The sequence below is a fragment of the Methylobacterium sp. 092160098-2 genome (genome assembly GCF_028920805.1).
Taxonomy (GTDB): Bacteria; Pseudomonadota; Alphaproteobacteria; order Rhizobiales; family Beijerinckiaceae; genus Methylobacterium; species Methylobacterium fujisawaense.
Map to the genome: position 1 here is coordinate 4986592 of NZ_JAQPZJ010000001.1, position 115343 is coordinate 5101934.

The window sequence follows — 115343 nt, forward strand, 5'->3', positions numbered from 1 at the left end:
GGCGATTCGAAATCGTCCACCGAGACGAAGGTCGGCTCGCCGCCCATGGTCAGGCGCACGTCCTGCGCGGCGAGGTCGGCATCGATCCGCTCGCCGAGCGCGTCCATGGACGCCCAGACCGCGTCCGAGAACGGCTTGGTGATCCGCGGCGTCTCGGCGACGCGGGTGATGCTCATTGCGAAGCCGAACTCGGTCTTGGCCGGTTCGACGGCCCCCGAGATCGGCGCGGCCGAGCGGTAATGCGGCGTCGCCGCGAGCGGGATATGGCCCTCGCCGGTGAGCAGACCCGAGGTCGCGTCCATGCCGATCCAGCCGGCGCCCGGCAGGTAGACCTCGGCCCAGGCATGCAGGTCGGTGAAGTCCGACGCGGTGCCGGTGGGGCCGTCGACCGCGACGGTGTCGGGCACGAGCTGGATCAGGTAGCCGGAGACGAACCGGGCGGCGAACCCGATCCGGCGCAGCACCTGCACGAGCAGCCACGCCGAATCCCGGCAGGAGCCGCTCTTGAGGCGCAGGGTCTCGGCGGGCGTCTGGACGCCGGGCTCCATGCGCACGCCGTAGGCGGTCTCCCGGGCGATCTGGGCGTTGAGCGCCACCAGGAACTGCACGGTGCTGGGTTCCGCGGGGAGCCGGGCGAGCAGCGCCGCCATCTCGGGGCCATCCGCATCCACCGGCGCGCGGTAGGGGGCCAGCTCCTCGGCGAGGTCCGGGTCGTACGCGAAAGGGTGGGTCTGGGCGTAATCCTCGACGAAGAAGTCGAACGGGTTTATCACCGCCAGGTCGGCGGTGAGGTCGACCTCGATCTTCAGCTCGTCGGTCTTCTCCGGGAAGACGAGGCGGGCGAGCCAGTTGCCGCTCGGATCCTGCTGCCAGTTCAGGAAGTGGTTGGCGGGCGTCACCGTGAGCGCGTAGGCCGGAACCTTGGTGCGCGCGTGCGGGGCCGGGCGCAGGCGGATCACCTGGGGGCCCAGGCTGATCGGCCGGTCGTAGCGGTAATGCGTGACGTGGTGCAGGGCGGCTTTGATCGACACGATGGCTCCGTCTGAAGGATCGAATCCGGCCTCGGCGCCGGTTCCGGACGTCACGGCGGGTCGACCATCGCCCCCCACCGCGCGGTTATGCGACACGAACCGAGACACAAGCAATTTCCGTGCGGCGGCGCCCAGGCCTCCGAACCTCTGGCCGGAACTTTGCCGCCTGGCCCCGCTTTGACCGGCAGGTGGGCCGGGTGCCGGCCCGGGACCGCGCGATGAAGATCTTCCAGTGCCAGGCCTGCGACCAGCCGGTCACCTTCGAGGCGACCGCCTGCGAGAGCTGTGCGCGGCAGCTGGGCTATACGTGCGTGGTCCACGAGGTCTCGGCCCTGGAGCCGCAGGGGGCCTCGGCGCACCCGCTGATGGGCGGCGCACAGGTTTTCCACGCCTACGCGGATCCCGGACGGCGCTACCGCCTGTGCAACAACGCCGTTTCGGAGGCCTGCAACTGGCTGGTGCCGGAGGACAGCCCCGACATCTACTGCACCGCCTGCCGCCACAACCGCGTCGTGCCGGATCTGTCGCAGACCTGGAACCTCACCCGCTGGCGCCAGATCGAGGCCGCCAAGCGCAGGCTGTTCTATTCGCTGCTGCGCCTGGACCTGCCGCTCGCCACCCGCGCCCAGTACACGGACGGGCTGGCCTTCGACTTCCTGGCCGATCCGTCCGAGAGCTTCTCCGGCGGAATGCCGGTGCTGACGGGGCACATCAACGGCCTGATCACCATGAACATCGCCGAGGCCGACGATGTCGAGCGGGAGCGCCGCCGGATCCTGTTCGGCGAGCATTACCGCACCCTGCTCGGCCATTTCCGGCACGAGATCGGACATTACTTCTGGTACCTGCTGGTGATGAACAGCCCCACCATGGGGGCCTTCCGGGCGCTGTTCGGCGACGAGCGCCTGAACTACGTCCAGGCGCTGCAGAACCATTACGCGCGGGGCGCGCCCGCCGACTGGGACGAGGCCTACGTGTCGGCCTACGCCACGGCGCATCCCTGGGAGGACTTCGCCGAGACCTTCGCGCATTACCTGCACATCGTCGACACGGTGGAGACCGCCTCGACCTTCGAGCTGCACGTGCGCCCGCGCCTGCGCCACGGGCAGGCGGCACCGACCGTGATCGACTTCGACCCCTACAACACCCAGGATCTCGACCGGCTGATTGCGGCGTGGCTGCCGCTGACCTACGCGATCAATTCGCTCTCCCACAGCATGGGCCAGCCGGCGCTCTACCCGTTCAAGCTGACGCCGACGGTGATCGCCAAGCTCGCCTTCGTGCACGAGCGGATCTACGCCTCCCGCACCGGCATCCTGCCGGATGCCGGCGAGGCGGGCGCCGAGATGCTCCGGGCGGTGATCCTGGGCCTGCGCCAGAAGGTGCCTGCGCCGACGGTGTGAGGGCAGGGCGGACGGACGGGCGCCTCACGCCCCCCCGTGACGTTCCGCGAAGGCGCGGAACGCCGCCAGGGTCTCGGCGCTGACATGGTGCTCGATCCCCTCCGCGTCCCGCCGGGCGGTCTCGGGGCTCACCCCCAGCGCGCACAGGAAGCGTTCGACGATCCGGTGGCGCTCCCGCGCCTGGGCGGCGAGCCGGCGGCCGGCCTCGGTCAGGAACACGCCGCGATAGGGCCGCTGCTGGACGAACCCGTCCTCGCACAGACGCTTGAGCATCTTGGCGACGGTGGGCTGCGCCACGCCGAGGCGGGCCGCGATGTCCACTTGGCGCGCCTCGCCGCCGTCGCCGATCAGGTCGTCGATCAGCTCGACGTAATCCTCGACCAGCTCGGACCGCCGCGCCTCGCGGGCCTGCCGGAAGCTCTCCACGTGCCGCTCGGGATCGACCAGCGCGGTCTCGGGCGAGCCCGGCTCGGACGGTTCCTGCATCGGCTCTCCCTCTCGGCACGCACACGCCGCCCCGCCCCTGTCTAGCAAAAACCCGCGGCCGGAGGGGAGTCCCACGCGGCACGCGGAAAACCCCTTGAATCCCGCGGCCGCAGCCCTGAATATAGCCCGAGCTATATCTTTGAGGAGAGGGTGAGCATGGTGGCGCCGAACGCCGGGACGGCCCCCGGGGGCGCCCCGCCCGGGGCGATGAGCCGGCGGACGGAGAGCGCCATCCGCGACGTCCTCGAAGGGCGGGCGGGTGGACGGGGCCGGTTCCTGCTGTTCGCGGGTCCGGCCGTGACGGCGTCGATCGCCTACATGGACCCCGGCAACTTCGCCACCAACATCCAGGCCGGCGCCCGCTACGGCTACGGGCTGCTCTGGGTGGTGCTGCTCGCCAACTTCACGGCGATGCTGTTCCAGGCCCTGTCGGCCAAGCTCGGCATCGTGACCGGCAAGAACCTCGCCGAGCATTGCCGGGACGCGACGTCGCGGCCGGTGCGCCTCACCCTGTGGGGCATCAGCGAGGTCGCCGCGATGGCCACCGACCTCGCGGAGTTCCTCGGCGGCGCCATCGGCCTGTCGCTGCTCACCGGCATGCCGCTGATGGCCGGGATGGCGATCACCGCGATCGTCACCTACGCGATCCTGCTCCTGGAGCACGAGGGCTTCCGGCCCCTGGAGATCGCCATCGGGGCGATGGTCGGCACGATCGGCCTCTGCTACGCGATCGAGCTGCTGATCGCCCCGGTGGCCTGGGGCGAGGCCGCGAAGGGCCTCGTCACCCCGCGGATCCCGGACGCGGAGGCGCTCACCATCGCGGTGGGGATCATCGGCGCCACCGTGATGCCGCACGCCCTGTTCCTGCATTCCGGCCTGACCCAGGGGCGCGGCAGCCCGCGGAACGAGGCCGACCGGCGCCTTCTGGTGCGCTACTCCAACCGCGAGGTGGTGGTGGCGCTGCTGCTCGCGGGCCTCGTCAACATGGCGATGGTGATCATGGCGGCGGCGGCCTTCCATGCCGGCCACAGCGGGGTCGCCGAGATCGGCGAGGCCTACCGGACCCTGACGCCGCTGCTCGGCCCCGCGGCCGGGGCGGCCTTCCTGGTGTCGCTGCTCGCCTCCGGGATCTCCTCCTCGGTGGTGGGGACGCTCGCCGGCCAGCTGGTGATGCAGGGCTTCACCGGCTGGCGCATCCCGCTCCTCGTGCGCCGGCTCGTGACCATGCTGCCCGCCTTCGTGGTGGTGGCGATCGGCGTCGATCCGACCCGGGCACTGGTCCTGTCCCAGGTGGTGCTGTCGCTGGCCCTGCCGGTGCCGATGGTGGCGCTGGTGGTGTTCACCCGCCGCCGGAGCGTGATGGGTCCCTTCGCCAACGGGCCGCTCACCCAGGCGGCGGCCGTCGCGGGGGCGGCCGTGGTGCTCGCCCTCAACATGGTCCTGCTGGCGGCGGCCTTCGGGATACCGGTGCCGGGGCTGGGGTAAGCCCGCGAGGCGGCCGGTCGATGTGATCGGCCGGCCCGGTTTTGCTCCTAGAACAGCGCGACGAGGGCGACGCCGGCGATCATCAGCACGCCGCCGAGGATGCGCCAGAGACTGGCGGGGTGGCGCTCGAAGCCGACCCACCCGAAATTGTCCAGCATGATCGATGTGGCGACCCCGGCCGTGACGAGGAGGCCCAGGAACGGGGCGGCCCCGATCTGACGGGCCACGACGAACTGCGCCAGAATGATGCCTCCGCCCAGGACCCCGCCGAACCACGCCCACCAGGGCATCCCGAGGGCTTGCGCGGCCGTCGGCCAAGCGAGCCTCCCGGAGATGAGCCCCACCGCGAGGATGCAACTCGCGGTCCCGGCGGCGACCACGAGGCCGGCGACCAGCGATTCGGCCAGCCCCTTCGACAGCGTCCCGTTCTGTCCGGCCTGGACGGCGTTGGCCACGCCGGCCAGCAGCGCGAAACCGTAGAGGTACCACATGGCTGAGATCCCGCCCGGTCAAACCGATCCCTAGGGCAGCCCGGGCCGGACGTCCGTGTTCCTCGGCAGCCTCTGTGTCCGAACGCCGCGACGGCCCTCAGGCCGCGCCCCTCGGAGGCCGGCGGAGGGGCGGCCCCTCACGTCGCCCGCACCACCACCTCCACGAGGTTGGTCCCTCCCGACCGGATCCCGGCCTCGATCGCCGGGGCGATGTCGGCGGCCCGGGTCACGCGCTGCGCGGGGACCCCCATCGAGGCGGCCAGGGCCGGAAAATCGATGCGCGGGTCGGTGAGGTCCATGGCGATGAAGCGGTTGGCCCGCACCGAGGCGTAGTGCGCCTGGCCCTTCATGAAGGTCTTGAGGATGTTGTACTCGGCGTTGTTGATCACCACGAAGGTGACCGGAAGTTTTTCGTGCGCGGCGGTCCAGAGGGCCTGGGGCGAGTACATCGCGGCCCCGTCACCCACGACGCAGACCACGGGCGCCCGGTCGAGCCCCAAGGAAAACCCCACCGCGGCCGGCATGCCCCAGCCGAGGACGCCGCCGCGCATCGCCGCGTATTGATGGGCCGACGGGCTGTCGAGGAAGGTGCGCAGGTGGGTCAGCGTCGCGGGCGCCTCGTCCACGATGGTGGTCTCGGCCCCGACCGCGCGGGCCACCTCCCGGGCGGCCACCAGGGGCGCGATCACCGGATCCTCGAAGGCCGCATCCGCCGCGGCGGCGAGCGTCGCCCGCCGCTCGGCCCGGGCGGTCACCGCCTGGGCGCGCAGCTGCGCGAAGGCCTCGGCCCGGTCGGCGAGGCGGGGGCGGAGCAGCGGCAGCAGGGCGTCCAGCGAGGCGCGGATGTCGCCCACGGTCGAGAGGCTCGTGGCATAGGTGCGCCCGAGGTCGCGCACGTCGGCCGAGAGCTGGAAGACCTGCACCCCCGGCGGCACCGCCGAGACCTCCGAATAGAGCACGGTGATCAGCGACTTGCCGCCCAGCGCGAACACCGCGTCGTAGCGCCCGAGGATGGCGGCGATGGCGTCGGCCCGGGTCGGCAGGTTCCCGGCCCAGAGCGGGTGCGCGGTGGGAAAGGGGATGTGGGCCGGCCAGGACGAGCCGTAGACCGGCGCCGCCAGCAGGTCGGCGAGCGCGACCATCTGGGCCGAGGCGTCCGAGGCGTCGATCTCGTCCCCGGCGATCAGGGCGAGGCGGCCGGGCGCGATGGCGGCGAGCTTGTCCGCCAGCCGGTCGAGGGAACCCGCCACCGCCCGCTGGTCGATGGTCGAGGTCTCGCCCGCCGGTACGGCGCTCATCGCCTCCATCACGTCCATGGGCAGGGACAGGAAGACCGGGCCGGACGGGGCGGCGGCGGCATCGTGGAAGGCCCGGCGCAGCAGGATCGGGATCTGGTCCGGGCTCGTCACCTCCCGGGCCCACTTCATCACCGGGTCGGCGATGGCCACGAGGTCGCCCATCAGCAGCGGGTCGGTCAGCGCGTGGCGGAGATCCTGCTGCCCGGCGGTGACCACCAGCGGCGTGCCGGAGACCTGGGAATTCACGAGCCCGCCCATGGCGTGGCCGAGGCCGCCCGCCGTGTGCAGGTTGAGGAAGGCGGGCCGCCGGGCGCCCTGCGCGTAGCCGTCCGCCATCGCCACCGCGGTCGCCTCCTGCAGGGCGAGGATGTAGGCGATGTCCGGCGCCTCGGTGAGCGCGTCGATGAGCGGCAATTCGGTGGTGCCGGGATTGCCGAAGATGTAGCGCACCCCCTCCGAGCGCAGCACCTCCACCAGGAGGTCGGCGCCCCGGCGCCGGCCGGCGGTCTCCACGGTCTCGATCGACATGCCCTGTCCTCTCCGGCGGAATCAGCGGGAGGCTAAACCATGGGCGGGCCGGGGCAATGCCGCGGCTCCGCCCGCATCCCGAGAGCCGACCGAGAGCCGAACCGTCACGCCGAGCGTGAAGAGGGGGCCGGAAGAGGGGGCCGGCGCCCGATGCGGCCCCCTTGCGGACGGCGTGCGGCGGGCCGCAACCGATCGGCAGCCTTTCTGGCGTAACCTGCCGTGGCCGGGATGCTCCCGCCCCCTCAGGCGCAGGCCTGAAGGTCCATGCCACCGACCAGGACGACACCCATGCGGATCGCGGCTCCCCTTGCGCTCCTGGCCACGCTGGGCCTCCCCGCCATCGCGCAGGCGCAAGGCTTGGAGCGCGGCGCCCAGGAGGGCGCCTCGCGCGGCGAGGAGATGGCGGGCCCCCTCGGGGCGATCGTCGGCGGCGCGATCGGTGCCGCCGTAGGCACGGCCAACGGCATCCTCGGCGTCGACCGGCGGGAGCGCTTCCGCATCTACGCCCTCGGCGAGCGCCGCCCGTCCGTCGCCCTCGCGGGCCCCGTTCGGGTCGGAACCGTGCTACCGGAGGAGGGCGTCGTGTATTACGATGTCCCGCGCGAGTTCGCTTTGCCGGAGTACAGCTACACGATCGTCAACGGCCATCCGGTGCTCGTCGAGCCGCGCACGCGCCGCATCGTGGAGGTGATCGACTGACGGTTCCCTCCCGGTGGGCGCGGCTGGCGCGGCTGAGGGATTCGGCGAGATGGCGCGGGCGATCCGCTGCGGAGGACACAGGTGGCCCAGACCGCGATCCTGTCGGCGCCCCCGGTGACGGGATGAGCGCGCGCAACACCGCAGAGGCCGATCGGAGACACTGGTTCTACGACAACCGGCTCCTGGTCTGCGCGTTCTGTCTGCTCGCGTTCGTGGTCATCTTCTGGCAGGTGAGCCGGTTCGAAGGCTTCCAGCCCATCTTCACCTGCGCCCGGGATCAGGACGTCGATCGCGGGCTGCTCTCCGCCGGGATGCGGGCGTGCATGAGCGACGCGACCTCGCAGGCCGCCCAGGCCCGCTGCATGCACGTCGTCTACGTGCTGGCCTGCACGGAGGAGCGCTGGCGCTGACGCCGCCGCGTCAGGGCGCGCCAAACGCTCCCCCAGGCCGAGCGCCAGGAACGCCGCGGGCCCGGGGGCAACGGCGAGACGGATCGCCGTGCGGGCGACGCGGTTGCGCAGGCGCCGGGCCCGCCAGAGGGCGCCGGTCTCCACCGCGAGGCCGCGGGCGTAGAGGCTGGCGCGCAGGCTGCGGGCGTCGCAGGCCGGCGGCCTCAACGGCGTCGCCGATCACCACCGACCCGTCGCGCCTCATGACCGGACGGAACGGCGCCCCCATCGGAAACCCTATGCGGATCGAGCCCGCGGACGACGCGCATCATGTCAGCGACCATCGCGGTGCTCTGCGGTCTCCCCGCCTCGGGCCCGGGGCGGAGGCCGGGCGACGCTCAGGCGCGCAGCTGTGCCACGAAGGCCCGGATGAACGGCGGCAGCCCGTCGAGGTCGCGCAGGCACAGGGTCAGGTCGCGCCGCGCCCAGGAATCGGCGAGGGGCACCACCGCCAGGGCGAGGCCCTGGGCGGCGCGGGCGGCGGCGCTCTCGGGAAGGACCGCCAGCCCGACCCGTGCCTCGACGAGCCGGCAGACGGCGTCGAAGTCCCGCAGCTGCACCCGCAGGCGCATCGGCCGCCCCTCCCGCACCGCCTGGGCGACGAGGAACCGGCTGATGGCGCTGCGCCGGTCGAGGCCGACGAGGTCGTGGCCGAGCAGCTCGGCGAACGGGATCGTCCCGCGCGCCGCCAGGGGGTGATCCCGGGCCGCCACCAGCACGAACCGGTCCTCCCGGAACGGGAAGGTCCGCAGCGAGCCGGTATCCACCGTGCCGGACAGGATGCCGAGATCGGCCGCCCCCTCGGCCACCAGCCCGACGATCTCCTCGGAGGTGCGCTCGTCGATCTCGACGCCGATCCCGGGGTGATCGGCCAGGAAGGCCGAGAGCGCGTCCGGCAGGAACTCGGTCAGCGCGTTGGTGTTGGCCAGCACCCGGATCTGGCCGAAGGCGCTCCCCGAGAAGGCCGCCATCTCCTCGCGCAACCGCTCCACCCCGGCCAGGACCTCCCGGGCGTGGACGAGGAGGGCGCGCCCGGCCGGGGTCGGGCTGACGCCCTGCCGGCCCCGGGTCAGCAGCGCCGCGCCGAGGGACTCCTCCATCAGCCGGATCCGCGTCGAGGCGGCCGCCAGGGCGAGGTTCGCCCGCGCGGCCCCGTGGGTGATCGAACCGGCCTCGACCACGTGCCGGAACAGGCCGAGATCGGTGAGATCGAACCGCATCATCGCGCAGGCGCCTCCCGACACGCCATCTGCACCGGCGCAGCCCGGAACCGGCCCTGGACCTGCCCTGCCCTGGCCTGGCCCGGCCCGGCCCTGGCCCGGTCGCGCGTCGACGGCCCCGGCCGTCGCCGGGCCACGGTAGCGGGCGGCCGCCCGTCTGTCAGGAATTCCCACCGGCCGCGCCCCGGCATCGGCCCGAGCCCGAGCCCAGGGGGCGCTGCAGGAACGGCCGGGCGCGCCGGTCCCGGGCAGAGACGGACCAGTCCCGAGGTATCCGACACGGTATAGCGCGCGATTTCACCGGTCTATCGACTTAGAAAATCCGGGTCAATTTCGGAACAATCCAAATATGGCCCCCGCAAAAGTCAATAATTCTACAAATATCAGCAATCCTGTTTCAATTCAGATTTACCGGACGTTAACGCCGCATGTCTCAATGATCATCGAATAGTCTTGCAAGGCTTCGCGACGATGGCTTCTGCGTCAGAACATTGGATCGACCGGCCGTCCCGCGATCGCCTGCGGCGCTCCGGCTCCGATACGCCCGCGAACCGGTCTGGGCACCGCTGATGGACGCGCTCCTCGTCGACGACAGCGCCACCATGCGGATGCGCCTCCGCCGCCTGCTGGAGGCCAAGCCCGACATGTCCGTCACCGATCACGGCGACCCGGTCGCCGCGATGGTCGAGGCGCGGATGCGGGCCTTCGATATCGTCCTGGTCGACTGCCACATGCCCGGCATCGACGGGATCGCCTTCATCCGGCAGATGCGGACCATCCCGCATTACGCGCAGGTGCCGATCGTGATGATCACGAGCGACATCTCGGACGCGGTGCGGCTCGCCGCCCTGGAGGCGGGGGCGACCGATTTCCTCGACAAGTCCATGCAGGGCGTCGAACTCACCGTCCGGCTGCGCAACATGATCCGGCTCGCCCGGGCGGTGCGGCGGCTCGCCGAGCAGGCGGCTTGGCTCGACGGCGCGGTGGAGGCCGCCCTGCGCCACATGCGCGAGCGCGAGGAGGAGATCATCTTCCGCCTGGCGCTGGCGGTCGAGTACCGCGACAACGACACCGGCGATCACACATGGCGGGTGGCCCGCTACAGCCAGATCGTCGCCGAGGGGCTCGGGCTGGCGCCGGATTTCTGCCGCAACCTCTATCTCGCGGCGCCCCTGCACGATGTCGGCAAGGTCGGCATCCCGGACGGCGTCCTGCTCAAGCCCGGCCGGCTCGACCGGGACGAGTTCGACCTGATCAAGACGCATCCGGCGATCGGCCGGCGCATCCTGGGCGGGAGCGCCTCCGAACTGATCCGGCTGGCCGCCGAGATCGCCGAGTTTCACCATGAGAAATGGGACGGCGGCGGCTACCCGCACGGGCTCGTCGGCGCCGCGATTCCCCTCTCGGCCCGGATCGTCGCGGTGGCGGACGTGTTCGACGCCCTGACCACCGCGCGGCCCTACAAGGCTGCGCTGCCCTTCGACGCGGCCCTGGACTGCATCCGCGCCGACAGCGGCCGCCACTTCGACCCGGCCTGCGTGGAGGCCTTCTGCGCGCGCTTCCCGGACATCCGCATCGCCGGCGGGCAGAACCGGGCGGGGATGCGGCCGAATGCGGGGCCGGTCACCGAACCCTGGGCGCGGGTGCCGACCCTGCTCCGCGAGGTCGCCGCCCCGTCGCCGGCCCCGGCGGGATGGCGCGTCAGCAGCCCCGAGGCGCTCCTGACGCCATCGGTGAACCCGGGCTCGTCTGCGCCGTTGATCGCGGACTCGCACGGATCACGGACGGAGCCGCACCATGACCACGACCTGGAAGACGCTGCCGGAGATCGCCCTGGCCCGCCGGATCTCCCTGGACGCGGCCCGGCGCCTGGTCGACGGGGCGAAATGCCCCAAGGTGTTCCGCGCGGACGGCACCGTCTACCTCATCTGAGCGCGGGCCGGGCGGATGACGCATCCCCCGGGAGCCCCTAACCTTCCGGCATGCGCATCTTCCACACGCCCGATTCAGGCCGGCACGATCCCGAACGCTACCTGCGGCGCGGCACGCCGATCCCGCATCCCGAGCAGGCCGCCCGCTACGCGATCCTGCACGACGCGGCCCTGCGGGGCGGCCACGACCTCGGCGAACCGGCCGATCACGGCCTCGACCCGATCCGGGCGGTGCACGATCCGGACTACGTGGCGTTCCTGGCCGAGGCCTGGGCGCGCCGGGGCGAGATCCCCGACATCGGCGACGAGATCCTGACCGGATCCTTCGCCCGGCCGCAGATGCACCGGAGGCCCGCCGGCCTCCTCGGGCGGCTGGGCCTCTACACCGCCGACACCTCGACGCCGATCCGCGCCGGCACCTGGGCGGCGGTCTACGGGTCGGCGCAATGCGCGGTCGCGGCCGCCGACGCGGCCCTCGCGGCGGGACACGCCTACGCCCTGTGCCGCCCGCCCGGCCACCACGCCTACGCGGAGTCCGCCGGCGGCTTCTGCTTCCTCAACAACAGCGCCATCGCGGCCGAGCGGATGCGCGCCGCCACCGGCGGCCCGGTGGCGATCCTCGACATCGACGTCCATCACGGCAACGGCACGCAGGGGATCTTCTACGCCCGCGCCGACGTACTGACGGTCTCGGTCCATGCCGACCCGTCCGACTACTTCCCGTTCTTCGCCGGCTACGCCGACGAGACCGGGACCGGGGCGGGGGCGGGGTTCAACCGCAACCTGCCGCTGCCGCCGGGCTCGGGGGACGCGCCCTGGCTCGAGGCCCTGGAGGCGGGTCTCGCGGCTGTCGCCGCGCACCGGCCCCGGGCCCTCGTGGTGGCGCTGGGCCTCGACGCCGCCGCGGACGACCCGATCGGCGCCCTCGCGGTGACCCGGGCGGGATTCGTCGGGGCCGCGGAGCGGATCGCCCGGGCCGGGCTGCCCACGGCCCTGGTGCAGGAGGGCGGCTACCTCTGCGCGGCCCTGCCGGACAACCTCGCGGCCTTTCTCGCGGCCTTCGACGCCGCGCGCTGAGCCCCGCATCGCGTCCGCCCCCGCGGTGCGGGCGTGATGCGATCGTGATCGCCGGGGCGCCGGATCGGCTACCCGGATGTGGTCGACCCGATGCCACAACCGACCTATCAGGGCGGGGCGGGCGCCGCCGACGCGTCCCGGGCGGGAGGAACGGACGATGGGCGCGGGCGAGGTGGGCTTAGGCGAGGCGGCCAGCGCTCCGTGGTACGCGGGTCTCACCCGGCGCCACTGGCGGATCCTGTGGGGCAGCTATCTCGGCTGGATCTTCGACGGCTACGAGGCGGTGGCCCTGGTCTACGCCCTGCGTCCGGCGCTGGCCTCGATCCTCACCCCCGAGCAGGCCCAGGCGCCGGCCTCCTACGTGGGGCTCGCCATCGGCATCACGCTGCTCGGCTGGGGGATCGGCGGCCTCATGGGCGGGATCGCGGCCGACTATATCGGCCGCAAGCGCATGATGATGATCTCGATCCTCGGCTACGCGGTCTTCACCGGGCTGACCGCCTTCGCCGGGAGCTTCACGCAGCTCGCGATCCTGCGGTTCATCACGGGGCTCGCCATCGGCTCGGAATGGTCCACCGGCATCGCCCTGGTGGCCGAGACCTGGCCGAACCGGGCGCGGCCGAAGGGCTGCGGCTTCCTGCAATCGGGCTTCGGCGGCGGCGCGGTGCTGGCCGCCATCGTGTGGGCCGTGCTCGCGGCCACCGAGCCCCTGGGCCCGGAATCCTGGCGGATCCTGTTCGCGCTGGGTGCCCTGCCGGCCTTCGTCTGCCTGTACCTGCGGCGGGCGCTGGAGGAATCCGAGCAGTGGATGCAGGCGCTCAAGGCGCAGCGCTGGGCCGCCACCGCGGAGGATGCCGGCCACGCCCCGCGGGCCGCGCAACGCCCCTTCACCCTGGCGGAGATCTTTCGGGAGCCGGAGAGCCGGCGGCGGGTGCTGCTGGCCACCGCCATGTCGTTCGCCACCACGGTGGGCTGGTGGGCGGTCTCGTCCTGGCTGCCGGCCTACACGGAGGGGCTGGCCAAGGCCGCGGGCGAGCCGGCCAACCTCTGGGGCCCGCGCATGGGCATCATCTACAATGTCGGGGCGATCACCGCCTACGTGATCTCGGGCTTCGTGGCCGACGCGATCGGGCGCCGCGCCTTCCTGCTCGTCACCTATGTCGGCTGCATCGTCACGTCGCTCGCCTGCTACCTCTGGACCGGCGGGCTGGTGCCGTTCATGGGGCTCGCCTTCCTGAACGGGTTCTTCACCCTGGGCTTCGCCTTCTCATGGATGGCGATCTACCTCGCGGAGCTGTTCACCCCGGCGGTGCGGGCGACGGCGGCGAGCGTGGTCTTCAACGGCGCGCGGCTGATCGCCTGGATCTTCCCGATCCTCGCCGGGCAGATCGTGACCGCCTTCGGGGGCGTCGCCGCGGCGGCTCTGACCCTGTCGAGCGTCTACGTGATCGGCCTCGTGGTGCCGTGGTTCATGCCGGAGACGCGGGGCCGGCCGCTGCCGGAATAGATCGATCCGCCGGGTCCCGCCCCGCCGGCGGCCGGCGGTCCCGGGCCCGGCCAGACGCAAAGCGGCCCCCGACTCCGGTGGAGCGGGGGCCGGATCCTGCGCAGGCCGCCATGGGCCCGCCCGGCCCAGGGGGCAGGGCGGAGGCCGGTCCTAGTCCTCGTCGTCCTCGTCGTGGTGCCGGCCCTTGAGCTTGGCGAAGACCGAATCGGCATCGAGCCGCTCCTCGCGGCCGCCGTGATCGTCCGCGTGCTCCCGCTCGTCCGCCTCGCGGGCCGTGGAGACCTCCGTCGGCAGCAGCGAGGCGCCGGATTCGGCCGCCACCGCGGCCGGGCGGTCGGCCGCCGCGCGCTGGACCTCGAAGTCGAGGTTGATCTGGGTGGTGAGCCCGAGGGTCACCGGGTCCATCGGCTGGAGCGAGCCCGAGTTCCAGTGGGTGCGCTCGCGGATCTGCTGGATCGTCGACTTGGTGGTGCCTACCAGCCGGATGATCTGCGAATCCTTCAGCTCCGGGTGGTTGCGCAGCAGCCACAGGATGGCGTTCGGCCGGTCCTGGCGGCGGGAGAGGGGGGTGTAGCGCGGGCCCTTGGTGGTGCGCTTCACCTCCGGCAGCTTCACCTTCGAGACGGCCGGCTTCAGCTTGTAGTGCGGCGCCTTCTGGGCCTTCTCGATCTCGTCGCGGGTGAGCTGGCCGGTGGAGACCGGGTCGAGCCCCTTGATGCCGGCCGCGACCTCGCCGTCGGCGATGCCCTTCACCTCCAGCGGGTGCAGCTTGCAGAAATCGGCGATCTGCTCGAAGGCCAGCGAGGTGTTCTCGACCAGCCAGACGGCGGTCGCCTTGGGCATCAGCGGACCCTGGGACATGTCTCTCGTGCTCCGGCCTGGCGGGACGGGGGCCGGGCATCGGGCCGCGGGCTCCGGATGACCGATCCGGATGTCCCGTCTCACGCTGTCGAATGGGGATGAGGCACTATAGGCCCGGGCGGGGAGGGGCGCAATCACGGGTTCGGCGGTTCGGAGAGCCCGCCTGCGGATTCACCGGGGGCCGGGACGACCGGCCGCCCCTCAGCGCGGGCGCACCCCGTCGAGGAACAGCCGCACCGCCGCCTGCCGCCGCCGCTCCTGCGTCTCCGGATCGGTGGCGATGCCGTAGAGGGCCGCCTGGGACGACCGGCCCAGGACGAGGCTGAGGAACAGGTCGGCCGCGATCTCGGGATCCGCCACGGCGATCCGGCCGCGCCGGGCGAAGGCGTCGAGCAGCTGCGCCACGGCGCGCACGCCCCGCAGCCAGCCCTCCTCGTGGGCCAGCCGCGCCAGTTCGGGAAACTGCAGGGCCTGGGCCACGAGGTTGCGCTTGAGCATGGCCGCCCCCGGCGACTGCCCGTGGGCCAGCAGGGTGCGGCTGAGATCCTGCAGGGCGGTCTCGACGTCGTCGCTCCCGCCCTGCGCGGCCTGGGCCTCGGCGGCGGCGGAGAGCGGCGCCAGCCACGCGGCGATCCGCTCGCGCAGGACCGCCTCGAACAGGGCCCGCTTGTCGCGGTAGCGGGCATAGACCGTCGGCTTGCTCATCCCGGCGGCCTCGGCCACCGCGTCGATGGAGGTGGCGTCGAAGCCGCGCTCCAGGAACAGGGTGGTCGCCACGGCGATCAGGTGCGCCTCGCGCCGGACCGCCTCCGCGCGCGTCGGCCGGCCGCCCCGCCGCTGTCCCGCCTCCGCTCCCGCGATCTCCGTGACCGTCACCCGCGATTCTCCTTGCCCGAAGCCGTCCCGCGCATTATCAAAACGATACCGTACCGTTTTGATTCTGGCCAGACCCGATGGACGCACGTCGCAGCGACAGCTTCAAGAGTGCCGACCCGGTCGCGGGTGCCCCGGCGCCCGCCCCGGTCGCCGCCGCCGCGGTCCCGGCCCAGACCCAGACCCCGGCCCAGGTCCCTGCGCCGGCCTCCGCATCGGCGCCGCGTCGCCGCCGCGCGCGGATCGTGCTGCCCCTCCTCGGAGTTCTCGCGCTGGGCGGCGCCGGAACCTACGGCTGGCACTGGTGGACCGTCGGCCGCTTCCTCGAGGTGACCGACGACGCCTATCTCCAGTCCGACAAGGTGACGGTGGCCCCGCGCATCGCCGGCACCGTCGCGGAGGTGCGGGTCGGCGACAACCAGCCGGTCAAGGCCGGGGACGTCATCGCCCGCCTCGACGACCGGTCCTACCGGGTCCAGCTCAAGCAGGCCGAGGCCGAGGTCGAGAAGGACAAGGCGCAGGTCCTGGGCGTCGCCGCCGCGATCATCCAGCAGCAGGCGCAGGTCGCCTCGTCGCGGGCCGACCTCGCCAATGCCGAGGCCGCGCTGACCTTCGCGCAGCAGGAATACACCCGCTACCAGAACCTGCTGCAGACCGGCTCCGGCACGGTGCAGCGCCAGCAGCAGGCGGATGCCGACCTGCGCCAGCGCCACGCCGCCCGCGACAAGTCCGCCGCCGCGCTCGACGCCGCGCAGAAGCAGATCGACAGCCTGAAGGCCCTGGAGGCCAGCACCCGGGCGAGCCTCGAAGGGGCGCGGGCGAAGGTCGAGGGGGTGAAGCTCGACCTCAGCTACGCCACCATCCTGGCGCCCATCGACGGCGTGGCCGGCGACCGGGCGCTGCGGATCGGGCAGGTGGTCTCCCCCGGCACCGGGCTCCTGACCCTCGTGCCGATGGGCCGCGACATCTACCTCGTGGCGAACTTCAAGGAGACCCAGACCGGGCACATGGTCGAGGGCCAGCGCGTCACCGTCACGGTCGACGCCTTCGGCGACCACGCATTCGAGGGCCGGATCGAGAGCTTCTCCCCGGGCACCGGCTCGCAATTCGCGCTGCTGCCCCCGGAGAACGCCACCGGCAACTTCACCAAGGTGGTGCAGCGCGTGCCCGTGCGCGTCGCCCTCGATCCCGCCGACCCGCTCGTCGGCCGCCTGCGCCCCGGCCTGTCGGTGGAGGCGACGGTCCACACCGCCGACCCGGTGGAGCCGGTGGATCCCGCCCGCCGCAGGCCGAAGCCCGCCCCGGCGCTGGTCAGCGAGGCCCTGCCCCGATGAGCCCCGTGCCGGCCGTGGCCGGGCCCGAGGCGAAGGCGAGCGCCCGGGACTGGCTCGCCGTGTTCGGCGCGATCCTCGGCGCCTTCACGGCGATCCTCGACATCCAGATCACCAACGCCTCGCTCGCCGACATCCAGGGGGCGCTCGGCGCCTCCACCGAGGAGGGGAGCTGGATCTCCACCGCCTACCTGATGGCCGAGATCATCGTGATCCCGCTCACCGGCTGGCTGTCCTCGGTGATCGGCCTGCGCCGCTACCTCGCGGTGAACACCCTGCTGTTCACCGCCTTCTCGCTGGCCTGCGCGCTCTCGACCAGCTTGAGCCAGATGATCCTGTTCCGGGCGGGCCAGGGCTTCACCGGCGGCGTGCTGATCCCCACCGCCATCGTGATCGTGCGCACGCGGCTGCCGAAGAGCCAGCAGGCGGTGGGCATCGCGCTGTTCGGCCTGACGGCGACCTTCGCGCCGGCCATCGGCCCGACGGTGGGCGGCTGGCTCACCGACAACCTGTCCTGGCACTACATCTTCTACCTGAACCTGATCTTCGGGCCGATCGCCGCGGCGATCCAGCTCGGCGCCTTCGAGGCCGCGCCCGCCCGCTGGGGCGAGTTGCTCAAGGGCGACTGGATCGGCATCGGCCTGATGGCGACCGGGCTGCCGGCCCTGACCTTCGTGCTGGAGGAGGGGCAGCGCAAGGACTGGTTCGGCTCGCCCGTGATCGTCGAGGCGAGCTGGCTGGCCGTCGCCGGGATCACCGGCTTCATCGTCCGCGAGCTGACGGCGGCCAAGCCCTTCATCAACCTGCGGGTCCTGGCCAACCGCTCGGTCGGGGGCGCCTGCGTGCTGATGACCGTGCTGGGCGCGGTGTCGTTCGGGTCGATCTACATCATCCCGGTCTATTGCGCGCAGATCCAGGGCTACAATGCCGAGCAGATCGGCACCGTGGTGATGTGGTCGGGCCTGCCGCAGCTGGTCCTGTTCCCGATGATGCCCCTGCTCATGCGCGCCGTCGACGCCCGGCTGCTCGTGGTCACCGGGACGCTGTTCTTCATCGCGAGCTGCTGGATCAATGTCGGCCTGACCCACGATGTCGGCGCCGACAAGCTGATCCTGCCGCAGCTCATGCGGGCCATCGGCCAGCCGCTGTTCACGATCCCGCTCTCGCAGCTCTCCACCGTGGGCCTCGGCCCGCGCGACACCGCCGACGCCTCGGCGCTGTCCAACATGATGCGCAACCTCGGCGGCTCGATCGGCATCGCCCTGCTGTCGACCATGATCGACCGGCGGGAGCACTTCCACTTCTCGGTGCTGGCGGAGGCGATCACCGTCAACGCGACCCGCACCCAGGACCGGCTCGCGGCGCTCGCCGCCGGGATGCACGCCCGCATCGCCGACCCGCTGGCCGCCAAGGGCGCGGCTCTGGGCATGCTGGCGCAACAGGTCCGCCGCGAGGCCACCGTCATGGCCTACGCGGACGGGTTCTGGCTGGTGGGGGTGAGCCTCGTGGCGAGCCTCGCCGTGGTGGCGATCCTCAAGAAGCCCCAGCGCGCCGCCGGGCCGGTGGAGGCGCATTGACGGGCCGATGCGACGCCGGGGGCTACTTCCCCGGCAGGTTGTGGACGATCGGGAAGAACGTGTCCTTCCAGTCCTTGGGCTCGGCCTTGATGGTCTTCATCGCGTAGAAGTGCCGGGCCTGGAGCATGATCCCGTAGGGGGTGGTGGAGAAGTTCGTGCCCGGCTCCTTCATGATCGCGACCAGGGTCTCGGGGGGCGTCTTCTCGTTGGTGGCCGCGACGTAATCCTTGGCGGCCTGGAGCGGGTCCCGGGCGATCGCGGCATTGGCCTCGTCGATCGCAGCCACGATGGCGGCGGCGAGCTTGGGGTTTCGGGTGTACCAGCCGGTCCGGGCGTAGAGGATCGCGTTGCTCACCGGCTCGCCGACGAGTTCGAAGGAGTTCAGCACCGTGTGGATCGCCGGATCCTGCAGCTCGCGCTGCTGGAACGGCGGCAGCGAGAAGTGGCTGTTGATCTCGTTGTGCGGGCTCGCCAGCGCCGCCACCGCGTCGGGATGGCCGAGCTGGACGGTGAGCGGGTCGAGCTTGGTGGCGTTCTCGGGCCCGAAGGCCTTCTTGGCGGCGATCTGGAGCAGCACCGCCTGCGAGGAGACCTTCACGGAGGGCAGGGCGATCTTGTCCTTGCCGGAGAAGTCGCCGAGGGTCTTCACGTCCGGGTTGCGGGTGAGCAGCAGCATCGGCGTGGTGCCGACGCCGCACAGGCCCTTCACGTCGCCCCGCGTCCGGTCGTTGAGCAGCAGCATGTTGGTGGAGCCGCTGTCGACGATGTCGATATTGCCCGAGAGCAGCGCGTCGTTGCCGGCGGCGCCGCTCGTCAGGTTGACCCACTCCACCGCGACGTCCCCGAGGCCGGCGGCCTTGGCGTGCTTCTCGATCAGCTTGTGCTGCTCGGCGAGGACGGCGGGCAGGTAGACGAAGCCCGGCTGCCGGCTGATCCGCACCTTGGCGTCGTCGGCCCGGACGGGGGAGGCGAGCGCCAGCCCGGCCAGCAGGAGGGCCGGTCCTGCCCGCAGGAGCCGGCGGCAGCCCAGCAGCAACGCGCCCGTCCGCGACGTACCCACCATGACGCATCTCCCTGTGACCCCGGCGGATTCGTGTCCGATCCGGATGTGTCGTTGGGCGCGAGTGGACAGGTTCGGGTCGGCGCGCGCAAGGCCCCGCCGCCCCGATCCGCCGATTCCGGCGCGGCAACGTCCCCCGATGCGCGACCGGCGCGGCCGACGATCGGGCAGGCTCCGCACCGCCGGACGCAGCGCCCGCGCCGGGGCCGCCACCGTCGCGGGCACTCAGCCCGCCGAGAAGCCCCGGACCGCCGCCCGCACCAGCGCGTCGATCATCGGCCGCACGTCGTCCACGCCGAGGGGCCCGAGGCTGCCGAGATCGGCGAGATAGGTCATGCCGTGGACGCTGGACCACAGCGCCCGCGCCATCACGGGGATCTCCGCCTCGGCGAGGCGGCCGCCGTCGCGCAGCACCCCCTCCAGGATCCCGAACAGGGCCGCGATGTCGGCCTGCACCGAATCCGGCGCCGCCACGGTGCGGCGCTCGAAGATCGCCGCCCAGGCGGCATGGTGCCCCGCCGCGAAGGCGAGATACGCATCGGCCAGGCACAGGAGCCGCGCCTCCGTCCCCCGCGACGGACAGGCCGCCAGCGCCTCCGTGAGGGCGTCCCGGAGCCGCCGCATGGTGACGGCGTTGGCCTCCAGCCGCAGCACTTCCAGGCTGTCGAACTGCGTGTAGACCGAGCCCACCGCCGTGCCGGCCCGCTCCGCGACGCCGCGGGCGGTCAGCGCCGCCGCGCCGCCCGCGTTCAGGATCGCCACCGCGGCTTCGATCAGGGCCCGGCGATCCGCCGCGCGGTCGCCCGGCTCCTTCCGCGGCCGTCCGCGCACCTTTTTATGAACCTCGTTCATTTTATCCCTTGCGACGCGGCGCGCCGCGTGTTTTACCTGTTTCATGAACGACGTTCAATAAATTACGGATGCGATCCGGCCCGTCGTTCTTCGCGAGGTGAACCGTGATGAGGACCCTCTCCTTCCTGATGCGCGGCGTGATCGCCGACAACGCCCAGGCGATCCACGACGCCCATGCCGTGACGATCCTGCGCCAGCAGATCCGGGAGGCCGCCGGAGCCCTGGCGGCCGCCCGGCGGGAACTGGCCGTCGCCCTGGCCTACCACGCCGCCGAGATGCGCGCCCTCGACGCCATCGGGACCCGCATCGACACCCTGTCGGACGGGGCGCGGCGGGCGCTGGCCGACGGCCGCGAGGATCTCGGGACCGGGGCGGCGATCCACATCGCCGCGCTGGAGGACGAGCGGGCCGACCGCCGGGCCGCCGCCGAACGCTTCGCCGCCGAGGTCGAGCGGCTGAAGCGCCTCGTCGCCCAGGGCGGCGAGCGGCTGCGGGATCTCGACCGCGGGCTCCAGACCGCCCGCACCACCGAGGCGCTGCGGCGGGCCGGCCTCGAGGGCCGCCGGGTCACGACCCTGTCGGCGGGGGCCCTCGGGGAGGCCGAGCGGACGCTGGCGCGCCTGCGCGAGCGGCAGGGGGCCGAGGCGGACATCGCCGCCGCGCTGACCGAGCTCGAGGCCGATCTCGAGGCCGGGACCGCGGGCGGGATCGAGGCCGATCTCGAGGCGGCGGGCTACGGCCGCCCCCGCACGGACCCGCGGGCGGTGCTGGACCGCCTCAGGGCCGGGGCCTGACCGGCGCCGCACGAACCCCCGTCCGATCCTTCCTCAGGAGACCGCACCATGACACCGCAGATGCCCCATACCGGCGCCTGGAAGACCTTCACGCTGGTCAGCTTCGCCGCCGCCGCCGCCATGCTGACGATCGGCATCTTCTTCCTGCCCGCGGATATCTGGATCAAGGGCTACCTCGCCATGGCGTCGCTGTTCCTCACGGGCACGACCTTCACCCTGGCCAAGACCCTGCGCGACGAGCACGAGGCGAAACGGCTGATCAACAAGATCGAGGACGCCGCCACCGAGCGCGTCCTGCGGGAGGCGGTGCCGGGCCGGCTCTGAGCCGATCCCCGAGGTCGGCGCCGCTCAGTCCGCAGCCTCCAGGAACGCGGCGACCACCCGGGAGAATTCCGGGGTCCGCAGGTAGCCGTAGGATTTGTGCCGGTTCTCGGCGCCGTCCGGCCTCCGGTAGGCGTTGATCACCGGCACGTCCCGCACCCGCACGCCGGCGGCATTCGGCGCGTAGAGGGCCGCGAGGTCGTCGCCCACCGTGGCGATGTCCTGGCGGTCCATCAGGTTGGTCCAGGCGGTGAGCGCCGCCGGCACCCGGAGGTCGCCGTACGCGTCGGCGAGCTTCAGCTTCAGCTCGGCGAGGCCGAGGGGCGCGCCGAGGGTGACCAGGGCGCAGCGGGGCATCGGCGTCCCCTCCGCCTCGGCGGCGCGCAGAACGTCGTAGGCGATCAGGCCGCCCATCGAGTGCGCGGCGATCAGCACGGTATCCGCCGCGGCCGCCGCCAGGACGTCGCGCAGGCGCGCCCGCGCCGCCGCCCGGAAGGTCGCGTCCTCGTGGTAGCCCCAGAGATCGTCGAGACGGTATTCCAGGATCAGGTCATCCACCGGCGTCAGCCCGGCGGCCTCCTGCAGGTGCGACAGGCCGCGATAGATCCGGTCGGTGAGGGTCGGCTCGGCGCGGTCCGGCTCCCCCGCCGGGGAGGGGAACGGCCCGAGGCCGTGATCGGGGCGGTAGGGCTCGCGGTTGCGGTCGCCCGCGAGCGGCTGCGGGTAGCGCAGGTCCGCCCAGTAGACGAAGGTGAAGGGCAGGTCGGCCTCCGCCACCCGGAGCCCGCGATTGCGGTCGAGCCCCTCGCGGATCGCGGCGCGCCACCAGGCGGCCTTCTCATCCCGGGGCGGCTTGTTGGCGAGCCCGTGGATGCCGATGATGTGCGCCCGACCCAGTGTCCGCTCCCAGACCGACGCGAATGCCGGCGGCTCAAGATAGGGCCGCCCCGCACGGACGGAACTGCGGCTTAGTTTCCGCGCGCCCGTCGCCCCCGCGCGTCAACCCGTTCGTCGACCCAGTCGTCGACCCATTGCCACCCGGCCGCTCCGCCATAGCTGCGCTGCGGGAACCGGATCGGGCCCGGGGCCTTCTCCCACGACAGATGATCCTGCCGCGCTTGCATCCCGGTGCGCGCGGCCAATGACGAGGACGGTGGCCCGATGCGGCGCGCCCACAGCATGGATTTCGGGGCCGAGATGGTCGAGGGCGGCGTCCGCTTCGCCCTCTGGGCACCCACCGCCAAGAGCGTCGCGCTCGTCGTCGACGGCGCCGATCACCCGCTGCCGGAATCCGGCGGCGGCTGGCGCCGCACCGCCCTGCCCGGGGTGAAGCCCGGCGCCCGCTACGGCTTCCGCATCGACGGCGACCTCGTGGTGCCCGATCCCGCCTCCCGCTTCCAGCCGGACGACGTCTCGGGCCTCAGCGAGGTGATCGACCCGCGGGCCTTCGCGTGGTCCGACGCGGACTGGACCGGGCGGGCCTTCGAGGAGGCGGTGATCTACGAGTGCCATGTCGGCACCGCGACGCCGGAGGGCACCTATGCCGGCCTGCAGGCCCGGCTGCCCGATCTCAAGGCGCTCGGCGTCACCGCCATCGAGCTGCTGCCGCTCGCCGACTTCAAGGGCGCGCGCAACTGGGGCTACGACGGCGTCCAGCCCTACGCCCCCGACGGCGCCTATGGCCGCCCGGACGACCTCAAGCGCCTGATCGACGCCGCCCACGGGCTCGGGCTGATGGTCTATCTCGACGCGGTCTACAATCACTTCGGTCCGGCCGGGAACTACCTCCACGCCTACGCCAAGACCTTCTTCACCGAGCGCCACCAGACCCCCTGGGGCGCGGGCATCAACTTCGACGGCAAGGAGAGCGGCGCCACCGTGCGCCAGTTCTTCATCCAGAACGCCCTCTACTGGCTGGAGGAATACCGCTTCGACGGCCTGCGCTTCGACGCCGTCCACGCGATCCTCGACGATTCGCCCCGTCATTTCCTGGCCGAGCTCGGCGAGACGGTCCGGAAGACCTTTCCGGACCGTCAGATCCACCTGATGCTGGAGAACGAGGCCAACCAGGCCCGCTGGCTGGAGCGGGACGCCGCCGGGCGCCCGAAGATGCACGATGCCCAGTGGGCCGACGACCTGCACCATTGCTGGCACGTCCTGCTGACGGGCGAGGACGCCGGCTACTATAAAAGCTTTGCCGACAAACCGGTCGCGCACCTCGCCCGCTGCCTCGCGGAGGGTTTCGCGTATCAGGGCGAGCCGTTCGCCACGCTCGACAACCATCCGCGCGGCGAGCCCTCCGGGCACCTGCCGCCCTCGGCCTTCGTGACCTTCCTCCAGAACCACGATCAGGTCGGCAACCGGGCGCTGGGCGAGCGGTTGAACCACCTCGCGGATCCGAAGAAACTCGATCTCGCCCGGGCCGGGCTCCTGCTGGCGCCGCAGATCCCGATGCTCTGGATGGGCGAGGAATGGTCGGCCTCGGCGCCGTTCCTGTTCTTCGTCGACTTCGCGCCGGACGAGGACCTGAACAAGGCGGTCCGCGACGGCCGCCGCCGGGAGTTCAAGAGCTTCGCGGCGTTCGCGGACGACACCTCCAAGATCCCCGACCCGACCGAGCGCGAGACTTTCGCGGCCTCGAAGCTCGACTGGTCCGAGCGGGAGCGCTCGCCCCACCGCGAGGTGCTGGCGGAGACGACGCGCCTCCTGGGGCTGCGCCGCGACGTGGTCGTGGCGCTGGCGAAGTCCGGCTATGACGGCGCCGCCGCCACGATGCCGCGCGCCGACGTGGTCGACTGCACGTGGCGCTTCGGCGCCGGCACCCTGCGCTTCGTCGCCAATGTCGGGACCGAGGCCTTCGCGGTCGATCCGGGCGGTGCCCGGCCGGTCTGGACCAACGCCCCCGACGGGGCCGGACGCGATCTCCCGTCCTGGACGGGCGTGTTCCTGACGGAGTCCCACGCGTGAGCCCCCTCGAAAGACTCGCCGACCTCGTCGGCGTCGCCGCCGGCTACACCGACGCCTTCGGCAAGCCCGTCGAGACGCCGCTGGCGGTGCGCCGCGGCCTGCTGGCGGCCCTGGGCTTCGCGGTCCAGGACGAGGCGTCGATCGCCAGGAGCCTCGCCGAGGTCGAGCGCCTGCGCCGCGGCCTGATCCCGCCGCTCCTGCCGGTGGAGGCCCGCCGGGCCGCCCGCGTTCCGGTCCGGCTGCAGGACGGGGCGCCCCACACCCTGGTCTGGCGCCTCGTCGACGAGCGCGGCACCGCCCGGGAGGGACGGGCCAACCCGCAAGGGTCCGATCCCGGCTTCGAGCTGCCGCCGCTGACCCCGGGCTATCACCGCCTCATCGTGCAGGCCGGCCAGAGCCGCACCGAGGCCTGGGTGATCGCCGCGCCGCAGCGCTGCTGGCGCCCGCGCCCCTACACGGATGAGGGGGCCTCCGATTGGGGGCTCGCCGCCCAGCTCTACGGCCTGCGCTCGGCGACCAATATCGGCATCGGCACCTACGCGGATGCCGGCGAGGCCGCCCGCGAGGCGGCCCTGCGCGGGGCGGCGTTCTTAGGGCTCAGCCCGGTCCACGCCCTGTTCGGTTCCGACCGGACCAAGATCTCCCCCTACTCGCCCTCCTCGCGCCTGTTCCTGGAGACGCTGTTCATCGCCCCGCGCAGCCTGCCGGGGCTCGCCGGCTCCCGGGCCGAGGCGCTGCTCGATGCGCGCGCGGACGCGATCACGGCGCTCCGCGAGGCGGCGCTGGTCGACCACCAGGGCGTGCACGACGTGCTCGACCCGGTGCTCCGGACCCTCTGGGAGGACTCCCCCGCCCGGGCCGGCACGGACGCGGATTTCGCGCGCTTCCGGCAGGCGGGCGGCGAGGATCTCGAATCCCACGCCCTGTTCGAGGCCCTGTCGGAGCATTTCCGGGGGCAGGGCGCGCATTGGCTGGGCGACTGGCCGGACGCGTACCGCCGGGCCGGCACGGAGGCGGTGCGGGCCTTCGCGGCGGAGCATGCCGAGGCGGTCGGCTATCACGCCTGGCTGCAATACCTCGCCGACCGGCAGCTCGAAGAGGCCTCCGCGGCGGCTCTGGGCGCCGGCATGCGGGTCGGGCTGTACCGCGACCTCGCGGTCGGCGCCGACCGGGGCGGCTCCGAGATCTGGTCCCATCCCGAGCGGTTCGCCGACAAGGTGTCGATCGGCGCGCCGCCGGATCTGCTGGCGCCCAAGGGCCAGAACTGGGGCCTGCCGGCCTTCGACCCGCTGGAGATGGAGCGCGACGGGCTCGCCGCCTTCCGGACCCTGGTCCAGGCCAACATGCGCCATGCCGGCGCGATCCGGATCGACCACGCCTTCCAGCTCGCCCGCCTGTTCCTGATCCCGCTGGGCGCGGGCGCCCAGGCCGGGGCCTACGTGGCCATGCCGTTCGAGCCGATGCTGGCGGTGCTGCGGCTGGAGAGCCACCGCAACAAGTGCCTCGTCATCGCGGAGGATCTCGGCACCGCCCCGGAGGGCTTCTCGGACGCGCTGATGCGGGCCGGGGTGCTGAGCTACCGGATCCTCGCCTTCGAGCGGGAAGGCGACGGACGGTTCAAGGCGCCGTCGGCCTATCCGCGCGACGCGCTCACGGCCATCACCACCCACGACCTGCCGACCTTCGTGGGCTGGTGGCGCGGGGTCGACACCGACACCCGCCAGTCGCTCGGCCTCTACGACCAGGAGCGGGCCGAGAGCGAGCGGGCCGAGCGCGTCGTCGAGCGCCGCCGCCTCGCCGAGGCGCTGGCCGGCGAGCAGCTGCTCCCCTCGGCCGAGCCCCCGGATGCCGCGCCCTTCGAGGCCGCCGCCCGCTACCTCGCCCGGGCGCCCTCGATGCTGACCGCCGTGCAGTACGAGGACGTGGTCTCCGAACTCGCCCAGGCCAACGTGCCGGGCTCCACCGAGGGCTACCCGAACTGGCGGCGCAAGCTCGACCGGGAGCTGGCGGACATCGCCGCCCCCGGCGGGCCGCTGGCCAAGCTGGCCGCCGCCCTGTCGGCGGAGGCACGGGGACCGCGCTCGGGGGCCGCGCGGCTCGCCGCGCCGCCGCCGCGCTCGACCTACCGGCTGCAGTTCCACAAGGACTTCACCTTCGCGGATGCCGGCCGGATCGTCCCCTACCTGCATCGGCTCGGGATCAGCCACGTCTACGCCTCGCCGCTCCAGACGGCACGGCCCGGCTCGACCCACGGCTACGACATCGTCGATCACGGGGCGATCAACCCGGAACTCGGCGGCGAGGCGGGCTTCGTCCAGCTCTCCGAGACGCTCCACGCCCACGGGATCAAGCTGCTCCTCGACATCGTCCCGAACCACATGGGCGTCGGCGGGTCCGACAACCCGTGGTGGCTCTCGGTGCTCGAATGGGGCTCGCTCTCGCCCTTCGCCGACGCCTTCGACATCGACTGGCAGCGGCTCGGGGCCGGGCGCAACCTCGTGATCCCGTTCCTGGGCGAGCGCTACGGCGAGGCCCTGGAGCAGGGCACCCTGGTGCTCAAATTCGATCCCGAGAAGGGCGCCTTCAGCGTCTGGCACTACGAGCACCAGCTGCCGATCCGGCCGCTGAGCTACCCGACCATCCTCAACCGGGTGATCGCCGCCATCGGGGCGGTGGACGACGACACCACCGCGGAGCTGCTCGCCATCTCCGAGCGCCTGCGGGCTATGGCGATCGACACCGACGAGACCCGCCGCAAAGGCTTCCCCGAGGAGGCCGAGGGGCTGAAGCGCCGGCTCGCCGAGATCCACGGCGTCTCGCCGCTGATCCAGGAGGCCACCGCCAGCACGCTGGCCCTGCTCAACGGCTTCAAGGGCCGCCCGGACAGTTTCGGGCCGCTGCACCGGCTGCTGGAAGCGCAGGCCTACCGGCTCGCCCATTGGCGGGTGGCGTCGAGCGACATCAACTACCGCCGCTTCTTCGACGTGAACTCGCTCGCCGGCCTGCGGGTCGAGCTGTCCGACATCTTCCACCGCTCGCACGAAACCGTGTTCCGGCACATCCGCGAGGGCCGGATCGACGGCTTGCGCATCGACCATATCGACGGGCTGGCCGACCCGCTGGGCTACGCAAGGGCGCTCCAGGCGGCGGTCGGGCCGGGCTTCTACGTGGTCGTGGAGAAAATCCTGGAGCCCGGGGAGCGGCTGCGGCCCTGGCCGGTGGCCGGGACCACGGGCTACGACGTGCTCAACCAGCTCGACGGGATCCTGGTCGACAAGGGGAAGCGCGGCAAGGTCGAGCGCCTCTACACCTGGGCCACGGGCTTCGACGAGCCCTACGGCTTCCAGCTCCGTGCCGCCAAGGCCGAGATCCTGGAGATCAGCTTCGCGAGCGAGCTGGAGGTGCTGACCACCGACCTCAAGGAGGTCGCCGATTCCGACCGGCGGACCCGCGACTTCACGGTCAACGCGCTCCGCCGGGCGCTGATCGAGATCATCGCGCGCTTCCCGACCTACCGGAGCTACCTGCCGCCGGAGCTGGAGGAGGGCGAGGTCGAGCCCGAGGACGTGCGCCTGATCGAGGGCGCCGTCGCCAAGGCCAAGCGCTGGTCGAGCCTGCCGGACCGCTCGGTCCACGACTTCGCCGCCGACGTCCTGCTCGGCCGGATCGAGACCGCAGGGGCGGGCCGGCCGGATCCGCGGGTTGCCTTGCGCTTCCGCCGCCGGTTCCAGCAGCTCACCGGCCCGGTCATGGCCAAGAGCCTGGAGGACACGCTGTTCTACCGCTACGCGTGCCTGCTCGGCCTCAACGAGGTCGGGGGCGATCCGGGCGAGTACGGGATCGACGCGGAGCACTTCCACGACCTCCAGATCGCCCGTGCCCGGGACTGGCCGAGCGCCATGATCACCACGGCGACCCACGACACCAAGCGGGGCGAGGATGCCCGCACGCGGCTGCTCGCCCTCTCGGAGATCCCGGAGGAATGGGCCAAGGCCTGGGACCTGTGGCAGCGCACCGCCGGCCCGCACCTCGCCCGCATCGACGGCGAGCCGGCCCCCGACGCCAACGACCAGTGGATGTTCTTCCAGGCCATTCTGGGCGCCTGGCCGCTGGAGCTGCTGGAGCGGGACGAGGCCGGGGCGATCGAGGATTTCCGCGACCGGCTGATCGCCTACGGCGAGAAGGCCATGCGCGAGGGCAAGCGCCGGTCGAGCTGGGTCAATGTCGATGCGGTCTACGAGGGCGCGGTCAAGAAGCTGTTCACCGCGCTGATCGCCCCGGGCTCGGACTTCCTGGCGCAGCTCCGGCCCTTCGCCCGGCGGCTCGCCCATCTCGGCATGCTGGCGAGCCTCGGCCGGACGGTCCTGAAATGCACCCTGCCGGGCCTGCCCGACACCTACCAGGGCACGGAGATCTGGGACTTCTCCTTCGTCGATCCCGACAACCGCCGCCCGGTGGACTACCCGGCCCTGGGGCGGATGCTGGACCAGGGCGGCGTGCCCGCGGAGCTGCTGGCGCACTGGCCGGACGGGCGGGTCAAGCAAGCGACCCTCGCGGCGCTTCTGGCCGAGCGGGCCGAGCGACCGGACTTCTACGCGAGCGCCGCCTACGAACCCGTCCCGGCCACCGGCGCGCGGGCCGGGCACGTGATCGCCTACCGTCGGACCGACCCCGGCCAGGAGGGCGGCGACCTGTTCGTGGCGGTACCGCGGCTGGTGGCGGGCTTCGTCGGAGAGGCGGTCTGGCCGGGTGAGGCCTTTAATGGGACCCGGGTCGATCTCGGGGCGGGGACCCGCTGGCGCGACCTCGCCTCGGGGCGGATCGTGGCGGGGGAGGGGGCCGACCTCGGCGAACTCCTGCGGGATCTGCCCTACGCGGTGCTGCGGCGGGAGCCGTGAGGGGAGCGGCCGGATCCGCGGATCGTCCTCTCCCCTCCGCGGGGGAGGGTGGGCCGGCCGTCAGGCCGGGTCGGGAGCAGGGAACCCGGCTTCCGAAACGGGCGAAGCCGGCATGAAGGCCGCCGCCTTCTCCGGCACCGTCGCGCCCCCGTCGCGGGACTTCGTCCCGCCCCGCCGTCCTTCGGGGACCACCCTTCCCCGCAGCGGCGGGAGGGAGCGTGCGCGGGTCCGTCCCTGCCACGAAGACCATGTCGGCAGGTCCCTCGCGGCCCTGTCATGCGAATCTGCTGAGAGGGGGACGGCGCGGACCTGACAATCCCCGCCGTCCCACGCGAAGGCACGCCCGGGCGGTTCGGGCGTTACGACACAGGAACGGGAGCCAGAAGCCAGCATGAACGCACCGACCAAAGCCGCTGCGACGACCGGAGCCGAGGCCGTCCTGCCGGCCGCGCTGGCGCCCCGGGCCGAGGGGCCGCGGATCTACAACCTGTTCCCGCTCCTGGTCGGGCGCGTCGCGGACTGGACCGCCGAGCTGCCGCGGATCGCCGCGCTCGGCTTCGACTGGATCTACCTGAACCCGTTCCACCAGACCGGCGGCTCCCGGAGCCTCTACGCGGTGGCCGATCCCGAGCGGCTCGACGAGCGGTTCCGCGACCCGGACGGCACGCCGGACGACGCGCAGATCCAGCGCTTCTGCGCGGCCGCGCAGGCCCTCGGCCTGTCGGTGATGACCGACCTCGTGATCAACCACACCGCCGACAACGCCCGCCTCGCCACGGAGCGGCCCGACCTGTTCATGAAGGAGTCCGATGGCTCGATCATGCACCCGGCGGCGGTGGATCCGGACGATCCGTCGATCCGCACCGTCTGGGGCGATCTGGCCGAACTCGACTACCACACGCCGGCTGCCCGGGATGAGCTGACCCGGATCTGGGGCGCCTACGTGGCCCGGCTCCAGGACCTCGGCGTGGCGGGCTTCCGCTGTGATGCGGCCTACAAGGTGCCGCCGGAGACCTGGCGCGTCCTGATCGGGGAGGCCAAGGGGCGCGATCCCGCCTGTCTCTTCGCCGCCGAGACCCTGGGCTGCACCTTCGAGGAGGCCCGGGCCACGGCGGGCGCCGGCTTCGACTACCTGTTCAACTCCTTCGCGTGGTGGGACCTGAAGAAGCCCTGGGCCCTGGAGCAGTACGAGCGCCTGCGGGTGCTGGCGCCCTCCATCGCCTTCCCGGAGAACCACGACATGACGCGGCTCGCCGCCGGGATCGGCGGCGGCCCTGAGGCGGTGGCGGCCCATCTGCGCACCCGCTACGCGCTGGCCGCCTTCTTCTCGGCCGGCGTGCTGATGCCCATCGGCTACGAATGGGGCTACCGCCGGGCGCTGCACGTGGTCGAGACCACCCCGGGCGACCGCGAGCACGAGACCGGCATCGACATCTCCGGCTTCATCCGGGCGGTCAACGCCCTGCGGGCGGAGCTGCCCGCCGCCAATGTCGAGGGCGCGCAGATCCGGATCTCGTCTCCCGACAGCGACTGCGTGGCGCTCGCCCGCTTCGACACCGGCCACCCGGCCTCGGCCCGGCACGGGCTGATCGTGCTCTACAACCCGACCGACAAGCCGGTGCCGGTCGAGGCCGGGTCGCTCATCGCCCGCACCGGCGGCATGCTCGGCACCTTCGTCGACCGGACGCCCGACGCCGAGCCGATCGCGTTCCATCCCGGCAGCGCCATCGACCTGATGCCGGGCGAGCTGCGCATCCTGGCGGCCAGCGCCCAGGAGGTCGCCCGGCTCCCCGAGCGCGGCACCCCGGACGGGGAGGGGCGGGTGGTGATCGAGGCGGTCAGCCCTGAGCTCGACGGCGGCCGCTCGCCGGTGAAGCGGATCGTCGGCGAGTCCCTGCGGGTCGAGGCCGACATCTTCTCCGACGGCCACGAGATCATCGACGCCGCGATCCTGTCGCGGGTCGCCGGCAGCGACGCGTGGCGCGAGGACCCGATGGTCTTCGTCGACAACGACCGCTGGGCCGGGCACTTCCCCCTGGAGCGCAACGCCCGCTACGAGTTCACCCTGATCGCGTGGCGCGACGCCTTCTCGTCCTGGGTGCGCGACACCCTGAAGAAGCGCGGCGCCGGCGTCGATGTCCGCCTGGAGACGATCGAGGGCGTGGCCCTGGTCGGGACCGCCGCCTCGCTGGCCCGGACCCGGGGCGGCCGCGACGCCGACCGGCTCGCCGCGCTCGTCGCCGCGCTCGCCGCCGAGGAGACCGGCTCGGCCGCCCAGCTCGACCGGATCCTCCAGCCCGACGCGTCGAGCCTCGTGCGCCGCAACGCCGAGCGGGTGAACCTGACCCGCTATCCCGTGACCCTGCCGGTGATCGCCGACCGCCTCGCGGCCCGGTTCTCCGCCTGGTACGAGATCTTCCCGCGCTCCCAGTCGATGGACGTGAACCGCCACGGCACCTTCGACGACGTCATCCGGCGCCTGCCCGAGATCCGCGAGCTCGGCTTCGACGTCCTCTACTTCACGCCGATCCACCCCGTGGGCCGGACCAACCGCAAGGGGAAGAACAACACCCTCACGGCCGAGCCCGGCGATGTCGGCTCGGTCTACGCGGTGGGCGCGGCGGAGGGCGGCCACGAGGCTGTGCATCCCGACCTCGGCACCCTTCAGGATTTCGAGCGTCTGGTCGCGGCGAGCCACGCCTACGGGATGGAGATCGCCCTCGACTTCGCGATCCAGTGCTCGCCCGACCATCCCTGGATCAAGAACCATCCGGAATGGTTCGAGTGGCGCCCCGACGGCACGCTAAAATTCGCCGAGAACCCCCCGAAGAAGTACGAGGACATCTCGAACGTCCACTTCTACGGCGGCGCCCTGCCCGGGCTGTGGATCGAGCTGCGCGACATCCTGCTCGGCTGGTGCGCCCGGGGCGTGCGCATCTTCCGGGTCGACAACCCCCACACCAAGCCGATCCCGTTCTGGGAATGGGTGATCGGCGAGGTCAACGGGCGCTATCCGGACGCGATCTTCCTCGCCGAGGCCTTCACCCGGCCGAAGATGATGAAGAAGCTCGCCAAGGCCGGCTACCAGCAGAGCTACACCTACTTCACGTGGCGCAACACCAAGCAGGAGCTGACCGACTACGCCCTGGAGCTGGCCGGCGAGATGGGCGAGTATTACCGCCCGAATTTCTTTGCGAATACGCCCGACATCAATCCCTACTTCCTTCAGACCAGCGGACGCGCCGGCTTCGTCATCCGCGGAACCCTGGCCGCGACCCTGTCGTCGGTCTACGGCATCTACAACGGCTTCGAGCTGTGCGAAGCCGCGCCGTATCCGGGCAAGGAGGAGTACCTGAACTCGGAAAAATACGAGCTGAAGGCCTGGGACTACGACCGGCCGGGCAACATCCGCGAGCACATCGTCAAGCTGAACACGATCCGGCGCGAGAACCCCGCCCTCTGGGATTTCCGCAACGTCGTCTTCACCGGGGCCTTCAACGACCAGATCATCGCCTACGCCAAGGCGACGCCGGAGCGCGACAACTGCATCTTCACCATGGTCAACCTCGACCCGAAGAACCGCCAGGAATGCACCTACGAGGTGCCGCTCTGGCTGTTCGGCCTGCCCGACGACGGCGCCGTCGAGGTCGAGGACCTGCTTCAGGGCTACACGTTCGAGTTGCGCGGCAAGTCCCACCGCATCGCCCTCGATCCGGCCGAGCGATCCTGCGTCATCTGGCGCCTGCGGGCGCCGCGGCGGGTTGCGGGCTGAGGCCACCCGTGGCACCTGACCGTGGCACCTGACCCCGGCGGCGGGCCTTCCCGTCGCCGACCATTGCACCCGCGCGGCGGTCGTCCGCCCGCTCCCGGCCGGTTCCCACCGCCGGTCCCGTCAGATTCGACCGATGAGGCAGCGACGCGATGATCGATCGCAGCGACCCGCAATGGTACCGTGACGCCATCATCTACCAGATCCACGTCAAGTCGTTCTTCGACTCGAACAACGACGGGATCGGCGACTTCGAGGGCCTGACCCAGCGCCTCGACTACGTCCGCGATCTCGGCGTCACGGCGATCTGGCTGATGCCGTTCTATCCCTCGCCGCTCCGCGACGACGGCTACGACATCGCCGATTACCGGGACATCAACCCGTCCTACGGGACCATGGAGGCCTTCAAGGCCTTCGTGGAGGCGGCGCACGCCCGGGGCCTGCGGGTCATCACCGAACTCGTGATCAACCACACGAGCGACCAGCACCCCTGGTTCCAGGCCGCCCGCGAGGCGCCCCCCGGCTCGCCGGAGCGCAACTTCTACGTCTGGTCGGACACCGACGAGCCGTACCGGGACACGCGGATCATCTTCCTCGATACCGAGGCGTCCAACTGGACCTGGGACCCGGTGGCCAAGCAGTATTTCTGGCACCGGTTCTACAGCCACCAGCCGGACCTGAACTTCGACAACCCGGCGGTGCTCGAGGCCGTCATCGAGGTGATGCGCTACTGGCTCGACATGGGCGTCGACGGCCTGCGCCTCGACGCGATCCCCTACCTGATCGAGCGCGACGGCACGAACTGCGAGAACCTCGCCGAGACCCACGACGTCATCAAGAAGATTCGCGCCGCCCTCGATGCCAGCTACCCCGACCGGATGCTGCTGGCCGAGGCCAACCAGTGGCCGGAGGAGACCGCCCAGTATTTCGGCGACGGCGACGAATGCCACATGGCGTTCCACTTCCCGCTGATGCCGCGGATGTACATGGCGATCGCCCGGGAGGACCGGCACCCGATCACCGACATCATGCGCCAGACCCCGGAGATTCCGGAGGGCTGCCAATGGGCGATCTTCCTGCGCAACCACGACGAGCTGACGCTCGAAATGGTCACCGCCGAGGAGCGTGACTACCTCTGGTCGTTCTACGCCGCAGAGCGCCGCGCCCGGATCAATCTCGGCATCCGCCGCCGCCTCGCGCCGCTCCTCGAGAACGACCGGCGCAAGATCGAATTGATGAAGTCCCTCGTCCTGTCGATGCCCGGCACGCCGGTGCTCTACTACGGCGACGAGATCGGCATGGGCGACAACATCTATCTGGGCGACCGCGACGGCGTGCGCACGCCCATGCAATGGTCCCCGGACCGCAACGGCGGCTTCTCCCGGGCGAACCCCCAGAAGTTGTTCCTGCCGGCGATCCAGGACCCGATCTACGGCTTCGACGCCATCAACGTCGAGGCGCAGACCCAGGCGCAGACGAGCCTGCTGAACTGGACGCGGCGCATGATCGCGATCCGCAACAACAGCGTCGCCCTCGGGCGCGGCACGATCCAGTTCCTCTATCCCAGCAACCGGAAGGTCCTGGCCTGGATCCGCGAGCACGAGGACGAGCGGATCCTGTGCGTGGCGAACCTGTCGCGGGCGCCCCAGGCGGTGCAGCTCGACCTGTCGGAACTGCGCACCGCGGTGCCGATCGAGCTCACCGGCGGCACCGAGTTCCCGCCGATCGGCGATCTGCCCTACCTGCTGACCCTGCCGTCCTACGGTTTCTACTGGTTCAGCTTGAGCGCCGCGCGCTCCGGGGTGGTCGGCCCGCAGCAGGAGCCGCCGGAGCTGTTCACCCTGGTGCTCACCGGCGGGATCGAGACCCTGATGAGCGGGCGCGAGCGCGTCGCCTTCGAGCGCACGGTGGTGCCGCCGTTCCTGACGAGCCGGCGCTGGTTCGGCGCCAAGGGCTCGCGGATCAAGGCCACGAAGGTGGTCGACTGCGCCGCCCTGAAGGACGTCGACGGGAGCGCGCGCTTCCTGCTGCCGCGGCTGCAGGTGCAGCTCGCCAACGGCGAGAGCCATGAGTACTTCATGCCGGTCGGCGTCGAGGAGGGCCGCGAGGACGAGGCGCTGATGCCCTTCGCGGTGGCGCGGGTGCGCCGCGGCCCGCGGACCGGGCTGCTCTACGGCGCGGCGGGCTCCAACGACTTCGCCGCCTGCCTCATCGACGACATGCGCCAGGGCCGTGTGATCCCCACGGAGAGCGGCCGCCTCGTCTTCGCCGTCACCTCGGCCTTCGACCCGGAGGTCACGGTCGACGTGGCCGATATCCGCCGGCTGTCGGCGGAGCAGAGCAACACCTCGATCGCCGTCGGCTCGAAGATGATGCTCAAGCTGCTGCGCCGCCTGCAGCCGGGGCTGCATCCCGAGATCGAGGTCGGGCGCTTCCTCACCGAGCAGGCGGGTTTCTCCAATACCCCCGCCCTGCTCGGCACGCTGGAGCACGTCGCCGAGGACGGGACCCGGACGGCCCTCGCGATCCTTCAGAAATTCGTCGTGAACCAGGGCGATGCCTGGACCCTGATGCTGGAGGGCCTGCGCCGGGACTTCGAGACCGTCGTGCTCACCCCCGAGAGCGAGGCCGCCAGCCCCGAGGAGGCGTTCCAGGCCCACCGGCCCTGGGCGGATCTGCTCGGGCGGCGCACCGCCGAGCTGCACGCGGCGCTGGCGATCGAGACCGACGATCCGGCCTTCGCGGCCGAGCCGTTCACCGGGGACGATCTCGCGGTGCTGGCGCGCGACGCCCGCCACCAGGCGGAGCGTGCCTTCCGGGCGCTCAAGGGCCTGGCCGACCGGGGGCTCGATGCCGGCAAGCCGGCCTGCGCGGAACTCGGCCAGCGCCGGGGCGAGGTCGAGGCCCTGATCGCCGCGCTCACCGCCGAGCCGGTCCGGGGCGCCCACAAGACCCGCATCCACGGTGACTACCACCTGGGACAGGTGCTGGTCGCCGAGAACGACCTGATCATCGTCGACTTCGAGGGCGAGCCCTCGCGTCCGGCCGACGAGCGCCGGGCCAAGTCGATGCCCCTGCGGGACGTCGCCGGGCTGATGCGCTCCTTCGCGTACGGCGCCGAGACGGTGATCCGGGAGATCACCGCCCGGTTCGCCGATTCCGAGGGGCGGGCGCGGGATGCCGCCACGGCGTGGCGCGGCATGATCGAGGCGGCGTTCCTCGCCGGCTACGAGTCCGCGGTGGAGGGCTCGCGCGCCGCCGTGACCGACCTGGGAAGCCGGGCGCGGCTGCTGCGCCTCTGCCTGCTGACCAAGGCCCTGTACGAGGTCGATTACGAGGCCAACAACCGGCCGGACTGGATCGAAATCCCCGCCCGTGGGGTTCTGACCATTCTGGACACGGACGGACACGAGCCCGGAGCATTGGAATGACGGCGATCGACGAGACCTTCGCACGACGGGCCGCCCCGGAAGCGGGGACGGCGCGGAACGCGGATGTCCCGGGCTCCGGCGTCGCGCAGACGCCGAGCGTCCATCCGGACGCGATCGCGGCCCTGATGGCGGCCAATCACGGCGACCCGTTCTCGGTGCTGGGCCCCCACCGGGTCGGGCCCAAGGCCTGGGAGGTGCGCGCCGTGCTCCCCGAGGCGCGGGCCGCCACCCTGGTGATGGACGGCCGCACCGTGCCGTTCGAGAAGCGCCATCCGGACGGATTCTGGGTCGCGCGGGTCGAGGGCGAGCACCGGCCGCTCTACGAGATCGAGGTCGAGTCCTGGGACGGCACGAAGCGCCGCCGCTACGACCCCTACGGTTTCGGCTCCTCGATCGAGCAATACGACGTGGCGACGCTGCGCGAGGTCGGCACCAACCTCGTCTACCGGATGCTCGGTGCGCAGTCGGGCCAGCTCGACGGCATCGACGGCTTCCGCTTCGCCGTCTGGGCACCCAACGCCCGCAAGGTCAGCGTCGTCGGCGACTTCAATGACTGGGACGGGCGCCGCCACCCGATGCGCCTCTGGCAGGACGGCGGCATCTGGGAGCTGTTCGTGCCGGGCCTCAAGGCCGGCGTGCGCTACAAGTTCGAGATCCGCGGCCCCGACGGCGCCCTGGTGCCGCTCAAGGCCGACCCGGTCGCCTTCGCGGCCCAGCACCCGCCGGAGACCGCCTCGGTCACCCACGGGTCGGGCGAGTTCGACTGGCGCGATTCGGGCTGGATGAGCACCCGCGGCGCCAAGGACCCGCGCCATGCGGCGATCTCGGTCTACGAGGTCCATCTCGGCTCCTGGGCGCGGGTGCCCGAGGAGGGGAACCGCTACCTGACCTACCGGGAGCTCGCCGAACGGCTGATCCCCTACGTCAAGGATCTGGGCTTCACCCATATCGAGATGCTGCCGATCACCGAGTTCCCGTTCGACGGGTCCTGGGGCTATCAGCCGGTCTCGCTGTTCGCCCCGACGAGCCGCTTCGGCACGCCGGAGGATTTCGCCGCCTTCGTGGACGCCGCCCACGAGGCCGGGATCGGCGTGCTGCTCGACTGGGTGCCGGGCCACTTCCCCCTCGACGCCCACGGGCTCGGCCAGTTCGACGGCACCCACCTCTACGAGCACGCCGATCCCCGCCAGGGCTTCCACCAGGACTGGGGCACCTACATCTACAATTTCGGGCGCACCGAGGTCGCGACGTTCCTCGCCGCCAACGCCCGGTTCTGGCTGGAGCACTACCACCTCGACGGCCTGCGCGTGGATGCCGTCGCGTCGATGCTCTACCTCGACTATTCCCGCCGCCAGGGCGAGTGGATCCCGAACCGCTACGGCGGCAACGAGAACCTCGACGCCATCGACTTCCTGCGGAAGACCAACGAGGCGACCTACAGCCACGCCCCCGGGACAATCACGGTGGCGGAGGAATCGACCTCCTGGCCCGGCGTCTCGCATCCGACCTATACGGGCGGCCTGGGCTTCGGCTTCAAGTGGAACATGGGCTGGATGCACGACACCCTGCATTTCATGCAGGAGGATCCGATCCACCGCCGCTACCACCACCACAACCTGACCTTCGGGCTGCTCTACGCCTTCTCGGAGAATTTCGTCCTGCCGCTCTCCCACGACGAGGTCGTGCACGGGAAGGGCTCGCTGCTCGGCAAGATGCCGGGCGACCGCTGGCAGAAATTCGCGAATCTCCGGGCCTATTACGGCTTCATGTGGGGGCATCCCGGCAAGAAGCTGCTGTTCATGGGCGGCGAGTTCGGCCAGGAGCGGGAGTGGAACCACGACACCAGCCTGGACTGGCACCACCTCGACGACCCGCTGCACAAGGGCGTGCAGAGCGTGGTGCGCGATCTCAACCGGCTCTACGTCTCGACGCCGGCCCTCTACAGCCGTGATGTCGAGCATACCGGCTTCCAGTGGCTGGTGGCGGACGATCAGGACAACAGCGTCATCGCCTGGGCCCGCAAGGGCGCCAAGCCCGGCGAGGTGGCGATCGTGGTCTCGAACTTCACGCCCGTGCCGCGCGAGGGCTACCGGATCGGCGTGCCCGCGGCGGGGTTCTATCGCGAGGCGTTCAACTCGGATGCCGGCGTGTATGGCGGGTCCAACCTGGGCAACCAGGGCGGCCGCCGCACCGAGGATCAGGCGAGCCACGGCCAGGGGCAGAGCCTGTCGCTGACCCTGCCGCCGCTCGCCACGATGATCTTCCTGCTGGAGGGGTGAGGGGAGCCCCCCCTCCCCCCTCTGGGGGAGGGGGTGAGGCGGCTGCGTCCGCGAGAAGGCCCTACACGGCCCGCCAGCGCAGCGCGGTGCTGTTGCCGATGGCCCGGCCGTAGAGCCCGGCATAATTGTCGGCGGCCTGATCCCAGCCGAAGCGGGCCGCCATGGCCCGCCGCCGCATGGCGTTGAGGCGCTTCTTCTGGCCGAAGGCCTCCAGCGCCCGGCGGACCGCCGCCCCGAAGGACGCGGCCGAGGCCTCCGCGAAGGTGAAGCCCGTCACCCCGTCCTCGACCGTGTCGGCGAGGCCCCCGGTGCGACGCACGATCGGCAGGGAGCCGAAGCGCTGCGCGTACATCTGGGCCAGCCCGCAGGGCTCGAAGCGCGAGGGCATCAGCAGGAAGTCGCTGCCCGCGAACATCCGCCGGGCCTGCGCCTCCTCGAAGCCGACATGCACGCCGACCGCGTCGGGATGGCGCTTGGCCAAGCCCCGGAGCGCCTGCTCGAACCGGCCCTCGCCCTGGCCGATCACCACGAGCTGGCCGCCCTCGGCCACGATCGCCTCGGCGGCCTGCAGGCTCAGGTCGATGCCCTTCTGGTGGACGAGGCGCGACACGATGGCGAAGAGCGGCCCGCGGGAAACCGCGAGGCCGAATTGCTGGCGTACCGCCTCGGCATTGGCCCGCTTGCCCTTCCAGTCGTCGATCTCGAAGCGCGTGGCGAGGTGCGGGTCGGTGCTCGGGTCCCAGGTCTCGTCGATGCCGTTGAGGATGCCGGCGAGCCGGCCCTGACCGGCGCGGGTGCGCAGCAGCCCGTCGAGGCCGCAGCCCAACTCGGGGGTCTGGATCTCCCGCGCGTAGGTCTCGCTCACCGTGGTGACCTGCGAGGCGTAGAAGATGCCGGCCTTCAGGAAGGACAGCTGCCCGTAGAATTCGGCGCCGTCGACCTGGAAGGCCGCCTCCGGCACGCCGAGCCGGGGCAGGGCGTCCCGGGGGAACAGGCCCTGATAGGCGAGGTTGTGGATCGTCAGCACGCTCGGCACCCGCCGGCCGCGCCAGGCGAGATAGGCCGGGGCCAGGGCCGCCTGCCAGTCGTTGAGGTGCAGGAGGTCGGCCGCCCAGTCGGGGTCGGCGCCGGCGGCGAGGTCCGCCGCCGCGAGGCTGAGGCGGGCGAAGCGCAGGTCGTTGTCGCCGAAATCGCCGTGCTGGTCGCCGTAGGGCGTGCCGTCGCGCTCGTAGAGGTCGGGACTGAGCAGCACGTAGATCCGCAGGCCGTCGGCCGCCTCGACCAGGCCGAGGTCGCAGGCCGGAACCCCCGCGAAGCCCTCGAGACGGGCGACCACCGGAATCTCGGGGAACGCCGCGCGGACCTGCCGGTAGCCCGGGATCAGCACGCGGATGTCGTAGTGCGGCACCAGCGCCCGAGGCAGGGCGGCCGAGACCTCGCCGAGGCCGCCGGTCTTCACGAAGTCGGCCATCTCGGGCGTGGCGTACAGGATGCGGCGGCGCAGCGAGGCCGGACGGGCCGGCACCGGTACGGATACGACGCCGTCCCCCTCGCCGGACGACCACTCGGCGAAGGAACCACCACAGCGCGTATCGAGCATCAGCATTGATCCTGGCCGGGCGGAATGCCCCGGTCTGGCAGACGATCGGGCAGGCACGGCTGTCGCGATCTCAACCACGGCTAATACTCCTCCGTCGCGACGGTTCCGCTGCGACGCACAAAATAGGCCACCGTGAGAATTAAGCTTCACTTACCTATGTGGCGTCGCAGCACGAAATCGTGGCGGCGCGGCAAGTTTCGGCAGGCCGGGCGGCTTCCGGGATGGGGCGGCATCGGCCCGACGTCGATGCACAGGGCCGCGCCGCAGCGGCACCGCCCTATCCCGAATCACGTTCTGCGCGCCTGGACCGTGTCCGGCTGGGGGCTTCGGCCCTGCCGTCTCTGCGAGCGGAGCGAGGCCATCCACCCCGCGCCCGACGGCCGACGGCGCGCAGCCCTGAGGCACCGCACCGCCGCGCGCGCGTGATGACGGTCGAGGGCCGCAGCAGCCAAAGGCTCCGGCCGCAAGCCATGTCGTGCCCCCGGCTCGGACCATGAGGCGCCGCCGGGCCGTTGGACCGGCGCCCGCGCCGAGGCGCCGCGCCCGGATGGGCGGATCCGGTCCGGCTCACCCGCCGCGGCGCAGGATCACCCCCTCGGCGGGTCCGAGCGCCAGGGTGAGGCCGACCGTCTCGCCCGCCCGCCCCGCACGGGTCGAGAGCAGCACGGTCCAGTCGCCCTCGGGCAGCGGCAGATCCTGCGACGCCGCGCCGAAGTTCAGGAGCACGCGCAGAACGGCATCGTCGGCGAAGCGCTCGTAGGCGAACACCGCGGCGATCCCCAGCGGCACCTCCCGGTAGCCGCCCACGGCGAGCGCCGCGTGGTCGCGGCGCAGGGCGAGCAGCCGCCGGTACAGGGTGAGCATCGAGCCCGGATCCGAGCGCTGGCTCTCGACGTTGCAGGCTGCCCAATCCTCCGCCAGCGGCAGCCAGGGTTCGGCCGTGGAGAAGCCGGCCTGGGGATTGTCGTCCCACTGCATCGGGGTGCGCGCCGGGTCGCGGCCGTGCCCGGGCTCGTTGTACTCCCAGGGATCGCGGGCGCGCTCCGGCGGGATCGGAACATGGCCGAGCCCGATCTCGTCGCCGTAATAGAGGGTCGGCGTGCCCCGCAGGGTCAGCAGCAGCATCGCGGCGATGCGGGCCTGCGCCTGCCCGACCCGGGCGGCGATGCGCGGCTGGTCGTGGTTGCCCAGCACCCAGTTGGGCCAGCCGCCCTCGGGCAGGGCCGCCTCGTAATCGGCCACGAGTTCGGCCACCGCGTCGGCCCGCCACGGGGTCTGGATCAGCTGGAAATTGAACGGCAGGTCGGCACCGGTAAGGTCGGGGCCGTAATAGGCGACCAGCCGCTCCACCGGCAGGTAGATCTCCCCGATCAGGACGCGCTCGCCGTAGTCGCGCAGCACCGCCCGCATGCCGGCGATCACGTCGAAGATCTCGGGCCGGTCGGCGGAGTAGACCTGGGTGAAGCGGTTGATCTCCGGGGAACCCGGCGCGTAGTCGGGATTGGCCGGGTTGTCGCGGAACCCCGCATCCTTCATCAGGTGCCAGATCACGTCGACCCGGAACCCGTCGACCCCGCGCTCCAGCCAGAAGCGGAGCACGTCGTGCATGGCCGCCCGCACGGCGGGGTTGCGCCAGTTCAGGTCCGGCTGCTCCGCCAGGAAGGCGTGGTAGTAGTACTGGCCGGTGGCCTCGTCGCGCGTCCAGGCCGGGCCGCCGAAATTCGACAGCCAGTTGTTGGGCGGCCCGCCGTCGGGGGCGGGATCGCGCCAGATGTACCAGTCGCGCTTCGGGCTCGTGCGCGACGACCGGCTCTCGGCGAACCACGGATGCGCGATCGAGGAATGGTTCGGCACGAAGTCGAGGATCACCTTCAGCCGGCGCCGATGGGCCTCCGCCACGAGGGCATCGAAGTCGGCCAGCGTGCCGAACAGCGGATCGATCCCGCAGTAATCGGCCACGTCGTAGCCGAAATCCGCCATGGGCGAGGGATAGACGGGCGAGATCCAGACGGCGTCGACCCCGAGCCAGGCGAGGTAGTCCAGCCGCGCCGTGATGCCCGGCAGGTCGCCGACCCCGTCGCCGTTCGTGTCGTGAAAGGAGCGGGGATAGACCTGGTAGACGGTCCCGCGCTTCCACCAGACAGTGTCGGTCATGCTGCCCCTCCCGTTGGCGGCCCACGCTTAACCGCTGACCGGCGTGCTGGCGACCGGCGACGGATGCGCTCCGGGCGCGCGCCGGGCGGGCGCGGATCGGCGCGCCCGACACGGAGCGCCCGTCGAGAACCGCGTCCCGGGCATGACCGTGAGCCGCATCGCCGGCGTGCATGACCTTCGCGCAGCGCCGTCGCGCAGATCTGTGCCTGGAATGTCACGCCGCCGCGCCATATGTCTCTCAGCGTACCCGCGGGCTCCGATCGAGCGGCGCTGCCACGACTTCGCCGGAAGCCGACCGCATCGTCGGATGCTTCGGGGCACGGATCGTCCGTCCGTTCATGCGGCGGCAATCCATCAAAAGAGATAATCCGCCCACGATACCCCCGGCGCTAGAATCCGGGGCGACGACTTTGGGGGACCCGCACGTGTTGAACGATGTTCTGACCCGGCCTGTGCCACAAGATGTCGCGCGCGACGAGCGCGCTCCCGAGGCCCCGGCCGCAGGCTCCTGGACCGCCCCGGTGCTGTCCGCAAGTGGTGACGCGGGGGTCGACCTGCGGGAGTCGATCCGCGCCAAGCTCACCTTCGCGCTGGGCCGCACGCCCGAGACCGCACGCCCGCGCGACTGGTTCGCGGCGACCGCCCTGGCCCTGCGCGAGCGGATCGTGGCGGCCGCCCTGGCCGCCGAGCGCAGCGTGCCGAACAAGCGCGTCTACTATCTGTCGCTGGAATTCCTCATCGGCCGGCTGATGTCGGACGCGATGAACAACCTGGGCCTGACCGAGACCACCCGCGCCGCCCTGCGGGAACTCGGGGTCGACCTCGACGCCGTGCAGGAGGCCGAGCCCGACGCGGCTCTGGGCAATGGCGGCCTCGGGCGGCTGGCCGCCTGCTTCATGGAGAGCATGGCGAGCATCGGCATCCCGGCCATGGGCTACGGGATCCGCTACGACCACGGCCTGTTCCGCCAGTCCTTTGAGGACGGCTGGCAGCGCGAGGCGCCGGAGACCTGGCTCGCCGAGGGCAATCCCTGGGAATTCGCCCGGCCCGAGGCGACCTATGCCATCGGCTTCGGCGGCACCGTGACCATGTCCTCCGCGGAGGAGGGGGTGATCCGGCGGCACTGGCAGCCGGCCGAGACCGTGCGGGCGGTGGCCCACGACGTGCCGGTGGTCGGCTGGCGCGGGCGCCACGTCAACGCCCTGCGCCTGTGGAAGGCCGAGGCCGGCGAGCCCGTGGACCTCGCCCGGTTCAACGGCGGCGACCATGTCGGCGCGGTGGCGGCGCGGATGCGCGCCGAGGCGATCTCCCGGGTGCTCTATCCGAGCGATTCCTCGGCCGAGGGCCAGGAGTTGCGCCTGCGCCAGGAATACTTCTTCACCGCGGCCTCGATCCAGGATCTCGTGGCCCGCCACGTGGCCGAGCGCGGCGACGTCCGGTCCCTGCCGGACCACGCCGCGATCCAGCTCAACGACACGCACCCGGCCATCGCGGTGCCGGAGCTGATGCGCATCCTGATCGACGCGCACGGCCTCTCCTGGGAGGATGCGTGGCACGTCACCACGCACACGCTGCACTACACGAACCACACCCTCCTGCCCGAGGCGCTGGAGACCTGGCCGGTGGAGCTGATGGAGCGGCTGCTGCCGCGCCACATGCAGATCATCTACCTGATCAACTGGATGCATCTGGAGGAGCAGGCCAAGCACGCCCGCCAGGACACCGCCTCCGACAACGCCGCCTACCTCGCCTCGATCTCGCTGATCGACGAGTCGCACGGGCGGCGGGTGCGCATGGGGCATCTCGCCTTCCATGGCGCGCGCCGGGTCAACGGCGTCTCGGCGCTCCACACCGACCTGATGCGCTCGACGGTCTTCTCCGACCTGCACGCCCTCGACACGGACAAGATCGTCAACAAGACCAACGGCATCACCTTCCGCCGCTGGTTCCACAACGCCAATCCCGGCCTCACCCGGCTCGCCGTGGAGACGGTGGGCGCCGGCGTGCTGGACAATCCCGAGCTGCTGCGGGGCCTGGAAGCCCATGCCGAGGACCCGGTCTTCGTGGCGCGCTACGCGGCCGTGCGCCGGGAGCGCAAGGAGGCCCTGGCCGACCTCATCGCCGAGCGCACCGGCATCGACGTCGATCCGGCCGCGCTGTTCGACGTGCAGGTCAAGCGCATCCACGAGTACAAGCGCCAGCTTCTCAACATCCTCGAGACCGTGGCGCTCTATCAGGCGATCAAGGCCGAGCCGCACCGGGACTGGACGCCCCGGGTGAAGATCTTCGCCGGCAAGGCGGCGCCGAGCTACGTCCAGGCCAAGCTGATCATCAAGCTCGCCTGCGACGTCGCCAAGGCGGTCAACGACGATCCCGAGGTCGCGGGCCGGCTGAAGGTGGTGTTCCTGCCGAACTACTCGGTGAGCCTCGCCGAGGCGATCATCCCGGCCGCCGACCTGTCGGAGCAGATCTCCACCGCTGGGCTGGAAGCGTCGGGCACCGGCAACATGAAGTTCGCCCTCAACGGCGCGCTCACGGTGGGCACCCTCGACGGCGCCAACATCGAGATCCGCGACCATGTCGGGGCGGACAACATCTTCATCTTCGGCCTGGAGGCCGACGGGGTGAAGGCCCGGCAGGCCGAGCCGGACTACGCGGCCAAGGCGATCCAGGCCTCGCCGCGGCTGGCGGCGGCCCTCGACATGATCGCCGCGGGGCGGTTCTCGCCGGAGGAGCCGGGCCGGTTCCGGCCGCTCACCGACGACCTGCGCCGGCGCGACCAGTACCTGCTCACCGCCGATTTCGACGATTACTGGCGGGTACAGCGCGCCATCGACGCCGCATGGCGCGATCCGCGCGGCTGGTGGGCGAAGGCGATCCGCAACACCGCCCGCATGGCGTGGTTCTCCTCCGACCGGGCGATGCGCGAATACGCCGAGGAGATCTGGCGGGTCCGCCTGGGCTGAGCCGTCGGCCGCCCGACCCGCTCCCATGCGGAAGCGGGTCGGCGCGGGGCCTGCCCGCTCCGGAAGGCTCCGGCCCTCAGGCGGCGCGAACGCCGACCAGGAAGCGGTCCATCTCCGCCGACAGCCGCTCCGACTGGCGTGACAGGGCCGTGGCGGCCGCGAGCACGTGATCGGCCGCCACGCCCGTGCGCTCCGAGGCCTCGGCCACCCCGACGATGGTGCCGGTCACCGCCGTGGCACCCCGGGTCGCGTGGGCGATGTTGCGCACGATCTCCTGGGTCGCCGCGCCCTGCTCCTCCACGGCCGCGGCGATCGCGATCGCCACGCCGTTGATCTCGCGGATCCGGTCGATGATCCCGCCGATCGCGCCGACCGCGGAACCGGTCACGCCCTGGATCCGGCCGATCTGGGCGGCGATCCCGTCGGTCGCCTTGGCGGTCTTCTCGGCCAGGGCCTTCACCTCGGCCGCCACGACCGCGAAGCCGCGCCCGGCCTCGCCGGCGCGCGCCGCCTCGATGGTCGCGTTGAGCGCGAGCAGGTTGGTCTGCTCGGCGACGGACGCGATCAGCCGCACCACGTCGCCGATCTCGGAGGCCGCCTGCTGCAGTTCGGCCACGAGGCCGGCGGTCTGGTCGGCCTCGCCGACCGCCTGCTGCGCGAGGTCGGACGAGCCGCTCGCCTGATGGCCGATCGCCTGGATGGCGCTGCCGAGCCGCTCGGTCGAGGCCGCCACCGCGTTGATGTTGGCCGCCGCCGCCTCGGCCGCCGCCGCCACCGCGCCGGACTGGCTGGCCGTCTCCTGGGCGGTCGTCGTCATCTGGTGGGCGGTGCCCTCCAGTTCTCCCGCGGCCGACGAGACCTGCTCGACGATCCTGGCCACCGCCTCCTCGAAGGTCCGAGCGAGGTCCATCGTGGCCTCCTTGCGCACGGCGGCGGCTTCAGCGTCCGCCCGCCGTCGGCGCTCGGCCTCCGCGGCGGCGTTGCGGGCGACCATGGTCCTGATCGCCTCGACCGCCCGCCCGACCATCCCGATCTCGTCGCCGCGCTGCGCCTCGACGATCGCGGCCTCGACGTCGCCCTGCGCCATGCGCCGCAGGACGGCGACGAGGCGCTGCAGCGGCCGCGTCGCGCCGAAGACGACGATCACCGCGGAGAGGCTCAAGGCGGCGAGCAGGCCCGCCAGGGCGGAGCCGATCAGGACCGTCCGCGCCTGCTCGGCCTCCTGCCGGGACGCGCGCCTCGCCTCGCGGAGGCGGGCCGTCGCCTGCGCCTCGTAATCCTGGGCCGCCCTGTCGAACTGCGCCCGGACCTCACGGCTCGCGACGACGCCGACCTGGATCGCCGCAGACCGGTCGTTCCGGAGGGCGAGGTAGTTGGAGCGGTCGAGCAGGTCGAAATAGTCCCGGGCGATCGCCCCGATCTGGCGCTGCATCGCCGCGATCTCCTCGCGCCGCGAGCCCTCGGCCAGCGTCTCGATGCCGTCGGCCACGGCCTTGACGTCCTCGTCGTAGCGCCTGCGAAAGAGCGGGAGGTCCCCTTCAGGGCGGCCGATGATCAAATTGCGATTCATAAGCGCGGCATCGACGAATTTTTCGCGAACTTTCGCGAATATCTCGAGCCTAGCGAAATAATAATCGACCAGATATATGTTTCTTTCCTCCATATATTTGAGACCCGAAATCGAATAAAATACGACCCCCGCAGTGACGATCACCATGAACACGATGGGCACGGACATTTTTACATGCAGGCTTGCATTCCGTAGAAACCGCATATCGTCCGATCCCTTCCCGAACTCCGAATGTCTCTTAGCATACATCCGCGACAGGGATACACGCGTCGCCACGATCGTCTTGCAAATGGACATCGCCAGAATAACACGCCGAGTATTTTTCCAGACGCAAATACTGATGAATTTGAAGAAATACATCAGCGCCATTGAACCGATCGAGCGGTGTGGGCGCGCGTCCGGGAGCGCCTGGCCGATCCGGGTTGGGGATGGAGCGGTCTCGCCGGCGGGCGCGGGCGGGCGCTGTGAGGCCCGGCGTCTCCTTCACGCCCGGCCCGGGCCGGAATCTCAGGCCCCGCGGACGAGGCCGACCCGCGGCCCGAGGCGGCGCAGGCCGCGCCGCAGCCGGTGCAGCAGGCGCGCGGCGCGCTGGGCGAGGCTCAGCCTGCGCCGGCAGACGACATGCGACACGCGCCCGATCCGCGGGCCCGGATCCGGCGCGCCCTTGCGCAGAGCGATGTCCGGCCGCTCCGCCGATTGCGCGATCGTCAGCGCGCGCGCCGCCGGGAGGGTGACGCTGCGGAACATCGAGCGCGTGTAGTAGGAGAACTCGTCGTAGGCGACGAGATCGTGCCCCCGTCCCTTCGCCGGGTCCTGGACCGTCAGCGTGCCCGCCTGGGGGCCGTAGGTCACGAGGAGACCGATCACGTCGCGGGGCCGCCCGAGGGGGACGGTGACGCGGGTGCCCTCGGGAATCTCCAGGAAGTCCAGCGGGATGCCGTTGCGGCGCAGGGCGAACCCGCAGGTCAGACCGGGGAGGGCGCGCAGCGGCACGGCCTCGAACCGGCCCGGCAGGGGCCGGAACCGGTCGATATAGGCGCGGCCCGGGGGCGGCGCGCGCAGGAAGCTGTAGACCAGGGTGCCGTAGAGGTCGGCGCCCACCGGCGTGACGTGGGTCGCATCCGTCAGGAGGTAGGTGATGTCGCCCGCGCCCGCGGCCGCCACCGGGGCGGCGATGTCGAGATAGGGGATCCCGTAGAGGGCGCGGTACTCCGCCAGCAGGCCGGCGACGGGCTCGGCCGCGTAGTCGACGCCGCCCTGGTGGAGGTTGAGGAAGGCGACGGGCAGGTCCCGCCGGGCGGTCGCCGCGAGGATGTCGTCGAGATAGGCCCGCATCGTCGCGCCGTCGAAGTAGCGGACGTTGCCGGTGAACAGCTCGAGGAGGACGCCGTCGCAGGGGAGCGCGTCCAGGATCTCGTCGATCAGGGCGGCGATGGAGGGCAGGGAATGGCCGCCCCAGCCGCTGCGGAGGAAGGTGACCGGACGCCCCTCGGCCTCGGCCAGGGCGTTGGCCCGCTCGACATAGCCCGGCAGCTCCGTGACGCTGTAGCCGAGGCAGAGGACGCGGACCATCGGGGCTCGGATCGGGCTCAGGATCGGCCCCGTGCGGCCGGCCCGGCGCCGGTAGCAGCCGGACGCCGCCGCGTCGAGGCGACGGCGGTCAGTCGATCACGATCGGGTAGCAGCGGGCGCCCACCGCGGCGGCGAGCACCTGCACGGCGCCGACCGTCGAGACGTCGCCCGCCACGTGGACCACGTCGGTGGCGCGCAGGCTCGGCAGGTGGGCGCTGAGCGGGCCGGAGCGCACGTCCGGCGGCCGCTGGCGGCCGCGATCGGCGCAGAGCACGATCCGGCCGACGCCGGTGCGGCGCAGCCAGTCCAGGCTCTCGCGCATGTAGAGGTCCAGGGCGTCGCGGGCGCCGACGGCCAGGGCCATCTCGCGGGCGGGCTCGACGTAGCGGGCCGCCCGGGCGATCGCCCAGATCGCGCCGAAGCCGGCGCCGGCCGCCACCAGCACGAGGCGCCCGCCCCCGGGGCGGTACTGCCCCCGGCCGACCGGCCCCTTGAGGCGCACCGGCTGGTCGAGGCGGAGCGCGTCGAGGGGATCGCCCTCGGGGTCGCGGGCGACGTGGAACACCACGTCGTTGATCTCGGTCGTGCCGTCGACCCGCAGGGTCGGGGACAGCGTCAGGGTGGGCAGCCCCGCGAAGGTCACCAGCGCCTGGTGGCCCGGCTCGCCGGTGGGGCGCCGGGTCAGGGTCGCGACGACCTCGAGGATTCCGGGGCTGAGCCGGCGGATTTCCGTGACCGTGCCCTTGCGGACGGCCACGGGCGGCGGCGCCGCCGCCTCCTGGCCCTGGATCGGGGCGCCGGGAAGGGCCGGGCGCAGGGCCTCGGCCCTGGCCCGGCGGGCCGGATGACGGCGACCGGACGGTGCGGCGCTGCCCTGAGCGAGGCCCTGGCCGGCGAGCAGGTTGCCGGGCTGCGCCTGGAGCGGGGCGATCATGCCCTCGGCCAGCGCGGCCTCCAGCGGCGTATCGCCGGTCGAGACACGCACCGACCGACCGTTGACGACGAGCGAGCAGCGCGCCCCCATGGCTCTCCCCCGCATGCGCTTGTGACGGATCAGCGGGCGCGGATCAGGAGCGAGTCGACCAGGGCCGCCCAGCGCTCGCGGGTCGCGCGGACATCGTCGGTCGGGGCCGAGTCGGTGAGGAGCTGGCGCTGCGCCCGCAGCGACTCGACCTCCTGCCGCTGGGCCCGGAGCACCGCCTTCATCACCTGCAGCTCGGTCTCGAGGCGGGCGATCTCGTCGGCCTCGTCCAGCGCATCCGACGGATCGTCGAAGGCCTCGGGGGATGGATCGGCATGGCGGGGATCGCGGAGCGGCATCCGGGTCCGGGCCTGCTGCTCCAGCCGGACCGGCCGGGCCATCAGGCGGCGCACGAGGTCGGAGCCCCCTGCCTGCTGGTAACGCCGTGCCGCCTCGGCCATCCGACCATCCCCTTCCCGGGCGCTGAAGGGCCCGTCCATCCACAGGAGCTTGGTCGAACATGGTTAAGGGTGGCTTAAGCCGATCGACGGCTTTCGCCGTTTCGGCCTTCAGGCCGCGTCCGCCTGCAGTATCGCGCGGGCGGCCAGCGCGTGGGTCTCCGTCCGGGCCTCCCGGACCTCCGGGGTGAAGTCCGCGCCGAGGCCCTGTTCCAGGGGCCACGGCAGGGGCGCGCCCACCGGCGCGCAGGGGGCGTCCTGCGTGTCGGCCACGGGCCTTGCGTCCGAAGCCTGGAGCGCCGGCGCCCCGGTCTCCGGATGGCTCGGGCTGGCCACCGCCGGCCCGAGCATGGCCGTCGGCGTCTGCTCGGGCCTGTGCGCGGGGAAGCAGGGATGCACCTGCGGGGCGACCTCGAACAGGCGGCCTCAGGACAGGTCGGCCGTCCCGGCGATGGGCCGCACCTTCGCGAAGCCGTCCCGCACGAGCCTGACGTGGTCCGGAGGCATCGCATCCCCGGCCGCGATGGTGTCGGTGGCCGGCAGCACAGCTGTCGGCCCCGCAGGAGGGATCTCAGGCCGCCTCAGGCGCCGCGCCGACGATCTGGCGGGCCTGCAGCATGGTCATCGGCTCGCCGAAGGCGGGGCCCAGCGCGTATTCGCAGCCGAGCCCGGCCAGCGCCTGGGCGTCGGCTTCCGATTCGCAGCCCTCCGCCACGATGGCGAGGTTCAATTCGCTCGCCATGCGAACGATAGAGCGCAGGATCGCGGTCTGCCCGGTGCCGATCTGGCGCACGAAGGTCGCGTCGACCTTGATCGTGTCGAAGGGGAAGCGCTGGAGATAGGAGAGCGCCGAGTAGCCGGTGCCGAAATCCGACAGGCACAGGCCGGCGCCGAGGTCGTGGATCCGGGCCAGCATCTGCGCGGCGTATTCCGGATTCTCCATCACGAGGCTCTCGCTGAATTCCAGCTTGAGCGAGCCGGGCAGGGCCCCGGAGCGGGCCAGCACGGTCTTCACGTCGTGCAGGAGGTCGTGGCGCAGGAGTTGGCGCGAGGACAGGTTGCAAGCCGCGAAGATCGGCGGCTCGACCTCCAGGGAGCGCTGCCAGGCGGCGAGTTCCAGCGCGGTGCGCTCCAGGGCGAAGATGCCGAGATTGACCACGAAGCCGCTCTCCTCGGCGAGCGGCATGAAGGTCGAGGCCGGGATGCGGCCGAGCTTCGGATGGTCCCAGCGCAGGACGGTCTCGAACCCCGCCACCGTGCGGTCCTCGAGGCGGACCACCGGCAGGAACAGCACCCGCAATTCGTTGCGCTCGATCGCCTTGCGCAGGTCGCTCTCCAGCATCAGCCGGTCGGAGCGGTCGGTGCGCATATGGGCGCGGAACACCTCGATGCGGTCGCCGCCGTTGCGCTTGGCCTGGATCATGGCGATCTCGGCGCTCTTGAACACCTCGTCGCGCTTCAGGTTGGCGCCGGCCTCGTAGAGGGCGAGCCCGATCGAGACGGTCAGAAAGATCTCCCGGTCCGCGTAGGTGATCGGCGTGGCGATCGCCCGGCGGATCATCTCGGCGAAGGCCAGGATCCGGTCAGGGTCGCGCTCCGACAGGAGGATCACCGCGAACTCGTCGCCCGCGACCCGGGCCAGGGTGTCCTGCGGCCGCAGCAGCCGGCCGAGCCGGCGCGACAGGGTCAGCAGGATCGAATCGCCGGCCGACAGGCCGATGGCGTCGTTGATGCCCTTGAACCGGTCGACGTCGAGCACGATCACGGTGGGCTTGAGGCGCTGGTCCTGCCCGGCGAAGGCGAGCGCCGCATCGAGCCGATCGCCGAACAATTCGCGGTTCGGCAGGCCGGTGAGGCTGTCGTGCACGGCGTCGTGGAGCAGGCGCTCCTCGGCGGTCTTCACCTCGGTGACGTCCGCGATGGTGCCGACCACCCGAATCACCTCGCCGTCGGCGCCGATCACGGGCCGCGCCTTCAGCCGGTACCAGAAGAACGCGCCGGCCTCCGAGCGCAGGCGGAAATCGTGGACGATGCGGCCACGCCGCTCCTCGATCACCGTGTCGAGGGCCGCCGAGTAGCGCTCCACGTCGAAGGGGTGGAGCGCGCCGAGCCAGTTGGTGGCCGGTCCCTCCAGCGTCCCCCGGGCGAGGCCGAGCTGGCCCTCGATCTCGGGGCCGACGAAGACCCGGTCGGCGGGCACGTCCCAGTCGAACACCACGTCGCCGGCGCCGGTCAGCGCCAGCGCGCGCCGCTCCGTGTCGGACACGAGGGCGTGGCTGAGCCCGCCCCCCGCGAAGGCGTGCTGGAGCACCGTGAAGCCGATCAGCATCACGATCAGCACGAGGCCGCCGATCAGCGCCGGCTGCACGAGGTCGCTGCCGATCTGGCCGGTGACCGCGAAGCCCGCCGCCGTCACCCAGACGACGAGGAGCAGCCAGGTCGGCACCAGCAGGATGGCGCGGTCGTAGCCGTTATGGGCGGCGAGGTAGACGATCAGCAGCAGGCCGATGCCGGCCACCGCCGCGATGGAGATCCGGGCCACGCCCGCCGCCACCGGCGGGTCGAACACCGCGAGCCCCACGAGGCCGGCCAGGAAGGCGAGCCAGAAGAACGCCACATGGCTGTAGCGCACGTGCCAGCGGGCGAGGTTGAGATAGGCGAACAGGAAGACCAGCAGCGTCGCCCCGAGCACCGCCTCCGCGGAGGCCCGGTAGACCCGCTCGGCCAGTTCGGTGACCGGGAAGACCCGCTGCAGGAAGCCGAAATCGATGCAGGCATAGGCGAGCACCGACCACGCGAGCGCGGCGGCGGCCGGGAAGATGATCGCGCCCTTGACCACGAACACGATGGTCAGGAACAGGGCCAGCAGGCCGCTGATCCCGATGATGATGCCCTTGTAGAGGGTCAGGCCTGCGGCCTTCCGGCGGTAGGCGTCCTGGTCCCAGAGGCGGAGCTGGGGGACGTTGGAGCCGCGCAGTTCGGCCACGTAGGTGACGGTGGCGCCGGGATCCAGCGTGATGGTGAACTGGTCGGCTTCCGGGTTCTCGTCGCGCTCCGGGCGGATGCCCTGGCTCGCCGTGATGGCGGCGATCCGCGAGCCGCCGAGATCGGGCCAGATCACCCCGGAATCCACCAGCCGGAAATGCGGGGCGACGAGGATGCGGTCGATCTGCTCGTCGGTGTCGTTGGTGAGCGCGAACACGATCCAGTCGGGCCGGGCGCCGGCGTCGCGGGCCTTCACGACGATGCGGCGGACGATGCCGTCCTTGCCGGGCGCCGTGGAGATCTGGATCAGGTCGCCGTCGGAGCGGTAGCGCTCGATCGCGGTGGTCAGGTCGATCACCGGCGCGTCGAGGGTGACGCGGACCGCTTCCACGGCCCGGGCCGGCCCCCCCAGCGCGAGGGCACCGACGAGACCGCCGACCAGGGACAGGAGGAGGGCGAGGATGCGCAAGGGTGTCTTGACTTCCGGCCGTGCGAGGTTCGGCGTCAGCCGCCCGGGCGGCCTTGATCGATAGGGGTGGGCCTCACCTGGGGCAAGGTCGCCCCGGGGCCGGTCCACCGCCCGCGGATCGCGCCCCTTTGCGGCCAAATCAAGTTGGGCGGGGCGGGGGGCGGCTCCGCGGCAGGATTCTGAGCGTCTCGGAACCGGTCCATTCCACACGCCCCCGCAGCCTGCGGTGCCCGCGTCGGCGGGCGCCTCGGGATGCGGGGGAGCCGGATCCCTGTTCGCGGAGATCCGACCGCCTCTCAGGCCGCTCGGAGCGCACCCGCGATCTTGTCGAGGGCGGGCAGCTTGCGGATCGGGCCGATCGCCGCCAGCGTCGGCGTGCCCTGCAGCATCGCGGCCGCCGCGGCCCGGACATCCGCCACCGTGACGGCGTCGACCTTGTCGATCACCTCTCCGGCGGGGATCACCCGGCCCCAGGCCAGGATCTGGCGGGCGTTGCGCTCGATGCGCCCGCCCGGCGTCTCCAGCGCCGAGAGCAGCGAGACCTTGAGCTGCGCCTTGGCGCGGGCGATCTCGACGGCGTCGAGGTCGCGGGCCGCCCGGGCGGTGGCCGCCAGCGTCACGTCGACGAGTTCGGGCAGGTCCGCCCCGGCGGTGCCGGCGCCGATCCCGAACAGGCCGCAATCCGAGAAGGGCCAGTGGAAGGCCTGGATCTCGTAGGCGAGGCCGCGGGTCTCGCGCACCTCCTGCCAGAGCCGCGAGGTCAGGCCGCCGCCCAGCACCTGCGCGAACATGTGCAGCGCGTAGTAGCGGTCGTCCCGGAAGGAGAGGCCCGGCAGGCCGATCACCACGTTGGCCTGCTCGAGCTTGCGCGGCATCCGCCGCTCGCCGCCGCCGTAGACGCCCGGCACGGAGGCGGGGGCGGATTTGGCGGGCCGCCCCCCGAAATGGCGCTCGGCCGCCGCCACGATCGCCTCGTGGGTCACGGCGCCGGCGCCGGCGACGACGATGCGGTCCGGCGTGTATTCCCGGTCGAGATAGGCGCGGATGCCGGCCTCGTCGAAGCTCCGAATCGTCTCGGGCCGCCCGAGGATCGGCCGGCCGACCGGCTGGTCCGGGAAGGCGGCCTCCGTGAACGCGTCGTAGACCACGTCGTCGGGGGTGTCCTCGACGGCGGCGTATTCCTGCAGGATCACGCCCTTCTCCCGGGCGAGCTCGCCCGCGTCGAACACCGAATCGGTGAGGATGTCGCCGATCACGTCCAGGGCGAGGCCGGCATCCTCGCCCAGGACCCGGGCGGTGTAGCTCGTCCCCTCCGTGGAGGTGGCGGCGTTGATCTCGCCGCCGACATTCTCGATCTCCTCGGCGATCTTCTGCGCCGAGCGCGTCCGCGTCCCCTTGAACGCCATGTGCTCGATGAGGTGGGACAGGCCGGCCTCGTCGGCGCGCTCGTTGCGCGAGCCGGCCCCGACCCAGACGCCGAGGCTGGCGGTGGCGACCCCGGGCATCGGCTCGGTGACCACCGTGACGCCGTTGTCGAGCCGCGTGGTGCGCAGGGACGGCGAGGCGGCGTGCGTGGAGAAGTGCTGGTTCATCGACGGCTCGTCGCGAAGGGGGCCGGATCGGGCGCGGGTCGCCTCTCCCGTGCGGGAGAGGGACAGGGTGAGGGGTGCGACCTCTCCGGACGGTTCTCGACCCTCACCCCAACCCTCTCCCGCTCGGGAGAGGGGGCTCGTCGCGCGACTCGCGCCAAGCTCACGCCCCCCTCGTGATGCGGGCGCGCTCGCGGATGAGCGTCTCCAGAGCGGCCTGGTCGTTGGCCACCCGGGTCAGGCGCTCGGGCCGGTCCATCAGGTCGGCGAGGTGCGGGGGCAGGGCGGGGCGCAGGCCGCCCGTGGCCTTGGCGACCGCATCCGGGAATTTGGCGGGATGCGCGGTGGCGAGCGCCACCACGGGGGTCGCCGGATCCTGCTCCAGGAGCCGCCGCCCGGCCCGCACGCCGATGGCGCTGTGGGGGTCGAGCACCACCCCGGTGGCGGCCTGGGTCAGGGCGATTTCTTCCATCACGTCAGGCTCCGGCACCGCGACGGCGTCGAAGTCCGAGCGGACCGTGGCGAGAACCTCGGGGCTCAGCGAGAACCCGCCGGACTGCTTCAGCCCCGCCATCAGCCGCGACAGGGAGGAGGAATCGCGCCCCAGCGCCTCGAACAGCAGCCGCTCGAAGTTCGACGAGATCTGGATGTCCATGGAGGGCGAGGTGGTGGGCACCACGCCGCGCAGCTCGTAGGCGCCGTGCTCCAGGGTGCGCACCAGGATGTCGTTGGCGTTGGTGCCGATCATCAGCCGCCCGACCGGCAGGCCCATCTGCTTGGCGACCCAGCCGGCGAGCACGTCGCCGAAATTGCCGGTGGGCACCGCGAAGGAGACCGGGCGGTGCGGCGAGCCCAGCGCCACCGCGCTGGTGAAGTAGTAGACCGCCTGCGCGGCGACCCGGGCCCAGTTGATCGAGTTGACGCCCGACAGCCGCACCGCGTCGGCGAAATCGGCGTGCTGGAACAGGGCTTTGACGAGGTTCTGGCAATCGTCGAACGTGCCGTCGACGGCCAGCGCGTGGACGTTCTGCGTCGGCACCGAGGTCATCTGCCGCCGCTGGACCTCCGAGACCCGCCCGTGCGGGTAGAGGATGAACACGTCGACCCGGTCGAGGCCGCCGAAGGCCTCCACGGCGGCCGAGCCGGTATCGCCCGAGGTCGCGCCCACGATGGTGGCACGGGCGCCGCGCTGGGTCAGCACGTGGTCCATGAGCCGCCCGAGCAGCTGCATCGCCACGTCCTTGAAGGCGAGCGTCGGCCCGTGGAAGAGCTCCAGCAGGAACAGGTTGTCGTCGAGCTGGGTCAGCGGGCAGACCGCCGGGTGGCGGAACGTCGCGTAGGCCGCGTCGATCATCCGGTCGAGGTCCGGACCGGCGACGTCGCCGTCGATCAGCGGGCGCAGCACGCACTTGGCGGCCTCCGCGTAGGGGCGGCCCGCCAGGGCGGCGATCTCCGGACGGCCGATCTGCGGCCAGGTCTGCGGCACGTAGAGCCCGCCGTCGCGGGCCAAGCCCGCCAGGAGCGCGTCCGAGAAGGAGAGCGGCGCGGCCGCGCCGCGAGTCGAGACGTGGAGCACAGGGTCCTCCGAGGGAAGGCGCTCCCTCTACACGATGCGGGCGGGCCTGTCGAAAGCTCCGGACGACGCGGCCGGTCCGCCCGGGGGGCCCGGCCTTTAACCGGGGCTGAACGGGCCGGTTCAGGGCCGGTTTCCCGGGTACGCCCTAGAGCCGGCGCACCCCGCGGCGCCCCAGCCGGCGGGGCGGATCGAGCCTCGGAGAGAGCCGACATGACCCGACTCATCGCCCTCGCGGGTGCCGCGGCGCTGCTGTGCGGCACCGCCGCCTTCGCGCAGGCCCCACCGCCGCCGCCCGGCGGCCCGCGGCCCGGGCCCGAGGCCGGCGCGCCACCCCCGCCGCCCGGCGACCCGAGGCGCGGCCCCGGGCCCGACGGGCCCCCGCCGCCACCTCCGCCGCCGCCGCCGTCGCGGGCCGCCCATATCGTGCTGGAGCGCGGCGACGCGCGCCTCGACGTGAAATGCGCCGACGACGATTCGACGAAGGCCTGCGCCGACGTCGCCCTGCAGATGCTCGACAGACTCGCGGCGTTCCGGCCCTGAGGCCGACAGGCCCGTGCCCGCCGCGACGGTGGCGGGCACCCCTCAGGCGCGCGCGCCGGGTGCCTTGACCAGGCGGCAGCCGGTGATGCGCCACTGCCCGTCCGCGTCCCGGGCGAGGCTGTACTCGGCCGTCCAGTCGATGCCGTACTCGTCCTGGATCGCCACCGACTGGACCACGCCCGCCTCGTCCGTGTCCCGCGCCTCGCCGAACACGAAGCTGCGGTGGCGGTAGACCGGACGATACTGGTTACGGACCATGCCGATGAACAGGTCGGCATTCGGGAACAGGTCCCGGATCCCCGGCGCGGCCTGCTCGTAGGCGGTCTGCGCGTCGTCGCGGCCCAGCGCCTGCTCCTGCTTGGCGATCACCGCCCGGGCCGCCGCGCGCGCCGTCTCGTCGGCCACCGCCGGTCCCGCGAGGCCGAGGACGAGGAGCAGGACGGGCCACACGCGCATCGATGTCACTCCGGCAGGGTCGGATCGAGATTTATCATTGTCGTATGAAGATGGTCTCCGCTCCGTCGACGGCAATCGACGCCCGACATCGCCGGTAATCTTGCCGCACGAAAGCTTGTCTCGGCGGGTCGGCGCGGCCGGACGGGACGCGCGCACGGGTTGAGCAGACATCGCGCCTCGGTTGTGCAAGCCGCTGGAAAGATAGGCATTTTCGCGCCGCATGGGCGCCGCGGGTTTGACCCTCCGCCGCGGTTTTGCGAGCCTCCGCGCGTCGACTCGGTTCCGGCGGAACCGACCGGACGGAGCGTGGGACGATGATGCAGAGCCATGCGGACGATCGCGCCGGCCCCCGAACCGGGCCGCCCTTGGACGCGATCCCGGACGCGGCCGCTCCGGACCGTGGAGCCGGGCCGGTGCCCGGAGCGGGGCCGGCGCCCGGAGCCGGGCCGGCCATGAGCGTCGGGGTGTTCATTCCGATCGGCAACAACGGCTGGCTGCTCTCGGAGAACGCCCCGCAGTACCGCCCGAGCTTCGCGCTCAACAAGGCGGTCACCCTGAAGGCGGAGGGCTACGGCCTCGACTTCGCCCTGTCGATGATCAAGCTGCGCGGCTTCGGCGGCAGGACCGAGTTCTGGGACCACAACCTCGAATCCTTCACCCTGATGGCAGGGCTCGCCGCCGTCACCACCCGGATCCGGCTGTTCGCCACCGCGGCGACCCTGTGCCTGCCGCCCGCCATCGTCGCCCGCATGGCCGCGACCATCGATTCGATCTCGGACGGGCGCTTCGGCCTGAACCTCATCACCGGCTGGCAGAAGCCGGAATACGACCAGATGGGCCTCTGGCCCGGGGATGAGTATTTTGCCAAGCGTTACGACTATTTAGCGGAGTATGCTCAGATTCTGCGCGATCTGTGGGAGACGGGTGTCAGCGACCGCAAGGGCGCGTTCTTCCAGATGAACGATTGCCGGCTGAGCCCCCGTCCGCAGGCCCCCATGAAGATCATCTGCGCCGGCCAGAGCGGCGCCGGCCTGGCCTTCACGGCCCAGTACGCGGACTACAATTTCTGCTTGGGGAAGGGGCTCAACACGCCGACCGCCTTCGCCCCCGTGGTGGAGAAGCTGGCGGAGGCCAGCGCGCGGACCGGGCGGCGGGTGACGGCCTTCGCCCTGTTCATGATCATCGCCGACGAGACCGACGAGGCGGCGATGGCCACCTGGGCGCACTACAAGGCGGGTGCGGATTCCGAGGCGATCGCGTGGCTCGGCCTACAGGGCGCGGCCGACACCAAGTCCGGCGGCGACACCAACGTGCGCCAGCTCGCCGACCCGGCCTCGGCGGTGAACCTCAACATGGGCACCCTGGTGGGCAGCTACGCCGGCGTGGCCGCGATGCTCGACGCCGTCATGACCATCGACGGGGTGGAGGGCGTGCTGCTGGTCTTCGACGACTTCCTCAAGGGCCTCGACGCGTTCGGGACGCGGATCCAGCCGCTGATGCGGTCGCGCCGGCACGTGACGGCGGCGCCGCTGCCCGAGGTGGCCTGATGGACGCCCCCGCCGGATATCGCGACCCGAACGGCCGCCACGGCGGCGTCATCCTGCCGGCCCGCCCGGAGCCGATCGCCTTCGATCCCGCGACCACGGTCCTGATCGTCGTGGACGTCCAGAACGCCTATGCCAGCCCGGGCGGCTACCTCGACCGGGCCGGCTTCGACGTGTCGGGCACGGGCCCGGTGATCGCCCGGATCGCCCGGGCGGTGGCGGCGGCCCGGGCCGCCGGCATCCCGGTCCTGTGGTTCCAGAACGGCTGGGACCCGGCCTATGTCGAGGCCGGAGGCCCGGGCTCGCCGAACTGGCACAAATCCAACGCCCTCAAGACGATGCGCCGGAATCCTGAAGCGAACACGCAGCTTCTCGCCAAGGGATCCTGGGACTACGCGCTGGTGGACGCCCTGAGGCCGGAGCCCGGCGATATCGTGATGGGCAAGCCGCGCTACAGCGGTTTCTACAACACGCCCCTCGACAGCACCCTGCGGGCCCGGGGCGTGACCACGCTGGTCTTCACCGGCATCGCCACCAACGTCTGCGTCGAGTCGACCCTGCGGGACGGGTTCCACCGGGAGTATTTCGGGATCGTGCTGGCCGACGCCACGCACCAGGCCGGGCCGGAGAGCCTGCACCACGCGGCGCTCGCCAATATCGAGACCTTCTTCGGCTGGGTCTCGGACGTCCCCGCCTTCGAGAGGGCCCTCGGGGCGCCTTCACCCGCTGCGGTTGACGCTGCCGGCGTCGACCTGGCCGGATAAGTGCATCGCGCACCCGGCCGGTGACCGGCAGGGTGCCCGAACGCCGCCGCGCTGCGGCCTCCCGCGCAGCCTGCAAGGGCCGGCCGACAGGTCGCGTGCGGGAGGCGCAGGGGAATGCCCAAGCAGGTCGTGATACCGCCGGGAACCGGCAAGCCGCTGGCCCCCTACGTGCCGGGCACGCTGGCCGACGGGGTCCTGTACGTCTCGGGCACGCTGCCGCTGGATGCGGATGCCCAGGTGGTCCATGTCGGCGATGCGGCGGCCCAGACCCGCCACGTGCTGGAGACCATCAAGGGTGTGGTGGAGGCCGCGGGCGGCACGATGGCCGACGTCACCTTCAACCACGTCTTCCTGGCGGACTGGGCCGACTATGCGGCGATCAACGCCGTCTACGCGGAGTATTTTCCGGGCGAGAAACCGGCGCGCTACTGCATTCAGTGCGGCCTCGTGAAGCCCGAGGCCCGCGTGGAGATCGCCTCCGTCGCCCATATCGGCCGCTGATGGCCAGGCGCGCGGCGGGGGCGGCCTCCCTCCATCACGCGGTGGCGGGCCCGGCGGACGGGCGGCCGGTGCTGCTCTCGCCGGGGCTCGGCGGCGGGGCCGGCTATTTCGCGCCGCAGATGGCGGCCCTGACCGCGCGGTTCCGGGTCGTCACCTACGACCATCGCGGCACCGGGCGCTCGCCCGGCCCCCTCGGGCCGGACCACGACATCCCCGCCATGGCGCGGGACGCGTGCGCGGTGCTGGACGAAGCCGGGATCGATCGGGCGGACGTGGTCGGCCACGCCCTGGGCGGCCTGATCGCCCTCCAGATGGCGCTGGACGCGCCCGACCGGGTCGGGCGGATCGTGGTGATCAACGGCTGGGACGCCCTGGACCCGGCCACGCGCCGCTGCTTCGCGGCCCGCCGGGCGATCCTGGCGGGGGGCGGCCCGGAGGCCTTCGTGCGGGCCCAGGCGATCTTCCTGTACCCGGCGCCCTGGCTCTCCGCGCAGGCCGAGCGCGTCGCCCGCGACGAGGCGCAGGCGCTGGCGCATTTCCCCGGCGCCGAGACCGTGCTGGCGCGCATCGCCGCCCTGGAGCGCTTCACGGTGGCGGAGCGTCTCGGATCGATCGGCCACGAGACCCTGGTGATGGCGGCCCGGGACGACGTGCTGGTGCCCTACACGCGGTCCGAGCGGCTGGCGGCGGCGCTGCCCAAGGCCCGGCTCGCCCTCGCCCCCGACGGCGGCCACGCCCACAGCGTCACCCGGCCCGAGGCGTTCAACCGGGCACTCTTGGACTTCCTCGACCGGGACTGAGCGTTTCTCCTAAAGCCGCAGCGCGATCATCGGCAGCGCCACCGCGTCGAGAGCGGCGGCCAGCACCACGAGCAGGGCCGGCCAGCGCAGGGCCGCCGCGGTGCCGATCCGCCCCCGGGCGAAGGCCAGAATCGGCATCGGCGCCAGCGGCAGGAGGTCTCGGATCTGCAGCCCGCCGGGGCCGCCCGCCGGGGCGAGGGCCTGCGCCCCGACCATCAGCCAGAGGCCGAGCAGCGCGCCCCCCGAGAGCCACAGCTGCTCCGCCCGCGGGGGCAGGGGGCCGCGCCGCAGCGCGACCAGCGGCACCAGCAGCGCGACGGCCCAGAGCCCGGAGAGGAAACCGGGCAGCGGGACGGGCAGGGCCATGGGCCCGTGCCCGGCTCCGGCGGGGTGCGGCGTCCCGAGGCTCGCAGCCGAGAGGGCCGGCAGAAGCGCCGGCAGAAGGGCCGGCAAGAGGGCGAGTGCGGCGAGGGGCAGCCGCTCCCGGCAGGTGCGGGCAAGCCGTCCCGGCGGCGGGAACGGCACCAGCAGCATCCCGGCGAGGGGGGCGCAGGCCGGCCGCGCCAGCACCACCAGGGCGATCGCCAGCGTCGCTCCGGCGAGGCGCGCAGGCCTGTACCGGCCCGTCATCGGCCGGGGGCTGAGCAGCGCGGCGGCGAGGGCCGCCAGCGCGAGGACGAGCCCGTCCGGACCGGAGGCGGCCGCGAGGGAGGCCGGCCAGCACAGCAGCGCAAACAGCGCGGCCCGTCCCCGGGTCGCCACGGCCAGGGCGGCGACACCCAGGCTCAGGAACGCGGCGATGCGGGCGAGCCGGACGAAGGCATCGAGGGCGGACGGGGTCTCGCCGGGTAGATCGATCCAGGCCAGCGCGAGGCAGACCGGCAGGCCGAGGCCCAGGAAGGCGCAGGCCCAGAAACGGCCGTCGCCGGCGAAGGTCAGGTTCACGGCCGCATCCGGTGCGGCGCCGCGGCCCCGTCCCGGCCGATGAGGCGGCAGGCGGATGTGCCGGCGGATATGACGGGGCATGTGAGCGGGGATGCGCGGAGGGCGCTTCGGGTCGCGTGCGGCATCGCCATCCCGCTCAGCCGGCCCGCTCAGCCGGCGGCCCGCGCGCGCGCGGACCCCAGGAGGTCCGGCACGAGCCCCGGCAGCGCCGCAGCCAGGAGGCCCGCCGCCCGCAGGACCTCCGCGGCCTCCCCGGGGGAGCGGCGGGCGAGGGCCAGGGCGAGCCGCAGGGGCACCTGCGCGCCGAAGCTCGCCGCCGTCAGGGCGAGGGCCGCGGCGACGCCGTGGTGCTTGCCGGCATAGAGGATCTGGCTGCGCAGGAAGTAGAACAGCCGCCGCGCCCGCACCTGCCGGGTCGTGCCCTGGCCGAGATGGCGGGCGACCGCCCCGGCCACGTGCCGCACGGAAAAGCCCGCCGCCCGGGTTCGGGCGCAGAGGTCGGCATCCTCCCAGTAGACGAAGAAGCGCGGGTCGAAGCCGCCGAGCGTCCGGAACAGGTCGCGGCGGATCATCAGGAAGGCGCCCATCACCTGGTCGACGGCGCGGTCCGCGGCATGGTCCCATTCGAGGAGGAAGTGCGGCCGCAGGAGGCCGAGGCGGTCCAGCGCCAGGGCGCGGCCGAGGAGGCCCAGCGCCGAGGGGGTCCGGGCGCAGGAGCGCGCGGTCCGCCCGTCGGGTTCGACGAGGCGTGCGCCGACGATCCCGGTCCGCGGGTCGGCCATCAGCGCGGCCAGAGCCACGCCGAGCGCGTCGGGCGCGACCTGCGTGTCCGGGTTGAGGAACAGGATCGCGGGGGCGTCGCCGGCGGCGGCGCCCTGGTCGCAGGCCCGGCCGAAGCCGAGATTCGTGGCGTTCCGGATCAGCCGGAGCGGGCGGGGCAGGGCGGGCAGGGTCTCGATGGAGCCGTCCGTCGAGGCGTTGTCCACCACGATGACCTGCACGGCCGCGGCGTCCTGCGCGGCCGCGAGGCTCGCGAGGCAGGCGCGCAGCAGCCCGCCGCCGTTCCAGTTGACGATCACCACGTCGAGGGCAGGGCGGTCGGTCACGGCAGATCCCTCGGCTCATCTCTCGGCTCATCTCTGGGCAGATCCCGGGGCGGCCCGAGGCGCCCGAGGGCGCCGTCGCGGGCGGCCGCGAGGAGCCTGAGCAGCACGGCGGGCCGCCAGCCCGAATCCGCCCAGTACAGCCCGGCCTGGAGCGGCAGGTAGGCGGCCTGGGCGAGCTTCCAGCGCAGCGGCACGTGCGGCAGCCGCCACGCGTAGATCGCGTTGCGCAGATAGGTCCCCATGCGGAACAGGGGCTGGCGCGGCATCGCGATCCCGAAGGCCCGGATCGTCCCGCCGCCGACGCGGTGCGGGATCGCGACGGCGCGGGTCTGGTAGCAGCCGTAGCCGAGGCTCCAGGCGCGAAAGCACCATTCGAGCTCGACCCCGTCGATGAAGAAGTCGCCGCGGAAGGGCCCGACCCGGGCGAAGGCGGCGAGGTCGACGAGCGAGCCCGAAGTCGCCAGGAACTGCACCGGGGCGAGGTCGCCATGCCCCGGCGCGCCGGGACGGGGCGGGTAGGCGGGCGCCTTGTGGCCGGGCGCCGGGGCCGGGGCCGGGCCCACCACCGCCGCCGGGATCCCGGCCGCCCGCAGCCGGTCCTGGGCCGTCAGCAGCGCGGCGGCGAGATCTCCGGGCGGTTCGGCATCCTGGTCGAGGAGGAGGAGGGTCCCGGCGCCCGCGGCCTGGGCGGCCGCGGCGATCCGGTTGAGCGCCTCGGCGATGCCGAGATTCGACCCCTCCGACAGCAGGGTGACGCCGGCCCGGGCGAGGCGCTCCGCCGCCCCGGCCGGGAGGCCGCCATTGTCGAAGGCGATCACCGCCGCGAAGCCGGCCGAGGCCAGGGCGCACACGCGCTCCACCTGTTCCGGACCCGGCCGGAACAGGGTGACCCCGAGCACGAGGCGGCTGAGCCGCGGGTCAGGCACCGGTCGCGTCCCGGCGGCGATCGCGATCCCTCACGCCTGTTCCACCGCGGCGGTCGCCGCCTCCAGCGCGGCCGTGACGGCGGCGGCCTGCTCGGCGCTGAGCGGACCGCGGGCGAGCCGCATCTGCAGGGCGAGCTTCAGACCCTCCTGAGCGCGCACCACCGAGGGCGGCGGACCGTCGCCCCGGGCGGCCTCGGCCTCCGCCATCCGGGCGAGGATCGCGTCGAGGACCGGGCGGTTGCCGTCCAGGACGGACTGCCCCTCCGGCGTGATCGTGTGCAACCGCTTGGTGCCCTCCCCGGGGGTGACCGTGACGTGCCCGAGTTCCTCCAGGAGGGTGAGCGTCGGGTAGACCGTCCCGGGGCTCGGGCTGTAGGCGCCCCCGACCCGCTCCTCGATCGCCTTGATGATCTCGTAGCCGTGGCGCGGCTTCTCGGCGATCAGGTGCAGGATGACGAGGCGCAGGTCGCCGTGGGCGAAGAAGCGCGCGAGGTCGCCCCGGCCGCCCCGGCCGAACATCCGGCGCTCCCCGGGTCCGCGACCGTGGTGGCCGTGCGGACCGTGCCGCCCGCGGGGATCGGCCCCCATCGGGCCGCGATGGGCACGGACGCGGAAGGCATCGAAGGGATCGGCGTGCAGGACATCCGGGCGGTGTGGGTGCATGATTTTCGACTCGATTTCGATATGTCTAAATATAAGATATATCGAAAACCGGATGCCCGCAAGGCGCCTGCCTCCGACCCGCGACGCCGCCATCCTGGGCGGACGGTGCCGGCGACCCACGGTTTACGGATTCCGCCGGTTCCGTTAGTGCGACAGGTGTCCGACAGGATGACCGCTCCCGCGCCGCCTTGCGCCCCCGACGCTGCCCGCCAGCTGCCGCCCATGACCCGATCAGAGCCCCGCGCCTCGACCGCGCCCGCCCGGCGGGCGGCCGATGGATGCCGCGCCTCGTGACGGCCCGCGGCGAACGCCCCTCCGCAGAGTCCTGAGATGCGCCGCGGCTCCGACGGGACCGGCCGGACCTCGGCCCTGACGCGGATGCGGCGCCGCCTCGGCCGGCTGCGCGATCCGCTGGCCAAGCCGGCGGCGCTGCACCGCCGCTGGGCCGGTGCGGCGACCGGTGCGGATCTCGAGGCGCGCCTGATCGGCGCCCTCGCCCCGCATGTCGACGCGGCCTTCTACGCGAGCTGGTACGGGATCACGGCCGATCCGGTGCGCGACTACCTCGTCCACGGCTGGCGCGAGGGCCGCGACCCGCGCCCCGACTTCGACTCCGCCGCCTACCTCGCCGACCGCCCCTACCTCGCCCGGGCCGGCATCAACCCGTTCCTGCACGCCCTCACGCGCCGGCGCGCCCGGGCCGGCGGCGAGGGTGGCGGCGCGGGCGGGGCGGCCGGCGCGCCCCTGCCCAAGCCCGACACGGCCCAGGCCGAGCGCCTCGCCCGCCGCCTCGTGGACGGGGCCTTCTACCTGGCCAACAACCCCGACCTCGCCGCCGCCGGCGTCGATCCGGTCGACCACTACATGGCCTCCGGCTGGCGCGAGGGCCGCGAGCCGGCACCGCAGTTCGACACCCTGGCCTACTGCCTCACCCGCGGCCTCACCTTCGCCACCCAGAACCCGCTGGTGCACTACGTCCGCAACGGCGGACCCGCCCGGCCCGACCCGGACGCGGCGCTGGCCCTGCGGATGGAGACCCTCGCCCCCTACTTCGACGCCGCCCATTACCGGCAGCGCCTGCCCGGCCCCCTGGCCGAGGCGCTGGCCGGGGCCTCGGACGCCGCGCTGCTGCGCCATTACGTGGCGGAGGGCTGGCGGGCGCGGGTCAGCCCGCGGCCGGATTTCGACCCGGCCGGCTTCGTGCAGGCCCGCGCGGGCAGCCGGGCGGTCGGCGACGACCCGTTCTTCCGCTACGTCGCCGAGACCCGGCTGTCCGGGGGCGCGCCGTTCGCCGAGCCGCACCGGCTGAACCTGCCGGCGGTGGATGCGGACTGGTACCGGGCGACCTACCCGGACGTGGGCGGGCGGGAGCCGTACCTGCACTTCGCCGAGGCGGGCTGGCGGGAGCTGCGCGACCCGGGGCCCGGGCGCTCGACGCTGGCCGCGCTGCTGGGCGTCTGCGGCCTGCGCCCGGCGCGGGCGCCGATCGCCGATACGGGCTGGCTGGGGGCGATCGGGCAGGCGGCCTGCGACCGGGACGGGCTCCTGGACCTGCAGGCGCGGCTGGTGGCGGGGCATTTCGACCACGGCTTCTACCGGGCGCGCTACGGGCTGTCCGAGGCGGACGACGCCGTACGCGACTATTGCGACACCGGCTGGCGGAACGGCCGCAACCCCAGGGCGGATTTCGACGGACAGGCCTATTGCGACGCGCATCCCGGGGTGCGCGAGACCGGGGTGGCGCCCCTCGTTCACGTCCTCGCCACGGCCCTCCTGCACGGCGCCGACATCTCGGCCGGTGCCTTCCACCCCCGCTACGGCACGCCGGATTCGCGGGCGGCGGCGCTGGCCGACGAGGCCCGCCTGATCGCGCCGTTCTTCGACGCCGCCTTCTACGCCAAGCGCAACCCCGACGCCGCCGACGCCCCCGGCGGACCGCTCGCTCATTTCGTCGCCTACGGCCAGCACGAGGGGCGCGATCCGAGCGCGACCTTCTCCATCGCGTTCTACAGGGAGACCTACGGCCATCTCCTGGGTGCGGGGGAGTCGCCGTTCCTGCACTACGTGCGCACGGGCCGGGCCGCCGGGCTGATGGCCGCCCCCGAGGATCTCGGCGCCTACCCGCCGATGGAGGCCCCCGCGCCCGACGCATGGGACCGCCTGCCCCAGGCCCTGCCCATCGACCAGGCCCGGGTCGTCGTGATCGTCCCGGTCTACAAGGGCCGCGGCGAGACCCTGCGCGCCCTCCACGCCTGCCTGTCCCAGCCCCAGGCCACGCCCTTCACCCTGCTCGCCGTCAACGACCGCTCCCCCGACCCGGAGCTCACCGCAGACCTCGCCCGGCTCGCCGGCCGCGGCCTGTTCCACCTCGTCGAGAACGAACGCAACCTCGGCTTCGTCCGCTCGGTCAACCGCGCCCTCGGCCTGCGCCAGGGCCGCGCCGTCGTCCTGCTCAATTCCGACGCGCAGGTCTTCGGCGACTGGCTCGACCGGCTCGTCGCCCACGCAGACCCCAAGGTCGAACCCGAGGTCGAAGCCGAGGCCGCCCCCAGGGCCGAAGCCGGGGCCGAAGCCGGGGCGGGGCTGCGCGTGGGCAGCGTCACGCCGCTGTCCAACAACGCCACGATCTGCTCCTACCCGCGCTTCAACGCCAACAACACCATGCCGCTGGAGATCGACCGCGCCGATCTCGACCGCATGGCCGCGCAGGTCAACCGCGGCCACGCCGTGCCCGTGCCCACCGGCGTCGGCTTCTGCATGTACATGACCGCCGCCGCGCTCGACGCCGTCGGCACCCTCGACGCCGAGGCCTTCGGCAAGGGCTACGGCGAGGAGAACGACTGGTGCCTGCGCGCCATCAAGGCGGGCTTCGTCAACCTGCTCGCCGAGGACGTGTTCGTCTACCATGCCGGCCAGATCTCGTTCGGGCTCGACGAGGGCGGCGAGTACGTCCAGGGCCAGGCGGCCCTGCTGGCCAAGCACCCCGACTACCCGGCCCGGGTCGGCCAGTTCGTCCAGGCCGATCCCGGCCGGCGCGGGCGGGCGCGGCTCGACCGGGCGCGGCTGGCCCGGCACTTCGCCGGCCGGGCGCTCCTGTACGTGACCCATTCCTGGGGCGGGGGCATCCAGCGGCACATCGACGACATGGTCGCCCAGGCCCGGGCCGAGGGCCTGAGCGTCGTGCTGCTGCAGATCGACCGGACCCGCAACCTCGAGGTCCACGTCGCCTACCGCAGCCCCGAATTCCTGTACCTGCCCAACCTCGACAGCCTGTACCTGCCGCGGGACGCGGACGAACTCGGCGGCTTCATCGCAGAGCTGGCGCCGGTCCTGATCCACGTGCACTCGCTGGCGGGGCTGCGCTGGGCGGCGGCGCGGGCGCTGATGGATCGGATGGCGGGGTCGGGCCGGCCCTACGCCTGGACGCTGCACGACTACTCGCCGGTGTGCCACCGCAACCACCTCGTGCAGCCGGACGGGCGCTATTGCGGGCTGGCGCCGGTCAGCGCGTGCCGGGCCTGTCTGGCTTCGGACGCGGACGGGTTCGAGGAGCCGGATCCGGGCGAGCGGCGGGCGGCGTTCGGGGCGTTCCTGGCGGGGGCTTCGCGGGTGTTCGCGCCGTCCGCCGACACGGCGGGCCGGATCCGAGACGTGTACCCGGATCTCGCGGTCACGGTCCGGCCGCATGTCGAGCCGGAGCGCAGCGTGCGCTCCACCGCCCTGCAGCGGCCCGGACGCGTCCGCCGCGTCGCGGTGCTCGGCGCGATCAGCGCCACGAAGGGCGGGCTGTTCCTGCAGGCGCTGGCCACCGACGCGCAGGATCGGAAGCTGCCTTTGCGCTTCTCGATCGTGGGCTTCTCCGACCCGGCCCTGGCCGTCGGCCTGGAGCAGGTCGGGGTCGCCCAGACCGGGCGCTACGCCGGCGACCACGAGGCCCTGGACCTGGTCTGGCGGGTCTCGGCCGACCTGGTCCTGTTGCCGGCGATCTGGCCGGAGACCTACTCGTACGCGCTGACGCTGGCGCTGCGCACCGGCCTGCCGGTGGCGGCCTTCGACCTCGGCGCACCGGCCGAGCGGCTGCGCGCCTATCCGAACGGCCACCTGATGCCCTGCGCCCTCGTCACCGACCCGGCCGCCTTCAACGACCGGCTGCTCGCCCTCGACGTCTCGGATGCGGGGCGATTCTCCGGACCGATCCGGGCCGCCGTCTACGGCGACCTGCTGCACGATTATTATGGCCTGGACCCGGCACCGGCCGGGTCGGAACGCCGCCGCATCGACGAGGACGCCGCATGATCTCCGTCAACGAGGACATGAAGCAGGAGATGCTGCGGCGCGGCATCTCGGTGCTGCATCCGGCTCCGTTCGGACTGCCGGAGGACTGCACCTTCGAGCCACCGTGCAGCATCAAGTGGATGGGCATCGATTACTGCCTCACCATGGGAGCCTTCTCGTACGCGGTGAGCGGCTACTATTTCGGCGCGGACATCGCCCGCTACTGCTCGATCGGCGAGAGCGTCCAGGTCGGGCGCGGCAGCCACCCGGTCCATTGCGGCTCGACCTCGCCGCTGTTCTACACGCACCACTCGGCGGTGTTCGACCGCCTGGACCCGCGGGCGGAGGATTACGAGATCTGCGGCCCCTATCTGTGGCCCAAGCGCGTGCGCATCGGCAACGACGTCTATATCGGCCACGGCGCCTTCCTGATGCCCGACATCACGATCGGCGACGGGGCGATCATCGGCGCCATGGCGGTGGTGACCAAGGACGTGCCGCCCTACGCGATCGTGGCCGGCAGCCCGGCCCGGATCGTGAAGATGCGCTTCCCCGACGCGCTGATCGAGCGCTACCTGAAGGTGCAGTGGTGGCGCTACGCCTTCTGGGACCTGCGCCAGTGCTCGATCACCGACCCGGAGAAATTCCTCGACGCCGTGGAGGAGCGGATCGCCGGCGGGATGCAGGAATACCGGCCGGACCTGATCCCGATCCAGTCGCTGCTGCCGGGCGCCTGAGGTCCGGGGCGCCGCGACGGCCCGTTCGCTCCGGCCGATCGGCAGAGAGCCCGGGGCACGGTACGCTCACCCCGCCAGCACCCGGGCGGCCGCGTCCCCGAGCGCCCGCACCCCGAGGGCGAGGTCGGCGTCGCTCGTATCCTCCGCCCAATGGTGGCTGATGCCGCCGATCGAGGGCACGAACAGCATCGCGGCCGGCAGGATCCGGGCGACGTTCTGCGCGTCGTGTCCGGCCCCCGAGGGCATCACCTGCCATCCGCCGGGGCAGACCCGCTCGGCGGCCTCCGAGAGGGCGCGCATCAGGTCCGGGTCGCAAGGGGCGGGGATCGCCTTGGAGAGGGCCGTCAGCGTCGCCGGGCAGCGCTCGCGCCGGTTCGATTCGCGCACCAGCGCCTCCAGGCAGGCCTCCATCCGCTCCAGCACCGGCATCGCCACGTCGCGGAACTGGAAGAACACCTCCGCCCGGCCCGGGATGATGCTGAAGCCGCCGGGATCCAGGGTGATCCGCCCGGTGGTCCAGGTGCTGCGCGGGCCGCAGACCTTCGGAAACGCCCGGTCGATCGCCGCCAGGAACCGCACCGCCGAGAGGCCCGCGTCCCGGCGCTCCGCCATGGTGGTGCCGCCGGCATGGTCCTGGTTGCCCTCGAACACGATCCGGAACTGCCAGATCGCCACGATGCCGCTCACCACGCCGAGATGCAGGCCGGCGGATTCGAGCTGCGTGCCCTGCTCGATATGCATCTCCAGGAAGCCGCGGTAGCGGCCCGGATCGAGCCGCATCCGGGGCAGGCCGGCCAGGCCCGCGGCTTCGAGCGCCGCGCGCAGGGGGGTGCCGTCGGTGCGGTTGCGGGCTTCGTCGATCTCGGCCTCGGTCAGGTCGCCGATCGCCGAGCGGCTGCCCAGGAAACCGCCGGAGAAATGCCCCTCCTCGTCCGCGAAGGCGACGACGTCGACGGGCAGGCCGGCTCGGGCCAGCGCCACCCCGGCCACGACCCCCAGCGCCCCGTCGAGCCAGCCGGCCTCGTTCTGGGTCTCGATATGGCTGCCGACCAAGAGATGCGGGCCGGGGCCGCGGTGGCGCCCCAGCACGTTGCCGATCCCGTCGATGGAGGCCGCGAGCCCGCAGGCCTCCAACTTGGCCATCAGCCAGCGGCGGGATTCCATGTCCTCGGGCGAGAAGGTCGGCCGGTGGACGCCGGTGCGGAACCGGCCGATCTCGCGCAGGGCGTACAGGTCGGCCAGGAAGGCGCGGGTGTCGATCTCGATCATGCGGGGCCCGGATGCTGGAGGGCGCCCCCCTGCAAGCCGCATGCGCCTTCCTATTCCGCCGCCGCAGGTCTCCAGTCCGCCGGCTGCGTCCCCGCCATCCAGGCGGCGAGGTCGGTCCGGGCCCGGTCGGTGAGCGCGCGCTTCTTCAGCGCGGCCTTCTCGGGCCCGCGCAGGCGCCGGCCGGTCTCGTTGCGGGGGGCCTGCGCGAGCGGCGGGAACAGGCCGAAATTGACGTTCATCGGCTGGAACGAGCGCGGGGCGTTGGCCTCGCCGTCCGCCGCGACGTGGCCGCCGGTGATGTGGGCGATGAGCGCGCCGAGGGCCGTCGTCTGGGGCAGGGGGGCGAGGGGCCGGCCGGCCGCCTCGGCGACGGCGAAGCGGCCGGCCATCAGCCCGACCGCGGCACTCTCCACGTAGCCCTCGCAGCCGGTGATCTGGCCGGCGAAGCGCAAGGCGGGCCGGGCCTTCAGCCGGAGGGTGGCGTCGAGGAGGCGCGGGCTGTCGAGATAGGTGTTGCGGTGCAGGCCCCCGAGGCGGGCGAACTCGGCCCGCTCCAGGCCGGGGATCGTGCGGAAGATCCGGACCTGCTCGGCATAGGTCAGCTTCGTCTGGAAGCCGACCATGTTGTAGAGGGTGCCCAGCGCGTTGTCCTGGCGCAGTTGCACGATCGCGCAGGGCTTGACCAGCGGGTCCCGCGGGTTGGTGAGCCCCACGGGCTTCATCGGGCCGTGGCGCAGGGTCTCGGGCCCGCGCTCGGCCATCACTTCGACGGGCAGGCAGCCGTCGAAATAGGGCGTGCCCTCCCATTGCTTGAACCCGATCTTCTCGCCCGCCACGAGGGCGGCCACGAAGGCGTCGTACTGCTCCCGGTTCATCGGGCAGTTGAGATAGTCGGCCCCCGTGCCGCCCGGCCCCGGCTTGTCGTAGCGGGACTGGAACCACGCCACCTCCATGTCGATCGAGTCGCGGTGGACGATGGGCGCGATGGCGTCGAAGAAGGCGAGGGATTCGGCCCCGGTGAGCCCCCGGATCCCCTCGGCGAGGGCGGGTGCGGTGAGCGGGCCGGTGGCGACGATGCAGGGGCCCCACGCCTCCGGCGGCAGCCCCTCGACCTCCCCGCGGACCAGGGTCACGTTGGGGTGCTGCTCCAGGGTCCGGGTCACCGCCGCGGAGAACCCCTCCCGGTCGACCGCCAGCGCCCCGCCCGCCGGCACTTGGTTGGCGTCGGCCGCCCGCATGATCAGCGAGCCGAGCGTGCGCATCTCCTGATGCAGCAGCCCGACCGCGTTGCCCTCCGGGTCGTCCGACCGGAAGGAATTCGAGCAGACGAGCTCGGCGAGCCCGTCGGTCTGATGGGCCTCGGTGCCGCGCACGGGGCGCATCTCGTGGAGCACGGCGCGATGGCCGGCCTCGGCCACCTGCCAGGCGGCCTCGGATCCGGCGAGGCCGCCGCCGACGATATGGATGGTCTGTGTCATGCCTGAAAATAGCGAAGGACCGCCGCCCGGATCAACGGGCAACGGTCCTTCACGGCGTTCGGCTCGGACGCTGGGATCAAACGCTGGGATCAGACGCGGGCGACGCCGCGGATCTCGCTGCGGTTGATGCCGAGATCGGCCAGGTCGCGGTCCGACAGGCGGGACAGCTGGGAAACGGTGTCGCGGTACCGGAGATAGGCGCGGACGCGGCTCAGGACGCTACGGGCGGCGGACATGGTGTGCTGTGACCTCTGTTCGAGCAGACGACGGCGCCTCATTGCGCATCGCTGCCTCTTGTTGGTGCAACGCACATATAATCCCGCCGCAGCGCAGCAGGAGTCGCAAGGTCAAGCATCAGACCTGCGGAAAGTGCATACCGGGCTTAAGAAACCGGCAAGGTTTCCAAATGGTCATTCTTTGTGCGCATGCAGGCCCCGGAAAGCCTCCCGCAACGCGCGACGGGCGCCCCGCCGGTCGGCGGGACGCCCGTCATGCCGTTCGAATCGCCCGGCGCGAGGCTCAGTAGAACGGGCGCGGCCCGTAGAAGCCGTAGGGCCGGTAGAACGGCCGCGGCCGGTAATAGCCACCGTAGCCACCATAGTAGATCGGCCGCCGCCAGTATCCGTAGGGCCGGGGCCCCCAGTTCGGCCGGCAGATGCCCCAGGGATTCGGGTGGAAGCCGGGGCCGCAGCCCCCGGCCGCCTCGGCGGTACCCGCGAGCCCGAGGCCGCCGGCGATCGCGGCGGCCATCACGAGCGCCTTCGCGCGCGGTGCGCTCAGAACCGTCATGACTGGATCTCCTCAACGCTTCCGGCGGATCGGGAGCCGGTCGTGGCAGATTCGACGCCGCCACCTGAACAGTCGCTGAGCCGTAAGTTGTGCCCGGTACAGGCCCAAGACGGCACCCAAGACGGCACCCACGACGGCACCCGCGGCGACGCCGCCCGGAGCGCGACGGCTGCGCGCTCCGGGCGGCGTCAGTGCAGCGAGGGCGTGCGCAGGAACCGTTCCCGGTCTCCGGAGACGAGGGCGAGCTTCACGCCGCGCCCCTCGCGGCGGACCGTGAGGGGCACCCGCACCCCGGCCTCGCCGAGCGCCCAGACGCTGCGGAACAGGGCGGCGAGATCGGCCACCGGCTCGCCGGCCACCGCCTCGATCACGTCGCCGGCCTGGAGGCCGCCGGTCTCGGCCGGACCGTTGTCGGCGAGACCCATCACGACGATGCCCTCCTCGCTCTCGGTGGCGTAGAGGCCGAGCCAGGGGCGCGGCGGCCGGTTGGCCCGCCCGCGCGTGGCGAGGTCCTCGAGGATCGGCGTCAGCAGGTCGATGGGCACCACCATGTTGATCGGCCGCGCCGCGCCGGCGCCGCCCTGCTGCAGCTGCAGCGAGCCGATGCCGAGCAGGTCGCCCTGGGGACCGATCAGCGCGGTGCCGCCCCAATGCGGGTGCGCGGGGGCGGTGAACAGCGCCTCGTCGAGGACGTATTCCCAGTAGCCGGCGAATTCCTGCCGGGCCACGACCTCGACGGCGACGCAGCGCTGGCGCCCGCCCGCCCCCGCCAGCACGGCCCGGTCGCCGGTCTTCAGCCCGGCCGAGCGGCCGAGCGGGAGGGCCGGCACGCCGAGATCGCCGAGCGCCTGGACCAGGCCGAAGCCCGTGGCGGCGTCGAAGCCGAGGACGTGGCCGGGCACCGAGCGGCCGTCCCGGGTGGTGAGCCAGACGCTCTCGGCCTCGGTGACGAGGTAGCCGATGGTGAGCACGAGACCGTCCTCGCGGATCACCACGCCGTTGCCGGCGCGCTCGGTGCCGAGCGTCTCGGCGGTGAACGCGCTCTCCGGGATCCGCGCCGACAGGGCCAGCACGGCCGAGAGCGCCCGGTCGAGGTCGTAGCCGTAATCCGCGGGCCTGGGCTGGGCCTGCGCGGGGATCTTCCACTCGCCCTGCGTCGCCATGACTTTCCTTCGGCTCGTCCGCCTGCGCTCCGGTCGGCGCCGGAGCCGCGCCATCGGCACACCATAGGATGTCAGCGCCGCCCGCGTCACCCGCGGTCGGTTGCGACCCATGGAACGGGCCCGTTCGGGGCGGCCCGCGGCGGGGCCGGCACAACAAAAAACCGCCCGGCGGTGCCGGGCGGCGCGCCGTCCCGGAGGACGGCCTGTCGGAGATCCGGGCGTCCCCGCCGCGCGGCGGCGGGGAGCCCGGTGTCTCGGGTTGGTCTCAGTACTTGCGGACCAGGGCCGCCGGGACCGGCGAGGCGGCCGGGGCCGGCGAGTAGAGCGGCACGATGAACCGGATCCAGCCGTCGGTGGAGTAGTTGTCGCGGGTGCGGCCGAAGGCGTTGGTGTACTGCGCGCCGGTCACGACGTCGCGGGCGACGTAGGCCTGGACGGTGAAGATCTTGAAGTCGTAGCCGACGAGGCCGCCGATGGCGAAGCGGCCGCGGTTGCCGGCCGCCGCGCTGGCCTGGCTGATGTCGAAGTTGTAGGTGCCGTAGGCGATCGGGCCGATCTCGAAGTTGCCGAACTTCTTCGTCGCGGTGAGGTCGAAGTTCAGGGCGTCCGAGAGGCGGATCGGGCCGATGGCGGCGCCGACCTGGCCGGGGAAGCGGCCGGGCGAGTCGTAGATGTTGGCGGTCAGGTTGGCGGTGATGTTCCAGCCGTCACCGGTGTAGCTGCCGGCGATGCCGAAGCGGTAGGTGTTGGAGGAGAGCTGCGGCAGGACCGGGGTGGCCGTCGTGCCGTTCGCGGTGATGATCGAGCCGCGGTCGCCGTTCAGGTCGTTCAGGTAGGCGCCGCCGAGCAAGCTGACGCCGAAGTTGTTGCCGAGGTCGAAGGCCCAGATGCCGCCGACGAAGGTGCCGACGTTGATCGAGATGTCCTTGTTGCGCACGCCCGCCGGGTTGCGGGTGAAGGCGAACACGGTCGGGGGCGCCACGAGCAGCTCGACGCGGCCGCCGAACGGCACGAACGGGGTCGACCAGACCAGGACCGGGATGTTGACGGCCGTGTCGGGCGAGTTTGGCGCGTCGGTGCGGCGGTAGGTGAACGTGTTGATCGCGTAGAGGCCTTCCGGCAGCGGCGCGCCGACGGCGAGGCCGACCTGCTCGCCGGGAACCGTGGTGGTCTGCGCCTGGGCGATCGTCGAGGTCATGCCGACCGTGAGCGCGACCGCGCCGGCCGCGAGCCAGTTCTTCATCATTTTCTCATTCCTTCCCAAGGTCCCACGGCTTCCGTCCCGCATTCGGCACTTCCTTGCCGGTCTGCTCGCCAATCGCGGCTGCCGGCTTCGGACCTACCGAGCGCCCCCACGGAGCCTGCCCGTCTCAACGTCTGCGACTATTCTACAGAGACCTGCGGAAAGACAGTGGAATGCTCGCCGAAACGCCACAACCGGCTGAACCGTTGCGCAAAAGCCGCATTTTTGCGGCGATGCAACACTGTCCACAGACCCTGCCCAAACGGGGGGTCCGGCAAAATATCGTTGAATGGTCAAGCTGTTGTCGCGCCGGGGCACGGGAGAATCCGGCAAGGCCGGGGAGGTGATCGGGCAGGCCGCCGGGCGGGCCGCCCGGCCGGGATCCGGACCGGAATCCGGCTTCGAACCGGCCCGCGGCTGGCCCGAACCGGCGCCCCGCGGCTCGAATCACCGCCCGGCCGGGCGGATATGCGGACGGCACCCGGCAGAAACTGCCGCGCCGGCCTGCGATCGGGCCGGTCCGAACCGCCTGCCTCGTCCCGTCGGGCTCGCGGATTCGCGCGTCCCCGGAGGGGCCGATCCTCCGGGGCCGCGCGTCCCGCCCGTCCCGTGTGGGGGAGGGCCCGCGGCCGGCCCTGTCGCCGGTGCGTCCGACGCCGCCGCTTACCCGGAAGGTTTGGCCCGGAAGGTTTGGCGCGCTACTCGGCGGCGCGGCCTCGGCGCGCGGGCGCCGCGGGGCGCCGCTCCAGCACCTCGCGCAGGAACCGGCCGGTATGGCTGGCCTTGGAGCGGGCGATCTCTTCCGGCGTGCCCTGCGCCACGACCCGGCCGCCGCCGTCGCCGCCCTCGGGACCCATGTCGATCACCCAGTCGGCGGTCTTGATCACTTCGAGGTTGTGCTCGATCACCACCACGGTGTTGCCCTGGTCCACCAGCTCGTGGAGCACCTCCATGAGCTTGGCGACGTCGTGGAAGTGCAGGCCGGTGGTCGGCTCGTCGAGGATGTAGAGGGTGCGCCCCGTGGCGCGCTTCGACAGCTCCTTGGAGAGCTTCACGCGCTGCGCCTCGCCCCCCGACAGGGTCGTGGCCTGCTGGCCGACATGGACGTAGTGCAGGCCGACCCGCTTCAGGGTCTCGAGCTTGTCGCGGATCGCCGGCACCGCCTTGAACAGCTCGGCCGCCTCCTCGACGGTGGAATCGAGCACGTCGGCGATGGACTTGGCCCGGTACTTCACCTCCAGGGTCTCGCGGTCGTAGCGCTTGCCCTTGCAGACGTCGCAGGTGACGTAGACGTCCGGCAGGAAGTGCATCTCGATCTTGATGACGCCGTCGCCCGAGCAGGCCTCGCAGCGGCCGCCCTTGACGTTGAACGAGAAGCGGCCGGGCTGGTAGCCCCGCGCCTTGGCCTCCGGCAGGCCCGCGAACCAGTCGCGGATTGGCGTGAAGGCGCCGATATAGGTGGCGGGGTTCGAGCGCGGGGTGCGGCCGATCGGCGACTGGTCGATGTCGATGACCTTGTCGAGGTGCTCCAGCCCCTCCAGCCGCCCGTAGGGGGCCGGGTGCTCCAGGGCGCCGTTCAGCTTCTTGGCGATCGCCTTGTAGAGGGTGTCGATCACCAGGGTGGACTTGCCGCCGCCCGAGACGCCGGTGATGCAGGTGAAGGTGCCGAGCGGGATCTCGACATCGACATCCTTCAGATTGTTGCCCCGGGCGCCGAACAGGCCGAGCTTGCCCTTGCGGCCTTTTCGGCGCGCGGTGGGCGTCCGGACTGACATCTCGCCCGTGAGGTATTTCGCGGTGAGCGAGGCCGGGTTGGCCAGGACCTCGGCGGGGGTGCCCTGCGCGATGATCTCGCCGCCATGGATACCGGCGCCCGGGCCGACATCGACCACGTAATCGGCCTGCAGGATCGCGTCCTCGTCATGCTCGACCACGATCACCGAATTGCCGAGGTCGCGCAGGCGCTTGAGCGTACCGAGCAGCCGCTCGTTGTCGCGCTGGTGCAGGCCGATCGACGGCTCGTCCAGCACGTAGAGCACGCCGGTGAGGCCGGAGCCGATCTGCGAGGCCAGCCGGATGCGCTGGCTCTCGCCGCCCGAGAGGGAGCCGGAGCCGCGGGCGAGCGTCAGGTATTCGAGGCCGACATCCACCAGGAAGCTCAGCCGGTCGCGGATCTCCTTCAGGATCCGAACCGCGATCGCGTTCTGCTTCGCCGTCAGCTTCTCCGGCAGCTCCGAGAACCAGCGATGCGCCTCACTGACTGAGAGGGCCGTGACATCGGCAATGTCGGCCATGGCGACCTTCACGGCGAGCGCCTCGGGCTTCAGCCGCTTGCCGCCGCAGGCGGCGCAGGGCGTCTCGCTCATGAAGCGCCCGATCTCCTCCCGGACGGCGTCCGAGTCGCTCTCCTTGTAGCGGCGCTCCAGGTTCGGGATCACACCCTCGAAGGGCTTGTTGACCGTGTACTTGCGCAACCCGTCGTCGTAGGCGAAGCGGATCGCCTGCTTGCCCGAGCCGTACAGCACGATGGCACGGGCCGTCTCCGACAGGCTCTGCCACGGGACGCTGGTCTTGAAGCCGAAATGCTCGGCCAGCGCCTCCAGGGTCTGCCCGTAATAGGGCGAGGTCGATTTCGCCCAGGGGCCGACGGCGCCGCGCTTCAGGCTCAAAGCGGGATCGGAGATGACCAGCTCGGGGTCGATCCGCATCTCGTGGCCGATGCCGCTGCAGGTCGGGCAGGCGCCGAACGGGTTGTTGAACGAGAACAGCCGGGGCTCGATCTCCGCGATGGTGAAGCCCGAGACCGGGCAGGCGAAGCGCGACGAGAAGGTGATGGTCCGGGGCGTCTCGCCCTCGGGGGCATCCGCGAACACGACCTCCGCGATGCCATCGGCCAGCTCCAGGGCCGTCTCGAAGGACTCGGCCAGCCGCGAGCCGATATCGGCCCGGACCACGATGCGGTCGACCACCACGTCGATGTCGTGCTTGAACTTCTTGTCGAGCTTGGGCACGTCGTCGATGGCGTAGTATTCGCCGTTCACGCGCAGGCGCTGGAAGCCCTTCTTCTGGTACTCGGCGATTTCCTTGCGGTACTCGCCCTTGCGTCCGCGGACCACGGGGGCCAGCAGGTAGAGCCGGGTCTTCTCCGGCAGTTCCAGCACCCGGTCGACCATCTGCTGGACGGTCTGGCTCTCGATCGGCAGGCCGGTGGCCGGCGAGTAGGGGATGCCGACCCGCGCCCAGAGCAGGCGCATGTAGTCGTAGATCTCGGTGACCGTCCCGACGGTGGAGCGGGGGTTCTTGGAGGTGGTCTTCTGCTCGATGGAGATCGCCGGCGACAGCCCGTCGATCTGGTCGACGTCGGGCTTGGACATCATCTCCAGGAACTGGCGGGCATAGGCCGAGAGCGACTCGACGTAGCGGCGCTGCCCCTCGGCGTAGATCGTGTCGAAGGCCAGCGACGACTTGCCCGAGCCCGACAGCCCGGTGAATACCACGAGCTTGTCCCGGGGGATCGTCAGGTCGACGTTCTTGAGGTTGTGCTCCCGGGCCCCCCGGACCGCGATGACCCGCCGGTCATGGGCGCTCGCCGGCGCGGCGTCGAACAGGGCCGCCAGCTTGGCGTCGATCGCGGCCTCGGCGGCCGCCCCAGGGCGGGCGGGCTTTTCGGACTTCGCGCGGGCCGGCTTGGGCTGCGGGGCCGGGGCGGCGGTGGCGGCTTTCGGGGCCTTGGACGCCGTCTGCGCGGCGGCTGTCGGGGCAGCTTGGGCGGCGCCGGCGCGGCTTGCGGCACGACTTCCAGCTTGGGCTTTGGCCATGAGGGCGGCGGTCTTTCGAGGCGTCGACGCAGTCGGATCGGATCCGGATCGGATTCGCGCGCGGGCCAGCCGCCGCTCCGACACATGTCGAGCCCGAGGGGGCCGACGGCAAGGTGGGGCCGGCGGGACGCAGGTCCGTCATGCGCCGCCCTTGCTAGAACGAAACGCGTACGGCGGCAACCGCTCGGCGAACGAGCCGCCGCCCTTGCGCGCGCGGCAAAGCGTTCCGGCAGCGCCCGAGCGGGCGTCCAACCGGTCGTCCGAGCGGGCGCGCGAGGGCGCCTGCGAGGAACCGGGCAAGTCGCCGACGCATGGGGCCGCCGGTGTCCCATCCTGGCGCGCGGCACGGCGCGCGCGACGACGGCCCGGTGTTGCGCCGCGGGAACCGAGGCCCCACGTCGCCGGGATCCACCCTCGGACTCGACTCCATCGACAGGTGCCGATGCCAGCGCTCGACCTGACCGACCCGGTCGCCCTCGGCGGGGCGGGGGACCGGAATGCGTCCCGCGGACAGAGCGTGTCCACGCGGCTGCTGTTCCTGATCGTGGGCATCGCCAACGCCACCTGGGCGCCCCTGGTGCCGCTGGTGCAGGACCGCGCCGGCCTCGACGCGGCGGGGCTCGGCCTGCTGCTCCTCACCTTCGGCATCGGCTCGATCCTGGCGATGCCGAGCGCCGGGGCGGCGGCTTCGCGGCTCGGTTTCCGGCCGGTCCTGCTCGCCGGCACGCTGGCGATCGGCCTCGCCCTGCCGGTGCTGGCCGTGGGCGATGGGCTCGTGCCGCTCACCCTGGCGCTGGTGCTGTTCGGCGCCGGGATGGGGGCGGTGGACTGCGTCATGAACCTGCAGGCCGTCGTGGTGGAGCGCGCCAGCGGGCGCCCGATGATGTCGGGCTTCCACGGCCTCTACAGTCTCGGCTGCATCCTGGGGGCGCTGATCGCCAGCGGCCTGCTGGCGGCCGGGCTCGGCGCGGGCTGGAGCGTGCTGCTCCTGGTCGCCGGGATCGCGGCCCTGTTCGCGGCCGCCTGGCCCGGGATCCTGCCGGCCGAGCGGGCAGGGGGGAGCGGAGGCCCCGCCTTCGCGCGCCCCCGGGGCGTCGTGCTGGTGCTGGGCCTGCTCTGCTTCGTGGTGTTCCTCACCGAGGGCTCGGCCCTCGACTGGAGCGCGGTGTTCCTGATCCAGCAGCGGGGCCTCGATCCGGCCTGGGCGGCGCTCGGCTACGCGGCCTTCTCGGTGACGATGACGGCGGGGCGCCTTGCCGGCGATCGGGTCGTGGCCCGGCTCGGGCGGCGGCCCGTGGTGGTCTTCGGCGGCCTCCTGGCGGCCGCCGGACTCGCGCTCTCGGTCCTGGTCCCGGCCTGGGAGGCGGCCCTCGCCGGCTACGCCCTGGTCGGGGCGGGCTGCGCCAACATCGTCCCGGTCCTGTTCACGGCGGCCGGCCGCCAGACCGCGATGCCCGCGCGCGTGGCGGTGCCGGCGGTGACGACGCTCGGCTATGCCGGGGTGCTGGCGGGCCCGGCGCTGATCGGCTTCGCCGCGCAGGCTTTGGGCCTGTCCGCCGCGCTCCTGCTCGTGGCGGCCCTGCTCCTCGCCGTGGCGGCGGCCGGGCGGTCCCTGCCGGTGTGAGGCTCACGCCTCGGCGTTGCGCGCCATGAAGGTGGCGGGGCTGCCGTCCTCCGGGTTCACGAAGACGATGTCGGTGGGCGCCCGCCGGGGGGTGTCGATCGCGAGGAACACCACCGGTTCCGCGGGATCGATCTCCGGCATGGCGTGGACCGTGCCCTTCTCGAAGACCAGGAGCTGACCGGGGCCGAATGCGGTCGCGGCGGCCGGGTCGCCCAGCCAGACCGTGCCCCGGCCCGACAGGCAGTAGAGATACTCGTCGCAGGTGGCGTGGTAATGCGGCGGAGTCGGCCGGTAGACCCGGAACACCCGGGCGCTCGCGGCCTCCCGGTCGGTCAGATAGGTGTCGACCAGGAGGGTCTGGGCGCTGCCGGGCAGCGCCGCCGCCAGCGCCGCCACGTCGAAGATGCCGGTCCCCGCCGCGTCCGCCATCGCCTCCGCCTCCGACATCACGTCCTCCTCACTCCGAAAACCGTCGCGCACGATCCTGTCCTCGGCCCGCCCGCTCTCGATCGGCGCCGGGGCACGCCGCGGGCTCGCGGGGTCGATCCCCCCGTCATGCTCACCCAGGGTGGTGCGCAGGCGCCCCGCGTCAACGCGGCGAGACAGCCCGTCGAGGCATGCGCCCCGGCGGCGACGTCCTGCGGGCCGCCCATCCTGCGGGCCGCCCATCGCGCGCCGGGACGGGAACGCCCGGGGCCGCCACAGGCTCCTGCGCTTGCGGAGCCGGAAATCAGCCGCTCCGGGTCGTCGATCGGGGTGACGAGCGGGGTGGCGAGAGCGACGATCCCGGCCCGGGGGGCGGCGGTGGCGGAGACGACGCGGGCCGGGGCGCGGAAGGGCGCAGCTGTCGCCCCCCGCTGGAGAGGACCCAGCGGTTCAGGGCGTTCCGGCGGCGGCGGTCCCGCATGACCCGGCGCAGGGTCACGATCCCGCGCCCCGCAATAGAACCGGGGGAGCGAATTCCCCGGACGGCCTCCGCCGAAGTACCGCCGCTGATGAAAGACGGCCCGCCCCCGCACGGGCGATCCCCGGAACCGATGATCCCCGCGCTGAAGACCTGGCAAACCTGCACACTGACAGCGGCGCCCCGACCGAAACTGCCATCCGATCAGGCAGAGCTGCACCGAATCCGGGCAGGTCAACATAACCAGATCTTTATGACCTGCGGCCAAGCTCCGTTCTGTTCTCCGAGATGTCCTGCCGCCGATGATCCTCCTCTCCTCGCTTCGCGCCCGGATCCTGGTCGTGGCGCTCGCCCCCAGCCTCGCCTTCGCGGGGGCCGCCGGCTGGACGGTGTCCGACCAGTGGGCGCGGCGCGCCGAGATGGACCGGGTGGAGAGCCTCGTCGGCCTCGCCTCGCGGATCAGCGCCTTCGTGCATGAGGCCCAGCGCGAGCGCGGCGCCTCCAGCCTGTTCCTGGGCGCGAAGGGCGCACAGTTCGGGCCCGAACTCGCCGCCCAGCGCGTGCGCACCGACGCGGCGCTCGCAGACCTTCCCGGGGCGATGGCGGCGGCCACGCAGTACGGCCCGGCCTTCGCGGCGCGCGGCGCGGGTTTCGGCCAGGCGCTCGCCGGGCTCGCCGACCAGCGGCGGGCGGTGGACGCCCTGACGGCCGGCGTCCCCCAGGCGGCCGGCTACTACACCGGCCTGATCGGCGAGGGGCTTGGGCTCGTGCGGGCGATGGGCGGGGCGATCGACGAGGCCGGCCTCGCCGCCCGGGCGAACGCCTACGCGGCCTTCCTGGCCATGAAGGAAGCCGCCGGCCAGGAGCGGGCCGCCGCCTCGGCGGTCTTCGCCTCCGGCAACCTGGACCTCGCGGCCGCGCGCCGGCTCGCCACCCTCTCGGCCGAGCAGGCGACCTATGCGGGCCTGTTCCGGGCCGGGGCCGAGGCCGCCCAGACGACCCTGCTCGACGCCGCCGAGGCGACCGAGCCGGCCCGGGCGGTCGCGCGCCTGCGCAGGATCGCCCAGGAAACGATGCCGGGGACGCCGCTCGCCTTCCGCGACGCGCCTTCCTGGTTCGGCCTCGCCACGCAGCGCATCGATGCCCTGAAGGGCGTGGAGGACCGGCTCACCGCCGATCTGGAGGCCGCCGCCGGCGCCCTGCGCGCCCGGGCGGACCGGATGCTGACCCTCTGGATCGCCGGAGGCCTCGCCCTGTTCGCCCTCTCGGCCGGCCTCGCGGTCTGGCTCGGCACGGCGATCGCGCGCCCCCTCGCCCGGATGGCGCAGGTTCTGACCGCGATCGGCCGGGACCAGGGGACGGCCGATCTGGCGATCCCGTCGGGGGGCCCGCGGGAGGTCCGGGCGATCGCCGCCGCCGCGGTCGCCTTCCGCGACAGCGTCGCCGAGCGTCGCGCCGCCCGGGCCGCGCAGGAGCGGCTCGCCGCCGAGGCGAGTGCCGCGCAGCGCGCCGCCGCCCTGGGCCTCGCCGACAGCTTCGAGCGCCAGGTCGGCGGCATCGTCGCGGCCGTCTCGGCGGCCGCCGCCCAGCTGGAGGCCTCCGCGCACGGCATGGCCCGGACCGCGCAGGACACCACGGATCTCAGCCGGACGGTGGCCGGATCCGCCGATTCGGCCGCGCGCTCGGCCGACACGGTGGCGGCGGCCACCGAGGAACTCACCGCCTCGGTCCGGGAGATCGGCGTACAGGTGGGGGCCTCGGCCGACCTCGCCGCCGCCGCGACCCGGGACGCGGACGGGACCGCCAGCGAGGTGCACCGTCTCGCCCAGGCGGCCGGGAGCATCGGGGAGATCGTCGCGATCATCTCGCAGATCGCCGGTCAGACCAACCTGCTGGCGCTCAACGCCACGATCGAGGCCGCCCGCGCCGGCGAGGCGGGCCGCGGCTTCGCGGTGGTCGCCGCCGAGGTCAAGGACCTCGCCACCCAGACCAGCCGGGCCACCGAGGAGATCGCCGCCAAGGTCGCCGAGATCACCGGCTCGACGGAGGCCTCGGTCCGGTCCATCGGCAGCATCACCGAGGTGATTCGCAACCTCGCCCGGATCGGGGCCGAGATCGCCGCCATGGTCGAGGAGCAGGGCGCCGCCACCGCGGAGATCGCCCGGACCACCGCCCAGACCTCGCAGGACACCCGCGGGGTCTCGGGGCACATGGCGGGCGTCGGCGAGGCCGCCGCCGCGGCCAGCCGGGGCTCCGAACAGGTGCTGCGGGCAGCAGGGGACCTGTCCCGCCAAGCGAGCGACCTGCGGGAGGCCGCGGAGGGCTTCCTCACCCGGATCCGGGCGGCTTGAGCCGGGGCTTCCGAAGGGCGCGCCCTCGGACGGGGTGTCGGGGCGGCGCCCCGGCGTCACCGGGCCGTGCCCGACGGCAGGGCACCCCTGCACCCGCGAAGGGTCCCGGCGCCTTCGAATCCGGGATCTGTCGTGGGTCCTGCCGCGGCCCAACGCCGGGAGGCCCCGCGCCCTCAGTGTACGCCGGCCTCCGGAACGGTGCCGGAAGCTCAGGAGCGCCACATCGATCTGGCCGAGGCGGTGAGCGCGCGGATCCGGCGCGGCCGAATCGGCGGGCTCAGTCGGGAATCGCGAACCCGATCGACAGGCACAGGGCCGCGACGGCCGTCAGCGCCACGGCGGCCTGACGGACCTGATGCCAGCGCGCGCTGCGCGCGCGCTCCTCCGGGCTGGCGCCCAGCTGCAGCTCGTCGTCGAAGCCCCTCACGAAGGATTCGAAACTCGGAAAGGCACGCCGCGCGAGCCAAGTCCATACGCCGACAGCGACCAGGCCGACGGCCCAGCCGCCATAGGTCATCACATCGTCCAGCATCCGGACGCAGCCTTCCAGCCTACGCCCCCCTCATCCGCAACTCTACGGGAAGTTGCGGAAACTGCCTAGTCGGAAGAGGGGCTTCCGGCGCCGGTTCCGTGTTTCCGAACGTGTCTCGACCGGGCCGTCGGTCCGCGTCGCGGACAGGCCTCGATCAGGTCGCGGTCAGGTCTCGGTCCGGCCGAGGGCGTAGAGGGTGATGGCGGCGGCGTTCGAGACGTTGAGGCTGCGGATCGCCCCCGCGAAGGGGATCCGCGCCAGCAGGTCGCAGCAGCTCCGGGTGCGCTCGCGCAGCCCCTTGCCCTCGGCGCCCAGCACGATCACCAGCGGCCGGGCGACCGTCACGGCGTCGAGGCTTTCCGGCGCGTCGGAATCGAGGCCGACCCGGGTGAAGCCGCGTTCCCCCAGGGCGATCAGCGCCTCGGCGAGGTTCCGGACGGTCACGAACGGCACGTGCTCCAGGCCGCCGGAGGCGGATTTCGCCAGGACCCCGGTTGCGCCCGGGGCGTGGCGCGCCGTGGTGACGATCCCCGCCACCCCGAAGGCCGCGGCGGTGCGGACGATCGCCCCGACATTGTGCGGGTCGGTGATCTGGTCGAGCGCCAGCAGCAGCGCGTCGGCGGGCAGATCGTCGAGCCCCGGGGCGGGCAGGGGCTCGGCCTCGAGATACAGCCCCTGGTGGACGGCGTCCGGTCCGAGCAGGCGGCCGATCTCGCTCGGCCGGACCAGTTCCGGGGTGATCCGCAAGGCGCCGCCGAACTCCGCCTCCAGCCGCGCCGCCGCGTTCTCGGTGGCGAGCAGCCGCTGCAGGCCGCGCTGCGCATTGCCCAGGGCCTGAACCACGGGATGCCAGCCATAGAGCACGGCCGGCCCGTCGCCGTCCGCCTCCCGCTGGCGGCCCGCCGCGCCGGGACGGCTGCCGGGGCGGTTGCCGGGCCGCAGAGCCGGACGTCGGGGCCCGTGCGGGCGATTCGGGGCGGGGCGACCGCCGGACGGACGGCCGTCATCGCGGCGGTCCGTCATCGGGATTCGATCGGGAAGGGAGGCATCGGCACGCTCTTCATCTGAGGGCCCTCTGGGACGGCTCCGAGAAACCGGGCGGCATCGCCCGCGTCAAGCCGCCATCGCGGGGATCGCGACGGTCCCCGTGACGAAGCCGGCCGGCCCGCCGCCATCCAGGCTCTGCGGATCGTCAAGCGGTGACGGCGGCAATTCGAGGGAATGTGGAAAACCATCATACATTCCCTTCGTACCCTGTGCGCTTCCGGTGCGGTCAGGGTTCGTTCGTCAGAACGAACAGGCTCTCCGACACTAGGAAGATTATCTGGAAGAGTCTTTCAGAGAGTCAGTTCGGCAAGTTATATGCAGTCGGAAATTCCTCATTCCAGCCATGGGGTTGATGTGGTTTTGCGCATCCGACTCTGCGTGGGTGCGCATCGAACTCTGCGCGGCCGCGTATCGGATTCTGCGCCGGACCGGCGACGTGGCGTATCGGAATCTGCGTGGCGGCGTATCGGATTCGGCGGGGATTCCGGCCCGCGCCGGTGGATAACGGGGACGGAACGCGGGCGGGCGGGCGTATCGGACTCTGCGTGGGGTCGGGCGGCGGACGGACCCCGTATCGAACTCTGCGTCGCGCGGGGCCGGAGGGGGCCGCGGTCACCCGGCCCCGGTCATGCGCCTGCATTCGGGGGCGGGCCGGGAGCGGGGAAGCGTGGATTGCCGGGACAAGCCCGATCGAACCGGGTCCGCGGCGTCCGAATCGTGGCATGGCAGGATCGGGCCGTTCTTCCGTTCGCCGGACGAACGCGCCCCTGTGCCGCGGACCGAGGGGCGATGAGCATCGAGGAGAAGATCGCCGGGATCCACGACCCGGACCTGCAGGCCGAGATCGAGGCGGCGCGCGGCGGCTTCCTGTTCGCGCAGATCGTGGAGCACGTGCTCCACCGTCAGCGCGAGCGCGATGCCCAGGCCGCCCTCCTGGGTGAGGAGGAGAGCCGCCGGGCCGGCCTGTCGCGCGACCAGCGCCGCCGCGACGCGGTGCGCCTCGTGATCGAGAGCGAGCCGGCGCTCCCGTCGAGCCTCCAGCACATCCATTCGGTCCTGGCGCTGTGCGGCCTGCCCTACCGCGACCCCGGGCCGGTGCGCGAATTCTCCCGCAGCTACGGGCGCAACTCCCTCAGCCTGATCGCCGGCCGGATCAAGGATCCGGAGACGGGCGCCTTCGAGCCCCAGGGGCTGCCCTACGGCCCGAAGGCCCGGCTGGTCTTGCTGCACCTCTGCACCGAGGCCGTGCGCCAGCGCAGCCCCACCGTGAAGGTGGCCGAGACCCTGTCGGGCTTCATGCGCGAGATGGGCTTCGCGGTCACGGGGGGCGAGCGCGGCACCATCCGCCAGTTCAAGGAGCAGCTGAACCGGCTGGCCGCCTGCTCCATGCAGATCGGCCTCTGGGACGGGCGCGACAGCGCCACCACCCTCAACGTTCCGCCGTTCCGCAGCCTGGAACTGTGGCGCCCCCGCGCCGGCGAGGGGGCCGACGAGGCGGGGCGCACGGTGCGCTTCGACCCCGAATTCTACGAGACCCTGATCCGGCACGCCCTGCCGGTGGACGTGCGGGCGGCCCGGGCCTTCTCGGGCTCGGCGCGCAAGCTCGACCTGCTGTTCTGGACCGGCTACCGCCTGCGGTCGCTGCAGCGCCCGCTCCGCCTGACCTGGGCCAACCTCCACGCGCAGTTCGGCGCCGAGAACGCCTCGATTCGCAGCTTCCGGCAGGCGTTCAAGGCGGATCTCGCGCATCTGCGCGAGGTCTTCCCGCGGCTGCCGCTGGTCCTCGACGAGGGCGGCCTGACCCTGCATCCGGCCGATCCGAGCACGCTGCTCGTGCCGCCCAGGCCGGCCGCCAAGGGAATGCGGAAGCGGGCAAGGGAATAGGGCTCGCCGGAAGGAATATTCCGACTGTCGCTCAGGCGGGACGGAATATTCCGACTTTGAGCATTCCCACCGGTGCTGAGAACGGGTAGATGTTCCCTCAGGTCGGAGGGACCATCGCGTGGGCCTGTCGGAATCCGAGATCGAGGCGCGGCTCGCCGCGTTGCGGCGCCAGCGCGAGGCCCTCGACCGGCAGATCGCCGACCTCATGCTCTACCTCGAGCTCGGCCGCCGCCTGGGAGCCGCCGGATCCGGGGCGAGGGCGGCATCGGATCCGGTCCCCGAGACGGGGGCGCGCCTTCGCGGAGACCCCGCCGACGATCCGGCGCTGGGGGACCCGGGCGTGCCGGGGGATCGGTCCGGACCGGCGGCGGAGGATTCCGGCGCGCCGCGCGGACGACGGGGGGCGGAAGCCCGTCCGGAAGTGCGTCCGGAGGCGCGTCCCGTGGTCCGGACCGATGCCGCCGGCGCCCGCGGCGCCATCCCGCCGGCCATCGCCTTCACGGAGGATGCCGCCGGCGCCCGCCGCTACGGCCGGGCCGTGGTGGAGGCGGCCTGCGCGGCGATCGGGCGCGCGGGCCGGCCGCTGCACGCGGCCGAGATCCTGGAGGTGCTCGTCGGGCAGGGCTTCACCCTGCCCGGCCGGGATCCGGTGGCGGCCCTCAACACGCGGCTGTGGAAGCGGTCCGGGCCGGGCGGGCCCCTGAGCCGGGTCGGTGAGGCCACCTACGCCCTGGCGCCGCCGGATCCGGAACCCGCCCGAGGGGGCCCGGTCACGCAGACGTGACGCCCGGCCGGGTCGCCCGCGCCCGCATGTTCGGGCACGCCGGCCGGCGCGGCCGACCGCCTGCGGGTCAAGCCGGGCATCGGCAGCCTCAGCCGGGGAGGGCGTGCCATGGACACGGTCATGAACACCGTCATGGACCCGATCGGCCGGATCGACCGGCATCGGACGACCGGGACGCCGCGATGACGGCGGCCTTCGCGACGCCGGCCGCGCAGGTGTGCATCTTCCTTCTCGGCTGCGCGGTGATCCACGCCGCCCGCGCCCATGCGGATCTGATCACGCGGCCGCTCGCGGTCGCGGCCGTCGCAGCGGCCGTGCTGGTCCTCCTCGTCGCCTCCCTCGTCGCTTCTCGCGACCAAGCCCCGGAGGACGGCGAGACCTTCGACGCGGTCGCGGTCTACGGGGCCTCCTGAGCCGGCGGCCGGGTCCGGGGCAGAGCCCGGCACGGCCGGGCGGACCGCTCAATTGACGAGGCAGAAGCCGAGACCGGTGCCGACCCGCCGCTCCTGCGCACACCACGGCTTGGGCGTGGCGGACGGGGCCTTCAGGCTGGCGGTCGTCTGCGCGGCGTCGGCCGCGGTGCTGCGGAGCGCGAGGCTGCCGGGGGGCGTCGGGACCGGGTCGGGACGGGCCGCGTCCGGATCGGGAACGGATCCCAGGCGCAGTCCCGGTGCCACCCCGCCGTCCGGCATCGGGACGGGGGCGCTCGCCGCCACCGGCTGGGCGGGATCGGGCGGATGCAGCGTCGCAAGGCCGGGCATGTCCTGCGCCGCCGCGGCGCCGCACAGGACCAGGCATGCGGCCGAAGCCGCGAGGAACCTGATCATCGACGAAGCTCCTGACGAGTACCATTCCGCGGCCGATCCCGCGCAGCGGGCCTGCCGTAGCGGCGAGTCTGGCGGTCCGCCCGTTAAGGGGGCGCGAAGATTCAGGATTAACCGGTTGTGAAAACGATGGAATTCCGGGTTCCGACGAACCCGGGCGGCTCCCGGCCCGCGTCGGGACGGACCGGAAGGCGGCCCCGTCGACCGGTTGCCGCGACCGTCTGCCGCGACGCGGACAGGCCCGGGGGCGCCGTCCGCTCGGATCCGCGCGGAAACGTCGGGGCGCGTCGCAGGACCCACGGTCCCGCCTTCGGACCCCGCCCGGACCCCGCCCCGCCCCGCGTCCGCTTCGGGCCCGCGTCCGAACGGCCTGCTCCGACGCGCCCTGTGCCGAAGGGTCTGCCCCTTCGGCACAGGGCTTCCTAGTGGGCCGGGGCCGCCACCGCGGCGGCGAGCCGGTCGTGCGGGACTCCCGACCCGCCGACCACGGCGATCCGGCTGCCGGCGGCGCTGCGCCGGCTCGCCCAGTCGCCGATCATCTCCAGGCAGGTGTGGTCGATGGCCGCGAGGTTGTCGGTGGCGAGGCGGACCTCGCCGCCCTCGGGGGTACGCTCCAGGGCCGCCGTGAGGCTCGGAAGCTGCAGGAAGGTCGCCGCCCCCGACAGGCGCAGCTCCGGCACGCCGGGCACCTCCGGGGCCGCCGCGTGCTCGATCCGGAGCCGGCCCTTGCGCAGGCTCGGCAGGGCCTGGATGAGGCTCAGGGCGAGGCCCGTGAGCACGCCGGAGAGCAGGTCCACCGCCACCACGGTGGCCATCGTGGCCAGCCAGATCGCGGCGGTCAGCCAGCCGTAGCGGGCCTGCAGGTGCAGGGCGTGGGCCGGGCTCGCCAGTCGCCAGCCAGTGACCACCAGGATGCCGGCGAGGCTCGCGGTCGGCACCAGGGCGAGCAGCCAGGGCAGGGCGAGCAGGAAGGCCAGGATCCAGGTCCCGTGCATCACCGTGGCGGCCCGGCTCACCGCCCCCGCCTGGACGTTGGCCGAGGAGCGTACGATCACCCCGGTCATCGGCAGCGCGCCGAGGAGTCCGCAGATCAGGTTGCCGATGCCCTGGGCGCCGAGCTCCCGGTCGAAGCGGGTGCGGGGGCCGTCGTGCATCCGGTCGACAGCGGCCGCCGAGAGCAGGCTCTCGGCGCTGGCGATCACCGCGATGACCAGGGCCATGATCAGGATCTCGGCCTCGGCGAGGCGCGCCCAGGCCTCGGCCCCCGGCAGGGCGAGTCCGGAGAAGAGCGCCTCCGGCACCGCCACGCGCTTGACGGCGAAGCCACCGAGGCCGGCCGCCAGGCTGCCCGCCAGCACGCCGACGAGCGCCCCGGGCAGGAGCCGGAGCCGCGCCGGGCGCAGCCGCTCCCAGGCGATCATCGCCGCGATGGTGAACCCGCCGACGATCACGGCGCCGGTGCGGTCGCCCGTGCCGGTGACGAAGTCGAAGAACGCGGCCGGGATCGCCACGAGGTTGTCCAGGCCGCTCGCCCGGGGGAGGGCGTCGGTCAGGACGTGGATCTGGGCCAGGACGATCAGGATCCCGATGCCGGCCAGCATGCCGTGCACCACGGCCGGCGAGATCGCCCGGAACCAGCCGCCGATCCGCAGGGCGCCGGCGGCGAGCTGGACGAGGCCCGCCACCACCAGGACCGGGCCGAGGGCGTCGAGCCCGTGCGCCTGCACGAACCCGTACACGATCACCGCGAGCCCCGCGGCGGGCCCGCTGACCTGGAGCGGCGAGCCCGCGATGAGGCCGACCACGATGCCGCCGACGATGCCGGTGACGAGACCGCGTTCCGGCGGTACGCCGGACGCGATGGCGATGCCCATGCACAGGGGCAGCGCCACCAGGAAGACCACAACGGAGGCGGGCAGGTCCCGGGCGAGGTTCGTCCGGATGGCGCCGCCCGGGGCGAGGGCGGCGGTCAGGCTGCTGGGGATCCGCATGGGTCAGGCCGCCTGCAGGCGGCTGCCGGTGGAGGAATCCTGCGCCACGGGCATGTCGGCCCCGGCGATCGGCCGGAAGCGCCCGTTCGCGCCGTCATAGGCCAGGAGGGCGCCGGTCTCGATCTCGAAGAACCAGCCGTGCAGCCGCAGGGACCCCTTGGCGAGGGCGGCGGCGACGCTCGGATGGGTGCGCAGGTTGGCGAGCTGGACCACCACGTTCTCCAGGGCCAGGGCGTGGTGACGGGCCTGCGCGTCCATCCCCTCGGGATAGGCCTCGCAGACGATCCGCTCGGCGGCCTCGGCGTGGCGCAGCCAGGACGCGACGCTGGGCATCCGCTTGAGCAGATCCCGGTTCATCAGCCCCTTCATGGCGCCGCAATCGGAATGGCCGCAGACCACGATGTCGCGCACGCCCAGCGCCACCACGGCATACTCGATCGCCGAGGAGACGCCGCCGACCACGTCGGAGGCCGGGGGCACGATGTTGCCGGCGTTGCGGCAGACGAACAGGTCCCCCGGCCCCGCCTGGGTGATGTGCTCCGGCGAGACCCGGGAATCCGCGCAGGCGATGATCAGCGCGCTCGGCTGCTGACCGTCGCGCACGAGCTGCTGGTACATCTGCCGCTGTCCGGGAAAGACGTTGCCCTGGAAGCTGGCGATGCCCTGGATGATGTTGTTCATGAAGGGGTCTCTGACGCTGGGAGAACCGGGGGAGAAACCGGGGCGGGCACACCGCTCGGGCCGCACGACCCGTCCCGAGGGGGGCGGGTCGTGCGGCCCGAGCGTTTGGGTCGGGGTGAAGGTCCCCCGGCCAGGCCGGGGGGAGGAAGGCGAGCCGTCCCGGAGCCGGGCGGGCGGTCTCAGCGTCGGGCCCGGCGGGGCTCTACGGTTCCGGACGCCCAGTGGGGATCGACCGCGCGGCGGCGCGCCACCGTGGTGCCGGCCCTCTCGTGGAGCATCGGCGCTCCGAGGAGCTGACCGGTCCCGGCGCGCTGCGAGTGCAGGGAGCGCGGGTCGTGATGGGGATCGCTGACGTAGGAACTCATGTGGCCCCCGCCGGCGGCCTGGCGGCTCCCGCCGCCGCCTTCGCCGGCCTGCGCGGCCAGGGGCGCGCCGAGGAGTCCGGCCAGGAGGCCCAGGGCGAGGCCGACGGTGGTGCCGCGGATCGGGACGTGTCGTGACTGGGGCATGGCGTTTCCTCGCGCGTTCGTCTTGTGGCCGGGGACACCGAATCCCTGCCGGTCAGTCGAACCTAGTCAAACTCTTGCAAATCTCATGTGCGTCTCAGCACATCACATCAATGAAGACTTTAATCCATCACCAATGTACTACAGAGTGTGTTTGCGCACGTCTTTGTCTCGTCACGAAATCAGCGCCGGGATTAAAGCCGGATCTGGTTCCGATGCGCCGGATCGGGCTCTGTCGGACCGTGGGGCCGGACCGTGGGGCCGGGCTAAGGGGCCGGGCTAAGGGAATGCGCGGCCGCTGTCCCGACGCCGTGAGGCGGGGTCGATGTCGGGGTGGAACGGGAGGGAAAGCCGATCGGGCCGGAGCGGGATCAGGCCCGTCCGGCCTGCAGACGCGGCGTGGGCTGCGCGGCCGCGCGGCCGGGGGCGGGCAGGGGATTGGCCGCCCTGTAGACGACGCCCGCAGCCTCGTAGGTGAGGCTGGCGGTCCTGTTCCCGGCAAAGCCTCGCTCCAGCAGGCGGGTGCCGAATCCCTTCCGCGTCGGCGGGACGACCGGGGGGCCGCCGCACTCGCACCATGTCACCCGGAGGGTATCGGTGTCTGGGCCGGCCTCCACCGTCCAGACCAGCGCCGCGCGACCGCCCGGAACCGACAGGGCGCCATGCTTGACCGCGTTGGTGCACAATTCGTGCAGGATCATCGTGAGCGCCAGCGCGCCCTCGGGCGGCAGCCGCAGGTCGGGACCTTCCAGGCTGATGCGCGGCGGCAGCGCACCGGATGAGGTCTGGCTCGCCAGATCGCTGCCGGACCGAGCGCCCCCCGGGACTTCCGCGCCCAGGAAGGGCCGCATCGCCTGGGTCGCGACGCCGCGCAGGTCCGCGCTCGCCCAGCTCTCGCGGGTCAGGATGTCGTGGGCCCGCGACAGGGCGAGCAGCCGCGCCTCGAAGGCGTCGCGCCCGGCCGCGGCGTCCCCGCCGAGGTTCTTCAGGCTCTGGGCCGCCATCGCCTGCACGGTGGCGAGGGTATTCTTCACCCGATGGTTCAGTTCATCGATCAGCAGCCGGTGGGTGTCCGCGCGCCGGGCGAGCTCGTCCGCCGCCGCGCCCAGGGCGTCGGCGATCATCGCGCCTTCGCGCACGAAGGCGCGGGGCAGCGGCGGCGGCCGCTGGTCGCGGCCCAGCGTCTCGGCGGCCACCGCCAGGTCCAGCAGCGGGCGGGCGATCAGGCCGGCGAGCAGCCACGCGAGCAGTGCCGCCGCGAGCGCCACCACGCTGCCCGCCACCAGGATGTCCCCGCGCAGGGCCGCCACCGCGGTCAGGGCCCGGTCGGCCGTCTGCCGCACCACCACCTGCCAGCCGAGACCGGGATAGTCCCGGTGACCGGTCGTGGACGCGTGGGCGCTCAGATACGCCGCGGCGCCGTCGGGCCAGGGCCCGACCCGGCTCGTGCCCTGCGGATCGAGGGATCTGTCGCCGGTCAGGACCGCCCGGGGCAGGGCCGCGCCCTGCAGGGCGGGCGGACCGAGGAGCACGGTGCCGTCGCGGGACAGGATCAGGATCTCGGCCCCCTGGCGATGGCCCCGGAGCGCGCCTTCGAGGATGCGCGCCATGTCGCGCGCCCAGGTCCAGTCGAGATGGGCGGCCAGCACTCCGAGGACGCGGCCGTCCGGCGACCGGACCGGGGCCGCGACATCGACGAGGCGCAGCGGCTCCCGCGCCGCCCCGCGCGCACCGGTGTCGACCGGGGGCATCAGACTCTGGAGGAGCTTGGCCGGATGCACGTCCCCGACATAGGGCCCCTCGAGGCCGCCGCGGAAATAGTCCCGGCCGGAGACGTCCGCGCCCTCCAGGGCGCCCGTGCTGGTCGCGGATACGCGCCCGTCGGCGTCGACCAGCCCGATGATCGAATAGGCCGGGTAGGTCGCCTGGAGCCGCTCCATCACGGCGCGCTTGGCCGCCGTCGCGGTTCCGGGATCGCGCAGGCTGTCCGAGGCGGCGGCGATCTGGATGTCGCGCCAGCGCTCGAACATCCCGATATCGAGGTTCCGGGCCATCTGGCCGGCGATCTCGGCGAGCTGGCCGCCGACCTCCGCCTCGAGCCGTCGGGTCGCCTCCCGGCTCACAAGGGCGGCGAGCGCCAGGGTCGCCAGGAAGCCGAGGGTGCCGAAGCCCAAAGCCAGGACGACGCGCAGCCGCGGCGTGCCCCATCCGCGGCCGCGGCGGTCGGCCCGGTCCGCGGGATCGGCGCGGGCCGCCGCCGCAGGGGTTTCCGATCGCGCGACCGCTTGCATCCGATCTCCCTCGGATCCGGCCGGCTCCCGGAGGAGGGAGATCGCGCCCGCACCCCCGTCTCAGCACGCGCCGCGGGCCTCAGCAAGACGGGAGCGGTCTCCGGCGATGCGAAATTTCTATCGGGAGTTGTAAATACGCCCGGAATCGTCCCATTGCCCAGATCGTCAGCCCTCGAGGAGGGCATGGGCCGCCCGGACAAGGATCCCGCCCGGCCGGCGCAGGGCGTCGAGCACCGAGAAGTGCTCGGCATCGGGCACCGGCAGCAGGGCCCCCGGGGCGTGGGCCGCCGCCCGCAGGGCGTGGAGGTTGCGGGCGTCGTGGATCAGCGCCGGCAGTTCGCGCGAGCCGTAGGCGATGCAGAGCGGCTTCGCCACCGCCGGACGGCGCAGGGGGGACAGGGTCTCGACCTCCGCGTCGGTGAGGCTCAGCTTGGCGTCCAGCTCGGTCTGGCGGATCGGCGCGAGGTCGTAGACGCCGGAGATGGCCAGCCCCGCCGCCACCGCCGGATGGCCCAGATGCAATGCGGTGAGCAGCCCGCCGGCCGACCAGCCCGACAGGATCAGGGGGCCGCGGATCCCGTGCGCGGCCCCGTGGGCGGCGAGCCAGTCGAGGGCCGCGCCGATCTCCGCCACGATCCGGGTGAGGCTCGCCTCCGGCGCCAGGGTGTAGCCGACCATCGCCACCGACCAGCCGGCGGCGTTCGGGCCCTGCGCGAAGCAGGCGAACAGCTCCCGCGCGCCGCGCTGCCAGTAGCCGCCATGGATGAAGACCAGGCAGGGCGCCGCCCCGTCCCGGGCCGGGTAGAGGTCGAGGGCGTTGCGGGGGCCCGGGCCGTAGGGCACGTCGAGGCCCGCCGGATGCGCGGCCCGGTAGGCGGCCGAGGCGGCATTCCGGGCGGCCACCTGGGCGGCGCTGTCGGCCACCGCGCGGGTGTTGTCGTAGCAGGCGTCCCGCGCCTCCTGCGCGAGGGCGTTCCAGCGGCGGCGCGGATCCGCGGGGGTCGGATCGTCCAGGCGGAACTCCAGCACCATCGCGTCCGTCTCAGGCCTTCGGTCGCCCGCACCATGGCAGGCGGTCGGGCCCGGGTCGAGGCGGATCAGAAGCCGGGCCAGGCCCCCGGGAGGGTGCCGCCGTAGCCCCAGCCCGTGAAGGGCGGGGCCGCGACCCGCTCGCGCGTCGCCGGAGCGAAGGCCGGGACGAGCGGCCGCTGCCAGACCCGCCAGTCCGGCCGGTCCCGCGCCGCCCTTCGGGCGAGGGTCCGGTCGATGTCGGACGCGACGCGATGGCGCGGCGTCCCGGCCTGTGGCCGGGCCTCGGCCGGGGCGGCCAGCAGCAGGGCCGCCGGCAACAGGGTCGCGAGGATCGGGGCGGCGCGGATCGGAGCGGGACGGCGACGCATGGTTCGGGCTCCCAGGGGCGGTCTCCGGCGGCCTCCCCCGAGAGCGACGCTCGGGTGCCGCACCGGTTCCCGGGACCGGTCGGGCGGTCCGGGCGTTGCCCGGGATCCCCGAAGCGCCGAAAACCCCGTAGGAATCCGGGCGCCCCATCCGGGCCGATTCGCGCGCGGTTGCAGGACGCCATCCATGACAGAGCCCGCACAGACCGTCCTGCCGCCCTCCGGCCCGCCCGATCCGGTGGCGCTGCTTGGGACGCTCGTCGCCTTCGACACGGTGAGCGACCGCTCGAACCTGCCGCTGATCGACTGGGCCGAGGCCTATTGCCGGGGTCACGGCGCCGCGGTGGAGCGGGTGCCGGATCCGACCGGCCGGAAGGCGGCGCTGCTGGTCAGCGTCGGGCCGTTCGAGACCCGCCCCGGCTACGTGCTCTCCGGCCACAGCGACGTGGTGCCGGCCGAGGGCCAGCCCTGGTCGTCGGACCCGTTCGTCCTGCGGGAGGCGGGGGGGCGGCTCTACGGGCGCGGCACCTCCGACATGAAGGGGTTCCTCGCGGTCTGCCTCGCGCTCCTGCCCGAAATGGTCGCGGCGGATCTCGCCACCCCGATCCACCTCGCGATCTCGTACGACGAGGAGGTGGGGTGCCTCGGCGTGCGCCCGCTGATCGCCCGGATGCTCGAGCGCGTGCCGCGGCCGCTCGGCTGTTTCGTGGGCGAGCCCACCGGGATGGATGTGGTGGTCGGCCACAAGGGCAAGTCGGCCGCCCGCCTCACCTTCCGGGGCAGGGCCAGCCACTCGGCCCTGGCGCCCCAGGGTGTCAACGCGGTGGAATACGCCGCCCGCTTCATCGAGCATGTCCGCCTGTCCGCGGAGGCCATCGCCCGGGACGGGGCCCGCGACCCGCTCTACGACGTGCCCCACACCACCGGCCTGTCGAGCGTGGTCCGGGGCGGCACGGCGCTCAACATCGTGCCCGACACCTGCAGCGTCGCGTTCGAGTACCGGGCGATCGGCGCGGACGATGCCGCGGCGCTGGCGGCCGCGGCGATCGGGTACGCCACCGGGACGCTGGCGCCGCTGATGCGGGCCGGCGATCCGGCCTGCGGCGTCGATGTCGTGCCGCTGATCGATTATCCGGGCCTCGACACCGATCCGGAGGCCGAGATCGTGACCCTGGCCAAGCGCCTCGCGGGCCGCAACGGCCACGCCAAGGTTTCGTACGGCACGGAGGGTGGGCTGTTCGAGCGGCTCGGCGGCGTGCCCGCCGTGGTGATCGGACCGGGCTCCATCGCCCGGGCCCACCGGGCCGACGAGTACGTCACCCGGGACGAACTTGAGGCGTGCGCGGGCTTCGTGCGGCGGCTGATCCGCACCTGCACGACCGGCTCCGCGTCCTCGTCCCGAGGGGCGCTCCCAGTCTGAACCAACATCCGCGCCGGTCGAGCGCGCTTCCGGCCCGCAGGGCGTCCGCCGCGCGGCGCGACCTCACCAGGGGATGCGGCCGAAGCGGTCGACCAGCCGCCGGGACTCGGCTTCGCTCTCGGCTCTCGACGTCCCGCCCTGGCCGACATCCGAGCTTCCGGAGCCGGGATGCACCAGGCGGCACACCAGCGGCAGGACGAAGTTGTGGCGCGCGAGGTGTATGTTGGGGCCGCCGAGCCGAAGCACGTCGGCGTGCCACGGGCGGATCTGAACGGCGTTCTCGAGAGTGCCGGGCGCCGTCGCCTCGACGAGGTGGGCGCGGCGCAGGCCGGTCTCGGCTGAGGCGTCCGAGTCTGCGTTGCCGGGATGCCGCCCGTGATCGAAGACGCGCTGCGCACCGCCGGGGCCGGTCCGCACGGGGCGCTTCGGGGGCCAGGATCTGCACGCGGCCGGCGGGGCCGCGCGAAACCTTTGCGCCGCTCGCGGCTTGGATCAGCGCCTTGGATCGGCGGCCCGAACCGGGCCGGATCGGGAGACCGTTCAGCGCATGGCCAGCCTCAGCGTCGCAATCGCGTTCAGCGTCCGCCTGCTCCTCGTGCTGCTGTTCCTGCCGTTCAGCGCCCTCGACAAGATCCTGAACTTCCGGGGCGCGGTCGGGCAGGCGCGGGAGGCCGTGCATGCCACGGCGCCCGCAACGGTGCTGATCCTGATCGGGCTCGGCGTCGAGATCGGGATGTCGCTCTGCATCCTGACCGGGGTCGCCGACCGGGCCGCCGCCTTCGTGCTCGCCGGCTATTGCGGGGTGACGGCGCTGCTGTGGAAGCAGTTCTGGGTGCCGGGGGATTTCTGGGCGGGGGGCAAGGGCCGCGCGCTGTTCTGGGATTTTTTGAAGAACTTCGCCCTGGCGGGCGGCTTCCTGCTCATCACCTTCGGCACGGGCGCCGGGACGGTCCAGGACTTCCTCGCCGATCCCCTCGGCTCGACCCATCCCTACGCGATCGCGGACCGGGTCCGGCCGTAGCGGGGCCCGGCGCGGCGGGAGCTCAGCCCTTCGGCACGGTGGCCGCCATGGAGGGCCGGCGCTCGAACTGCGCGTACCAGGCCGCGACCGCCGGACGGCCCTCCCGCCACGCGAGATCGGGAAAGCGCAGGTCCAGGTAGCCGAGCCCGCAGGCCATCGCGACCGTGCCGATATCCAGTGCCGGCATCCCGCCGACCAGGCTCTCGAACCGGTCCAGCGCCGCGCGGATCTTGCCGATCTGGCCGGCCTCCCAGGCGTCCCAGCGCTGGGGCTCGGGGCGGAGCACGCGCTCGTAGCGGGCGAGCAGCGCGGCATCGAGCAGCCCGTCGGCCAGCGCCTGCCGGGTCAGCGCGTCCCAGCGGGCGGCGCCTTCGGGAAACAGGCGCGGCCCGGACGAGAGGCCGTCGAGATACTCGCAGATCACCCGGCTGTCGTAGAGGGCGGTGCCGTCCTCCAGGACCAGGGCGGGAATCTTGCCCAGCGGATTGTGGGCGGCGACCTCCGCGGAGGGCCCGGTCGGCGAGGCCCCGGCGACGGTGACGGCGATCCGGTCGATCAGTCCCGTCTCGTGGGCGAGGACCAGCACCTTGCGGGCATAGGGCGAGGCGGGGGAGTAGAGGAGCTTCATCGGACCGTCCCGGTTGGTCTTAGGCGCCGTGGTCGCGGCGCCGGGACCTTGCACCGATGCCGCGGGGAATCCAGCCCCCGGCGCCCCGCCGGAGGCTCAGACCTTCCGGGTCATCCTGGAGCCGGCATGGACCACCCGGCTCCGGCTCCGGCTCGGGCTCGGGCGTCGCGCCCGCATCCGCGAGCGCCAGACGAGGATGGCGCTCGCCACCCGATCGAGGGCGAGCATGCACAGGCTGCCGACGATGGCCAGCACGCAGGCGGCCCCGATCAGGACGCCCCAGATCCCGGGAGCCGGGATGATCATCAGGCACAGGAGGCCGAAGACGGCCGCGCCAGGAATCCATTTCGCCATCGCGCCGTCCGCCTGAACAAGAAGGGTGTCGCTCGGACGGAACCTGCGCCGAGACCCTTAAAGAGTGCTGGATCAACTGATGTTCAGGCCTGAGATTTTATCTTCAGGCTATTATAATATGTCAGTATAGGTTTATATGCGGTAAACTTGCCGTTGCGTTCGAGCGGAGATTGACCTTCCGAGGCCGGGTCCTAATCCACCAGCGACATGGTGCGCCCGGTGCTGACCAGATGGTAGAAGCGGCCGTCGAACATCTCCATCACCGCCTCGGTGGCGGCGTGCGATTCCGGGCGGATCGGAGAGGCGAGGCAGGCATCCAGCGCCGCCTGGTCGGGGAAGTCCATCTCCAGGATCATGGCGATCGGCCGCGCGTCGGCGTCCTTCGAGACCACGCGCTGGATCCGCACGGCGGTGACGCCCGGGAATCGCCGCCAGAACGGCTCCAGCTCGTCCCGGACCCGGCGGAAGAATTCCTCTTCCCGGGCGTCGCGCACCCTGCCCTCGTAGATCGCGGTCCTGGTCAGCATCGGGGTGTCTCCCGGAGAATCCAGCGTCAACCGGCGGCGGCCGGGATCGCTCCGGCGGAGAGCGTGGGTGGCGGTGACAACGCGCAGCGGCTGTCGGTGAAATCGGCCGCCGGCGGGACGGGCGGGCTTCTCCCCTGCGGCCGATCGGCGTATCCAGGGACAGCCCATCGTGACGATGCGGGAGAGACCGGGATCTTCCCAGCAGAGGGGACCCGGCGCCGACGGAGCAACCGCCCCGGAAACTCTCAGGCACCGGAACCGTGTCGTCAGGGCGATCTGGAGAGAGGTGCAGCGGGGGAACCCGTGGGCACCCGCCGAAGGGGACGTCCGTACTTCGCCGCGCCAGGGCGGGACGGATCAAGCTCTCAGGCACCGGGACAGATGGGGCGCGCAACCGGCCGACCGCTTGAGGCGGCCTCCACGCGTCCACGTCCCGGAGTCCAAGCCCATGACCCACATCGCCGTGATCGGCGCCGGCATCACCGGCGTGACGACCGCCTATGCGCTCGCCCAGCGCGGCTACCGCGTCACCGTCCTCGACCGGCAGCGCTACGCCGCCATGGAGACCTCCTTCGCCAATGGCGGCCAGCTCTCGGCCTGCAACGCCGAGGTCTGGAACAAGCTCTCCACCGTGATGCAGGGCCTGCGCTGGATGATGCGCCGGGACGCGCCGCTGCTGATGAATCCCAAGCCCTCCTGGCACAAGCTGTCCTGGATGGCCGCGTTCGTCCGCGAGATCGCCCATTACCGCGAGAACACCGTGGAGACCGTTCGGCTGGCCCTGAAGGCCCGGGAGGCGCTGTTCGCCATGGCCGAGGCCGAGGGGATCGACTTCGACCTGAAGACCCGCGGCATCCTGCATTTCTACCGGGACCGGGCGAGCTTCGAGAAGGCGACCGGAGTCAACGCCCTGCTGCGGGAGGGCGGCCTCGAGCGCTACGCCGTGACTCCGGAGGAGATCCGGGCGATCGAGCCGACGCTGGCCGGGACCTATCACGGGGGCTTCTTCACCCCCTCCGACGCCACCGGCGACATCCACAAATTCACCCGGGGGCTCGCCTCCGCCTGCGCCCGCAGGGGCGTCCGCTTCGTCCAGGACGCCAGCGTCGAGACGATCGCGCCGGGGGAGGGGGGCTATGACATCGGCTGGCGCGCTGCGGGCCATCCTGCCGGGGACACGCAGGTCCTGCAGGCCGACGCGGTGGTGATCTGTGCGGGCTGCGCCAGCCGGCATTTCGCCGCGATGCTCGGCGACCGGGTCAACGTCTACCCGGTGAAGGGCTACTCGATCACCGTGAACCTGCTGACTCCGGAGGCCCAGAAGGCGGCCCCCGAGGTGAGCATCCTCGACGAGGCGGCCAAGATCGTGACGAGCCGGCTCGGCGACGAGCGCCTGCGGGTCGCCGGCACCGCCGAGTTCAACGGCTTCAACCGCGACATCCGCCACGACCGGATCCAGCCGCTGGTCGACTGGACCCGCGAGCAGTTCCCGCTGGTCGACACCGACCGGGTGGTGGCCTGGAGCGGCCTGCGCCCGATGCTGCCGAACATGCTGCCCAAGGTCGGTCGCGGCCGCCGGCCCGGGGTCTTCTACAACACCGGCCACGGCCATCTCGGCTGGACCCTCTCGGGGGCCACCGCCGAGATCGTCGCCGGGGCGATCGCCGCCGAGCACGCCCCGGAGCGGACGATCCTGCCGCTCGCGGCCTGAGAGGCCCGGGTTTCTAAAGGGCTTGAAGCCCTTTGGCGGGTTGTCGGGGCGGAGCCCTGACGAGGCGGGCCCCGCCCGCCTCGGCCCGGCGTCGTCTCCGCGAGAAGGGAGGCGCGCCGACCAAGATTATTTTGTATTATCTTCCCGAACCGCCCCGGAAACCGAGCCGCGATGCCTCCATCTGCCGCCTATCTCGACCCCGCCACCGGCGCGACCTACCCGATCGAGACGCCCCGCTGGCGCTCGGAGACGGGCGGTCCGCTGATGATCACGGACCTGCCGGGGATCGGACGCGGGGAGATCGACACGGCCAAGCGCTCCCTCTGGCGCTACGCCGCCGCCCTGCCGGTGGCGGTCTCCGACCCGGTCTCCCTCGGGGAGGGCTGCACCCCCCTGGTGCACCGACCCTGGCGGGGCGGCCACGCCCATTTCAAGCTCGAATGGTTCGCGCCCTCGGGCAGCTTCAAGGACCGGGGCGCGTCCGTGATGCTGTCGATCCTGCGCCAGCAGGGGATCGACGCGGTGCTGGAGGATTCCTCCGGCAACGGCGGCGCCGCGGTGGCGACCTACGCGGCCGCCGCCGGGATGCGGGCCAAGATCCTGGTCCCGGCCTCGACCTCGCCGGCCAAGACCGTGCAGATGCGCGCCGCCGGCGCCGCGGTCGAGCTGGTGCCCGGCACCCGCCAGGACACCGCCGACGCCGCCGTGCGGCAGGCGGAGGAGATCTTCTACGCCAGCCACAACTGGCAGGCCCATTTCCTCCAGGGCACCAAGACGCTGGCCTACGAGCTGTGGGAGGATCTGGGCTTCTCCGCGCCCGACGCCGTCATCATCCCCTGCGGCGCGGGCAGCAACATCCTCGGCTGCGACATCGGCTTCTCGGAGCTGCTGCGCCGGGGGGAGATCGCCCGCCTGCCGCGGCTCTACGCGGTCCAGCCGGCCCATTGCGCGCCGCTCCATGCCGGGTTCGCGGCGGGCGCCGACGATTTCGTGCCGGTGACCCCGCGCCCGACGCTGGCCGAGGGCGCCTCGATCGCCCAGCCGGTGCGCGGCCGCGAGGTCTTGGCGGCGCTCCGCCGGTCCGGCGGCGGCACCGTGGCGGTCTCCGAGGCGGCCATCGAGGCGGCCCTGATGGAGCTCGCCCGCACCGGCCTCTACGTCGAGCCGACTTGCGCCATGGCGGCGGCGGCGCTCTCCGACCTCACCGCAAGCGGCGCGATCCGGCCCGGGGAGACCACCGTGGTGGTGCTCACCGGCACGGGCATCAAGGCGACGCCGCGCATCGCCGAGCTTCTGGGCCTCGCCCCGTGACCCAGGCCCGCTGACCAAGACATCCCGACCAAGACACCCCGATCCGGAGGAGACGGACCATGCGCAACAACATTCCCGCCTGCGTCGGCATGCCGGTCGAGGAGATCGACACCCCCTGCCTGATGGTCGATCTCGACGCCTTCGAGCGCAACGTCGACACGCTCGGCCGCTTCATGAAGGAGCACGGCCTGCGCCACCGGGCCCACGCCAAGACGCACAAATCCTCCGACATCGCGACTGTGCAGATCGAGCGGGGCGGGGCCTGCGGCGTCTGCTGCCAGAAGGTCAGCGAGGCCGAGGCGCTGGTGAGCGCCGGCATCCGCGACGTGCTGGTCTCCAACCAGGTGGTGGCGCCGAAGAAGATCGAGCGCTTGGCGGCGCTCGCCAAACGGGCGCGGGTGCTGGTCTGCGTCGACGACCTCGGCAATGTCGACGACCTCTCGGCGGCGTCCGTCCAGTATGGCGTCACCCTCGAATGCCTCGTGGAGATCGATGTCGGCGCCGGCCGCTGCGGCGTCGCCCCGGGCGAGCCCGCCTTGGTGATCGCCAGGGCGATCGCGAAGGCGCCGGGCCTGCGCTTCGCGGGTCTGCAGGCCTATCAGGGCAAGGCGCAGCACGTGCGCGACTACGGCGAGCGCAAGGCCCTGATCCAGACGGCGATCGACGAGACCAGGCGCACCGTCGACCTTCTGAAGGCCGAGGGGCTCGCCTGCGATATCGTCGCGGGGGCCGGCACCGGCAGCTTCGCCCTGGAAGGCGGCAGCGGCGTCTACAACGAGCTGCAATGCGGCTCCTACGTCTTCATGGACGCGGACTACCAGCGGGTGAAGGACGCGGACGGCCGGCCGATCGCGGAATTCGAGAACAGCCTGTTCATCGTCACGGCGATCATGAGCAAGGCGAAGGCGGATGTGGCCATCTGCGATGCCGGCCTGAAGGCGCAGAGCATCGACAGCGGCCTGCCGGTGGTGTTCGGCCGCGACGACGTGGCGTACATCAAGTGCTCGGACGAGCACGGGGTGATCAGCGATCCCGGCAACGTGCTCAAGCTCAACGAGCGCCTGAAGCTGATCCCCGGCCATTGCGACCCGACGGTCAACGTCTACGACTGGTACGTGGGCGTGCGGAACGGCCGGGTCGAGGCCGTCTGGCCGGTCACCGCCCGCGGCATGACCCTGTAGGGGATTCCGAAGGGCTGAAGCCCTTGGGCGGGGTGTCGGGGCGCGCCCCGACGCTCGGGCGTCCCCGACCGCAGGGCGCCGCCCTGCACCCGCGAAAGGGCACGCCCTTTTGAAACCCGGACTCTGGAGGTCTTCGAATCCATGCGCTTCATCTCGGAAGAGGACTCCGCGGCCCTGGTCGACCACGCCATGGCGTTCGAGGCGGCCCGGGAGGCGCTGATCGCCGCGGTCGCCCCGGGCACCACCCTGTTCCCGGCGGTGCTCGGGCACGGCTCGGAGCCGACCAACCGGTTCTCGATCAAGTCGGGCTCGACGGCCGACTATGCCGGCCTGAAGGTCGGCTCGTTCTGGCCGGGCAATCCGGACCGGGGCCTGCCGCGGCACAATTCGGTGATCCTGCTGTTCGACCAAGATGTCGGCCGGGTCGACACGGTGATCGAGGCGGGCCGCGTCAATGCCTACCGGACCGCCGCCGCCGACGCGGTGGCGGCCAGCGTCCTCGCCCGGCCGGATTCGGCGGTGCTCGCCGTTTTCGGGGCGGGGAACCAGGCGGAGTTCGAGTGCGCGGCGCTCGCCCGGATCCTGCCGATCCGGACGGTGCTGGTGGTCGCCCGGGACGCCGCCAAGGTCGCGGGCTTCGCCGAGCGCCTGGCGGGGCAGGGGGCCTCGGGGATCGCCGTGCGGGCGGCCGCGCCCCGGGAGGCCTGCGCGGCCGCCGACGTGATCGTCACGGCGACGCCGGCCCGCGCGCCGCTGTTCGAGGCCGACTGGGTCCGCCCCGGCACGCATGTCGCCGCCATGGGGGCGGACGCGAAGGGCAAGCAGGAACTGCCCCCGGCCCTGCTGGAGCGGGCGCAGCTGTTCTGCGACCTGCCGGAGCAGTCGCGCACCATCGGGGAATTCCAGCACGCCTCCGCGGGGGCTTCCGCCGGCCTGCGGGCCCTCGGCGACGTGCTCCGGACCGGGGAGGGGGGCCGGACCGATCCGGAGGCGATCACCGTGTTCGACTCCTCCGGCATCGCCCTGCAGGACCTGACCATCGCCCGGGCGATCCTCGCCAAAGCCGACGCGCGCTTGTAGGGGAGGCCGGCGCCGGCCCTCCCCCGCCCCGGCGGAGGACGGACGGCATGCAGGACAGGCAGATCCGGGTCATCGGCATCGGCACGGGCGACCCCGAGCACCTGACCCTCCAGGCGGTGCGGGCGCTTGCCGACGTCGACGCGGTGTTCGTCCTCGACAAGCGCGCCGAGACCGCCGACCTCGTCGAGATCCGCCGCCGGATCTGCGCGGCCCATATCGCCAAGCCCCATCGGGTCGTCACCGTGGAGGACCCGCCCCGGGAGCGCCGCCCGGCCGATTACGGCGGCACCGTCGCGGCCTGGCACGCGGCCCGGGCCGAGCGCTTGGAGGCGGCCTTCGCCGCGCATCTCCGGCCGGGGGAGGTGGGGGCGATCCTGGCCTGGGGGGACCCGGCCCTCTACGACAGCGTGCTCCGCATCCTCGACCGCATCGCCGACCGCGGGCGCGTCGCCGTCACCCGGACGGTGATCCCCGGCCTGACGAGCGTGCAGGTGCTCGCCGCCCGTCACGGCGTGCCGCTGAACGGCATCGGCGGGTCGGTGCTGATCACCACGGGCCGCCGCCTCGCGGCGGGCTGGCCGGCGGACGCCGAGAGCGTCGTGGTGATGCTCGACGGCGACCCGGCCTTCGGCCATCTCGACCCGGACCTGACGATCTACTGGGGCGCCTATCTCGGCGGCCCGGACGAGATCCTGCTCTCCGGCCGGCTGGGCGATACGGGCGACGCGATCCGCCGGGTCCGGGCGGAGGCCCGGGACCGCCACGGCTGGATCATGGACATCTACCTGCTGCGCCGTGACCGCGCCGCCACGGACAGGACCGGCAAACCCGCTTAGACCGCCGCCATGCTGCGCCTGCGGGACTATCAGCGCGCCAGCCTCGACGCGCTCTCGGCCGCCTGGGCGCGGGGAGGGGCGGACGACGCGGCGCCCGGCCACCTGATCGTGCTGCCCACCGGGGCCGGCAAGGCGCTGGTCATCGCGGCCCTCGCCCGGGAGACCCTGGAGCAAGACCCCCTCGCCCGGGTGGCGATCGTCACCCACAGCCGCGAACTCGTCGCCCAGAATTTCTCGGAACTGAGCCGCGCCTGGCCGGAGGCGCCGGCCGGGATCTTCTCCGCCGGGCTCGGGCGGCGGGAGGCCGACGCGCAGGTGCTGGTCTGCGGCATCCAGTCGGTGGCCGACCGGCTCGACGCGGTGGGGCCCCGCGACCTCGTGATCGTCGACGAGGCCCACCTGATCCCCCGCGCCGCCGACACCCGCTACGGCCGGTTCCTGGCGGGCCTGCGGGCGATGACCCCCGGGCTGCGGGTGGCGGGCTTCACCGCGACCCCCTACCGGCTCGATTCGGGCCGCCTCGACGCGGGCGAGCACCGGCTGTTCTCCGGCATCGCCTACGAGGCCGACACGTTCACGCTGATCCGGCGCGGCTTCCTGGCGCCCCTCGTCTCCAAGGCGACGCTGACCCAGCTCGACGTCTCCGGCGTCGGCCGGCGGGGAGGCGACTACATCCCGGGCGAGCTGGAGGCGGCGGTCAACCGCGACTGGATCACCCGCGCGGCGGTCGCCGAACTCGCGGAATACGGAGGTTCCCGCCGGGCCTGGCTCGCCTTCTGCGCCGGCCTCGCCCATGCGGACGCCGTCCGCGACGCCGTACGGGCGGAAGGGTATGCCTGCGAGAGCGTCTCGGGCGAGACCCCGCGCCGGGAGCGCGACCGGATCGTGGCGGCGTTCCGGGCCGGACAGATCCGCTGCCTGACCTCGGTGGGCGTGCTCGGCACCGGCTTCAACGTCCCCGAGGTCGATCTGGTGGCGCTGCTGCGCCCGACCCGCAGCACCGGGCTCTACGTGCAGCAGGTCGGCCGGGCGCTGCGCTGCGCCCCCGGCAAGGCCGACGCGCTGATCCTCGATTATGCCGGGCTGGTGCGGATGCACGGTCCCGTGGACGCCGTGACGGTCCGGAGCGCCACCCAGGGCCTGAGCGGGGCAGGGGCCCCGCGCGCCAAGCCCTGCCCCGGCTGCGGCGCCCTGATCGCGCTGAACGCCTCCACCTGCGAGGCCTGCTGGACCGAGCCGGAGGTGGACGCGGACGCCGAGGCCCCGCACGAGGCCGCGGCCGATGACGAGCTGGCGATCCTCTCGGCGGATCCCGGATTGCCGGATCCCGAACCGGCCGGCCCTGCCCCCGCGCCGGAGACCGGCGGGTCCGGGGCCGCCTGGCATCCGGTCACGACCCTGAACCTGGAAGCCGCGCCGGACGGACTCGACCTCGTGCTCGGCTGGCGGGACGGCGCCGCCGAGGCCGGCTGGCGCGTGCGCCTGCGGCCGGAGCGCAGCGGCTACGAGCGGGAGAAGGCGGTGTCCTGGTGGCGGGGTCTCGGCGGCGGGCGCGACGCGCCGATGACCGCCGCGGGCTTCCTGGAGGGCGCCGGGAGCCTGGCGCGGCCGGCCGCCGTCCGTGTCCGACCGGGCCGCGTATCGGAGCAGATCGAGTGTCGCACCCGCGAAGGCCGGATCCTGGGCGAGCGCCGGACGCCCGGTCCCGCCGGCTGACGCCGTCTCCGGATGATCGCTTCGCCGCCATCGGCGCGCCGCAACGGCCCCGACGGGTCCGGAGGCCGTCCGAGGGGCGGGACCGGGGAGGGCGCTCGAACGGCCCTCGCCCGGCGCGCCGTCCCGGCACCGGTCCCGGTCGCGCCGCCGGCGCCGGCCACAGAGCCGGACAGGATCCCGGTTACGAACCGGTCCGCTCGACACGCCGAACCTGAGCGCCAAACCGGGTCGGAAGCCGAGCCAAGCCCCCTCGCCCGAGCGAGGATGACGCTTATGTTCCATAATATATCTTATGCGAACTCTGGATATCACCAGAGCGAGGGCCGGTCTCAGGCGGGCCGTGGAACGAAAAATGTACATTTGAAAAACATTTGGGCAACGGTGCCCGCGGCGGGCGCCGGTTTCTGTCACCGTCCGCGCACCGGCCCCTGCGTTCCGTGCGTCTGCCGACCGCCCTGACGCCTGACCGGTTCGACTTCAGAGCCGCACCGAGGCCGCGCACCGGCCAGCGGGACGGGCCGGGCGATCACCCGGGGAGGGCTGTTCGGGCCCCCTCCCCGCGGCACGATTGTCCGCCGCATCGCCGCGGGCGCCCGCGGTGCCGTGCGGTGCCATGCCGTCGACGGGATCGCCCGAGGTGCGCTGGTCCAAGCAGCCCGATGCCGGCTCCTGTATTCGCGCCCCCGGGCGATGGCCAGCTGCGCCGTGCCGAAAGACGAGGCTGATGCGGATCCCCGCACCGAACGCCAACGGCAGCGATGAGGGAGGCTAGACGCCGCGCTCGCGTCGCTCTTGTTCGTATCGGATTGTTTCAGACCCGTCCGGTGCGACAAAAATGATCTTTCTCACGACTGGAACGGTCCTGCGGATCCATTGTTACTGGGCTTCGTGAATGCCTGATGCGGGCATTTCCACCCCTCTGGAGAATGGAGAGAATCGATGAGGATCGTGACCGGCGTCGCCACCCTGGCCGTGCTGGCGGGTCTCGCTGCCCCCGTTCAGGCCGCATCCGGACGGGCGGTTGAGGCCCTCCGGGCCGGCGCCCTTCCCACCGCGTACGCTCAGTTCCGTGGCGGCTGGCACCATGCCGGTTGGGGAGGCTGGCACCGCGGCGGGTACGGCCGCTGGGGCTACGGCGACCGCCGCGGTCCCGGCGTGGGGGCGGCCGTGGGGGCCGGCCTGCTCGGCTTCACCGCCGGCGCGGTGATCGGCTCGGCGGCGGCCAACGCCGCGGCGCGGCCCGTGGCCGTCTACGGGGCGCCCGCACCCGTCTACGCCGCCCCGGTCGTCGTGCGCGGCTCGGCGTCCTGCGCCGCCCGCTACGCCTCCTACGACCCGGCCTCCGGGACCTACCTGGGCTATGACGGCCTGCGCCATCCCTGCCCGTAGGCTCCTCCCGCTTCTGCCCCGACGGGAGCGGGCCCCGGCCGCCCGGCGCGGCCGGGGCCCGCCGCATCCCTATTGGTCGAGGGCGTTCTCGCGGACGTCCTTGGCCCTGCCCCGCCCCTGCTCGGCCTGTCCACGGAGCTTCTGCGCACGGCCCTCCGCCTTGAGGGCCTCGTCCTCCGTCAGGTTGCCGACCCCGCGCTTCGCGCTTCCAATCGCCTCGTTGGTCAGGCCCTTGAGCCGATCGACCGCACCCGCCGTGGTCGGGGTGTCGTCGGCGCAGGCCGGGCCGGCGAGGGCGAGGACGCTGCCGCCCAGGGTCATCATCGATCTGCTGCGCATCCGGAATCTCCCGTTCTGTGCGAGGGAGCGCGGTTTACGGGCGGGGCGCGCCCGGGCAATGGTGCAGCCGTATCGGATCGGCCGGAATCGAACCGGTATCCCGGGACCGGCTCCCTGCGCGGGCGGCCCGATCGTCTCCGATCCCCGCCCGCATCCAGGGCTCGGCCTCCGCCCCGGCGGCCACGCGCATCGGGCCGGAGGCGGGACCGACGACGCCACCTCGGCACCCTCCTCCGCGCTCTGGGAAGCGAAAGCTGAGCCCGGATCCGGGGGGCCCGGCGGTCTATCGGAACCGCGGCCGCAGCCGTCCGAGGAGATCCTGGCCCGGGAACCGGAACGGCGGCATCCGCAGGTCCGGCGCGGGCTCATCCCCGGGGATCGGCCCCTCGGCGAAGCGCGCGCCGGCGGACCAGAATCCGTCCCGCCACGTGCCGATCATCCCGAGCCCGACGGGCTCCCGCGTCGCGTCGGGCCGCAGCCGACCCGCGGCCCAGACGCGCTGCCAGCACCGCCGCCGCGACAGGTCGGCGTCGCGCCAGCCCAGCCGCGCATAGCCGGCCGCCGCGAAGATGCGGTCCCCGGCAAACTCCTCCGGAATCCACACCCAGCTCGAGAACACGTGGACCGCATCGGCGCGAAAGCCGGCGGGATCCACCGCCCGGGTGTAGGCGCTGAGCGCCCTCGCCCGGTGCCGGCCGACATGCCGGCGCAGGCGGCCCGGCAGCGGCAGCGCCTCCGGGAAGGCGGCGGCGTCGAGGCGGCTCGGCGCCGCGCCGCGCTCCAGCGCGTAGGTGCTGTCCACGAGGTGCATCCAGGGTTCGAGGTCGACCTCCCAGGCCTGCTCCGCCGGCGCGAAGCGGCGGACCCGTCCCGCGATCAGGCGGTCGGCGACGCGCCGGGCCGGCTCGGGAGCCCAGTCCGGCCCGGCCTCGGTCACGCGCAGCAGCGTCGAGGGCCCATGCGCCCAGACCGCCTCGGCCAAGCGGGCGAAGTCGGCCTCGGGCTCGTCGCGGCCGACCTTGCGCACCAGGATCTTCGAGCCGTCGGCGAGGTCGTCCAGCATCTTGCGCTTGAGATGGGCCAGCCGGCCGTATTCCCGCTCCAGCAGCACCTCCGGCGCGATCGAGCCGGCCGGATGTCCGGTATTCGCCCAGATGTTGTAGGCCAGGCTGTGACAATAGTAGGTGCCGCCCGCGCTCACGGAGAGCCGCAGGTCGCCCGGCACGCCGAAATCCGCGAAGCCGCAGCGCAGGCCGCGGATCAGGTCCGCCATCGGCGTGTAGGAGAAGCGCAGCAGGCCGGAGGGCTCGACCCCCCCGTAGCGCTGCACGAAGCCGAACTCGCAATTGTCCCCGAGGCTCCGAAAGGCATGGAGCCGTTCGGCGAGGGGCGCCCCCGTCATCCTGATCCCGGTCACTGCATCCGCTCTGTCTCGCGCTCAATCTCGCGCTCTGTCTCGCCGAGCCCGTCGCCCCCGGTCGCGACGGGGCAGGGCCCTTCTCCCGTCCCCGCCCCGGCCGGGCGCCGCGCTCAGCCGTCCAGCGGCACCTCCAGGCGGAAGCAGGCGCCCTTCCCCCGGGCCGGGATCGTCAGGCTGCCGCCGAGCTGGCGCGTGAGGCTGCCGACCACCCGCATGCCGAGGCTCTTCGAGTTGCGTCCGATCTCGAATTCCGCCGGCAGCCCGATCCCGTCATCGGCGACCTCGACCACGAGGCTCCCGGGCTGGCGCTCGGCGCGGATCCGGATCTCGCCGCCTCCCGGGTGCGACTCGGGCGGATAGGCGTATTTGAGCGCGTTGGTGACGAGTTCGTTGACCAAGAGGCCGATGGGAATCGCCCGGTCGGCCGAGATCCGCTGCGGGCAGGCCGTGCAGGCGAGCCGCTGGCCCGGCACGCCGCTGGCGAGGTTGGCCACCAGCTTCTCCAGGAAGGGCGCGAGGTCGAGTTCGCCCGGGACCCCCTCCCCTTCGCCCGCCGCCTTGTCGCCGTCCTTGTCACCTTGCCGCCAGAGCTGGTCGTGGACGCTCGCGATCGCCTCGACGCGGCTGCGCGCATCCGCCAGGGCCATCTGCACGGCCGGGTCTTCGGCGGCCCGGGCCTGGAGGGCGAGCAGGCTCGCCACGATGGCGAGGCTGTTCTTGACCCGGTGGCTCATCTCGCGGGCGAGCAGGTCCTGCCGGGCGAGGGCGGCCCGCAGCAGGCTCTCGGTGCGCTGGCGCTCGATGGCGCCGCCGAGGAGGTTGGCGAAGCCCTGCATGAAGGCGATGTCGGCCTCCTCGAACATGCCCTCGCGGGTGTCGTCCACCTCCAGCACCCCGAAGGCGCCGTCCCGGTTCTCGATCAGCACGTTGATCGCCCGGCGGATGCCGTGATCGGCCATGAGCTGCGGCGTCCGGAACCGGGTCTCGTCGGCGAGGTGGTTCGAGATCACCGGCCGCCCGGTCTTGAGGGCGAAGCCCGCCGGGGAGGCGAGGTCCGCCCCGATCCGGGCCTGCCCGATCACGTCGGGCCCCCAGCCGACACCGGCCCGGACCAGCAGGGTGTCGGCGCCGCGCTGGTACTCCAGGGCCTTGCAGAACTCGGCGCCCATGCCCTGCGCGCACAGCTCCGCAGCCCGCTGCAGCAGGTGGTCGACATCGGTGCCGCGCAAAGCCTCGACGCCGAACTCGGACAGGATCGCCTGCTGGCGCAGGCGATAGTCGAGATCGGGGGGCGCGGGGGGGCGGGCCGCCTCGGGGCTGGGTTCCACTTCGGTCTGGTCGGTATGCGCTGTCATGGGAGCTGTGAGACTAGCAGGAAGGCGGGCCCGGCGCGAAGCGTCGCCGCTCGGACGGGCGCACCCGTCGTCGCACCCCGGCCGGGGTCCGGAGCCCCCGGCCCCGTCCGGCGTTCGCCCATCGGATACGACGCGCGGAGCGCAGGAGGCGCCAGGCATGGCCGACGACGTGAACGGACTCTCCGACAAGGCCCTCTCGATCTTCGCCTTCGCGGCCTATCACCGCCTCGTCAGCGGCGAAAAGGTCACCGCGGTGATCCGCCGGGACGGCGCCGGCCACGAGGCCGATCCGGAGGGGGTCAAGGAGTTGGAGGGTCGCGGCCTCGTCACCGCCGGCGAGACCGACATCGACCTCGGCGAGACCGCGCAGGCGGCGGTCGAGACGATGGTCGCGGCCCTGCGCCGGGAGGTCGGCCGGTGAGCCGGGAACGGGTCGATCCGCCTGCGGCATTCCGGCCGTGGAAACCCGGGAACGCCCCTGCCCCGGGGCGCCTTTCCCCGCATCCACGATGGAGACGCACATGACCGCCAAGGCGAAGGTGAAGACCGGGGACGATGTCACCTACAAGTGGGGCCAGGGCACCGTCTCGGGCGAGGTGACCAAGGTCCACACCCAGGATGTCAAGAAGACCATCAAGGGCAACACGGTCAAGCGCGAGGCCTCGAAGGCGGAGCCGGCCCTGGAGATCAAGACCGCCAAGGGCAAGACGGTGCTGAAATCCGTCTCGGAGGTTAAGGTCAAGTCTGCATAAGCGCCCAACCTGTGCGTGCCGTGATCTTGCGCACATCGCTTTCTGCTTAAGGTCTCGCCGGGAGCGGGGCGGCGGCTATCTGTAACGGTTCCAGCCTTCGAAGCCGGGACCGCCGCATGACCATTCCCCTCAGGCTCACCCTGAACGGACAGCCGCGCGAGATCGCCCTCGACGATCCGCGCGTCACCCTCCTCGATCTCCTGCGCGAGCGCCTCGGCCTGACGGGCGCCAAGAAGGGCTGCGACCGCGGCCAGTGCGGCGCCTGCACGGTGCTGGTGGACGGGCGACGCATCAACAGCTGCCTGACCCTCGCCGCGAGCCTCGACGGGGCCGAGGTGCTGACCATCGAGGGGCTCGCCGAGGGCGACCGGCTGCACCCCGTCCAGGCGGCCTTCATCGCCCATGACGGCTTCCAGTGCGGCTTCTGCACCCCCGGCCAGATCATGAGCGCGGTCGGCCTGATCCGCGAGGGCCACGCCGGTACCGATCCGGAGCGCATCCGCGAGGGCATGAGCGGCAATCTCTGCCGCTGCGGCGCCTACGCGGGCATCCTGGAGGCCGTAAAGGATGCGGCCGGCCAAGCGGAGCACCGGGAGGACGCGGCGTGAGGACCTTCGACTACATCCGCCCGGCGAGCGTGCCGGAGGCCGTGGCGGCCGGGCAGGTTCCGGGCACCGCCTTCCTCGCCGCCGGCACCAACCTCGTCGACCTGATGAAGGGCGGCGTCGCCACCCCGGAGCGGGTCGTCGACATCACCCGGCTCCCCGGCCTGTCGTCGATCGAGCGGCTGCCGGACGGCGCCACCCGAATCGGCACGCTGGTGCGCAACAGCGACCTCGCCCACGACGCGATGTTCGAAAAAACCTACCCGATGGTGGCCGAGGCCCTGCTGGCCGGCGCCTCGGCGCAATTGCGCAACGCCGCCACGGTCGGCGGCAACCTGATGCAGCGCACCCGTTGCCCCTTCTTCACCGACGCGGTCTCGCCCTGCAACAAGCGCGCGCCCGGCTCCGGCTGCGCGGCCCTGGGGCACGCCACCCGCATCCACGCCGTCCAGGGCTGGAGCGAGCACTGCATCGCCACCCACCCGTCCGATTTCTGCGTGCCGCTCGCCGCCCTCGACGCGGTGGTGGAGATCGCCGGGCCGGACGGCGCCCGGGAGGTACCGCTCACCGCGTTCCACCACCTCCCCGGCGACCATCCGGAGCGGGAGACCGACCTGCAGCCGGGCGAGCTGATCACAGGCCTGCGCCTGCCCCCCGAGGCGGCGTCCTTCCGGAGCCATGCCCGCTATCTCAAGGTCCGCGACCGCACATCCTACGCCTTCGCGGTGGTCTCGGCGGCGGCCGCCCTCACCCTGGAGGCCGGCGGCCGGATCGGGCAGGCCCGGCTCGCCCTGGGCGGGCTGGCGCTGAAGCCCTGGCGGGTGGCGGAGGCCGAGGCGGCGCTCGCCGGACAGGCACCCTCCCCCGAGGCCTTCGCGAAGGCCGCCGCCGCGGCGCTGGCCGGCGCCAAGCCCACCGGCGAGGCCAACGCCTTCAAGATCGAACTCGCCCGCCGGGTGGCGATCCGCGCGCTGACCCAGGCCGCCGCCGGGACGCCCGCCCGGATCCCGGCGCTCCCCGCCTCCCCGTTCGGCATCGTCTGAGGAGACCCGCATGACCGCGACCTCCACGCCCGCCTCGAACCGCCCCGCCGGCGCGATCCGGCACGGCTCCAGCATCGGCCAGCCGCTGACCCGGCGCGACGGCCCCCTCAAGGTGACGGGCCAGGCCCGCTTCTCCGCCGACAACCTGCCCCCCGGGACCCTCCACGCGGCGCTCTGCGTCGCCCGGATCGCCCGCGGTCGCGTCACCGGCCTCGACGTGGCCGCCGCCGAGGCCCATCCCGGCGTCGTGGCGGTGATGCGGCCGGGGCACGCCCCGGCGCTCGCCAAGGATCCGGATGCTAAG

At 72.6% G+C, this 115343-nt stretch carries 91 protein-coding genes, 1 pseudogene and 2 riboswitches (2 of these 94 only partly in view); of the genes and pseudogenes, 43 read left to right on the forward strand and 49 right to left on the reverse strand.

Translation table 11 applies throughout. The annotated features are described in order from the left end of the window. Positions 1-1031 carry the beginning of a transglutaminase family protein gene (locus PQI07_RS23585; RefSeq protein WP_274927532.1) on the reverse strand. 2248 nt of this gene lie to the left of the window's left edge, so 1031 of the gene's 3279 nt are visible here — the first part of the coding sequence; it begins with the start codon at positions 1029-1031; the stop codon falls past the left edge of the window. Between the two features lie 218 nt (positions 1032-1249). Between PQI07_RS23585 and PQI07_RS23590 the strand changes: the two genes are divergently transcribed. Further along, on the forward strand, positions 1250-2434 hold the full coding sequence (locus PQI07_RS23590) for a zinc-binding metallopeptidase family protein (protein WP_043379837.1): 1185 nt from the start codon (positions 1250-1252) through the stop codon (positions 2432-2434). Between the two features lie 24 nt (positions 2435-2458). On the opposite strand, the gene mntR is transcribed toward PQI07_RS23590, so the two are convergent. Continuing rightward, positions 2459-2920, reverse strand: coding sequence for a manganese-binding transcriptional regulator MntR (gene mntR, locus PQI07_RS23595; protein WP_020093314.1), 462 nt, complete (start codon positions 2918-2920; stop codon positions 2459-2461). Positions 2921-3076: 156 nt separating this feature from the next. Here mntR and PQI07_RS23600 point away from each other — a divergent pair, with 156 nt between their 5' ends. After that, positions 3077-4405: an Nramp family divalent metal transporter gene (locus PQI07_RS23600; protein ID WP_043357949.1), complete on the forward strand. Its 1329-nt coding sequence runs from the start codon at positions 3077-3079 to the stop codon at positions 4403-4405. 47 nt (positions 4406-4452) lie between these two features. Here PQI07_RS23600 and PQI07_RS23605 read toward each other — a convergent pair whose 3' ends face one another. Together PQI07_RS23605 and PQI07_RS23610 are read right to left on the reverse strand one after the other, a co-directional pair. Continuing rightward, positions 4453-4896, reverse strand: coding sequence for a DMT family transporter (locus tag PQI07_RS23605; protein ID WP_043379712.1), 444 nt, complete (start codon positions 4894-4896; stop codon positions 4453-4455). 137 nt (positions 4897-5033) lie between these two features. Continuing rightward, positions 5034-6722: a thiamine pyrophosphate-binding protein gene (locus PQI07_RS23610; protein WP_043756766.1), complete on the reverse strand. Its 1689-nt coding sequence runs from the start codon at positions 6720-6722 to the stop codon at positions 5034-5036. Between the two features lie 288 nt (positions 6723-7010). Here PQI07_RS23610 and PQI07_RS23615 point away from each other — a divergent pair, with 288 nt between their 5' ends. Both PQI07_RS23615 and PQI07_RS23620 read left to right on the forward strand, forming a co-directional pair. Further along, positions 7011-7421 carry a DUF1236 domain-containing protein gene (locus PQI07_RS23615; protein ID WP_043356963.1) on the forward strand — a complete coding sequence of 137 codons (411 nt, stop codon included), beginning with the start codon at positions 7011-7013 and terminating at the stop codon, positions 7419-7421. A 122-nt stretch (positions 7422-7543) separates the two neighbouring features. Next, positions 7544-7831, forward strand: coding sequence for a hypothetical protein (locus PQI07_RS23620; protein WP_043356965.1), 288 nt, complete (start codon positions 7544-7546; stop codon positions 7829-7831). Between the two features lie 377 nt (positions 7832-8208). On the opposite strand, the gene PQI07_RS23625 is transcribed toward PQI07_RS23620, so the two are convergent. After that, positions 8209-9093, reverse strand: coding sequence for a LysR family transcriptional regulator (locus PQI07_RS23625; RefSeq protein WP_081948571.1), 885 nt, complete (start codon positions 9091-9093; stop codon positions 8209-8211). A 566-nt stretch (positions 9094-9659) separates the two neighbouring features. On the opposite strand from PQI07_RS23625, the pseudogene PQI07_RS23630 reads away from it, so the two are divergent. The 3 genes and pseudogenes from PQI07_RS23630 to PQI07_RS23640 all read left to right on the forward strand — a co-directional run. Continuing rightward, positions 9660-10760: pseudogene (locus tag PQI07_RS23630) on the forward strand (HD domain-containing phosphohydrolase); the annotation flags it as partial. 312 nt (positions 10761-11072) lie between these two features. After that, positions 11073-12098 carry a histone deacetylase family protein gene (locus PQI07_RS23635; RefSeq protein WP_274927533.1) on the forward strand — a complete coding sequence of 342 codons (1026 nt, stop codon included), beginning with the start codon at positions 11073-11075 and terminating at the stop codon, positions 12096-12098. A gap of 157 nt (positions 12099-12255) precedes the next feature. Continuing rightward, positions 12256-13605, forward strand: a complete 1350-nt coding sequence (locus PQI07_RS23640; RefSeq protein ID WP_043379718.1) for an MFS transporter — start codon at positions 12256-12258, stop codon at positions 13603-13605. Positions 13606-13755: 150 nt separating this feature from the next. On the opposite strand, the gene PQI07_RS23645 is transcribed toward PQI07_RS23640, so the two are convergent. Together PQI07_RS23645 and PQI07_RS23650 are read right to left on the reverse strand one after the other, a co-directional pair. Next, on the reverse strand, positions 13756-14466 hold the full coding sequence (locus PQI07_RS23645; protein WP_043352024.1) for a DUF1013 domain-containing protein: 711 nt from the start codon (positions 14464-14466) through the stop codon (positions 13756-13758). Positions 14467-14667: 201 nt separating this feature from the next. Further along, positions 14668-15342, reverse strand: a complete 675-nt coding sequence (locus PQI07_RS23650; protein ID WP_051044827.1) for a TetR/AcrR family transcriptional regulator — start codon at positions 15340-15342, stop codon at positions 14668-14670. A 77-nt stretch (positions 15343-15419) separates the two neighbouring features. Here PQI07_RS23650 and PQI07_RS23655 point away from each other — a divergent pair, with 77 nt between their 5' ends. After that, entirely contained in the window at positions 15420-16673 is a 1254-nt protein-coding gene (locus PQI07_RS23655) for an HlyD family secretion protein (RefSeq protein ID WP_274927534.1), read from the forward strand. Then, positions 16670-18247 (forward strand): DHA2 family efflux MFS transporter permease subunit, encoded by a 1578-nt coding sequence (locus tag PQI07_RS23660; RefSeq protein ID WP_274927535.1) that lies wholly within the window; start codon positions 16670-16672, stop codon positions 18245-18247. Before PQI07_RS23655 ends, PQI07_RS23660 begins: the two co-directional genes overlap by 4 nt. 22 nt (positions 18248-18269) lie before the next feature. Here PQI07_RS23660 and PQI07_RS23665 read toward each other — a convergent pair whose 3' ends face one another. Both PQI07_RS23665 and PQI07_RS23670 read right to left on the reverse strand, forming a co-directional pair. Next, complete coding sequence (locus PQI07_RS23665; RefSeq protein WP_111474019.1) at positions 18270-19310, reverse strand: ABC transporter substrate-binding protein; 1041 nt, start codon at positions 19308-19310, stop codon at positions 18270-18272. Positions 19311-19532: 222 nt separating this feature from the next. Then, complete coding sequence (locus PQI07_RS23670; protein WP_043756762.1) at positions 19533-20159, reverse strand: TetR/AcrR family transcriptional regulator; 627 nt, start codon at positions 20157-20159, stop codon at positions 19533-19535. A 107-nt stretch (positions 20160-20266) separates the two neighbouring features. On the opposite strand from PQI07_RS23670, the gene PQI07_RS23675 reads away from it, so the two are divergent. Beyond that, entirely contained in the window at positions 20267-20953 is a 687-nt protein-coding gene (locus PQI07_RS23675; RefSeq protein ID WP_274927536.1) for a PspA/IM30 family protein, read from the forward strand. Positions 20954-21001: 48 nt separating this feature from the next. Continuing rightward, complete coding sequence (locus PQI07_RS23680; protein ID WP_043357650.1) at positions 21002-21277, forward strand: YiaA/YiaB family inner membrane protein; 276 nt, start codon at positions 21002-21004, stop codon at positions 21275-21277. A 24-nt stretch (positions 21278-21301) separates the two neighbouring features. Here PQI07_RS23680 and PQI07_RS23685 read toward each other — a convergent pair whose 3' ends face one another. Then, positions 21302-22171, reverse strand: coding sequence for a lipase family protein (locus tag PQI07_RS23685; protein ID WP_075380045.1), 870 nt, complete (start codon positions 22169-22171; stop codon positions 21302-21304). 264 nt (positions 22172-22435) lie between these two features. On the opposite strand from PQI07_RS23685, the gene treZ reads away from it, so the two are divergent. The 5 genes from treZ to glgB all read left to right on the forward strand — a co-directional run bounded on the left by treZ (position 22436) and on the right by glgB (position 38618). Continuing rightward, a complete protein-coding gene (treZ, locus tag PQI07_RS23690; protein WP_274927537.1) occupies positions 22436-24241 on the forward strand; it encodes a malto-oligosyltrehalose trehalohydrolase in 1806 nt (601 codons plus the stop codon). Continuing rightward, the gene (locus tag PQI07_RS23695; protein WP_274927538.1) at positions 24238-29139 is read left to right on the forward strand and encodes a malto-oligosyltrehalose synthase; all 4902 of its coding nucleotides are present in this window, start codon (positions 24238-24240) and stop codon (positions 29137-29139) included. Before treZ ends, PQI07_RS23695 begins: the two co-directional genes overlap by 4 nt. A gap of 391 nt (positions 29140-29530) precedes the next feature. After that, a complete protein-coding gene (locus PQI07_RS23700) occupies positions 29531-32911 on the forward strand; it encodes a maltotransferase domain-containing protein (RefSeq protein ID WP_274927539.1) in 3381 nt (1126 codons plus the stop codon). Positions 32912-33060: 149 nt separating this feature from the next. Further along, positions 33061-36339 (forward strand): maltose alpha-D-glucosyltransferase, encoded by a 3279-nt coding sequence (gene treS / locus PQI07_RS23705; RefSeq protein ID WP_043379728.1) that lies wholly within the window; start codon positions 33061-33063, stop codon positions 36337-36339. Next, positions 36336-38618: a 1,4-alpha-glucan branching protein GlgB gene (gene glgB / locus PQI07_RS23710; protein WP_053608224.1), complete on the forward strand. Its 2283-nt coding sequence runs from the start codon at positions 36336-36338 to the stop codon at positions 38616-38618. Before treS ends, glgB begins: the two co-directional genes overlap by 4 nt. 61 nt (positions 38619-38679) lie before the next feature. Here the strand turns inward: glgB and glgA are convergent, their stop codons facing one another. After that, positions 38680-40218 (reverse strand): glycogen synthase GlgA, encoded by a 1539-nt coding sequence (gene glgA, locus PQI07_RS23715; RefSeq protein ID WP_274927540.1) that lies wholly within the window; start codon positions 40216-40218, stop codon positions 38680-38682. Positions 40219-40785: 567 nt separating this feature from the next. After that, positions 40786-42372 carry an alpha-amylase family glycosyl hydrolase gene (locus PQI07_RS23720; protein ID WP_043379732.1) on the reverse strand — a complete coding sequence of 529 codons (1587 nt, stop codon included), beginning with the start codon at positions 42370-42372 and terminating at the stop codon, positions 40786-40788. Positions 42373-42797: 425 nt separating this feature from the next. Between PQI07_RS23720 and PQI07_RS23725 the strand changes: the two genes are divergently transcribed. Further along, complete coding sequence (locus PQI07_RS23725) at positions 42798-45338, forward strand: glycogen/starch/alpha-glucan phosphorylase (protein WP_075381880.1); 2541 nt, start codon at positions 42798-42800, stop codon at positions 45336-45338. A 76-nt stretch (positions 45339-45414) separates the two neighbouring features. Here PQI07_RS23725 and PQI07_RS23730 read toward each other — a convergent pair whose 3' ends face one another. From PQI07_RS23730 to thrC, 8 genes are all read right to left on the reverse strand, one after another. After that, positions 45415-47112 (reverse strand): methyl-accepting chemotaxis protein, encoded by a 1698-nt coding sequence (locus PQI07_RS23730; protein ID WP_446720968.1) that lies wholly within the window; start codon positions 47110-47112, stop codon positions 45415-45417. Between the two features lie 303 nt (positions 47113-47415). Beyond that, entirely contained in the window at positions 47416-48480 is a 1065-nt protein-coding gene (locus PQI07_RS23735) for an SGNH/GDSL hydrolase family protein (protein ID WP_274927542.1), read from the reverse strand. A gap of 88 nt (positions 48481-48568) precedes the next feature. After that, positions 48569-49504, reverse strand: coding sequence for a ferredoxin reductase domain-containing protein (locus PQI07_RS23740; protein ID WP_085987674.1), 936 nt, complete (start codon positions 49502-49504; stop codon positions 48569-48571). Positions 49505-49533: 29 nt separating this feature from the next. Continuing rightward, positions 49534-49902 (reverse strand): hypothetical protein, encoded by a 369-nt coding sequence (locus PQI07_RS23745; RefSeq protein ID WP_043352571.1) that lies wholly within the window; start codon positions 49900-49902, stop codon positions 49534-49536. Positions 49903-50010: 108 nt separating this feature from the next. After that, positions 50011-50298: a globin family protein gene (locus PQI07_RS23750; protein WP_274927543.1), complete on the reverse strand. Its 288-nt coding sequence runs from the start codon at positions 50296-50298 to the stop codon at positions 50011-50013. 172 nt (positions 50299-50470) lie between these two features. Beyond that, the gene (locus PQI07_RS23755) at positions 50471-53347 is read right to left on the reverse strand and encodes an EAL domain-containing protein (protein ID WP_236952982.1); all 2877 of its coding nucleotides are present in this window, start codon (positions 53345-53347) and stop codon (positions 50471-50473) included. 302 nt (positions 53348-53649) lie between these two features. Continuing rightward, a complete protein-coding gene (locus PQI07_RS23760) occupies positions 53650-54945 on the reverse strand; it encodes a M16 family metallopeptidase (RefSeq protein ID WP_043379741.1) in 1296 nt (431 codons plus the stop codon). Between the two features lie 160 nt (positions 54946-55105). Further along, on the reverse strand, positions 55106-56518 hold the full coding sequence (gene thrC, locus PQI07_RS23765) for a threonine synthase (protein ID WP_274927544.1): 1413 nt from the start codon (positions 56516-56518) through the stop codon (positions 55106-55108). A gap of 210 nt (positions 56519-56728) precedes the next feature. Between thrC and PQI07_RS23770 the strand changes: the two genes are divergently transcribed. Next, positions 56729-57058, forward strand: a complete 330-nt coding sequence (locus tag PQI07_RS23770) for a hypothetical protein (protein WP_274927545.1) — start codon at positions 56729-56731, stop codon at positions 57056-57058. A gap of 42 nt (positions 57059-57100) precedes the next feature. Here PQI07_RS23770 and PQI07_RS23775 read toward each other — a convergent pair whose 3' ends face one another. Beyond that, complete coding sequence (locus PQI07_RS23775) at positions 57101-57514, reverse strand: DUF4864 domain-containing protein (protein WP_053608221.1); 414 nt, start codon at positions 57512-57514, stop codon at positions 57101-57103. Positions 57515-57966: 452 nt separating this feature from the next. Between PQI07_RS23775 and rutA the strand changes: the two genes are divergently transcribed. From rutA to rutD, 4 genes are all read left to right on the forward strand, one after another. Next, positions 57967-59061 carry a pyrimidine utilization protein A gene (rutA, locus tag PQI07_RS23780; protein ID WP_043379750.1) on the forward strand — a complete coding sequence of 365 codons (1095 nt, stop codon included), beginning with the start codon at positions 57967-57969 and terminating at the stop codon, positions 59059-59061. Next, a complete protein-coding gene (gene rutB, locus PQI07_RS23785; protein WP_043379752.1) occupies positions 59061-59822 on the forward strand; it encodes a pyrimidine utilization protein B in 762 nt (253 codons plus the stop codon). Before rutA ends, rutB begins: the two co-directional genes overlap by 1 nt. 114 nt (positions 59823-59936) lie before the next feature. After that, positions 59937-60323: a pyrimidine utilization protein C gene (rutC, locus tag PQI07_RS23790; RefSeq protein ID WP_043756735.1), complete on the forward strand. Its 387-nt coding sequence runs from the start codon at positions 59937-59939 to the stop codon at positions 60321-60323. Next, the gene (gene rutD / locus PQI07_RS23795) at positions 60323-61123 is read left to right on the forward strand and encodes a pyrimidine utilization protein D (RefSeq protein ID WP_043379757.1); all 801 of its coding nucleotides are present in this window, start codon (positions 60323-60325) and stop codon (positions 61121-61123) included. The genes rutC and rutD overlap by 1 nt, the downstream gene beginning before the upstream one ends. A gap of 9 nt (positions 61124-61132) precedes the next feature. Here rutD and PQI07_RS23800 read toward each other — a convergent pair whose 3' ends face one another. From PQI07_RS23800 to PQI07_RS23815, 4 genes are all read right to left on the reverse strand, one after another. Beyond that, positions 61133-62068, reverse strand: coding sequence for a hypothetical protein (locus PQI07_RS23800; protein WP_274927546.1), 936 nt, complete (start codon positions 62066-62068; stop codon positions 61133-61135). 149 nt (positions 62069-62217) lie between these two features. After that, positions 62218-63174: a glycosyltransferase family 2 protein gene (locus PQI07_RS23805; RefSeq protein ID WP_274927547.1), complete on the reverse strand. Its 957-nt coding sequence runs from the start codon at positions 63172-63174 to the stop codon at positions 62218-62220. After that, the gene (locus PQI07_RS23810) at positions 63171-64100 is read right to left on the reverse strand and encodes a glycosyltransferase family protein (protein WP_274927548.1); all 930 of its coding nucleotides are present in this window, start codon (positions 64098-64100) and stop codon (positions 63171-63173) included. Before PQI07_RS23810 ends, PQI07_RS23805 begins: the two co-directional genes overlap by 4 nt. Before the next feature lie 30 nt (positions 64101-64130). Further along, the gene (locus PQI07_RS23815; protein WP_043379768.1) at positions 64131-64763 is read right to left on the reverse strand and encodes a PadR family transcriptional regulator; all 633 of its coding nucleotides are present in this window, start codon (positions 64761-64763) and stop codon (positions 64131-64133) included. 330 nt (positions 64764-65093) lie between these two features. On the opposite strand from PQI07_RS23815, the gene PQI07_RS23820 reads away from it, so the two are divergent. Both PQI07_RS23820 and PQI07_RS23825 read left to right on the forward strand, forming a co-directional pair. Then, positions 65094-69059: a glycosyltransferase gene (locus tag PQI07_RS23820; RefSeq protein WP_274927549.1), complete on the forward strand. Its 3966-nt coding sequence runs from the start codon at positions 65094-65096 to the stop codon at positions 69057-69059. Continuing rightward, a complete protein-coding gene (locus PQI07_RS23825) occupies positions 69056-69775 on the forward strand; it encodes a CatB-related O-acetyltransferase (protein ID WP_043345613.1) in 720 nt (239 codons plus the stop codon). Before PQI07_RS23820 ends, PQI07_RS23825 begins: the two co-directional genes overlap by 4 nt. A gap of 66 nt (positions 69776-69841) precedes the next feature. On the opposite strand, the gene PQI07_RS23830 is transcribed toward PQI07_RS23825, so the two are convergent. The 7 genes from PQI07_RS23830 to uvrA all read right to left on the reverse strand — a co-directional run bounded on the left by PQI07_RS23830 (position 69842) and on the right by uvrA (position 79535). Continuing rightward, on the reverse strand, positions 69842-71044 hold the full coding sequence (locus tag PQI07_RS23830) for a Zn-dependent hydrolase (RefSeq protein ID WP_274927550.1): 1203 nt from the start codon (positions 71042-71044) through the stop codon (positions 69842-69844). 50 nt (positions 71045-71094) lie between these two features. Further along, positions 71095-72522, reverse strand: a complete 1428-nt coding sequence (gene trmFO / locus PQI07_RS23835) for a methylenetetrahydrofolate--tRNA-(uracil(54)-C(5))-methyltransferase (FADH(2)-oxidizing) TrmFO (protein ID WP_043345618.1) — start codon at positions 72520-72522, stop codon at positions 71095-71097. Positions 72523-72611: 89 nt separating this feature from the next. Then, complete coding sequence (locus PQI07_RS37895; protein WP_012318555.1) at positions 72612-72758, reverse strand: DUF1127 domain-containing protein; 147 nt, start codon at positions 72756-72758, stop codon at positions 72612-72614. Between the two features lie 283 nt (positions 72759-73041). Then, positions 73042-73311, reverse strand: a complete 270-nt coding sequence (locus tag PQI07_RS23840; RefSeq protein ID WP_043345620.1) for a GCG_CRPN prefix-to-repeats domain-containing protein — start codon at positions 73309-73311, stop codon at positions 73042-73044. 188 nt (positions 73312-73499) lie between these two features. Further along, positions 73500-74474, reverse strand: coding sequence for a S1C family serine protease (locus tag PQI07_RS23845; RefSeq protein WP_043345622.1), 975 nt, complete (start codon positions 74472-74474; stop codon positions 73500-73502). Positions 74475-74739: 265 nt separating this feature from the next. Next, positions 74740-75720, reverse strand: coding sequence for a transporter (locus PQI07_RS23850; RefSeq protein WP_043345625.1), 981 nt, complete (start codon positions 75718-75720; stop codon positions 74740-74742). A gap of 695 nt (positions 75721-76415) precedes the next feature. Continuing rightward, complete coding sequence (gene uvrA / locus PQI07_RS23855; protein ID WP_179698590.1) at positions 76416-79535, reverse strand: excinuclease ABC subunit UvrA; 3120 nt, start codon at positions 79533-79535, stop codon at positions 76416-76418. A 442-nt stretch (positions 79536-79977) separates the two neighbouring features. Here uvrA and PQI07_RS23860 point away from each other — a divergent pair, with 442 nt between their 5' ends. Then, complete coding sequence (locus PQI07_RS23860) at positions 79978-81159, forward strand: MFS transporter (protein ID WP_274927551.1); 1182 nt, start codon at positions 79978-79980, stop codon at positions 81157-81159. A gap of 3 nt (positions 81160-81162) precedes the next feature. Here PQI07_RS23860 and PQI07_RS23865 read toward each other — a convergent pair whose 3' ends face one another. Further along, positions 81163-81588 (reverse strand): cupin domain-containing protein, encoded by a 426-nt coding sequence (locus tag PQI07_RS23865; protein WP_043351508.1) that lies wholly within the window; start codon positions 81586-81588, stop codon positions 81163-81165. A gap of 777 nt (positions 81589-82365) precedes the next feature. On the opposite strand from PQI07_RS23865, the gene PQI07_RS23870 reads away from it, so the two are divergent. Then, positions 82366-84414, forward strand: coding sequence for a methyl-accepting chemotaxis protein (locus PQI07_RS23870; protein WP_274927552.1), 2049 nt, complete (start codon positions 82366-82368; stop codon positions 84412-84414). A 277-nt stretch (positions 84415-84691) separates the two neighbouring features. Here the strand turns inward: PQI07_RS23870 and PQI07_RS23875 are convergent, their stop codons facing one another. Together PQI07_RS23875 and PQI07_RS23880 are read right to left on the reverse strand one after the other, a co-directional pair. Next, positions 84692-84946, reverse strand: coding sequence for a hypothetical protein (locus tag PQI07_RS23875; RefSeq protein ID WP_043385904.1), 255 nt, complete (start codon positions 84944-84946; stop codon positions 84692-84694). 165 nt (positions 84947-85111) lie between these two features. After that, positions 85112-85969 carry a TrmH family RNA methyltransferase gene (locus tag PQI07_RS23880; protein ID WP_043385906.1) on the reverse strand — a complete coding sequence of 286 codons (858 nt, stop codon included), beginning with the start codon at positions 85967-85969 and terminating at the stop codon, positions 85112-85114. A gap of 813 nt (positions 85970-86782) precedes the next feature. Between PQI07_RS23880 and PQI07_RS23885 the strand changes: the two genes are divergently transcribed. The 3 genes from PQI07_RS23885 (at position 86783) to PQI07_RS23895 (ending at position 89074) form a co-directional block, all read left to right on the forward strand. Next, complete coding sequence (locus PQI07_RS23885) at positions 86783-87877, forward strand: replication protein RepA (protein ID WP_043385909.1); 1095 nt, start codon at positions 86783-86785, stop codon at positions 87875-87877. 118 nt (positions 87878-87995) lie between these two features. Next, the gene (locus PQI07_RS23890; protein WP_043385913.1) at positions 87996-88661 is read left to right on the forward strand and encodes a hypothetical protein; all 666 of its coding nucleotides are present in this window, start codon (positions 87996-87998) and stop codon (positions 88659-88661) included. Between the two features lie 182 nt (positions 88662-88843). Continuing rightward, on the forward strand, positions 88844-89074 hold the full coding sequence (locus tag PQI07_RS23895; protein ID WP_043351523.1) for a hypothetical protein: 231 nt from the start codon (positions 88844-88846) through the stop codon (positions 89072-89074). Positions 89075-89122: 48 nt separating this feature from the next. Here PQI07_RS23895 and PQI07_RS23900 read toward each other — a convergent pair whose 3' ends face one another. The 7 genes from PQI07_RS23900 to PQI07_RS23930 form a co-directional block, all read right to left on the reverse strand. Next, on the reverse strand, positions 89123-89488 hold the full coding sequence (locus PQI07_RS23900) for a hypothetical protein (RefSeq protein WP_043385916.1): 366 nt from the start codon (positions 89486-89488) through the stop codon (positions 89123-89125). A 419-nt stretch (positions 89489-89907) separates the two neighbouring features. Further along, a complete protein-coding gene (locus tag PQI07_RS23905; RefSeq protein ID WP_274927553.1) occupies positions 89908-91476 on the reverse strand; it encodes a SulP family inorganic anion transporter in 1569 nt (522 codons plus the stop codon). Positions 91477-91479: 3 nt separating this feature from the next. Further along, positions 91480-92157: a carbonic anhydrase gene (locus PQI07_RS23910; protein WP_043385918.1), complete on the reverse strand. Its 678-nt coding sequence runs from the start codon at positions 92155-92157 to the stop codon at positions 91480-91482. Between the two features lie 179 nt (positions 92158-92336). After that, entirely contained in the window at positions 92337-92666 is a 330-nt protein-coding gene (locus PQI07_RS23915) for a hypothetical protein (protein WP_051044734.1), read from the reverse strand. Positions 92667-93034: 368 nt separating this feature from the next. Continuing rightward, positions 93035-94954: a sensor histidine kinase gene (locus PQI07_RS23920; protein WP_182593241.1), complete on the reverse strand. Its 1920-nt coding sequence runs from the start codon at positions 94952-94954 to the stop codon at positions 93035-93037. Between the two features lie 165 nt (positions 94955-95119). Next, positions 95120-95986, reverse strand: coding sequence for an alpha/beta hydrolase (locus tag PQI07_RS23925; RefSeq protein ID WP_043385924.1), 867 nt, complete (start codon positions 95984-95986; stop codon positions 95120-95122). Between the two features lie 65 nt (positions 95987-96051). Next, positions 96052-96354 (reverse strand): hypothetical protein, encoded by a 303-nt coding sequence (locus PQI07_RS23930; protein WP_053610475.1) that lies wholly within the window; start codon positions 96352-96354, stop codon positions 96052-96054. A 184-nt stretch (positions 96355-96538) separates the two neighbouring features. Here PQI07_RS23930 and argE point away from each other — a divergent pair, with 184 nt between their 5' ends. Beyond that, positions 96539-97771 (forward strand): acetylornithine deacetylase, encoded by a 1233-nt coding sequence (gene argE, locus PQI07_RS23935; protein ID WP_274927554.1) that lies wholly within the window; start codon positions 96539-96541, stop codon positions 97769-97771. Positions 97772-97834: 63 nt separating this feature from the next. On the opposite strand, the gene PQI07_RS23940 is transcribed toward argE, so the two are convergent. Continuing rightward, positions 97835-98188: a hypothetical protein gene (locus PQI07_RS23940; protein ID WP_274927555.1), complete on the reverse strand. Its 354-nt coding sequence runs from the start codon at positions 98186-98188 to the stop codon at positions 97835-97837. A gap of 130 nt (positions 98189-98318) precedes the next feature. Here PQI07_RS23940 and PQI07_RS23945 point away from each other — a divergent pair, with 130 nt between their 5' ends. Beyond that, entirely contained in the window at positions 98319-98792 is a 474-nt protein-coding gene (locus tag PQI07_RS23945) for a DoxX family membrane protein (RefSeq protein ID WP_274927556.1), read from the forward strand. Positions 98793-98814: 22 nt separating this feature from the next. Here the strand turns inward: PQI07_RS23945 and PQI07_RS23950 are convergent, their stop codons facing one another. The 3 genes from PQI07_RS23950 to PQI07_RS23960 form a co-directional block, all read right to left on the reverse strand. Beyond that, positions 98815-99420, reverse strand: a complete 606-nt coding sequence (locus PQI07_RS23950; RefSeq protein ID WP_043345385.1) for a glutathione S-transferase — start codon at positions 99418-99420, stop codon at positions 98815-98817. A 96-nt stretch (positions 99421-99516) separates the two neighbouring features. Continuing rightward, the gene (locus PQI07_RS23955) at positions 99517-99774 is read right to left on the reverse strand and encodes a hypothetical protein (protein ID WP_043345387.1); all 258 of its coding nucleotides are present in this window, start codon (positions 99772-99774) and stop codon (positions 99517-99519) included. 191 nt (positions 99775-99965) lie between these two features. Next, a complete protein-coding gene (locus tag PQI07_RS23960) occupies positions 99966-100301 on the reverse strand; it encodes a hypothetical protein (protein ID WP_043345389.1) in 336 nt (111 codons plus the stop codon). A 168-nt stretch (positions 100302-100469) separates the two neighbouring features. Beyond that, positions 100470-100572, forward strand: a riboswitch (glycine riboswitch). 3 nt (positions 100573-100575) lie between these two features. Further along, positions 100576-100684, forward strand: a riboswitch (glycine riboswitch). Between the two features lie 65 nt (positions 100685-100749). Between PQI07_RS23960 and PQI07_RS23965 the strand changes: the two genes are divergently transcribed. From PQI07_RS23965 to PQI07_RS23995, 7 genes are all read left to right on the forward strand, one after another. Next, positions 100750-102012: a D-amino acid dehydrogenase gene (locus PQI07_RS23965; RefSeq protein ID WP_043385940.1), complete on the forward strand. Its 1263-nt coding sequence runs from the start codon at positions 100750-100752 to the stop codon at positions 102010-102012. Positions 102013-102183: 171 nt separating this feature from the next. Beyond that, on the forward strand, positions 102184-103323 hold the full coding sequence (locus PQI07_RS23970; RefSeq protein ID WP_043385943.1) for a threonine synthase: 1140 nt from the start codon (positions 102184-102186) through the stop codon (positions 103321-103323). 59 nt (positions 103324-103382) lie between these two features. Then, positions 103383-104504, forward strand: a complete 1122-nt coding sequence (locus PQI07_RS23975) for a DSD1 family PLP-dependent enzyme (RefSeq protein WP_043385946.1) — start codon at positions 103383-103385, stop codon at positions 104502-104504. Positions 104505-104645: 141 nt separating this feature from the next. Next, on the forward strand, positions 104646-105584 hold the full coding sequence (locus PQI07_RS23980) for an ornithine cyclodeaminase family protein (RefSeq protein ID WP_043385948.1): 939 nt from the start codon (positions 104646-104648) through the stop codon (positions 105582-105584). 47 nt (positions 105585-105631) lie between these two features. Further along, positions 105632-106420: a precorrin-6A synthase (deacetylating) gene (gene cobF / locus PQI07_RS23985; RefSeq protein WP_043345401.1), complete on the forward strand. Its 789-nt coding sequence runs from the start codon at positions 105632-105634 to the stop codon at positions 106418-106420. A 9-nt stretch (positions 106421-106429) separates the two neighbouring features. Further along, complete coding sequence (locus PQI07_RS23990; RefSeq protein WP_075380027.1) at positions 106430-108136, forward strand: DEAD/DEAH box helicase; 1707 nt, start codon at positions 106430-106432, stop codon at positions 108134-108136. A gap of 939 nt (positions 108137-109075) precedes the next feature. Further along, positions 109076-109525, forward strand: coding sequence for a BA14K family protein (locus PQI07_RS23995; RefSeq protein ID WP_043345404.1), 450 nt, complete (start codon positions 109076-109078; stop codon positions 109523-109525). 69 nt (positions 109526-109594) lie between these two features. On the opposite strand, the gene PQI07_RS24000 is transcribed toward PQI07_RS23995, so the two are convergent. From PQI07_RS24000 to PQI07_RS24010, 3 genes are all read right to left on the reverse strand, one after another. After that, positions 109595-109864 (reverse strand): CsbD family protein, encoded by a 270-nt coding sequence (locus PQI07_RS24000; RefSeq protein ID WP_244538962.1) that lies wholly within the window; start codon positions 109862-109864, stop codon positions 109595-109597. Between the two features lie 283 nt (positions 109865-110147). After that, positions 110148-111281 carry a hypothetical protein gene (locus PQI07_RS24005; protein WP_043345407.1) on the reverse strand — a complete coding sequence of 378 codons (1134 nt, stop codon included), beginning with the start codon at positions 111279-111281 and terminating at the stop codon, positions 110148-110150. A 113-nt stretch (positions 111282-111394) separates the two neighbouring features. After that, positions 111395-112639, reverse strand: coding sequence for a sensor histidine kinase (locus PQI07_RS24010; RefSeq protein ID WP_043756691.1), 1245 nt, complete (start codon positions 112637-112639; stop codon positions 111395-111397). 157 nt (positions 112640-112796) lie between these two features. Between PQI07_RS24010 and PQI07_RS24015 the strand changes: the two genes are divergently transcribed. The 5 genes from PQI07_RS24015 to PQI07_RS24035 all read left to right on the forward strand — a co-directional run. Then, entirely contained in the window at positions 112797-113060 is a 264-nt protein-coding gene (locus PQI07_RS24015; RefSeq protein ID WP_043385959.1) for a hypothetical protein, read from the forward strand. Between the two features lie 100 nt (positions 113061-113160). Further along, positions 113161-113391, forward strand: a complete 231-nt coding sequence (locus tag PQI07_RS24020) for a hypervirulence associated TUDOR domain-containing protein (RefSeq protein ID WP_043385962.1) — start codon at positions 113161-113163, stop codon at positions 113389-113391. A gap of 116 nt (positions 113392-113507) precedes the next feature. Then, positions 113508-113999: a (2Fe-2S)-binding protein gene (locus PQI07_RS24025; protein WP_043345413.1), complete on the forward strand. Its 492-nt coding sequence runs from the start codon at positions 113508-113510 to the stop codon at positions 113997-113999. Then, positions 113996-115039, forward strand: a complete 1044-nt coding sequence (locus PQI07_RS24030; protein WP_274927557.1) for an FAD binding domain-containing protein — start codon at positions 113996-113998, stop codon at positions 115037-115039. Before PQI07_RS24025 ends, PQI07_RS24030 begins: the two co-directional genes overlap by 4 nt. Before the next feature lie 10 nt (positions 115040-115049). After that, positions 115050-115343, forward strand: the 5' end (the start) of a protein-coding gene (locus PQI07_RS24035; protein WP_051044588.1) for a xanthine dehydrogenase family protein molybdopterin-binding subunit. 1971 nt of this gene lie beyond the right edge of the window; only the first 294 of its 2265 coding nucleotides appear in the window; its start codon is at positions 115050-115052; its stop codon lies beyond the right edge, outside the window.

Coding starts and splice junctions, on each gene's coding strand:
- PQI07_RS23955 (WP_043345387.1), bottom strand. CDS start 99,774: ATGGCGAAATGGATTCCTGGCGCGGCCGTCTTCGGCCTCCTGTGCCTG.
- rutD (WP_043379757.1), top strand. CDS start 60,323: ATGGCCAGGCGCGCGGCGGGGGCGGCCTCCCTCCATCACGCGGTGGCG.
- PQI07_RS24025 (WP_043345413.1), top strand. CDS start 113,508: ATGACCATTCCCCTCAGGCTCACCCTGAACGGACAGCCGCGCGAGATC.
- PQI07_RS23840 (WP_043345620.1), bottom strand. CDS start 73,311: ATGACGGTTCTGAGCGCACCGCGCGCGAAGGCGCTCGTGATGGCCGCC.
- PQI07_RS23735 (WP_274927542.1), bottom strand. CDS start 48,480: ATGGTCCGCGTCCTCTGCCTCGGCTACAGCGTCACGGAGCTGCCGGGC.
- PQI07_RS23615 (WP_043356963.1), top strand. CDS start 7,011: ATGCGGATCGCGGCTCCCCTTGCGCTCCTGGCCACGCTGGGCCTCCCC.
- PQI07_RS23865 (WP_043351508.1), bottom strand. CDS start 81,588: ATGGCGGACGCGGCGGGGACCGGCATCTTCGACGTGGCGGCGCTGGCG.
- PQI07_RS23830 (WP_274927550.1), bottom strand. CDS start 71,044: ATGATCGAGATCGACACCCGCGCCTTCCTGGCCGACCTGTACGCCCTG.
- PQI07_RS23845 (WP_043345622.1), bottom strand. CDS start 74,474: ATGGCGACGCAGGGCGAGTGGAAGATCCCCGCGCAGGCCCAGCCCAGG.
- PQI07_RS23600 (WP_043357949.1), top strand. CDS start 3,077: ATGGTGGCGCCGAACGCCGGGACGGCCCCCGGGGGCGCCCCGCCCGGG.
- PQI07_RS23700 (WP_274927539.1), top strand. CDS start 29,531: ATGAACGCACCGACCAAAGCCGCTGCGACGACCGGAGCCGAGGCCGTC.
- PQI07_RS23945 (WP_274927556.1), top strand. CDS start 98,319: ATGGCCAGCCTCAGCGTCGCAATCGCGTTCAGCGTCCGCCTGCTCCTC.
- PQI07_RS24000 (WP_244538962.1), bottom strand. CDS start 109,864: ATGCGCAGCAGATCGATGATGACCCTGGGCGGCAGCGTCCTCGCCCTC.
- PQI07_RS23975 (WP_043385946.1), top strand. CDS start 103,383: ATGCGCAACAACATTCCCGCCTGCGTCGGCATGCCGGTCGAGGAGATC.
- PQI07_RS23870 (WP_274927552.1), top strand. CDS start 82,366: ATGATCCTCCTCTCCTCGCTTCGCGCCCGGATCCTGGTCGTGGCGCTC.
- glgA (WP_274927540.1), bottom strand. CDS start 40,218: ATGCTCGATACGCGCTGTGGTGGTTCCTTCGCCGAGTGGTCGTCCGGC.
- PQI07_RS24010 (WP_043756691.1), bottom strand. CDS start 112,639: ATGACAGCGCATACCGACCAGACCGAAGTGGAACCCAGCCCCGAGGCG.
- treS (WP_043379728.1), top strand. CDS start 33,061: ATGATCGATCGCAGCGACCCGCAATGGTACCGTGACGCCATCATCTAC.
- rutC (WP_043756735.1), top strand. CDS start 59,937: ATGCCCAAGCAGGTCGTGATACCGCCGGGAACCGGCAAGCCGCTGGCC.
- rutB (WP_043379752.1), top strand. CDS start 59,061: ATGGACGCCCCCGCCGGATATCGCGACCCGAACGGCCGCCACGGCGGC.
- PQI07_RS24015 (WP_043385959.1), top strand. CDS start 112,797: ATGGCCGACGACGTGAACGGACTCTCCGACAAGGCCCTCTCGATCTTC.
- PQI07_RS23590 (WP_043379837.1), top strand. CDS start 1,250: ATGAAGATCTTCCAGTGCCAGGCCTGCGACCAGCCGGTCACCTTCGAG.
- PQI07_RS23910 (WP_043385918.1), bottom strand. CDS start 92,157: ATGAACAACATCATCCAGGGCATCGCCAGCTTCCAGGGCAACGTCTTT.
- PQI07_RS23760 (WP_043379741.1), bottom strand. CDS start 54,945: ATGAACCAGCACTTCTCCACGCACGCCGCCTCGCCGTCCCTGCGCACC.
- PQI07_RS23610 (WP_043756766.1), bottom strand. CDS start 6,722: ATGTCGATCGAGACCGTGGAGACCGCCGGCCGGCGCCGGGGCGCCGAC.
- PQI07_RS23660 (WP_274927535.1), top strand. CDS start 16,670: ATGAGCCCCGTGCCGGCCGTGGCCGGGCCCGAGGCGAAGGCGAGCGCC.
- PQI07_RS23995 (WP_043345404.1), top strand. CDS start 109,076: ATGAGGATCGTGACCGGCGTCGCCACCCTGGCCGTGCTGGCGGGTCTC.
- uvrA (WP_179698590.1), bottom strand. CDS start 79,535: ATGGCCAAAGCCCAAGCTGGAAGTCGTGCCGCAAGCCGCGCCGGCGCC.
- treZ (WP_274927537.1), top strand. CDS start 22,436: ATGCGGCGCGCCCACAGCATGGATTTCGGGGCCGAGATGGTCGAGGGC.
- PQI07_RS23730 (WP_446720968.1), bottom strand. CDS start 47,112: ATGCGGTTTCTACGGAATGCAAGCCTGCATGTAAAAATGTCCGTGCCC.
- PQI07_RS23990 (WP_075380027.1), top strand. CDS start 106,430: ATGCTGCGCCTGCGGGACTATCAGCGCGCCAGCCTCGACGCGCTCTCG.
- PQI07_RS23980 (WP_043385948.1), top strand. CDS start 104,646: ATGCGCTTCATCTCGGAAGAGGACTCCGCGGCCCTGGTCGACCACGCC.
- PQI07_RS23850 (WP_043345625.1), bottom strand. CDS start 75,720: ATGATGAAGAACTGGCTCGCGGCCGGCGCGGTCGCGCTCACGGTCGGC.
- PQI07_RS23920 (WP_182593241.1), bottom strand. CDS start 94,954: ATGCAAGCGGTCGCGCGATCGGAAACCCCTGCGGCGGCGGCCCGCGCC.
- PQI07_RS23770 (WP_274927545.1), top strand. CDS start 56,729: ATGACCCGACTCATCGCCCTCGCGGGTGCCGCGGCGCTGCTGTGCGGC.
- PQI07_RS23925 (WP_043385924.1), bottom strand. CDS start 95,986: ATGGTGCTGGAGTTCCGCCTGGACGATCCGACCCCCGCGGATCCGCGC.
- PQI07_RS23960 (WP_043345389.1), bottom strand. CDS start 100,301: ATGCTGACCAGGACCGCGATCTACGAGGGCAGGGTGCGCGACGCCCGG.
- PQI07_RS23670 (WP_043756762.1), bottom strand. CDS start 20,159: ATGAACGAGGTTCATAAAAAGGTGCGCGGACGGCCGCGGAAGGAGCCG.
- PQI07_RS23895 (WP_043351523.1), top strand. CDS start 88,844: ATGACGGCGGCCTTCGCGACGCCGGCCGCGCAGGTGTGCATCTTCCTT.
- PQI07_RS23740 (WP_085987674.1), bottom strand. CDS start 49,504: ATGGGGGCGCGCTGCTCGCTCGTCGTCAACGGTCGGTCGGTGCGTGTC.
- rutA (WP_043379750.1), top strand. CDS start 57,967: ATGAGCGTCGGGGTGTTCATTCCGATCGGCAACAACGGCTGGCTGCTC.
- PQI07_RS23950 (WP_043345385.1), bottom strand. CDS start 99,420: ATGAAGCTCCTCTACTCCCCCGCCTCGCCCTATGCCCGCAAGGTGCTG.
- PQI07_RS23915 (WP_051044734.1), bottom strand. CDS start 92,666: ATGCCCCAGTCACGACACGTCCCGATCCGCGGCACCACCGTCGGCCTC.
- PQI07_RS23625 (WP_081948571.1), bottom strand. CDS start 9,093: ATGATGCGGTTCGATCTCACCGATCTCGGCCTGTTCCGGCACGTGGTC.
- PQI07_RS23635 (WP_274927533.1), top strand. CDS start 11,073: ATGCGCATCTTCCACACGCCCGATTCAGGCCGGCACGATCCCGAACGC.
- PQI07_RS23665 (WP_111474019.1), bottom strand. CDS start 19,310: ATGGTGGGTACGTCGCGGACGGGCGCGTTGCTGCTGGGCTGCCGCCGG.
- PQI07_RS23875 (WP_043385904.1), bottom strand. CDS start 84,946: ATGCTGGACGATGTGATGACCTATGGCGGCTGGGCCGTCGGCCTGGTC.
- PQI07_RS23880 (WP_043385906.1), bottom strand. CDS start 85,969: ATGACGGACCGCCGCGATGACGGCCGTCCGTCCGGCGGTCGCCCCGCC.
- PQI07_RS23965 (WP_043385940.1), top strand. CDS start 100,750: ATGACCCACATCGCCGTGATCGGCGCCGGCATCACCGGCGTGACGACC.
- PQI07_RS23605 (WP_043379712.1), bottom strand. CDS start 4,896: ATGTGGTACCTCTACGGTTTCGCGCTGCTGGCCGGCGTGGCCAACGCC.
- PQI07_RS24020 (WP_043385962.1), top strand. CDS start 113,161: ATGACCGCCAAGGCGAAGGTGAAGACCGGGGACGATGTCACCTACAAG.
- PQI07_RS23775 (WP_053608221.1), bottom strand. CDS start 57,514: ATGCGCGTGTGGCCCGTCCTGCTCCTCGTCCTCGGCCTCGCGGGACCG.
- PQI07_RS23905 (WP_274927553.1), bottom strand. CDS start 91,476: ATGCGGATCCCCAGCAGCCTGACCGCCGCCCTCGCCCCGGGCGGCGCC.
- argE (WP_274927554.1), top strand. CDS start 96,539: ATGACAGAGCCCGCACAGACCGTCCTGCCGCCCTCCGGCCCGCCCGAT.
- PQI07_RS23885 (WP_043385909.1), top strand. CDS start 86,783: ATGAGCATCGAGGAGAAGATCGCCGGGATCCACGACCCGGACCTGCAG.
- glgB (WP_053608224.1), top strand. CDS start 36,336: ATGACGGCGATCGACGAGACCTTCGCACGACGGGCCGCCCCGGAAGCG.
- PQI07_RS23930 (WP_053610475.1), bottom strand. CDS start 96,354: ATGCGTCGCCGTCCCGCTCCGATCCGCGCCGCCCCGATCCTCGCGACC.
- cobF (WP_043345401.1), top strand. CDS start 105,632: ATGCAGGACAGGCAGATCCGGGTCATCGGCATCGGCACGGGCGACCCC.
- PQI07_RS23815 (WP_043379768.1), bottom strand. CDS start 64,763: ATGCACCCACACCGCCCGGATGTCCTGCACGCCGATCCCTTCGATGCC.
- PQI07_RS23720 (WP_043379732.1), bottom strand. CDS start 42,372: ATGACCGACACTGTCTGGTGGAAGCGCGGGACCGTCTACCAGGTCTAT.
- PQI07_RS23675 (WP_274927536.1), top strand. CDS start 20,267: ATGAGGACCCTCTCCTTCCTGATGCGCGGCGTGATCGCCGACAACGCC.
- PQI07_RS23900 (WP_043385916.1), bottom strand. CDS start 89,488: ATGATCAGGTTCCTCGCGGCTTCGGCCGCATGCCTGGTCCTGTGCGGC.
- PQI07_RS23640 (WP_043379718.1), top strand. CDS start 12,256: ATGGGCGCGGGCGAGGTGGGCTTAGGCGAGGCGGCCAGCGCTCCGTGG.
- PQI07_RS23825 (WP_043345613.1), top strand. CDS start 69,056: ATGATCTCCGTCAACGAGGACATGAAGCAGGAGATGCTGCGGCGCGGC.
- PQI07_RS23655 (WP_274927534.1), top strand. CDS start 15,420: ATGGACGCACGTCGCAGCGACAGCTTCAAGAGTGCCGACCCGGTCGCG.
- PQI07_RS23680 (WP_043357650.1), top strand. CDS start 21,002: ATGACACCGCAGATGCCCCATACCGGCGCCTGGAAGACCTTCACGCTG.
- PQI07_RS23645 (WP_043352024.1), bottom strand. CDS start 14,466: ATGTCCCAGGGTCCGCTGATGCCCAAGGCGACCGCCGTCTGGCTGGTC.
- PQI07_RS23970 (WP_043385943.1), top strand. CDS start 102,184: ATGCCTCCATCTGCCGCCTATCTCGACCCCGCCACCGGCGCGACCTAC.
- PQI07_RS37895 (WP_012318555.1), bottom strand. CDS start 72,758: ATGTCCGCCGCCCGTAGCGTCCTGAGCCGCGTCCGCGCCTATCTCCGG.
- PQI07_RS23820 (WP_274927549.1), top strand. CDS start 65,094: ATGCGCCGCGGCTCCGACGGGACCGGCCGGACCTCGGCCCTGACGCGG.
- trmFO (WP_043345618.1), bottom strand. CDS start 72,522: ATGACACAGACCATCCATATCGTCGGCGGCGGCCTCGCCGGATCCGAG.
- PQI07_RS23620 (WP_043356965.1), top strand. CDS start 7,544: ATGAGCGCGCGCAACACCGCAGAGGCCGATCGGAGACACTGGTTCTAC.
- PQI07_RS23745 (WP_043352571.1), bottom strand. CDS start 49,902: ATGGCCGAGGCGGCACGGCGTTACCAGCAGGCAGGGGGCTCCGACCTC.
- mntR (WP_020093314.1), bottom strand. CDS start 2,920: ATGCAGGAACCGTCCGAGCCGGGCTCGCCCGAGACCGCGCTGGTCGAT.
- PQI07_RS23860 (WP_274927551.1), top strand. CDS start 79,978: ATGCCAGCGCTCGACCTGACCGACCCGGTCGCCCTCGGCGGGGCGGGG.